Annotated in this window: 102 protein-coding genes and 2 tRNA genes (2 of these 104 running past the window's edge); 71 read left to right on the top strand and 33 right to left on the bottom strand. The window is 36.2% G+C overall.

The annotated features are described in order from the left end of the window. From NTX65_15675 to NTX65_15665, 3 genes are all read left to right on the top strand, one after another. Positions 1-644: the 3' portion of a HAMP domain-containing sensor histidine kinase gene (locus NTX65_15675; protein ID MCX6170779.1), read on the top strand. It extends 310 nt beyond the left edge of the window; 644 of the gene's 954 nt are visible here — the last part of the coding sequence; its start codon lies beyond the left edge, outside the window; it ends in the stop codon at positions 642-644. A 267-nt stretch (positions 645-911) separates the two neighbouring features. After that, a complete protein-coding gene (locus NTX65_15670; GenBank protein ID MCX6170778.1) occupies positions 912-3,866 on the top strand; it encodes a hypothetical protein in 2,955 nt (984 codons plus the stop codon). 276 nt (positions 3,867-4,142) lie between these two features. Then, entirely contained in the window at positions 4,143-5,033 is an 891-nt protein-coding gene (locus NTX65_15665) for a DUF72 domain-containing protein (protein MCX6170777.1), read from the top strand. 2 nt (positions 5,034-5,035) lie between these two features. On the opposite strand, the gene NTX65_15660 is transcribed toward NTX65_15665, so the two are convergent. Further along, on the bottom strand, positions 5,036-6,730 hold the full coding sequence (locus tag NTX65_15660; GenBank protein ID MCX6170776.1) for a hypothetical protein: 1,695 nt from the start codon (positions 6,728-6,730) through the stop codon (positions 5,036-5,038). Positions 6,731-6,799: 69 nt separating this feature from the next. On the opposite strand from NTX65_15660, the gene dinB reads away from it, so the two are divergent. The 5 genes from dinB to NTX65_15635 all read left to right on the top strand — a co-directional run bounded on the left by dinB (position 6,800) and on the right by NTX65_15635 (position 14,674). Beyond that, positions 6,800-7,954, top strand: a complete 1,155-nt coding sequence (dinB, locus tag NTX65_15655) for a DNA polymerase IV (GenBank protein MCX6170775.1) — start codon at positions 6,800-6,802, stop codon at positions 7,952-7,954. 1 nt (position 7,955) lies between these two features. Beyond that, on the top strand, positions 7,956-9,626 hold the full coding sequence (locus tag NTX65_15650; protein MCX6170774.1) for a PHP domain-containing protein: 1,671 nt from the start codon (positions 7,956-7,958) through the stop codon (positions 9,624-9,626). Between the two features lie 341 nt (positions 9,627-9,967). Continuing rightward, entirely contained in the window at positions 9,968-11,944 is a 1,977-nt protein-coding gene (locus tag NTX65_15645) for a glycosyltransferase family 1 protein (protein MCX6170773.1), read from the top strand. Between the two features lie 4 nt (positions 11,945-11,948). Further along, a complete protein-coding gene (locus tag NTX65_15640; protein ID MCX6170772.1) occupies positions 11,949-13,412 on the top strand; it encodes a radical SAM protein in 1,464 nt (487 codons plus the stop codon). After that, positions 13,409-14,674, top strand: coding sequence for a glycosyltransferase family 87 protein (locus NTX65_15635; protein ID MCX6170771.1), 1,266 nt, complete (start codon positions 13,409-13,411; stop codon positions 14,672-14,674). The genes NTX65_15640 and NTX65_15635 overlap by 4 nt, the downstream gene beginning before the upstream one ends. On the opposite strand, the gene NTX65_15630 is transcribed toward NTX65_15635, so the two are convergent. Next, positions 14,671-15,966 (bottom strand): glycosyltransferase family 9 protein, encoded by a 1,296-nt coding sequence (locus NTX65_15630; GenBank protein MCX6170770.1) that lies wholly within the window; start codon positions 15,964-15,966, stop codon positions 14,671-14,673. The two genes, NTX65_15635 and NTX65_15630, sit on opposite strands and share 4 nt — an antisense overlap. Positions 15,967-16,037: 71 nt before the next feature. On the opposite strand from NTX65_15630, the gene NTX65_15625 reads away from it, so the two are divergent. Genes NTX65_15625 through NTX65_15610 form a run of 4 tightly spaced genes read left to right on the top strand, consistent with a single transcriptional unit; the run spans position 16,038 to position 20,636 of the window. After that, entirely contained in the window at positions 16,038-17,237 is a 1,200-nt protein-coding gene (locus NTX65_15625; GenBank protein ID MCX6170769.1) for a hypothetical protein, read from the top strand. 6 nt (positions 17,238-17,243) lie between these two features. Next, entirely contained in the window at positions 17,244-18,758 is a 1,515-nt protein-coding gene (locus NTX65_15620; protein ID MCX6170768.1) for a radical SAM protein, read from the top strand. Continuing rightward, the gene (locus tag NTX65_15615) at positions 18,755-19,471 is read left to right on the top strand and encodes a class I SAM-dependent methyltransferase (GenBank protein MCX6170767.1); all 717 of its coding nucleotides are present in this window, start codon (positions 18,755-18,757) and stop codon (positions 19,469-19,471) included. The genes NTX65_15620 and NTX65_15615 overlap by 4 nt, the downstream gene beginning before the upstream one ends. 1 nt (position 19,472) lies before the next feature. Then, on the top strand, positions 19,473-20,636 hold the full coding sequence (locus NTX65_15610) for an amidohydrolase family protein (protein MCX6170766.1): 1,164 nt from the start codon (positions 19,473-19,475) through the stop codon (positions 20,634-20,636). Here NTX65_15610 and NTX65_15605 read toward each other — a convergent pair. Then, a complete protein-coding gene (locus tag NTX65_15605) occupies positions 20,633-21,442 on the bottom strand; it encodes a class I SAM-dependent methyltransferase (protein ID MCX6170765.1) in 810 nt (269 codons plus the stop codon). The genes NTX65_15610 and NTX65_15605 overlap by 4 nt on opposite strands. Before the next feature lie 256 nt (positions 21,443-21,698). Here NTX65_15605 and NTX65_15600 point away from each other — a divergent pair, with 256 nt between their 5' ends. The 10 genes from NTX65_15600 to NTX65_15555 all read left to right on the top strand — a co-directional run bounded on the left by NTX65_15600 (position 21,699) and on the right by NTX65_15555 (position 39,844). Continuing rightward, positions 21,699-23,792: an ATP-dependent RecD-like DNA helicase gene (locus tag NTX65_15600; protein ID MCX6170764.1), complete on the top strand. Its 2,094-nt coding sequence runs from the start codon at positions 21,699-21,701 to the stop codon at positions 23,790-23,792. 395 nt (positions 23,793-24,187) lie between these two features. Then, positions 24,188-25,396 (top strand): aminotransferase class I/II-fold pyridoxal phosphate-dependent enzyme, encoded by a 1,209-nt coding sequence (locus tag NTX65_15595; protein MCX6170763.1) that lies wholly within the window; start codon positions 24,188-24,190, stop codon positions 25,394-25,396. Between the two features lie 479 nt (positions 25,397-25,875). After that, on the top strand, positions 25,876-26,061 hold the full coding sequence (locus NTX65_15590; GenBank protein MCX6170762.1) for a CsbD family protein: 186 nt from the start codon (positions 25,876-25,878) through the stop codon (positions 26,059-26,061). Between the two features lie 96 nt (positions 26,062-26,157). Then, positions 26,158-26,598: a hypothetical protein gene (locus NTX65_15585; GenBank protein MCX6170761.1), complete on the top strand. Its 441-nt coding sequence runs from the start codon at positions 26,158-26,160 to the stop codon at positions 26,596-26,598. A gap of 247 nt (positions 26,599-26,845) precedes the next feature. Continuing rightward, entirely contained in the window at positions 26,846-28,009 is a 1,164-nt protein-coding gene (locus tag NTX65_15580; GenBank protein ID MCX6170760.1) for a hypothetical protein, read from the top strand. Positions 28,010-29,264: 1,255 nt separating this feature from the next. Beyond that, positions 29,265-30,551 carry a SpoIIE family protein phosphatase gene (locus NTX65_15575; protein MCX6170759.1) on the top strand — a complete coding sequence of 429 codons (1,287 nt, stop codon included), beginning with the start codon at positions 29,265-29,267 and terminating at the stop codon, positions 30,549-30,551. Positions 30,552-30,705: 154 nt separating this feature from the next. Further along, positions 30,706-34,986, top strand: coding sequence for a protein kinase (locus tag NTX65_15570; GenBank protein MCX6170758.1), 4,281 nt, complete (start codon positions 30,706-30,708; stop codon positions 34,984-34,986). A gap of 65 nt (positions 34,987-35,051) precedes the next feature. Next, positions 35,052-36,554: an FAD-binding protein gene (locus tag NTX65_15565; protein ID MCX6170757.1), complete on the top strand. Its 1,503-nt coding sequence runs from the start codon at positions 35,052-35,054 to the stop codon at positions 36,552-36,554. A 136-nt stretch (positions 36,555-36,690) separates the two neighbouring features. Continuing rightward, positions 36,691-39,336, top strand: coding sequence for a protein kinase (locus tag NTX65_15560; GenBank protein MCX6170756.1), 2,646 nt, complete (start codon positions 36,691-36,693; stop codon positions 39,334-39,336). Positions 39,337-39,412: 76 nt separating this feature from the next. Then, complete coding sequence (locus NTX65_15555) at positions 39,413-39,844, top strand: hypothetical protein (GenBank protein ID MCX6170755.1); 432 nt, start codon at positions 39,413-39,415, stop codon at positions 39,842-39,844. Positions 39,845-40,440: 596 nt separating this feature from the next. Here NTX65_15555 and NTX65_15550 read toward each other — a convergent pair. The 5 genes from NTX65_15550 to NTX65_15530 all read right to left on the bottom strand — a co-directional run bounded on the left by NTX65_15550 (position 40,441) and on the right by NTX65_15530 (position 44,329). After that, positions 40,441-40,529 (bottom strand) — tRNA-Ser (locus NTX65_15550). A 97-nt stretch (positions 40,530-40,626) separates the two neighbouring features. After that, positions 40,627-41,505 carry a metal ABC transporter permease gene (locus NTX65_15545; GenBank protein ID MCX6170754.1) on the bottom strand — a complete coding sequence of 293 codons (879 nt, stop codon included), beginning with the start codon at positions 41,503-41,505 and terminating at the stop codon, positions 40,627-40,629. Then, on the bottom strand, positions 41,505-42,260 hold the full coding sequence (locus NTX65_15540; GenBank protein ID MCX6170753.1) for a metal ABC transporter ATP-binding protein: 756 nt from the start codon (positions 42,258-42,260) through the stop codon (positions 41,505-41,507). Before NTX65_15540 ends, NTX65_15545 begins: the two co-directional genes overlap by 1 nt. 6 nt (positions 42,261-42,266) lie before the next feature. Beyond that, positions 42,267-43,142 (bottom strand): metal ABC transporter substrate-binding protein, encoded by an 876-nt coding sequence (locus NTX65_15535; protein MCX6170752.1) that lies wholly within the window; start codon positions 43,140-43,142, stop codon positions 42,267-42,269. 17 nt (positions 43,143-43,159) lie between these two features. Further along, positions 43,160-44,329, bottom strand: a complete 1,170-nt coding sequence (locus NTX65_15530) for a hypothetical protein (protein ID MCX6170751.1) — start codon at positions 44,327-44,329, stop codon at positions 43,160-43,162. 583 nt (positions 44,330-44,912) lie between these two features. Between NTX65_15530 and acs the strand changes: the two genes are divergently transcribed. The 4 genes from acs (at position 44,913) to NTX65_15510 (ending at position 51,581) form a co-directional block, all read left to right on the top strand. Next, on the top strand, positions 44,913-46,802 hold the full coding sequence (gene acs / locus NTX65_15525; protein MCX6170750.1) for an acetate--CoA ligase: 1,890 nt from the start codon (positions 44,913-44,915) through the stop codon (positions 46,800-46,802). Between the two features lie 113 nt (positions 46,803-46,915). Further along, positions 46,916-49,165, top strand: coding sequence for a TonB-dependent receptor (locus tag NTX65_15520; GenBank protein MCX6170749.1), 2,250 nt, complete (start codon positions 46,916-46,918; stop codon positions 49,163-49,165). Next, positions 49,162-50,127: a hypothetical protein gene (locus tag NTX65_15515; protein ID MCX6170748.1), complete on the top strand. Its 966-nt coding sequence runs from the start codon at positions 49,162-49,164 to the stop codon at positions 50,125-50,127. Before NTX65_15520 ends, NTX65_15515 begins: the two co-directional genes overlap by 4 nt. 5 nt (positions 50,128-50,132) lie before the next feature. Further along, complete coding sequence (locus tag NTX65_15510) at positions 50,133-51,581, top strand: PEGA domain-containing protein (GenBank protein MCX6170747.1); 1,449 nt, start codon at positions 50,133-50,135, stop codon at positions 51,579-51,581. Here the strand turns inward: NTX65_15510 and citF are convergent. The 11 genes from citF to NTX65_15455 form a co-directional block, all read right to left on the bottom strand. Continuing rightward, on the bottom strand, positions 51,578-53,134 hold the full coding sequence (citF, locus tag NTX65_15505; GenBank protein MCX6170746.1) for a citrate lyase subunit alpha: 1,557 nt from the start codon (positions 53,132-53,134) through the stop codon (positions 51,578-51,580). The genes NTX65_15510 and citF overlap by 4 nt on opposite strands. A 90-nt stretch (positions 53,135-53,224) precedes the next feature. Then, positions 53,225-54,445 carry an aldolase/citrate lyase family protein gene (locus NTX65_15500; GenBank protein MCX6170745.1) on the bottom strand — a complete coding sequence of 407 codons (1,221 nt, stop codon included), beginning with the start codon at positions 54,443-54,445 and terminating at the stop codon, positions 53,225-53,227. A gap of 8 nt (positions 54,446-54,453) precedes the next feature. After that, positions 54,454-54,744: a Txe/YoeB family addiction module toxin gene (locus NTX65_15495; protein ID MCX6170744.1), complete on the bottom strand. Its 291-nt coding sequence runs from the start codon at positions 54,742-54,744 to the stop codon at positions 54,454-54,456. After that, the gene (locus NTX65_15490) at positions 54,741-55,013 is read right to left on the bottom strand and encodes a type II toxin-antitoxin system Phd/YefM family antitoxin (GenBank protein ID MCX6170743.1); all 273 of its coding nucleotides are present in this window, start codon (positions 55,011-55,013) and stop codon (positions 54,741-54,743) included. Before NTX65_15490 ends, NTX65_15495 begins: the two co-directional genes overlap by 4 nt. An 80-nt stretch (positions 55,014-55,093) precedes the next feature. Then, positions 55,094-56,599, bottom strand: a complete 1,506-nt coding sequence (locus NTX65_15485) for an MmgE/PrpD family protein (protein MCX6170742.1) — start codon at positions 56,597-56,599, stop codon at positions 55,094-55,096. Positions 56,600-56,903: 304 nt separating this feature from the next. Then, positions 56,904-58,880 carry a homoaconitase gene (gene lysF / locus NTX65_15480; protein MCX6170741.1) on the bottom strand — a complete coding sequence of 659 codons (1,977 nt, stop codon included), beginning with the start codon at positions 58,878-58,880 and terminating at the stop codon, positions 56,904-56,906. 43 nt (positions 58,881-58,923) lie between these two features. Further along, positions 58,924-59,283 carry a four helix bundle protein gene (locus tag NTX65_15475; GenBank protein ID MCX6170740.1) on the bottom strand — a complete coding sequence of 120 codons (360 nt, stop codon included), beginning with the start codon at positions 59,281-59,283 and terminating at the stop codon, positions 58,924-58,926. Positions 59,284-59,309: 26 nt separating this feature from the next. Next, entirely contained in the window at positions 59,310-59,843 is a 534-nt protein-coding gene (locus tag NTX65_15470; protein ID MCX6170739.1) for an HD domain-containing protein, read from the bottom strand. 79 nt (positions 59,844-59,922) lie between these two features. Further along, positions 59,923-61,101, bottom strand: coding sequence for an isocitrate/isopropylmalate family dehydrogenase (locus tag NTX65_15465; protein ID MCX6170738.1), 1,179 nt, complete (start codon positions 61,099-61,101; stop codon positions 59,923-59,925). A gap of 131 nt (positions 61,102-61,232) precedes the next feature. Beyond that, on the bottom strand, positions 61,233-63,209 hold the full coding sequence (locus tag NTX65_15460) for a helix-hairpin-helix domain-containing protein (GenBank protein ID MCX6170737.1): 1,977 nt from the start codon (positions 63,207-63,209) through the stop codon (positions 61,233-61,235). Continuing rightward, positions 63,206-64,027 carry a hypothetical protein gene (locus NTX65_15455; GenBank protein ID MCX6170736.1) on the bottom strand — a complete coding sequence of 274 codons (822 nt, stop codon included), beginning with the start codon at positions 64,025-64,027 and terminating at the stop codon, positions 63,206-63,208. The genes NTX65_15460 and NTX65_15455 overlap by 4 nt, the downstream gene beginning before the upstream one ends. 78 nt (positions 64,028-64,105) lie before the next feature. Here NTX65_15455 and NTX65_15450 point away from each other — a divergent pair, with 78 nt between their 5' ends. Next, positions 64,106-64,999: a DUF4835 family protein gene (locus NTX65_15450; protein ID MCX6170735.1), complete on the top strand. Its 894-nt coding sequence runs from the start codon at positions 64,106-64,108 to the stop codon at positions 64,997-64,999. A 37-nt stretch (positions 65,000-65,036) separates the two neighbouring features. Here the strand turns inward: NTX65_15450 and NTX65_15445 are convergent, their stop codons facing one another. Both NTX65_15445 and NTX65_15440 read right to left on the bottom strand, forming a co-directional pair. Continuing rightward, positions 65,037-66,158, bottom strand: a complete 1,122-nt coding sequence (locus NTX65_15445; protein ID MCX6170734.1) for a hypothetical protein — start codon at positions 66,156-66,158, stop codon at positions 65,037-65,039. 69 nt (positions 66,159-66,227) lie between these two features. Then, positions 66,228-67,421, bottom strand: coding sequence for a pyridoxal phosphate-dependent aminotransferase family protein (locus tag NTX65_15440; GenBank protein MCX6170733.1), 1,194 nt, complete (start codon positions 67,419-67,421; stop codon positions 66,228-66,230). 119 nt (positions 67,422-67,540) lie between these two features. Between NTX65_15440 and NTX65_15435 the strand changes: the two genes are divergently transcribed. Then, positions 67,541-68,527 carry an NAD(P)-dependent oxidoreductase gene (locus NTX65_15435; protein ID MCX6170732.1) on the top strand — a complete coding sequence of 329 codons (987 nt, stop codon included), beginning with the start codon at positions 67,541-67,543 and terminating at the stop codon, positions 68,525-68,527. On the opposite strand, the gene NTX65_15430 is transcribed toward NTX65_15435, so the two are convergent. Both NTX65_15430 and NTX65_15425 read right to left on the bottom strand, forming a co-directional pair. Further along, on the bottom strand, positions 68,458-68,922 hold the full coding sequence (locus NTX65_15430) for a GIY-YIG nuclease family protein (protein MCX6170731.1): 465 nt from the start codon (positions 68,920-68,922) through the stop codon (positions 68,458-68,460). The genes NTX65_15435 and NTX65_15430 overlap by 70 nt on opposite strands. Then, on the bottom strand, positions 68,906-69,316 hold the full coding sequence (locus NTX65_15425; GenBank protein ID MCX6170730.1) for a hypothetical protein: 411 nt from the start codon (positions 69,314-69,316) through the stop codon (positions 68,906-68,908). The genes NTX65_15430 and NTX65_15425 overlap by 17 nt, the downstream gene beginning before the upstream one ends. Before the next feature lie 260 nt (positions 69,317-69,576). Between NTX65_15425 and NTX65_15420 the strand changes: the two genes are divergently transcribed. After that, positions 69,577-69,649, top strand: a tRNA-Ala gene (locus NTX65_15420). 307 nt (positions 69,650-69,956) lie between these two features. Here the strand turns inward: NTX65_15420 and NTX65_15415 are convergent. After that, positions 69,957-70,502, bottom strand: a complete 546-nt coding sequence (locus NTX65_15415; protein ID MCX6170729.1) for a helix-turn-helix transcriptional regulator — start codon at positions 70,500-70,502, stop codon at positions 69,957-69,959. Positions 70,503-70,554: 52 nt separating this feature from the next. Here NTX65_15415 and NTX65_15410 point away from each other — a divergent pair, with 52 nt between their 5' ends. The 34 genes from NTX65_15410 to NTX65_15245 all read left to right on the top strand — a co-directional run bounded on the left by NTX65_15410 (position 70,555) and on the right by NTX65_15245 (position 104,162). Then, on the top strand, positions 70,555-72,030 hold the full coding sequence (locus NTX65_15410; GenBank protein MCX6170728.1) for an MATE family efflux transporter: 1,476 nt from the start codon (positions 70,555-70,557) through the stop codon (positions 72,028-72,030). A gap of 51 nt (positions 72,031-72,081) precedes the next feature. Beyond that, a complete protein-coding gene (locus NTX65_15405) occupies positions 72,082-72,483 on the top strand; it encodes a hypothetical protein (GenBank protein ID MCX6170727.1) in 402 nt (133 codons plus the stop codon). 53 nt (positions 72,484-72,536) lie between these two features. Beyond that, a complete protein-coding gene (locus NTX65_15400; protein MCX6170726.1) occupies positions 72,537-73,115 on the top strand; it encodes a Maf family protein in 579 nt (192 codons plus the stop codon). A gap of 120 nt (positions 73,116-73,235) precedes the next feature. Next, entirely contained in the window at positions 73,236-75,461 is a 2,226-nt protein-coding gene (locus NTX65_15395; GenBank protein ID MCX6170725.1) for an NADP-dependent isocitrate dehydrogenase, read from the top strand. A gap of 571 nt (positions 75,462-76,032) precedes the next feature. Continuing rightward, positions 76,033-76,287 carry a septation protein SpoVG family protein gene (locus NTX65_15390; protein MCX6170724.1) on the top strand — a complete coding sequence of 85 codons (255 nt, stop codon included), beginning with the start codon at positions 76,033-76,035 and terminating at the stop codon, positions 76,285-76,287. Positions 76,288-76,602: 315 nt separating this feature from the next. After that, the gene (locus NTX65_15385) at positions 76,603-77,022 is read left to right on the top strand and encodes a YtxH domain-containing protein (protein MCX6170723.1); all 420 of its coding nucleotides are present in this window, start codon (positions 76,603-76,605) and stop codon (positions 77,020-77,022) included. Positions 77,023-77,028: 6 nt separating this feature from the next. Then, positions 77,029-77,409, top strand: coding sequence for a hypothetical protein (locus NTX65_15380; protein MCX6170722.1), 381 nt, complete (start codon positions 77,029-77,031; stop codon positions 77,407-77,409). Between the two features lie 31 nt (positions 77,410-77,440). After that, a complete protein-coding gene (gene fusA / locus NTX65_15375) occupies positions 77,441-79,537 on the top strand; it encodes an elongation factor G (protein ID MCX6170721.1) in 2,097 nt (698 codons plus the stop codon). 56 nt (positions 79,538-79,593) lie between these two features. After that, positions 79,594-80,100: an HIT domain-containing protein gene (locus tag NTX65_15370; protein ID MCX6170720.1), complete on the top strand. Its 507-nt coding sequence runs from the start codon at positions 79,594-79,596 to the stop codon at positions 80,098-80,100. A 7-nt stretch (positions 80,101-80,107) separates the two neighbouring features. Continuing rightward, positions 80,108-81,289 (top strand): glycerate kinase, encoded by a 1,182-nt coding sequence (locus NTX65_15365; protein ID MCX6170719.1) that lies wholly within the window; start codon positions 80,108-80,110, stop codon positions 81,287-81,289. 349 nt (positions 81,290-81,638) lie between these two features. Beyond that, positions 81,639-82,562 (top strand): FAD-dependent thymidylate synthase, encoded by a 924-nt coding sequence (gene thyX / locus NTX65_15360; GenBank protein ID MCX6170718.1) that lies wholly within the window; start codon positions 81,639-81,641, stop codon positions 82,560-82,562. A gap of 55 nt (positions 82,563-82,617) precedes the next feature. Continuing rightward, complete coding sequence (locus NTX65_15355) at positions 82,618-83,169, top strand: hypothetical protein (protein MCX6170717.1); 552 nt, start codon at positions 82,618-82,620, stop codon at positions 83,167-83,169. A gap of 163 nt (positions 83,170-83,332) precedes the next feature. After that, the gene (locus NTX65_15350; GenBank protein ID MCX6170716.1) at positions 83,333-83,683 is read left to right on the top strand and encodes a hypothetical protein; all 351 of its coding nucleotides are present in this window, start codon (positions 83,333-83,335) and stop codon (positions 83,681-83,683) included. 557 nt (positions 83,684-84,240) lie between these two features. Beyond that, positions 84,241-84,924: a hypothetical protein gene (locus tag NTX65_15345; GenBank protein MCX6170715.1), complete on the top strand. Its 684-nt coding sequence runs from the start codon at positions 84,241-84,243 to the stop codon at positions 84,922-84,924. Positions 84,925-85,381: 457 nt separating this feature from the next. Further along, positions 85,382-85,822: a hypothetical protein gene (locus NTX65_15340; GenBank protein ID MCX6170714.1), complete on the top strand. Its 441-nt coding sequence runs from the start codon at positions 85,382-85,384 to the stop codon at positions 85,820-85,822. 371 nt (positions 85,823-86,193) lie between these two features. Next, positions 86,194-87,762 carry a redoxin family protein gene (locus tag NTX65_15335; protein MCX6170713.1) on the top strand — a complete coding sequence of 523 codons (1,569 nt, stop codon included), beginning with the start codon at positions 86,194-86,196 and terminating at the stop codon, positions 87,760-87,762. 249 nt (positions 87,763-88,011) lie between these two features. Beyond that, the gene (locus tag NTX65_15330; GenBank protein MCX6170712.1) at positions 88,012-88,482 is read left to right on the top strand and encodes a DinB family protein; all 471 of its coding nucleotides are present in this window, start codon (positions 88,012-88,014) and stop codon (positions 88,480-88,482) included. 171 nt (positions 88,483-88,653) lie between these two features. Continuing rightward, positions 88,654-89,211 (top strand): dihydrofolate reductase family protein, encoded by a 558-nt coding sequence (locus tag NTX65_15325; protein ID MCX6170711.1) that lies wholly within the window; start codon positions 88,654-88,656, stop codon positions 89,209-89,211. A 226-nt stretch (positions 89,212-89,437) separates the two neighbouring features. Further along, positions 89,438-89,812 (top strand): VOC family protein, encoded by a 375-nt coding sequence (locus NTX65_15320; GenBank protein MCX6170710.1) that lies wholly within the window; start codon positions 89,438-89,440, stop codon positions 89,810-89,812. A 423-nt stretch (positions 89,813-90,235) separates the two neighbouring features. Next, on the top strand, positions 90,236-90,883 hold the full coding sequence (locus tag NTX65_15315; GenBank protein MCX6170709.1) for a dihydrofolate reductase family protein: 648 nt from the start codon (positions 90,236-90,238) through the stop codon (positions 90,881-90,883). Positions 90,884-91,094: 211 nt separating this feature from the next. Then, entirely contained in the window at positions 91,095-91,421 is a 327-nt protein-coding gene (locus tag NTX65_15310; GenBank protein MCX6170708.1) for a hypothetical protein, read from the top strand. Between the two features lie 347 nt (positions 91,422-91,768). Beyond that, on the top strand, positions 91,769-92,320 hold the full coding sequence (locus NTX65_15305; GenBank protein ID MCX6170707.1) for a hypothetical protein: 552 nt from the start codon (positions 91,769-91,771) through the stop codon (positions 92,318-92,320). A gap of 328 nt (positions 92,321-92,648) precedes the next feature. Further along, positions 92,649-92,954, top strand: a complete 306-nt coding sequence (locus tag NTX65_15300) for a PEGA domain-containing protein (protein ID MCX6170706.1) — start codon at positions 92,649-92,651, stop codon at positions 92,952-92,954. After that, positions 92,951-93,427 (top strand): dihydrofolate reductase, encoded by a 477-nt coding sequence (locus tag NTX65_15295; GenBank protein ID MCX6170705.1) that lies wholly within the window; start codon positions 92,951-92,953, stop codon positions 93,425-93,427. The genes NTX65_15300 and NTX65_15295 overlap by 4 nt, the downstream gene beginning before the upstream one ends. 147 nt (positions 93,428-93,574) lie before the next feature. Continuing rightward, positions 93,575-95,422: a DNA mismatch repair endonuclease MutL gene (gene mutL / locus NTX65_15290; GenBank protein ID MCX6170704.1), complete on the top strand. Its 1,848-nt coding sequence runs from the start codon at positions 93,575-93,577 to the stop codon at positions 95,420-95,422. A 69-nt stretch (positions 95,423-95,491) separates the two neighbouring features. Beyond that, a complete protein-coding gene (locus tag NTX65_15285) occupies positions 95,492-97,147 on the top strand; it encodes a methylmalonyl-CoA mutase family protein (GenBank protein ID MCX6170703.1) in 1,656 nt (551 codons plus the stop codon). Further along, positions 97,125-98,033: a decaprenyl-phosphate phosphoribosyltransferase gene (locus NTX65_15280; GenBank protein MCX6170702.1), complete on the top strand. Its 909-nt coding sequence runs from the start codon at positions 97,125-97,127 to the stop codon at positions 98,031-98,033. Before NTX65_15285 ends, NTX65_15280 begins: the two co-directional genes overlap by 23 nt. 5 nt (positions 98,034-98,038) lie before the next feature. Beyond that, positions 98,039-99,277 carry a hemolysin family protein gene (locus NTX65_15275; GenBank protein ID MCX6170701.1) on the top strand — a complete coding sequence of 413 codons (1,239 nt, stop codon included), beginning with the start codon at positions 98,039-98,041 and terminating at the stop codon, positions 99,275-99,277. A 47-nt stretch (positions 99,278-99,324) separates the two neighbouring features. Continuing rightward, positions 99,325-99,672: a rhodanese-like domain-containing protein gene (locus NTX65_15270; protein MCX6170700.1), complete on the top strand. Its 348-nt coding sequence runs from the start codon at positions 99,325-99,327 to the stop codon at positions 99,670-99,672. After that, positions 99,669-100,109: a DCC1-like thiol-disulfide oxidoreductase family protein gene (locus NTX65_15265; GenBank protein ID MCX6170699.1), complete on the top strand. Its 441-nt coding sequence runs from the start codon at positions 99,669-99,671 to the stop codon at positions 100,107-100,109. The genes NTX65_15270 and NTX65_15265 overlap by 4 nt, the downstream gene beginning before the upstream one ends. A 91-nt stretch (positions 100,110-100,200) precedes the next feature. Beyond that, positions 100,201-101,349 carry a tRNA guanosine(34) transglycosylase Tgt gene (gene tgt, locus NTX65_15260; GenBank protein ID MCX6170698.1) on the top strand — a complete coding sequence of 383 codons (1,149 nt, stop codon included), beginning with the start codon at positions 100,201-100,203 and terminating at the stop codon, positions 101,347-101,349. 3 nt (positions 101,350-101,352) lie between these two features. Next, a complete protein-coding gene (gene yajC / locus NTX65_15255) occupies positions 101,353-101,679 on the top strand; it encodes a preprotein translocase subunit YajC (protein ID MCX6170697.1) in 327 nt (108 codons plus the stop codon). Positions 101,680-101,849: 170 nt separating this feature from the next. Then, a complete protein-coding gene (gene speB, locus NTX65_15250; protein ID MCX6170696.1) occupies positions 101,850-102,740 on the top strand; it encodes an agmatinase in 891 nt (296 codons plus the stop codon). Positions 102,741-102,827: 87 nt separating this feature from the next. Beyond that, a complete protein-coding gene (locus NTX65_15245) occupies positions 102,828-104,162 on the top strand; it encodes an ATP-dependent Clp protease proteolytic subunit (GenBank protein ID MCX6170695.1) in 1,335 nt (444 codons plus the stop codon). Positions 104,163-104,186: 24 nt separating this feature from the next. Here NTX65_15245 and NTX65_15240 read toward each other — a convergent pair whose 3' ends face one another. From NTX65_15240 to sucD, 3 genes are read right to left on the bottom strand one after another with little or no spacing between them, the layout of a single operon-like run. Then, positions 104,187-105,221 carry a DUF6263 family protein gene (locus tag NTX65_15240; GenBank protein ID MCX6170694.1) on the bottom strand — a complete coding sequence of 345 codons (1,035 nt, stop codon included), beginning with the start codon at positions 105,219-105,221 and terminating at the stop codon, positions 104,187-104,189. A gap of 57 nt (positions 105,222-105,278) precedes the next feature. Then, positions 105,279-105,710, bottom strand: a complete 432-nt coding sequence (gene ndk / locus NTX65_15235; GenBank protein ID MCX6170693.1) for a nucleoside-diphosphate kinase — start codon at positions 105,708-105,710, stop codon at positions 105,279-105,281. A 16-nt stretch (positions 105,711-105,726) separates the two neighbouring features. Further along, positions 105,727-106,707 (bottom strand): succinate--CoA ligase subunit alpha, encoded by a 981-nt coding sequence (gene sucD, locus NTX65_15230; GenBank protein MCX6170692.1) that lies wholly within the window; start codon positions 106,705-106,707, stop codon positions 105,727-105,729. Positions 106,708-106,842: 135 nt separating this feature from the next. Between sucD and NTX65_15225 the strand changes: the two genes are divergently transcribed. After that, the gene (locus NTX65_15225) at positions 106,843-107,232 is read left to right on the top strand and encodes a HEPN domain-containing protein (GenBank protein ID MCX6170691.1); all 390 of its coding nucleotides are present in this window, start codon (positions 106,843-106,845) and stop codon (positions 107,230-107,232) included. Beyond that, a complete protein-coding gene (locus NTX65_15220; GenBank protein ID MCX6170690.1) occupies positions 107,202-107,537 on the top strand; it encodes a nucleotidyltransferase domain-containing protein in 336 nt (111 codons plus the stop codon). Before NTX65_15225 ends, NTX65_15220 begins: the two co-directional genes overlap by 31 nt. An 8-nt stretch (positions 107,538-107,545) precedes the next feature. Here NTX65_15220 and gatA read toward each other — a convergent pair whose 3' ends face one another. From gatA to NTX65_15190, 6 genes are all read right to left on the bottom strand, one after another. Next, on the bottom strand, positions 107,546-108,964 hold the full coding sequence (gatA, locus tag NTX65_15215; GenBank protein MCX6170689.1) for an Asp-tRNA(Asn)/Glu-tRNA(Gln) amidotransferase subunit GatA: 1,419 nt from the start codon (positions 108,962-108,964) through the stop codon (positions 107,546-107,548). Positions 108,965-109,001: 37 nt separating this feature from the next. After that, positions 109,002-109,193, bottom strand: a complete 192-nt coding sequence (locus NTX65_15210) for a twin-arginine translocase TatA/TatE family subunit (GenBank protein MCX6170688.1) — start codon at positions 109,191-109,193, stop codon at positions 109,002-109,004. 108 nt (positions 109,194-109,301) lie between these two features. Further along, complete coding sequence (gene purQ, locus NTX65_15205; protein ID MCX6170687.1) at positions 109,302-109,997, bottom strand: phosphoribosylformylglycinamidine synthase subunit PurQ; 696 nt, start codon at positions 109,995-109,997, stop codon at positions 109,302-109,304. Next, complete coding sequence (gene purS, locus NTX65_15200; GenBank protein MCX6170686.1) at positions 109,994-110,245, bottom strand: phosphoribosylformylglycinamidine synthase subunit PurS; 252 nt, start codon at positions 110,243-110,245, stop codon at positions 109,994-109,996. The genes purQ and purS overlap by 4 nt, the downstream gene beginning before the upstream one ends. Then, on the bottom strand, positions 110,238-110,996 hold the full coding sequence (gene pssA, locus NTX65_15195) for a CDP-diacylglycerol--serine O-phosphatidyltransferase (GenBank protein ID MCX6170685.1): 759 nt from the start codon (positions 110,994-110,996) through the stop codon (positions 110,238-110,240). The genes purS and pssA overlap by 8 nt, the downstream gene beginning before the upstream one ends. Next, positions 110,996-111,643 (bottom strand): phosphatidylserine decarboxylase family protein, encoded by a 648-nt coding sequence (locus NTX65_15190; GenBank protein MCX6170684.1) that lies wholly within the window; start codon positions 111,641-111,643, stop codon positions 110,996-110,998. The genes pssA and NTX65_15190 overlap by 1 nt, the downstream gene beginning before the upstream one ends. Positions 111,644-111,799: 156 nt before the next feature. Between NTX65_15190 and NTX65_15185 the strand changes: the two genes are divergently transcribed. The 6 genes from NTX65_15185 to NTX65_15160 all read left to right on the top strand — a co-directional run. Beyond that, positions 111,800-112,150 carry a YbaB/EbfC family nucleoid-associated protein gene (locus NTX65_15185; protein MCX6170683.1) on the top strand — a complete coding sequence of 117 codons (351 nt, stop codon included), beginning with the start codon at positions 111,800-111,802 and terminating at the stop codon, positions 112,148-112,150. Continuing rightward, complete coding sequence (gene recR / locus NTX65_15180; GenBank protein MCX6170682.1) at positions 112,151-112,750, top strand: recombination mediator RecR; 600 nt, start codon at positions 112,151-112,153, stop codon at positions 112,748-112,750. It begins immediately after the preceding gene. Next, the gene (locus NTX65_15175) at positions 112,747-113,481 is read left to right on the top strand and encodes a class I SAM-dependent methyltransferase (GenBank protein ID MCX6170681.1); all 735 of its coding nucleotides are present in this window, start codon (positions 112,747-112,749) and stop codon (positions 113,479-113,481) included. The genes recR and NTX65_15175 overlap by 4 nt, the downstream gene beginning before the upstream one ends. A gap of 50 nt (positions 113,482-113,531) precedes the next feature. After that, on the top strand, positions 113,532-114,050 hold the full coding sequence (locus NTX65_15170) for a hypothetical protein (GenBank protein ID MCX6170680.1): 519 nt from the start codon (positions 113,532-113,534) through the stop codon (positions 114,048-114,050). 118 nt (positions 114,051-114,168) lie between these two features. Continuing rightward, complete coding sequence (locus NTX65_15165) at positions 114,169-114,540, top strand: hypothetical protein (protein MCX6170679.1); 372 nt, start codon at positions 114,169-114,171, stop codon at positions 114,538-114,540. Positions 114,541-114,546: 6 nt separating this feature from the next. Further along, positions 114,547-115,343 carry the 5' portion of a permease-like cell division protein FtsX gene (locus NTX65_15160; protein ID MCX6170678.1) on the top strand. The gene runs 73 nt beyond the window's last position, so only the first 797 of its 870 coding nucleotides appear in the window; its start codon is at positions 114,547-114,549; its stop codon lies beyond the right edge, outside the window.

The following is a 115,343-nucleotide window of genomic DNA, read 5'->3' as shown; positions in this document are numbered from 1 at the left end:
TAAGAACTCCGATTGCAATATCGATGGGACATACAACAATAATCAAAGACCAGCTCGGAGATATGTTAACACCGGAAACAATAAAAAGTATCAATGCAATTGAAACTGCCGATAAGAGATTAATTAGAACCGTAGAGATGATCTTGGACATGTCGGAAATACAGCTCGGAACTTATAAAGCTAATTTTGTAGAAATTGATTTGATAAATGATGTTTTTCTGGAGATAAAAAGTGGATTGCTTGATCAATGTCATGATAAAGGAATTGATTTCAACATTGTTAATAAATCTGATGGCTCCAAAATATTCGGTGATAAAAGAAGTATCCGGCTAATTCTTACCCACTTGATTGATAATGCAATTAAATTTACAGAAAAAGGAAGTGTGGAAGTGGTAATAGAAAAAGATGTGAAAGAAAGAATGAGAATTATTGTTTCAGATACGGGAATTGGAATTGCTCCAGGCTACATAACAAAAATCTTCGAACCTTTTATTCAAGAAGATCACGGATACTCTAGAAAATTTGAAGGTAATGGTTTAGGACTATCTCTTGTGAAAAAGTATTGTGAGCTTAATAAAGCAGAGATCTCTGTTATATCAGAGAAGGGAAAGGGGAGCAAATTTACTGTCACCTTCTCAAAATAGTTGATGCGGTTTATTTAGTAATATTTTTAAAAGAATTAACTTGAATACGCTTATGGGGATAAATTAAAACAAAAAGCATATACTAAATTGGTTCGAAGATAATTATTTTCGAACCTTTTTTTTTGTTGATAAGAATAATTTCATAAAACATTTATTAATGTGTCGCTCATATAGTTTTTGTAACCCAAAATTATTACTTTGATAAAGTAGTAAGAATAATTTCCGTTACTTAAAAATATTTTAATCAATAATTATGAATGAAAAAAAATGAGAAAAAATATAACTAGTAAATTTCTTGTAACTGTATTTTTCGGAATAACTTTTCTAAACATCATAAACGCTCAGACTTTTGAACAAAAATATTTCAACTCGATGCGGTGGAGAATGATCGGTCCGCACCGGGGCGGAAGAACTGTTGGCGCAGTCGGTGTAAGACAGCAGCCGAATGTTTTCTATATCGGTGTAAATAATGGCGGTGTTTGGAAAACTTCTGATTTCGGAAGAGTCTGGGTACCGATTTTTGATGAACAGTCAACCGGTTCAATCGGTGATATTGTCGTCGCACCTTCGAATCCCAATGTAATTTATGTCGGATCCGGTGAAGGTATTCAGCGCCCGGATCTTTCGGTTGGTAACGGAATTTATAAATCGGCTGATGCCGGCAAAACTTGGAAGAATACCGGTCTGAATGACTGGCAGCAGATTGGTGGACTTGCAATCGATCCCAAAAATGAAAATCGTGTTTTTGCCGCAGTGCTCGGTCATCCTTACGGACCTAATACTGAGAGAGGAGTTTACAGAACAATCGACGGCGGAAATACTTGGGAAAAAGTTTTGTATAAAGATGAAAATACAGGAGCTATTCAAGTTACGATTGATCCGAACAATTCCAATATCGTCTTTGCAGATCTTTGGGCGGCTAGACAAGGTCCATGGGAAAATGGTGAATGGAGCGGACCCGAAAGCGGTTTATTCAAATCTATAGATGGCGGAACGACATGGAATAAAATTACAAAAGGTTTACCAACAACCGCGCAAGGTTTGGGAAGAATAGGGGTTTGCATCGCTCCTTCCAATTCTAACAGAATGTATGCATCCGTTGATGCTGGAAAACTAGGCGGAATATATAGAAGTGATGATGCGGGAGAATCATGGGCTAATATAAATTCTGATGGAAGACTTTGGGGAAGAGGTGACGACTTTGCTGAAGTGAGTGTTGATCCTTCTAACTCCGATGTAGTTTATTCTGCAAATATTGTGGTATGGAAAAGTATTGACGGAGGCAAAACTTGGAGTGGCTTCCGCGGAGCGCCCGGCGGAGATGATTATCATCGTATTTGGATTAATCCCGATAACAATAAGATAATGCTGATCGCTGCAGATCAAGGAGCAATCATAACTGTTAATGGCGGTGAAACTTTTTCGAGCTGGTACAATCAGCCAACGGCTCAGTTCTATCATGTTAGTGCGGACAATGATTTTCCTTATAACGTATATAGTGGACAACAGGAAAGCGGTTCAGTGGGAATTGCATCGCGTGGAAATGATGGAGAAATAACTTTTAGAGAATGGCATCCGGTCGGCGCGGAAGAATATGGGTATGTTGTCGCAGATCCGAAAGATCCGAATATTATTTACGGTGGAAAAATTTCTAAGTATGATAAACAAACAGGGCAGACACAAAATATTTCACCGGAAATCAGCCGCGGTGGTAAATACCGTTTTATAAGAACTGCACCAATATTGTTCAATCCGATTGATAACAAAACATTGTACTATGCCGGAAATGTTTTATTCAAAACAATTGATAAGGGAAACAGTTGGAAAGTGATTAGTCCGGATTTATCAAGAGAAAATTGGGAGATACCCGCCAGCGTCGGAATTTATACAAAAGATGAAATGAAAAAAATGCCGAGACGCGGAGTCATTTATACCGTGGCTCCATCATATGTAGATATAAATACAATCTGGTGCGGTACTGATGATGGTTTAATTCATGTTACTAAAGATGGAGGTAAAACTTGGAAAAATGTTACGCCTCCGGAAATTACAAGCTGGTCAAAGGTTTCTTTGATGGATGCAAGTCATACAGATGTAAATACTGCTTATGCTGCGGTGAACAGAATCCGGCTAGATGATATGCACCCTCATATTTATAGAACAAAAGACGGCGGTAAAACCTGGAAAGAAATTGTAAACGGTTTGCCAAGTGATCCGATCAATGTTGTTAAAGAAGATCCAATCAGAAAAGGATTATTATTCGCCGGAAGTGAGACTGCTGTTTATGTTTCATTTGATGATGGTGAAAATTGGCAATCTTTACGTTTGAACATGCCGGCTACTTCTATAAGAGATTTGATAATTAAGGATGACGATCTAGTTATAGCAACACACGGAAGAAGTTTTTGGATACTGGATGATATAACTCCATTGCGACAGCTTAATGCTGAATCAAAAAAAGTGGATGTTATTCTATTTAAACCGCAAGATTCATATCGAGTTCGTTGGAATATGAATACTGATACGCCGTTACCGCAGGAAGAACCGGCAGGGCAAAATCCTCCGGAAGGCGCAATTATAAATTATTATTTAGATGATAAAGCTGCCGATGTTAGTCTGGAAATATTAGATTCACAAGGAACTGTTGTAAGAAAGTATACTAATAAAGATCCGCTCTACAAGATACCGGATTTAAATATTCCTCTTTATTGGATCCGTCCCCAGCAGATTCCTTCTGCAGAATCCGGCTCGCATAGATTTATGTGGGATATGAGATACACACCTCAAAACGTTCCGCCGTCGTATCCGATGTCTGCGATTTATATGAACACTGCGCCAGTTCCAACATCTCCGTGGGTGATGCCCGGAACGTATACAGTTAGATTGGTTGTTGATGGCAAAGAATCTTCACAGACATTTAGGATCAAGATGGATCCCAGAGTTAAAACAAGTAAAAAAGATTTACAGCTTCAGTATGATTTGAGTTTAGCATGTTATTCATATGTAATTAAATGCAGAAGTGCGCTAAAAGAAATTGCTGATAAAAAAGATGCAAGATTTTCTGAGATGGGAAAAGACTTTTCCAAATATTTAAGAACTTTTTCTTCATTACAAAATTTATTGCAGGAGAGTGATATGCCACCGACTTCACAAATGATTAGAACTTTCAAAGAATCTGAAAAAGGGTTTGTGGTAACGTTAAATAATTGGGTCAAAAAATAAAAAAGAAGAATTAATAAAAAATATTTTTTTCATGCAGAGAACATTCTGGATGAACTTATTGAATCTAAACTCATTGGCAGGGAAGTTAAGGCAAATGTGGACGGCGACAGAATGCTGCTTCGGGTTCTAAGAACTGACTTAGGATTAGCCGGTTCTAAATTTGGCTGCAGAGTATATTGAGTTTCTCTTAATAAATAAAATAATTGCGGTAATTGAATGTTGACGAATCCAATTGTTATCGCATTAAGGAATGGACTATCTTCCCAATAATTCAAAATGTCTAAAACAAAAATTTACATCGGTACAGCCGGTTGGTCTTATAAGGATTGGATCGATAGTTTTTATACCAAATCACAAAGTAAATCTTTCGACTGGCTCGAATTCTATTCGCAATATTTCAATACTGTTGAAGTAAACGCAAGTTATTATACTTATATCTCTCCAAAAACCGTTGAGGGATGGATAAATAAAGTAGAAGACAAAAATGATTTTCTCTTCACAATAAAACTTCATCAAGACTTTACACATAAACACAATTTTAAGAACGCTCAAATTGAAGCCATAAAATCAAATCTAAACCAGCTGAAAAATGCCGAGCGGCTCGGGGGTTTGCTCATTCAGTTTCCTTACTCATTCACATTAACAAAGGAAAATGCCAATTATGTAAAAGATCTGGTTGATATCTTTTCCGAATATGAAAAGTTTATCGAAGTCCGGCATAAATCATGGTTGATTGAACGCTTCTATAACTTTGCGGCAAAAAATAAAAGTTCGCTCTGCACAATTGATCAGCCGAATATCGGCGAGGCAGTTGAGTTCAAAACAGTTAAAGCGGGGGAGAATCTTTATATAAGACTGCACGGGCGGAATGAAAAAGCATGGAAGCAATCATTAAATAATTTCGAGAAAGATCAGACTTACGAGCAGCAAAGCGAGCGTTACGATTATCTTTATTCACCCGGAGAATTGCTGGAGTTTGAAAGAGCAATCAAAGAAGTTCTTGATACCGTAAAGAAAGTTTATCTGATTCTTAACAATCATCCGCACGGCAATGCCGTTGCAAATGCTTTGGAACTGATTCACTTGTTAAATGAAAGAATTAAAATCCCGGTTCCACCGGCTACATTGAAAGCGTATCCAAGATTAGGAAAAATTTCTCTCAATTAATTCTACAAGTAAGCATGCATTAATTTCTCTTTACCGAGAGAATCAACCAGCATTATCTCTTCATAACTTGCCGGCTTTTCCGCATCGCCGAAGAAGTCGGCAGCATTCCGGTCTTTTTGCGTGATCGATTTCGCCGTCGCTTCGGTTAGAACGCTGAGTTTATCGACTATTATATTATTGCCGCTCTCCGCATCAACTTTGCCTTCAATTACAAACGGTCCCATGGAAAGAGTGAGCTCAGCAAACTTTGCGTACGCTTGCGGAAAGATCACCGCTTCAAATGTTCCGCTCAGATCTTCGAGGGAAAGAAATTTCATTATTTCGCCCTTGCTTGTTTTAATTCTCTTCGATGCCATATACCAACCGATCATCTTTATCTTTTTGCCGTTATACTTCAGCATGCCGGCAGACGGAACGATCTCTTCAGCTTTTATCTCTTCAAAAAATTCAAGCGGATGCTGGGAAACCATATAGCCGAAAGTATCAAACTCGCAAAGACATTTTTCTTCCATGCTGAAATCGATTCCAGTTACAACTTCTTTTTCCAATTTGATCGATTCATTCACAAACAAATCGTTTGAACTTTCGTCAAGCAATTTTCTGCTGTTGAAATAGACATCGAGCAATCTTAAAAGTGTCGGTCTTGTTTGATTAAAGCAATCCATCGCTCCGCACTTGATCAGAGATTCGCAGCGTTCATAGCCGAGTTTTGTTCTTACTAATAAATCGGCAAGAGAAACATATCTGCCGTTGGCTTCGCGCTCTTTGATTATCAAATCGGCTTCGGAAGATTCAAGATTCTTTATTGCCATTAAACCGATTCTTATTTCTTTAACGGCTGCGCTGTATTCATAATAACTGTTGTTAACGCACGGAAGTAAAATTTTTATTCCAAGTCTCTTTGCTTCAGAGACATAAACAGCGGCAGAATAATAACCGCCTTGATTTGTTAACACCGATGCCATGAACTGCGCGGGATAATGCGTTTTGAGATACGCTACTTGAAAGGAGAGTAATGCAAACGAAGCGCTATGCGCTTTACAAAATGCGTATCCGGCAAAACTTTCTATCTGTTTCCATAATTCGCCGGCTGTTTTATCGGAATATCCTTTTTCTTTGCAGCAGATAAAAAATTTATCCATTACCATCTGCATTGCTTTATGAGAACGCATCTTTCCGCTCATCGCTCTTCTGAGCAAATCGGCTTCTTCCAAAGTCAATCCGACAATATGATGAGCGACTTTTATTACATCTTCCTGATAAATCATAACGCCGTATGTTTCACCAAGATATTTTTCCATCTCTGGGACTAAATATTTTCTTCTCTTAGGATCTTTATGCCGCTCAATAAATTCTTTCATCATTCCGCTTTCGGCAACACCCGGACGGATGATTGATGATACGGCCGTAAGCATTTCAAATGTGCGGCAGTCGGTGCGCTTAAGCAGTGAACGCATGCCGGGACTTTCAATATAAAAGCAGCCGATAGTATTTCCGGTGCGGATTAATTCTTGAGTCGCAAAATCGGCAAATACATTTTCATAATTGAATATATCGAAGCCGGTCTCGTTAATAATTCTTGGGACGGCGTCAAAAATTTTATTCAGTTTTCTGGCTTCCGGCAATTTATATTTTGCCAGATCCAGCACTTCTGACTTGTTTATATTCTCTTCTTTTATCATATTAATGGTGAACATTTGTGCACTATATTATAATTTATTATCGACTATTTCAAGGGCAAAATTGACTAAAAACAACATTTTTCTATGAAAACCATCTTCCACTTAGATATGGATGCTTTTTTTGTCTCGGTCGAAAGGATTTTAGATCCTTCGCTCGAAGGTAAACCGGTAATTGTTGGCGGAGATCCGCATGGGCGCGGAGTTGTTGCCGCTTGTTCATATGAAGCCAGGAAATACGGCATTCATTCGGCAATGCCGATTCGAAACGCTTACCGCTTATGCCCAACAGCTCTCTTTCTTCACGGTCATTACAAAGAATATGTGCGCTACTCAAACGCGGTGAAATTACTCTTAGAAGAAAAATTTCCGCTCGTGCAGCAGGCTTCTGTTGATGAATTTTATTTTGATTTTACCGGATGCGAAAAAATTTACGGCAAGCCGGAAAAGTTTGCCAAGGAATTGCAGGATGAAATCCAGCATAAATTTTCTCTCCCTTGTTCTATGGGGATCAGCTCGAATAAAGGCGTAAGTAAAATTGCTACCGACTTTAAGAAACCGTGCGGAATTACTTTTGTTCCTCACGGAAAGGAAAAAGAGTTTCTTGCGCCTCTTGCAATTGAAAGAATTCCCGGTGTTGGCAAAAAAACTTTCCCAATTTTACGGGCGCGCGGATTTAAAACAATCGGAGATATTGCCAATGCTTCGCCGGATTATCTTGCAACTGTTCTCGGAAAGTTCGGCACGGATCTCTGGAACCGTGCTAACGGTTTTGGCAACGATATTCTTTATGCTGAACATGATAGAAAAAGCATCTCGAAAGAAACAACTTTTAACCAGGATATAGTCGGCAAAACAGAAATTGAAAATCATCTCTTCGAACTAATTGCAAAAGTTGCCCAGCTTCTCCGGAATGAAAATTTTCATGCTGCAACTGTTTCTATAAAACTCCGTTATTCGGATTTTTCAACAATTACGCGTGCAAAAACTCTGCACGAACCAACCGATGATGATAAAATTATATTTGAAACCGCTTCTAAACTTTTCCGCAACGCTTATTCGCGGAGAGTCGGCGTCCGCTTGATCGGTGTTCACCTTAGCAATCTCGATCATTCTTCCGAACAGGGAGTTTTATTTGAAGATGAAGACATCATCCGCAAACGGATGCTCAATGCCGTAACTAAAATCAGAGACAAGTTCGGCTCTAAGTCAATTCATATCGGCGCGGAAGGGAAGGATTAAGATGTTTACTCTTCACGCACATTCCAATTATTCTTTGCTTCAATCAACAATTAAGATTGATGAACTCGTCGGCTTCGCAAAAAAATCGAACAGTACTTACGTAGCGCTTACAGATACAAATGCCATGTACGGTTTAATCCAGTTTCTCAAAACCGCTAAAGAAAATAATATCAAACCTATTCTCGGCGCTCTTATTGACGATCCCAAAGAGAAAGATTTATCCGCGGTTTTTATTGCCAGGAATAATGACGGTTATTCCCATCTATGCAGAATTATTACAACCCGTAAATTAAAAGACGATTTTTCCTTGCCTAATCTTTTCAAAGAACCTTTAAACGATCTTTTCATTCTTACTTCCTCTATCAGTTTATTGAAACAGATGCAGATTGATCTGTCGCTCAGGCAAAATTTATTTGTAGAACTTATTGTGACGGAGAAACAAAAAAATAATACTCGTGTGCTTTATGATTTTGCAAAAGCGAATCATCTTAAAATTGTCGCTACTCATCCGGCATATTTTCTTTCGCCCGAAGATTTTCTTCTTCACAAAGTTGTTTCTGCAGTTAGAAGTAATTCCACTCTTGCCAATTTGGAGAGCGCAGATATTATTGACGAGGAATTCTATCTTAAATCTCCGGCAGAGCTTTCACTTACTTGGAAAGGACTTCCCGAAGCTCTCTGGAATGCCGATAAGATTGCGCAAGAATGTAATGTTGATCTTAAAATAGGCGAATATAAATTCCCAACATTTTCAGTACAGCTGAACGACAGCGCTTTCTCATCTCTCTGGAAAATCTCTTTTGAAGGTCTTACAAGGCGGTACGATAAAATTACAGAGCAGGCAATTAAACGGCTCAATTATGAGTTAGAAGTAATTGAAGAACTTGGTTTCAGCGATTATTTTTTAATTGTTTGGGATATTATACGTGAAGCAAAGAGCCGCGGAATAATTCATATCGGTCGCGGCTCGGCAGCAAATAGTCTTGTCTCTTACTGTCTTGGTTTTACGGAAGTTGATCCGGTAAAACATAATCTTTACTTCGAAAGATTTCTTAACCGCGGCCGCCTTTCTCCGCCGGATGTTGATCTGGATTTTTCATGGAAGGAGAGAGACTCAATTATAAAATATGTTTTTGAAAAGTATGGTTATGATCGGGTCGGAATGATCTCCACAACAGTTACTTTCCGCGCGCGTTCTGCTTTCAGAGAAGTTGCCAAAGCATTCGGTATCCCCGATTCCGAAATTTCCAAGTACAGTAAATTTATTCCGTGGACTTCGGCACACAATCTTCCGAATATTGCCGAGAAATTTCCGGAGACACGTTCTTTAGATTTTAAAAATGAACCTTGGAAAACAATTGTAAACCTTGCATCCAGACTTGCCGGATTCCCGCGTCACTTAAGCATTCACCCGAGCGGAATAATTATTACAAAAGAAAAAATTACAAATTACGTTGCAATGGAATACGCCAAGAACAAAGGGCTCGGTCTAGTGATCACACAGCCGGATATGTATTCCACGGAAGAACTTGGTTTGATTAAAATTGATCTGTTAAGCCAGCGTTCTCTCGGTGTGCTAAAACTTACCATGAATGAATTGAATAAAATTTCGGCTTCTAAAAATAATACAGGGGATATCAGCATCCCGATCTATAATATCTCACTCCATTAATTGCTCCATTAACCAAATATAAAAATATTTTAATGTATGGCGATAAACATCTCACGATCTCAAACTCCGAGATACATCTTTTCAACGCAGAATAATTCCAGTTTTTAATGTTAGGGCAATAGTGCAATTTATTCCGCATGAATTTAAATGAACTTCATAAGCCGGTTTGTTGTTTTCCAAATTAGATCATGGTATTAAAGAGATCAACATTCCATCAAGCACATAAGTAAATGAATACATCTATAGATTGATTTGTAAAGATAATGTAATCAGATCCAGGCGGTGATGTCCTTAGTAAGATTGTCAATTTGAATAATAATAAATAATTCTTGGATGGTACCATGATTATCGGTTTGGACATTTCCGCGATGGGCGGAAAAAACACCGGCACTTCAAGATATATACAATGTCTGCTATCTCAATTAAATAAAACTGAACATGAGATAAAAACATTTCCAATACAATCAATCGATCGATTACCAAAAAGTAACATTCTAAATTCAATTCCATTCATAAAAAGAGGCGGGATTAACCGCCATCTTTACAGAACATTTTTGCTCTCCTCGGATATGTATAATGCCAAAGTGGATTTCGGAATTTTCCCGAATTATTTAATGCCTCTCAATTTCAATAAACCATCTTTAATAATCATTCATGATCTTTCTTTTTATTCTCATCCAGATTTCTATTCAAAAGCATTTGTCTTCTATTACAAAAACCAGTTGACAAAGATTATGAAAAAGAATCCGTTGATTGTCACTATAAGTGAGCACTCAAAGGAAATGATTAATAAATATCTTGGAGTAGATAAAAATAAAATTCATCTGCTGCAGCCGTATGTTGACGCAAGTATTTTCTCAAAAAATCATTTGACGAATCATATCAATGCTGAAAGCCCATATTTTTTATATGTCGGGCATATTGAACCACGGAAAAATTTATTATTCATGATTGAAAATTTTGTTAGCTGGAAATCGAAAAACAGTGTCAAAATGAAATTGAAAATTGCCGGTGAGATCTGGCAAAATTCGGAAGAAATTCAAAACATGATGAAACGCTATTCTCATCATCCCGATGTTGAATTTACCGGGTATGTTGAAGAGCTTGAACTTCACCAACTTTACCAAAACGCTGCGGGATTTGTACATTCAAGTTTTGTAGAAGGTTTTGGATTTCCGGTGTTGGAAGCGATGCATTACGGATTGCCCGTTCTTTGCAGTTCAGGCACGAGTACAGAAGAAATTTCGCAACCACATTCTTTTACTTTCCATCCTTCCATGTGTAATGAGATGTTAATGGGATTTGACCGTTTATATATTGCCGCTCAATCGGAAAAACAAAAATATAAGATTGAATATTCGCCGGAACAGATGGCTGACCAGTTAAATTCAATATTATCAACCGTAATCCAAAAAGAAAATATAATATTCTACTTGAATCGAGCGCACCACGATGAAGTTGAAAATGCAATTGAAAAAACTCTTCTTTATTATAAACTTTTTAACAGCGGATTGGAATTTGAAAGTTTGCATCCTTTTCTGCATGATATAAAAGTAACAAGAGAGCAAATAGATGACGCAACCGAATCATTACTTATGAAGAACGCGATAACAATCAATAACAACAAAATGATTCTTAATACGGAAATTGATTCGTTCTATACTAAAAAAAATAAATCGATCGATCCGCGGTTGGTAAAAAGATTATTAAAAGTGCTAAATAAAATTCCGTTTATAACTCTGATTGCTTTTAGCGGAGGAACCGCCAATTATGGTATCAACAATCATGATGATATTGATCTCTTTATAATTACAAAGCCTTATTCGGTTTATATTGTTTATCTGTTGATCCATGCTATATCGCTTCTCTTCAAATCAAGAAATATAGTGTGTGTTAATTATTTGATTGATGAAAAGGAAATAGTGATAAATACCCCTAATGATTTATATGTAGCTCATCAAATCATGAGTCTGAAACCATTTAAAAATGATGAATACCTTAACTTTTTTATTAGTAAGAATAATTGGGTAACAAATTTCTATCCAAATTATAAGATTCCGGAAAGTTCACATATTCAAAGTTCCTCATTGTATAGAATAAATTCGCTATTTAATTGGGCATTAAACAAAATGTACCGTAAATGGTATCAAAAATTTATCAATAGTTCTGGCGACGGCAACGTAATATTATCCGAACATGTAATTAAACTCCATACTCAGGATTATAGAAAAAAAATATTAGAGGAATTTGATATACAATGGTCTAGATACATAGAGTCTAAAAACACTAATGATATTATCCAGGCATTGGCTAAGTAATGTTATGAATAATATTTTATTAACTCATTCATATTTCTACCGGTTCGATCCTAAACAATGGGAGACTAAAAAACCGTATCCGCCGTTGGGCACTTTATACGCTGCTTCCTATCTGCGGAGTAACGGGTTCGATGTAAGTGTGTTCGATACAAACCTAGCGGAATCAGCTACAGATATTATTCCAGTTCTTGAAAAAAATCATCCTAAGTACTTGATAATTTATGATGATGGTTTTAATTATTTGACAAAAATGTGTTTAACCAAAATGAGGGAATCCGCATTCCAGTTATCCCAAATTGGAAAACAATTCGGTTGTACAGTAATAGTCTCCGGTTCCGACTCGACAGATCATTATGAAAAATATCTTGATCATGGTGCTGATTATATTTTGATGGGGGAGGGTGAAGTAACTTTATATGAACTACTCACATCAATTGAAAGCGGAAATAAAAATATAGAGAAGATAAACGGAATTGCTTTACGGTCCGGAACAAAAACTATTACCACCGGCAAGAGACAAATTCTAACAGCTCTGGATGAGTTTCCATTCCCTGCCTGGGATTTAATTGATATAGATAAGTATAGAAAAATCTGGTTGGATAATCATGGTTATTTCTCTTTAAATATTGCTACAACAAGAGGATGTCCTTTCAAATGCAACTGGTGTGCAAAACCGATTTACGGTACACGGTATAATTCACGCTCACCTAAAAATGTTTCGGATGAAATTGAATTTCTTATTAAAGAATATCAGCCGGATCATTTCTGGTTCTGTGATGATATCTTTGGTCTAAAACCCGGATGGATAAACGAATTCCGGAATATAGTCCTAGAACGTAATATGAAATTCAAGTATAAGATTCAATCAAGAGTGGATCTTCTTCTTAATGAAAACAATATCGACGCACTATTTCAATCGGGTGCAGAAACAGTTTGGGTTGGGGCAGAATCCGGATCGCAGAGAATTCTTGACGCGATGGATAAAGGAACAACAATTGGACAGATCTATAGTGCAACTAAATTATTGAAAGAGAAAAAAATTAATGTGGCTTTTTTTATCCAGCTTGGTTACTTAAGTGAAACTAAAAAGGATATTGAAAAAACAATTGAAATGATTACGGAATTGCTTCCCGACGATATTGGTATTTCAGTTTCTTATCCATTGCCCGGAACAAAATTTTACGAAATGGTCAAAGCAGATTTAGGAACTAAAACCAATTGGAATGATTCCGATGATCTTGCAATGATGTTCCGAAATACTTTTCAACCGGTCTATTATAAAAGAATGCATCATTTTATTCATCGGGTTTATCGAAACCGGAAAGCAATCTCGGCTCTTAAGGCAATAATTAATAATCCGTTTAGACAAAAAATATCAACTCTTAAGACGGCGCTTTCTATCTTTTACTATTTACCTCAAGTTATTATTGATTCATTTTATTTAAAGAGGCTTGAAGGATCGAATTGAATATCCGTCAACCATTAAATTATCTATCCCATCCGCATCAATATTTTCCCATTTTGCTTTTTATTCTTTTAAGTCTGTTTCATATAAAATATGGGATAATTCCCGCATGGAATAATATAAATTCGGATTTCCCGAACTACTACTCTGCATCGAAACTGTTCATAGAAGGAAAAGATTTATCAAATATCTATGATGATTCATGGTTCCAGCAAAAAATAAATGATTACGGCATTAGAGAGAAAGGAAAATTTTCACCCTTTCCGCCCCCAACGGTTTTTGTTATGCTGCCCGGTGCGTTTTTCAATCCATTAACAGCAAAAAGAATTTTTCTTGTTCTCAATTTGATCGTGCTTCTCTTTACTGCATATCTCTTCGCAAGAATTTCTAAACTAAAAATTATTGTCTGTTTGAATTTCATTCTTTTTTCGGGAGCGGCATTAGTGAACAATTTATTGCTGGGACAGCTTTACTTGTTTCTCTTGATGTTTATAGTGCTCGGCTATTGGCTCCTCGAAAAGCGGAAAGAACAATTCGCGGGATTATTCTGGGGAATAGGTGCAGCAGTAAAATATTTCCCTCTTGTTTTCATTCCTCTTTTATTCTATAACAAAAAATGGAAAATTCTTGTCTCCTTGCTTTTGACGTTAATTTTAATAAACACGGTTTCATATTTTATTCTAGGACCGGAGATCTACCGCCAATTTATTGACAAAGTTCTATTCTCCCATTTAAACGGAGAACTCAGCAGCCAATCTAATTATGCAGTTCAGTTTCAATCGTGGAATTCACTTTTTAGAAATTTATTTGTCTATGATATGGCAGAAAATAAAACTCCTTTTATTAATAGTCCCGCCCTTTTTAATATTGCTAGAGTAATTGTTTATTTATCATTTACTATCATCACAGTTCTAGTTTCAATAAAAATTAAAAATGATAAAAATTCCTTCGCTAAATCAATAGCTCTTTCATCTCTTCTTTTATTGGTACTCTCTCCGGCTTCTGCAAGTTATCATTTACTCATCCTTGCATTTCCGGCAATGTTACTAATAACAAGTTCTCTGAATGAAGATTACCCGGCATCCAGTCTGACATTCATTATACTTTTCATTTTAGTGGGGTCTGCACCGTTTCTGTTGCCTAAACTTGGAATCGGTTCTTTGATCCTTCTCTTTTATCGCTTGTGGTTGACGGTTGCATATTTTACTGCAGCAGTATGGTATTTACTAATAAGTAACAGAATGGAGAGATTAAAGAGAGTCTAATTCTTCCGGCTTACAAGTCCGAATGTCAAATTCTCTTCCTGAACGTTATAGAGAATATTGCTCGCGGTATAACCGGAATTCCAAACCATTGTTCCGGAATAGATTTGATCTACGGCTTGTAAAACTTCATTTGTCTTAATCATTTTCATGCATTGGTTGTCACCATTACAAGGTGATATTGAAAAATGATGAACGCACGGACTGCAGTAAATGTTTTTATAAATAAAAAATACATTTTGTTGTTCGCTGTACTCTAAGGGAGAGCAAGGACCGAAGAGAGCAATAGTTTTTTTCTTCAAAGCAAACGCAATGTGCATTGGTCCTGAATCATTAGTGATCATCAAAGAACTTCCGGCTATCAATACAACTAATTCCTTTAAAGAAAATTTGCCGGAGGTATCGGTTACATTTACGCGATACTTTGGATTAATCTCATTATAGATAGATCCAACATATCCGGCTTCTTCAGATGAACCGGTTAGGACAATTTGTTTATCGTGATATTTTTCTGAAATCGAGTTAATCAGATCAACATAGTTGGATTTATCCCATCTTCTTTCGATTCTTAGATCGGAAGCGTTTGGATTGATGACAATATAATCTTTAGACTTATCGAATAAATTTTTGAACTGAGAAGCTGATTTAAAAAATCCGTTATTAAATAAGTCAGAATAATCATAAATCTCATTTACTGCCGAATCGCAACCGAACATTTGCGCTGCCTGAAGATAAACATTTTTTACCGGCGCTTTTGTGTTGAAGTAAATCATTTTGGAATAAACGCCGAGCTGAATCCGGGACTCTTTTCTGTAGAAACCGATTTTGTATTTTGGAAAACAGAATACAGTAAAGAGAGTACTAAAATATGAATAGATTTCTAGATCGATAAAAAGATCAATCCTATTACGCAAAAAATTTGTTATGCTTTTTAGGGAAGTATACGCCAGAGAGACGGCATTCTTATCATCTATAGTCAGAATTGTATCAACGAAAGAGAAACATTCCAAGAGCGGCATGTTTTTGGGAATAGTGACAAATATTATTTCAGCATCCGGATATTTTGTTCTAAGTGAAATTAATAACGGAGTGCTTTGTATTATGCTTCCCATTCCCATGAATTTACAAACCGCAATCCGCTTGATTGTTGAATTATCCGGTTCCTTTTCTTGTTTGAATAATAAGAATAGTTGGAAGATCAAATTCAAAGAGAATACAAAAGGAATTCCAATCAGCTTGTCTATAAATATTTTTGATTTGAGCTTCAACGAGTTAGAATTATCAATCTTTAGCATTTTAAACAGAGGACCTATATAGAAAGTTCATGCTGAACAACTATAAAAAATATAAGAAGTGGAGCAGAAGGTTGAGCACCGTATTCGGCAACTCGGCTAGAAATATAATTCCTGTTGGGCTTAATAGTCTTGTTTCTCTTTTTGTAATTAAATATTCGTCATTTATGACATGGGGCGAACTTGTCTCTTACCTGATCATTTTTAATTTAGGAGCTCAATTGATCGGATGGGGAAGCAAGCAGTATTTATTAAGAGAATTTGCAGTTGATCCCGCGAATGTAGGAATCAATTGGTTTGAAAATCTAAAAGCGCGTTTTCCGCTTTTGATATTTTTCTCATTAGTAGTTCTGCTGATTGATATACCGGGCAATATTAAAGTTATATTGATTACTTGGCAATCAATACTCTTTATCAGCCGATCATTCGAAGTATTGATTTTATTTTTTATAAGAATGCGGATCTTTCTAATTCTTGAGATAATTCTCTCATTCCTTCTTTTGGGAACTCTCTTTTATCTCCAGAAAAGTATAACTATTCAATTTGTTTTAATACTTCTTGCTCTTAACGAATCAATTCGATTAATTGTATACGCATTTCATTTCCGTAAATCGCTGAAGTTTAAGTTTTCTTTTTCTTTGAATTATAAAATCTTATCAGCCGGATTTATTTTTTTCATTTTAGGAACGATTGGAATGCTTCAAACACGGCTTGATCTCTATTTTGTGGCTTTGCTTCTCCCCAAAACCGAATTGGCAATTTACCAGATCCTAATTAATTATATAATTCTAATTCAGGCAGCAACAGGATTTGTAATTCAGCCATTCTTAAAAGAAATTTACCGGATGAATCAAGCGAGTCTTTCAAAATTCTCATTAAAATTTACATTGACAGGATTGCTTGCATCAATTCCAATAACTCTTTCTCTCGCATTCGTTCTTCAAAAGTTATACGTAATCAATTTGAGTTTGCAGATGATCATTCTGGTTTTCATCTACATCGTACCAATTTTTTATTATACAATAAGAGTTTATCTTCTTTATAAAATTAAGAAGGAATCATTAATTCTCGTCAGCGGAATTACGGTTCTTCTGTTGAGTATCCCTCTTAATTATTATTTGATTTCTATCCTCGGATTAACGGGTGCATTGATTTCCGGTGTTGCCGGCGAACTGCTTACGCTTATGTTTTATTTTTATTTCGAAAATAAAGTTGGATTAGTCGGGATTAAAAAAATAAACGTGGGACAAATAGAATTAGGCCAAACATCATAATTAATTATGAACAATAAAATTATTTTATTCAATCCGCGCAGCGCTAATTCAAAACCAAGAATTCCAAATTCTATATTGTCTATTGCCGCTTCCGTAGAAGGAAAGTATGATTACCTAATTATTGATGGAAATATCGAGAAGAACCCTTTGCAAAAAATTGTTAAAGCTATTCAATCCGGTAGCTATAAGTATTTTGGAATTACCGTTATGCCGGGACCACAGTTAAAGCAGGCAATCATTATTTCGAAAGAAATTAAAAAATCATTTAATGATATTAAAATTATTTGGGGCGGTTACTTTCCGTCAAATCAGCCTAAAGTTGTTCTTGAATCGGGTTATGTCGATTTTATTATTAATGGTCCGGGGGACCATGCATTCCCGAATCTTATTGATTCTCTTGAATCCGGAATTGAATACGGTTCAATCAACAATTTGATCTTTAAAAATGATAATCGGATAATTATCAATCCGAAAGATGAATTGTACGACCAGGATTCACTCTTTACACTTCCGTATGATAAGTTGAACGAATTCTATCCACTCAATTATTATCTTGGAAAAACATTTCTCGGCTCAAAGACTATCGCTTATCACTCAAGCGTCGGCTGTCCTTTTTCTTGTTCTTTCTGCGCCATAGTCCCGATCTATAATGCCCGCTGGAAAGGAAGATCGGCACAAAAAATTTACGATGATATTATTTATCTTAAGAATAAATACGGCGGCAATGCAATAGAATTTCATGATAATAATTTCTTTGTATCGGAGAAGCGAACAATTGAATTTTCAGAGCTTATAAAAAATGAGAATATTATCTGGTGGGGTGAGGGAAGAATTGACACGGTTAATAATTACAAAGATTCAACTCTTAAATTGATGCGTGATGCCGGGTGCAGGATGATCTTCTTTGGCGCCGAGAGTGGAAACGATGAAGTACTGAAACAAATGAACAAAGGTGGAACTCAATCAAAAGAACAGATTAAAAAATTTGCAGCACGAATGAAAATTTTTGATATCATCCCGGAATATTCTTTTGTTCTGGGACTTCCCGGAAGTTCCGATGAAGCAGTTATGAAACAAATTGAGGAAGACATAAATTTTATTCGCGCGATTAAGGAAATTAATCCAGAGACAGAAATAATTATCTATATATACAGTCCGGTACCGATGGGTGATTCGGAATTATTCAAGCAGGCAGCAAATAAGGGATTTAAATTTCCGGAAAAACTGGAAGATTGGATCAATCCGCATTGGGAAAAATTTGATTTAAGGAAGAACCCTTTAACGCCTTGGCTTAAAGATGGAATGGTCAATAAAATTAAAAACTTTGAAACCGTATTGAACGGATCTTATCCGACAGTTTCCGATATTAAATTGTCGCCCCTTCAACGAGCAACGATTAAATTGGTATCAAGGATCAGATACAATTTGAAGTTATACACATTGCCGTACGAAATAAAAATTTTGCAGAAATATTGGCTGCGGTACCGTCAGCCGGAGATAGAAGGATTTTATGTAGAATGAAAAAATTATCTGCTTTCTTAAAGGGGAAAAATATTTACAACGCTGAAGATGCATATAATCTTTGGGCTGATACTTATGATCAAGAACAAAATAATTTAATGCTCTATTATGATAATATAATTTTGCGCGATTTATTATCGGAAATGGAATTAAAAGGGAAGTTAATACTCGATTACGGATGTGGTACCGGAAGAAACTGGCCTCTCTTTCTTAAATCTAATCCAAAAAATATTATTGGCTGCGACGTCTCTTCAAACATGTTAAAAAAATTAGAATCTAAATACGATTCAGCTAAAACCTATCTTATTCTTGATAACAAATTGCCTCTCATGGATGATAATGAAACTGATATTATTATTTCTACTCTTGTCATTGCCCATATAAAAAAAATTGATGACATGATTGCTGAATGGAATAGAGTCTTAAAAAAGAATTCGGAGATCATCATAACTGATTTTCATCCTGCAATGCTGGCAAAAGGTGGTTCAAGAACTTTTATTCATAAAAATAGGTCGCTAACAATTAAAAATTATATTCACACTATAACAGAAATAGAAAAACGACTCTCCTCCTACGGATTTAGAACTCTCCGTTTGATCGAAAAAAAGATTGAAGAAGATGTAAAACATTTTTACGTGGAGCATAACGCACTTCCGGTTTATGAAAAATTTGAGGGGACTCCCTTTATCTACGGACTACATTTGAGCAGGTAACATGATTCTGAATAATGTTTACATAATCGGCAAGGAAACTAATCCTTCGTCCATAGAAATTACTGGCTCCAAAATAATTTCTATTGATTCAATCAAAACTAAAAATGGTGATCAAAAAAATAGGATCGTCATCAATTTTGATGATGCAATTGCATTCCCGGGATTGATAAACTCACACGATCACCTGGAGTTTAGTCTCTTCCCAAAACTCGGTAATCGAATTTATAATGATTATGTAGAATGGGGGAAAGATATTCATTCCGTTGACAATGAAAAAATTAAAGAAGTTTTGAAGGTCCCTTACGAGTTAAAATATAAATGGGGACTTTATAAGAATTTGATTTGTGGTGTAACAAATGTGGCGCATCATGGAAACGGTCCCGCTAATTCTTACGGTAATTTGCCGGGCCTCATTAAAAAATATAATTATCTTCACTCGATCAGATTGGAAAAGTATTGGTTCTATAAACTGAATTTATTATTCAACGGAAAACCTTTTGTAATCCATTTAGGTGAAGGGACAAATGTTGAATCATTTAATGAGATTAATAAATTGATAAATAAGAATGTTTTTAAGAAAAAGATCATAGCCGTTCATGGAATTTCAATGAACGAGACACAAAGCAGAGAATTCAAGGCATTGGTTTGGTGCCCGGACTCCAATATTATCCTTTATGATAAAACGGCGACAATTGATAAGTTAAAAATCAATACAAAGATTCTCTTTGGTACAGATTCACCTTTAAGTGCCGATTGGAATCTTTGGAATCATCTTCGCCTTGCACGAAAAATGAATTGTCTTGGTGACGAAGAATTATATAATAGCTTAACAAGAACAACGGCTGAAATATGGAATATCAAATCCTACGGTTCCATTTCAATCAATAACTCTGCTGATATTGTTGTCTCTAAAAGAAAACATAAAAATGGATGGGATAGTTTTTACGACACGAATCCGGAAGATATTCTGCTGATATTAAAACACGGCCTAATAGTTTTCATTGATAAAAATTTGGCTGATCAACACAGGCTACTTATTGAAAATAAGTTTGATTTGATTATTATAAACTCGGTCCAAAAATATATTACAAAAGGAATCAGAGAACTCAAAGAATCTATCAATAAATTTCTTCCGGAATATCAGTTTCCGTTTGAGATCAATTAAACTGTGGGATGATATTCGGCAGTTATAATAAAATGATCTGCCCAGTGGTTGAATGGAAATGTATGTGATAATTTATTCTCAATCCTTGTTAAGAGATTATAGAATCTCGGATATTTCTTTGGGAAATTTATCATATATGGCGGCGGACTTATAGACGCAAGCCCTTGAACTTCAATTATGCTGAATTCATTTCCGAGAGACTTTACTGTTTTTCTAACCGAGTGATAGTAAGTTGTAAATTTAACTCCCTCAACGTTAGCAGCAACACCGGCATTATGAAGTCTTCTAAACGAGGTTTTGAAATTTCCTTTCAATGCGAGAAGTAATTCCCACGGACAGACCGGTGGAATAATTACAAGTGTAACTTTACCTCCCGGTTTTAAAATCTTTCCAAAATTCGCGAAGACGGCGCTCAAATCATTAACACAGTTCAATCCGCCGAAATTAGAAAAAATGTAGTCATAATTATTTTTCTCTAGTTTATCCAGATCGGTAAAAGAAAGAAGCTGATATGAAATCAAGTTTCCTAATTTTTGATTTTCAATTTTTTGTTTCAACTTCTCCAGCATTCCGATCGATATATCCGTGCAATGAATTTTATATCCTTTCTTTGCAAGATAAACCGCATCGAGCCCCGTACCGGAATTTAATTCAAGAATCTTATCATTTTTTTTTAAATGCCGGGCAAGATGTTCATGTGTTACCGAGCGCATCCATCTTAAAATTTCATTTCCTTTTTCGTAAGAGTCAAAAATTTCAGACTGACGGCTGAACGCTTCACTTACTTCTTGGAATCTACCGATCATCTATTATTATCCAGATTTAAATCTGTTTAGCTTATATGAATATATAACAATTATCCGTAATGAGAAATATTGAACCGGCTAAACTGGTGTGACTGATTGAATAATAATTATTATCTGTCATTGAAAGTTCCGCAAAGCGAGACGTGGCAATTGCATTGACCTCGATTGTATCAGCGAAGAACATAAAAAATCTGTGTCGTCTGCGTTCTATTGAGCCCGCTGAATATTATATTTCAATTATGAAATTGAAAAACAAATGCAAACAATAGAAGCAATATTAGACGGGTTTCTTTACAAGAATGAAGTCACCGGATACTGCATTGCATCATTCTCGAATGGCTTGAAAGCCGTCGGTATATTACCGAATGTAAAAGTTGGAGAAAAACTAAAACTATCCGGTGAGTTTGAAACTCACTCCAAATATGGTGAACAGTTTAAGATCGAATCCTTTTCCATCGTCTATCCATCAACAATCACGGGAATTACAAAATATCTCGGCTCGGGATTAATTAAAGGTGTTGGACCGGCAACAGCGGAGAAGATCGTTAATTATTTCAAGGAAGAAACGCTTGAGATTCTTGATGTTGATATAAACCGGCTTCTAGATATTGAGGGGATCGGTATTAAAAAACTTGATCTCATTAAGAAAAGCTGGGTAGAACAAAAAGCGATCAAAGAAATAATGATCTTCCTCCAATCATTTGATATTTCTTCCTCATATGCTTTAAAAATTTACAGAACATATGGCGCCAACTCGGTTAAAATTGTTCAGGATAATCCTTATCAACTTACTTACGATGTCTGGGGAATCGGTTTCAAAATTGCCGACGCTATAGGAAAGAGTGTCGGCTTTAGCGAAGATCATCCAAAAAGGATTAAAGCGGGAATTACTTATGTTCTGAATGAAGCTTCCGGGGACGGACATGTGTTTCTTCAATTGGAAGAACTTATCTCAAAGTGTTACGAAGTATTGGGTACCGATCTGACCGATTCATTAATGCTTTTCCGAGAGATGGAATCGCAAAATCTGATTAAAATTATAAATGAAAAAATTTATCTCTCGTTTTATTATGAAGCCGAAAGGAATATTGAGGAAAAAATAAAAGCTTTATCCGAACGTTCAAGCGAGTTTTCTGAAAAAGAAATAAAATCGATCCGGTTAAATTCAGTCTATTCCGAAGAACAGCTTGAGGCGATCCGCAATTCTCTTGCTAATAAAATTCTGATTTTGACCGGGGGACCTGGCACCGGTAAAACAACGGCACTCAAAGGAATAATCGAATCTTATAAAATATTAAAGAAAAATATTATGCTTGCCGCGCCGACCGGAAGAGCAGCAAAAAGAATGAGTGAAGTGATCGGTATGGAAGCAAAGACAATTCACCGTCTGCTGGAGTATAATCCTCAAGACCATCTCTTTCAGCGTGATGAAGAAAACCCGCTTGAAACCGATCTTCTTGTTATTGACGAAATCTCAATGATAGACACATTATTAATGAACAGTTTGATAAGTGCGGTTAGTCTAAATACTACATTAATTCTTGTCGGGGATGTAGATCAGCTCCCGTCCGTCGGTTGCGGGAATATTCTGCATGATCTGATTCAATCGGAAATTATTCCCACGGCAATGCTTACGAAAATATTCCGCCAGGCTGAAGAGAGCCGGATTGTTGTAAACGCTCATAAGATCAACAAAGGAGAATTTCCAACTCTTCTCAATAATGAATCATCTGATTTCTTTTTTATTCCGGAGAATGATAATTCTAGGATTGCCGATGTTATAACGGAATTGTGTCAGCAGAGATTACCTGAGAAATACGGTTTCGATCCGATGAAGGAGATACAGGTTCTTACACCGATGTATAAGGGCGATACCGGAGCGAATAACCTGAACGATAAACTGCAGAATGCATTGAATCCAAAAAAAATATTACTTGCACGCGGAGAAAAAAAATTTAAGATCGGTGACAAAGTTATGCAGCTGAGAAATAATTATGATAAAGATGTATATAACGGAGATATCGGATTGATCGAAAAAATCGAAATTGAAGATCAGAAACTTGAAATCAACTTCGGCGGAAGAAATGTAGGTTATGATTTTCTCGAACTCGATGATATAACACTTGCATATGCAATTACAGTTCATAAGTCTCAGGGCTCGGAATATCCGTGCGTTATTATGCCGGTAACAACTGCTCATTACATTATGCTTCAAAGAAATCTTTTATACACGGCAGTAACGCGCGCATCAAAGATGATGATTCTTGTAGGATCCAAACAAGCCCTTGCAATGGCAGTCGGAAATAAAAAATCGAAGAAAAGAAATACTTCACTCTTCAGAGCAAACTGAACATTTCAGCACATCTTTTTATAAACTCTAGTTTAGTGGATGAAGAATATTAAATGTAGAGACAATCGGTTCAATTGTCTCAGAAATATTATTTGTAAAGACGCACCGTGGTGCGTCTCAAATGAAAGATTTCGCTTCACTTCTCTAATAAGAATGACATTATTAAATGTAGAGAAGCCTAGAGGGGCGTCTGAAAAACTAATGTGATTTTCATATTTAGAATACAGTAGATGTAATCCACTAAAGTTGTCCCGATTATACTATTTACAAAAATATTTATGAAATGATCTTGTCTACTTCTTGAGAGACTGATAAAAATATTTTATCTTCTTTTCGGATTAATTGATTTTTACATCCCTGCCCAAAAAAAATACATTCAATAAAAAAGGTATTATATGAGCACAAATACATTCAGTGAAAATTTACAAAACATAAGAATGTCGCCTATCGTTAGTATTAGCGAAGAGGTCAGGAAGAAAGCGCCGGAGTATAAATCTGCAACCGGAAAAGATTTTATTCTATTTCAGCGCGGTGAAATTGATTTTAATACTCCACAATTTATTGTTGATGCGGCAAAAAAAGCTCTCGATAAAGGATTTACAAAATATCCTAAATCCGGCGGTGAAGATATTTTTAAAGACGCGATCATTTACAAACTTGATTATTTCAATCAGGCAAAAGGATTTGATAGAGAAAATATTGTTTGTACCGACGGCGGTCAGGAAGCGCTGGAATTATCATTCAAATTATTTGAAGGGAAGAAGGGAGTTGGGTTTGCGCCGTGCTGGAGCTGCGTTCTCGAAAATTTTGTTCCTTATTGCGCTACAAATTTTAAACAGGTTCCTCTCGAACCTGATTTCAGCATCGACTTCGACCGTCTTGATAAAGAACTCGAAGGTGCTGCTTTCTTTTATCTCAACACACCGCAAAATCCAACCGGAAAACTTTTCACGAAAGAGGAAGTGACTGCTATAGCAGAACTTTGTTTGAAACACGGGGCGTTCCTCATTTCAGATGAAGCTTATGAAGCAATTGTTTTTGACAACGCTAAGCACTTCAGTCCAACCTCTCTGGAATATGATAATATAATCAGCACATTTACATTATCTAAAAGCTACGCAATGACTGGCTGGCGTTTAGGTTATCTTGTTACCCGAAATAAACAGATTCCAAAACTCCTTAAGCTCGGTAATTATACACAGACTGCCGGTGTTACAACATTTCTTCAGCATGCCGCCGCAGAAGCATTAAGCAATAAAACCGAAAGTGAAAAAGCGATTGCAAATATGGTAACCGAGTTTCAAAATAGAAGAAATCATTTTTTTGACGGTTTAACTAAAATTGAAGGAATGAGCGTTACAAAACCCGCCGGCGGATTTTATTTATTCCCTAATTTCTCTTCTTTTATTCCAAATAATCTTAATACAGAGGACCGGAAAGTTTATATCTACAATCTTCTCTTTAAGGAAGGCGTCGCATCTGTCTATGGTTCATGTTTCGGGGATTATTTTATCGATAATGTGAGATTTTCATTCTCCACTACACCAATCAACATTATTGAAGAAGGATTGGAGAGAATAAGAAATATCTTCACACATTTATAAAATAAATGTAGAGATGCACTGCGGTGTGTCTCAAATTCTTAATCGAATAATTTATGTAAGAAATTAATGTAGAGACGACTCGAGAGTCGTCTCAAAAAAGAAAATGATTGATGTCATTCTGACTCTGAGCTTGTCGAAGAGGAAGAATCTCAAAGAATTTTAATAACATAATTGTAGAGACGCACTATGGTGCGTCTCAAATAAAAAGATTCTTCTTCGCTTTGCTCATCAGAATGACATGTAAAGTAGATGTTTTGCGGAATGTCTCAAAAACCCAACTTGCTCGAATAATTTAGAAATATCAGCTCTTAATTTTATCTCAATGATCATCAAGAAGATCGAAATCCGGAAGTTGACCTAAAGGGTGTAGTCCTTTTTTCATCCTTTTGCCCGATTGAACACTGCTTAATTCCTTCATAATATACTACACAAAACAACAAACAATGTTGAATAATTTATCCATAAAAATAGGACAATCAATGAATTCGCTGTTACTTAAAGGAAACTGGAAGGAATTTGCAGGGAAACTAAAACAACAATACGCAAATCTGACCGACGATGATCAGCTTTTCAAAAAAGGTAAGGAAGAAGAATTATTGGGAAGATTGCAAAGTAAACTTGAAAAAACTAAAGAAGAGCTACACAACATAATTTCAAAATTATAGAATGCGCGAAGAAATTTAATGAGTTCCAGCTGGAAGAATATCCGGCCAAAAAGAATAAACTAAATGAATATTTCTAAATTACAATCAAGGAGAATTATGAAAATCAAAAGCATCATAGTAACGGCAATAGCTTTGATAAGCAGCCTAGCATTATCAAATGTCAACTTTGCACAGGCAACTAAAGTAGAAACTGCAAAAGAAAAAGTTAAAGCTGCAAAAATTGAGTTGAATGATGCACAGGCAGAAAGCGATAAGGAATACCGTGAATTTAAAGCCGGTGTAGATCTTAAAATTGCTGCTAACGAAAAAAGTATTGAAGAATTCAAAGTGAAGATCAAAACCGCTGACGAGAAATTCAAGATTAAGTATGAGAAAAAAATTGTTGTACTAGAAGAAAGAAATATAGAACTGAAGAAAAAGATAAGTGAGTATAAGTATGAAGGAAAAGATCAATGGGTAATTTTTAAAAGAGGGTTTAACCGTGATTTAAAAGCAGTCGGTAAAGGAATAAAAGATTTATTTTCAAAGAAAGATTAACCTGTGAGCGGTTTTAGTTAGGTACGAGGACAAATTAAGGAGTTCTGCTTCTTCTATAACTTTGTTGGTGTTGTTCTCAACATTCTATCGGATGAAGTTTTAAACTGTATCTGATAAATAGTTTTCATCAAGTCGAAAACTAAAGTTAAAGAGGCAGAATTCAATCTTTAGATGAATCATTTTTCATGAAAGTTATATCAGATAATTGATGAAAATTTTTACGATCTACGTTAGAAAGGACCTGATAATGAGAAAAGTAATTCTACTTTTCATTCTGATTTCAATAAATATCTGCCCGGCACAGAATAATAGAAATGCCCTTACTGACCAGGATTTAGATAAGGTGGTAAAATTAACCTACGAGCTAAATTTTGATGAAGCATATAATTTGATCGAAAACCATTTATCGATGGATCAGTCAAGTATAATCTGGAAATATATGCACGCAATGGTGACCTTTCGTAAAAGCCTCTATCTGCAAATTGAAGGGGAAATAAAAAATTTCGGTGAACAGAAGTCCCATAGAAGACCTGACCTGGATTTTTTCGAATTCAAAGAGATTACACATTTAGGAGATGTAATACTTAACAAAGACCCTAATGATACCGTAGCATTATTTTATACCGGTGCATCTTATGGCTATATTGGATTATCCTATGCTTTAAATGGTGATAAATTTAAAGCCGCCTCCGAAGGGAAAAAAGGGTTGGACTACCATGACAGACTTATTTCATTGTGCCCGGATTGGGCAGATGCCTATTTCGGCCAAGCCATTTTCAATTATTACGCAAGTGATGTTCCGTGGTACCTAAAGCCGGTCTTATGGATCCTAAAAAGAAGCGGGAGTGAGGAGAATGCTGTTAAATATCTTTCTTTAGTTATTCAAAAGGGAAGACTAGCACGTTATGAAGCTCTTGAAATGTTAAGTAAACTCTATATTCGGCAAGGCGAAACCTCATTAGCCAGAAAGGATATTGATGAATTAGTCAATTTAATTCCAAGCGCCAAATATTTTTATTTATATCAATTTGCTAATGAATTCAGGCGTTATGAAATGGATGACGAAGCAAACAAACTACTGATCCACGGTATCGATCTTTCGAAAAATGATAATTTAAACGAAGTCAATAAAAAAACCTTGGGGAATATTTATTTACAGTTGGCAATGAATTATAGAAAGAGTAGTGATTTTAAGAATACAGTTAATATTCTGAAAGAATTTATAAACCGTAATTTGATTCCGGAAGAAGAAACCATGTGTTACTATGTAATCGGTGATTGCTATATTTCATTGGGTGATCATTTCAAAGCTGAAGAAAATTTTAACTGGGTTTTGAAAAACGGAACAGATGAAGATTTTAAAAGAAAAGCAACCAATAAAATGCAAATAATTTCCAAACAGAAAGGATGAGCCGTTCCGTCTTTTTGAAAAAATCCCGCCGCGATAGAAGTATTTCCAATATAGTCCTGAATTATTCTTGAAAAGTTAATGTATAACAATATCGAAGAGAAAGAATCTCAAAGAATCTCCGACAGACTTAATAGTATAATTGTATAGACGACTCGAGAGCCGTCTCAAAAATATTATTTGTAGAGACGCCACCTGCCTGTCGGCAGGCCGGTATACGACGTCTTTACCAATCAGAAAGAAAAGCGCGGGGCAGGCTTGAAAGAAAGGAACCCCCGCATAAAAACATTTCGGGGCAGCCTCCATATCAAGACTGCAAATATTATTAACATGTTCTTTTCTTTGAAGAAAAGAACGAAAAGAACTTGCACTTTAAAAAGAATTGCTAAATCCTCACTTCGTTCTGGGAAGAAAAATAACTCACTCGCTTTTGATAAAATTATATTGAATGCGGGATCAAACAGATTTTTCTTCTTATCCATCACTACGTTCGGATTTTTCACGCAATTCTTTTAATGCGCGGAATTCTTAATAGATTAAATGTAGAGACATCCCGCGGGATGTCTCAAATTCTTATTCGAATAATTTCCGCTTAATAAATAAATGTAGAGACGCACTGTGGTGCGTCTCAAAAACCGAATCTTTCTTCTTTTCTCCCCGCCAAAAGAACGGCGGGTGGGTGCAATTCTTTTAATGTGCGGAATTCTTATTAGAATAAATGTAAAGACGCACCGTGGTGCATCTCAAAAACCAAATCTTTTTTCTTCTCTCCTCGTAAAAGGCACGGGCCAGGCTTAAAAAGAATTGATAAATCCTCACTTCGTTCCGGGAAGAAAAATAACTCACCCGCTATTGATTATATAATATTGAATGCGGGATCAAACAGATTTTTCTTCCTAGCCTTCACTCCGCTCGGATTTTTAGCGCAATTCTTTTAATGTGCAGTTCTCCTAAAAGAATAAATGTAGAGACGACTTGAGAGTCATCTCAAAAAATCAGCGTGCCATGCTTCGCCTTTAATTAGCAAATAAAGATCTTAAGAATAATAAGGTCTTTATAGTCCCATTTCATTCCTCTATTTCATTAATCTTCTTTGACAAATTAAATGTTTTCTATATCTTCATTAAAGGACTACGTGTCTTATGCAAATATTTTTTCATCCATTCTATTTTTAAAAAGAGATGGAGATGCAAAAGATCTTTCTATCATGCAAATAATTTTAATCTTTTATTCTAATTAAAGTATCGCAATAAAAATAATGAATGATCAATCTTTTCTAGAATTAGAAAATCAGCGATTAAAAAATGCTGTTGAAGAACTGGCAATCCTTAATGAAATTGCAATCGCGGTAAGCTCAGCTCAAACTCTTAATTCAATAGTTGACCTGGTTGTTAATAAATGCGTTAAACATCTGAAAGTTGAACAAGCCGTTGTAATGCTTCTAAATGAAAAGGATTTAAATAATCCATTTCAAACAATGATTAGAAAGCAGGATTCCGTTGTCGGTACACTTCCATTCAGATTCAATACATTACTTACCGGATGGATGCTGAAAAACAAATCGCCTCTTCTGATAAATAATCTAAAAGAAGATGTACGATTTAAATTAATCGGTCAGGATACAATAAATATCAATTCACTTTTAAGTGTTCCTCTTGTTCTAAAAGGGGAGATGCTCGGATTGCTGACAGTCTTTAATAAGAAGAACGAAAAAGAATTTACAATCGAAGATCAAAAATTATTATCAATAATTGCCGCTCAGTCGGCACAGGTTATTGAAAATGCGAGATTGCATGAGGAAGAACATGCGTTAGTTAAACTGAGAGAAGAGATGAGACTGGCAAATGAAATACAAGTTAATCTTCTTCCGCACCGCTCGCCGGAAATTTCCGGTTACCAAATTGCTGGAAAGAGCATCCCGGCTAAAGAAGTCGGCGGCGATTACTATGATTTTATTTCTCTTGAAGATGAAAAATTAGCTTTCTGTTTGGGAGATATATCTGGAAAAGGAATTCCGGCAGCGTTACTTATGGCAAATTTACAAGCTACATTACGGGGACAAACCCTTCTTAATTATTCTTGCAAGGATTGTATCTCTTTCGCCAACAAACTACTCTATCTTAACACCGATGCTAAAAAATACGCAACATTATTTTACGGAATTTTAGATTACAAGAAGAATCAAATTAGTTATTGCAACGCCGGTCATAATAATCCAATCCTTATTTCTAGAGATAAAAAAATTGAGAGACTTAATATCGGCGGAATTGTGGTCGGAATTATGCCGGAGTTTCCTTTCCAGGAAACCTCCGTTCAATTAAATGACGGCGATCTTTTATTTTTGTTTTCGGATGGTATAACGGAAGCGATGAACGAATCCGAAGAAGAATATGAAGAAGAAAGATTAATTAAATCTCTTTTGGAACTGCATGATAAATCGGCAGAGGAAATTATTGAGAACATACTAAAAAGAGTGAATGAATATTCGAATCACACCGAACCGATGGATGATAAAACAATCGTGGTCATTAAATATGAAAAGTAAAGGTTTGCGTTTGTAAAATTAATCGGTAACTCAATTTCCGTCTTTATGAACCGGTAAACAGAAATTTCATATATCGATCTATCATTGTACAAATAATTAATGGAATTCAAATTCTATTAAACGGAGAAATAAAAATCTGCATGGAATTGATTAATTGAATAATCTGATCGGTCAGACAATTTTGCATTATAAAATTGTAGGACAAATAGGGCAGGGAGGAATGGGTGAAGTCTATCTAGCCGATGACATCAAACTTGAAAGAAAAGTAGCTATAAAATTCTTGCCTCACCAACTTGCTTTAGAAGAAGTCAGCAAAGAAAGATTAACAAGGGAAGCTAAATCCGCATCAGCGCTTAACCATTCTAATGTGTGCACTATTCATTCAATCGAAGAATTCAGAAATGGAAAGAATGACAGTCCGGAACTCTTTATTGTAATGGAATATGTTTCCGGCACTACACTCCGAAAGAAAAATGAAGAAGGACCTCAAAAAATTAATGACGCATTGAATTATGCTATTCAAATTACCGAAGCTTTAACGGAAGCCCATTTGAAAGGGATTGCTCACTTGGATATTAAGTCGGACAATATTATGATCAATTCCCAGAACCAGGTGAAGGTTATGGATTTTGGTTTGGCTCGATTTAGAAATATGGATTCTGATCAGCACACAAAAGAATTCAGCGGTACTGTCGCATACATGTCTCCCGAGCAAGCGTTGAGTTTACCGGCCGGATTTCCTTCAGATATTTGGTCGTTCGGTGTAGTCCTTTATGAAATGGTGACAGGCAGACTTCCTTTCATCCATGAATATGATGAAGCAATTATTTATTCGATTGTTGGTGAAGAACCCGATCCGCCTTCTGCATTACGAAGCGATATTACACCCGACCTTGAAAAAATTATAATGACATGTTTAGAGAAAGAAATTGAGAAAAGGTACAGAGATTCTCAGCTGCTTCTTGCTGACCTTAAAAAAGTTAAGAAAGAAATTGATTCCGAGAGCATTAGGAGGAGTTATCTTGATGAACAAAAGAAAGAAATAAAAAAAGAGACGGAGCAAAAGCAGGCAACAATAGTATTTATTAAGATCAAAGAATATTCGGAGATGCTTGATAAATTGGGTCACGAAGATTTTGTTCTGCTTCTTGAAAAATGTTATGAGATCGTCAACGTGGTTGCAATAAAATACGGCGGCACAATCAATAAAACTCATATGAGTGATTTAATATTGTACTTCGGTTTGCCTGTTACGATAGAAAATTCTGCACAGAAAGCTTTGAATGCTGCAATAGAGATTTCAAAATCATTTTCCGATTTGGGAAAGAAAAATAATCTATCACTAAGTCTCGCTATCGGAATAAATACTGGAATTGTTATTGCCGGAAGTATTTCATCAGGCTCCAAAATGGAATACACTGTAATCGGCGATACGGTTGAAATAACTTCTAAACTTCTTGAATTAAGCAGCGGCGGGCAAATACTTGTTGGACCGATAACTTACCGTTACACAAAAGATAATTTCGAATTTAAATTTGCAAAAACTCTAACATTAAAAGGGAAAAGAGACCCGGTAAAAATTTACGAATTTGAATCTCTTAAGACGGAAACTGATCAAGCTTTCGGCATCAAGAGACTAATTCATTCGGAGATGGTTGGCAGAACCGTTGAACTTAATAAACTCAAAGCTATTCTAAAGAGTGCTGTTAACGGAGAAGGACAGATTGTAACAATAGTTGCGGAAGCCGGAATAGGTAAATCAAGATTGCTCTCCGAATTTATGAAAGACGATCTTCTACAGCAGACGATTCTGCTTGAAGGGAAAGCTGTTTCAACTGCTAAGAATGTCAGCTTCTACCCCATAATTGAGATTCTTAAAAAGTGGGCACATATCAATGAAATTGACGATGAAAAATTAGCTTTTTCCAAACTGGAAAATTCAATTCAAAGATTGTTCAATGAAGAAGCTGATGAAATCTTTCCATTTATTGCCACAATAATCGGATTCCGTTTAAGCGGAGATTATGAAAAAAGAGTAAAAGAAGTTTCCGGCGACTCACTGAATAAATTGATCCAGAGAAGTATGAGGCTTCTCATATTAAAAGGTTCGCAGATAGAACCGGTGATTTTTGTAATTGAGGATTTACATTGGGCAGATCAGTCATCAATTGAACTGATACAATCACTTTTAAGAGTGACTGAAAATAACCGGATATTATTTATCAGTACAATGAGATCAAATTCTCAGGAGATAAGCGACGGAATCATTTCTGGTATCAAGGCTAAGTATTCTTCAATGTATTCCGAAATTAAATTAGAACCGTTAAGCGGAGGAGAGCGTGAATTACTTCTTCAGAATCTACTCAGAACTGAACTCCCGGTTCAATTAAAAAATTCTGTTTCAAAAATTACAGAAGGGAATCCTTTTTTTATTGAGGAGGTAATCAGATCATTAATTGATGACAATATAATTGAGATAAAAAATGATCAGTTCGTTATCTCAAAGCATTTGGAAAATATTTTTATACCGGGAACAATAAAAGATCTTCTTCTTTCCAGAATTGATAAGCTGGACGAACCGGCCAAAAACCTTCTTAAAATAGCTTCTGTGATTGGAAGATATTTTCTTTTTGATATTCTGTCTAAAGTAGCGGGCAAACCCGGTGAGATTAATCTGCAAATTAAGTCACTCGAAAAATTAGAATTGATAAATGAGAATAGAAGTTCAAAAGAACGTGAATATTTATTTAAACATGCTTTGGTGCAGGAAGCTGTTTATGAAACTTTACTTCCCAGGAATAAACAGGAATTACATCTTAAAGTTGCCAATGCTGTGGAAGAACTCTTCTCGGAAAGACTTAATGACTTTTATGAAACTCTCGCTTATCATTATAACCTTGCCGATGATAAAGAGAAAGCTGAAGAATATTTAATAAAAGCGGGCGAGAGAACAATGCGAACGGCTGCGTCTTATGAAGCGTTAAACTATTTCCAGGAAGCATTGAAATTATATCTGCAAAAATACGGCGCGGCTGCAGATAAAGAAAAAATCTTTATGCTCGAAAAAAATATTGGTTTTGCATTCTATTATAGAGGGTACTTTCACGACGCAGTTGAACATTTCAATAAGGCTTTACAGGCAAGGGGTGTAAAAGTTCAAAAAAATAATATTACAGATACATTAAAAGCCGTATTTGATTTATCGATGTTGGTTAAGCATTTATATCTTCCTACCGGCATGAAGAAAATGCCGAACGAAAAAGAAAATGAATTGTTCGATATTCTATATAAAAATGTTACGGCATATGCCAACTATGACGGTAGAAAAATGTTTTTTGAATTGGTATATCTCACGCGGCTAAAAATAAAGTATCAATTGAATGGCGAAGTAGGTTGGGAAACTTATGCATCAGCAAGCTCGCTTTTCGGATACAGCGGAATTTCATTCCACCTAAGTAAAAAGTTTATTGAGAAAGCCAAAGAATCTGCACGTAATAGTAAAGCAGAAGAAATATACGACACGGGTTATGATGAAATAGTTTATTACTGTCTGAGCGGAAACTGGAAGAGCTTTTCAAGAATAAATGAAAAATTGCTAGAGTATAATCTTAGAGCCGGTGAAATAATCAAAGTCCAATATCAAATTTGCTGGGCTTTATATATAACTATATGCAGAGGCGATTATTCATATTCAGAGTATCTCATTCAAAAGGGAAATGATATTAATGAAACATTCGATTTTGATTTTGGAAAATTATTTATTCTTTCTATGAGCGGTGATTTGGCGCTCCACCGAAGAGAATTAAGAGAGGCGATTACAATATACAGCGACGCATGTGAGCTAGCCGTAAAATTGGGCGTCAATACATGGCTTATCGGTTTATCGGGTAAGATGGCAAAGGCATACATTTTATTAAATGAATATACTGCCGCGAATGAAGCCCTGGAATTAGGTGAGAAGACACTGCATGAAGCCGATGCACTCACACCAATGCTGTTATCATATTATGTCGCTTATAAATTATTCTGTAATGTGATGATTTATGAAAAAAAAAGTGCTGAGAATACGGTTGGAAAAAATGATCTTCATGATCTTGAACGGGAAATTAAAAAATGTATTAAAGCAGCGGTAAAAGTTTCGAATAAAGTTGCTGAAATTAAACCCGAAGTGGAAAGGTTTATCGGGACATATTATTTATTCAAAAAAAATCCTCAGAAAGGATTGGCATATTTTCAGAGAAGTATTGAATATGCTTTACATCTGGGAGCTCTTCCGGAATTGGGAAGATCATATTTCGAAATGGGGAAATACCTTTCACAATCAAATTCTAAATTTAAAAACAGAGGTGCAGATTATTACCTTTATGAGGCTCAAAAAATATTTGAGCAGTTAAATCTAAAATGGGATCTTGAAAAATTTAATCAAATATCTTAACATAAATGAAATCTAACAGTCATTGTCTATTTATTTTTTAATTATAAATTCTTTAGGAGAGAAAAATGGGAAATCTTTTTCAAACCGGCATCGATGGTTATTACCATCCTGCCGATGAAACTGAAATAAAAGATCTAATCCTATACGCAAAAAATGAAGGGAAGAAGATACGGGTTAGAGGAGCAGCTCATTCCGTCAAGGACTCAATTTATACAAAAAGCGAAAACGGAATTAATATAATGCTTGATAAATTGCTAGCTGTAAATATTGATAAGAAAAATATGCGTGTAACTGCGCAGGCGGGATGCCATCTTGGAAGAGATCCTTACGATCCGTCCGGTACATCGAATTTAATTAATAGTCTTTTCTACCAGCTTGACCAGGAAGGTTTGGCTGTGCCCGACATGGGAGGAATAATTCATCAGACTGTTGGAGGATTTATTTCAACCGGTTCAGCAGGCGGTTCGGTGATTCATGCTTTTAGCGATCAGATAATGGCTTTAAAACTTATTGACGGAAACGGTGAAACTCATATTCTTACAAGAGAAAGCGGCGATGATCTTTTCTTTGCAGCCGGTGTTTCATTCGGTCTCTTCGGAATTATAACCGAGGCAACATTTGCTTTAGTAAATAAATTCAATATTAAGGGAAGTGAATCCACAACATCTGTAGTTGATTGCGAAGTTGATCTATTCGGTAACGGAACAAATGGAAAACCTGGTTTGCAAGAATTTCTTGTTAAAACCGAATACACGAGATTGATGTGGTGGCCGCAAAACGGTTTTGAGAGAATAGTAGTCTGGAAAGCAAATCAAATTCCTTCGTCAAATGATTTTAAACCTCAACCGTATTTAGAATTCTCGTTGATGTGGGGAACAGAAATTCCTGAAGAATCTGCTGGAGGTTTATATTATTCGGTAGTAGGCAACTGGAAAAATTTGGAAGATTCATCCATTCCTTTTTATGTTAAATGGATTATGAAATTGGCAGGATGGCTTTATCCTAAACATATTCTTCCTAAACTTCTTCAATTATTCGTTCCATTGGATCCGGAAAAAACTCCTCCCGGTGCTCAACAGTTTTGGGATATTTGGTATCGGGGACTGCCGATGGATAACCGTGTGAATGACAAACTTATTCCTGTTGAGTTTACTGAGATATGGATACCAATAGATAAAACTGCATTAGTAATGCAGAAGTTGAGAGATTACTATGCAAAAACTGGCTACGCTGCATCTGGTTCTTTTTCTACTGAAATTTATGCTGCTAAGAAAAGTGATTTCTGGCTCAGCCCCTCATATAACCGTGATGTTATTCGTGTTGATCTTTTCTGGTTTAAATATAACCAGGGCGATCCGGCAAAAGTTTTTTATCCACAATTTTGGGATTTATTGATGAATGAAAAAGATTTTAGTTGCAGGTTTCACTGGGGAAAATATATGCCCATAAATCCGGATTATCTTAAAAAACAATATCCCAAAATGAATGAATTTCTCTCATTCAGAAGTAAACTAGACCCGTCTAATATTTTCCTTACTCAATATTGGAAGGATCGATTGGGAATTTAAATGGATGTAAAATTTTTATTAATTTATTTAAAAGAGTTATATGAAAGACTCAACATTTTATTTCCGGAAAATATCTGAAAATCCTTCCAGCAGGAATGGAAAGTTAAAGCCAACCATGGGAATGAGGGAATGAATCATGCTGGAGAATAGTCTGGTAGGCAAAAATATTTTGCATTACAAAATAATTGAACAACTCGGACAGGGTGGGATGGGAGTTGTTTATAAAGCCGAAGATACCAAACTTAAAAGAGAAGTCGCTATTAAGTTTCTACCCGGTTTAGTTGCTGTAAATAAAGAACAGCGAAAACGGTTTACGGTTGAAGCGCAGGCAGCAGCATCATTAAATCATCAGAATATTTCTACAATATATTCTATTGAAGAAACTCATGACCAGATTTTCATTGTGATGGAATATATAGAGGGAGAGGAATTAAAGTCATTTATCAGTTCCGGAATTAGTTCCGGTGAGCGGATAACCCGGCTTTCATCGCAAGGATTAAACGATATTATCAATTATGCCGTGCAGATAGCAGATGGTTTGGAAGCCGCTCATAATAAAGGAATTGTGCACAGAGATATAAAATCACAGAATATAATGATCACAAAAGATGGCAAGGCTAAAATAATGGATTTCGGCCTTGCTAAAATTAGAGAGGGGAATCAGCTTACACAGATGGGGACCACAATAGGAACAATTGCATACATGTCTCCAGAACAGGCTTCGGGAATTGATGTAGATTACCGCTCAGATATATTTTCATTCGGTGTTGTTCTGTATGAATTAATTACAGGAAAGCTTCCATTCAGAGGAGATTACGATCAGGTGATTATCTACTCTATTCTAAATGATGAACCAGATCTGACAATTCTTAAACAACAGAATTGTCCTTTGCAGTTAATTGATATTATTAGCAAGTGTCTGGAAAAAAATCAGAAGACCCGTTATCAATCAACCGCGCAATTGTCAAGTGATCTGAAGATGATTCAGAAAATTCTGTTAGGCGGAATAAAACTTTCGTTTTTCGAAAATGTGAAAGCACTTATTAAAAGTATTAAGATAAGAAAACGGACAGTTTACATAACCGCGCTTTCGATTTTAATATTTGCGGCAATTATTCCTCTTGCCGGGGGTAAAAATATTTTTTTCTCAATCTTCAGCACATCCGGAACATCGGCAGAAAATCATTTACTCATACTTCCGCTGAATATAGTTGGTGGAGACGCGACCAGGCAGGCTTTCTCCGACGGTCTTGTAGAAACTCTTTCAAGTAATCTTACACAAATAGAAAGATTTCAGAGTTCATTATGGGTTGTTCCTTCGAGCGAAGTTGTACAGAATAAAATAAAAAGCATCAGTGAAGCTCATAAAATGTTCGGAGTAAATCTGGTTGTAACGGGCAGTCTTCAGTTTATGAATAATTTATTGAGACTTACTTTAAATCTGGTTGATGCTAAAAATCTGAGACAACTTAATTCCTCAATCATCGATATAAAATCTGAAGAAATTTCTTCAACTCAGGATAAAGCCGTGATTCAATTGCTCCAGATGCTTCACATTGAAATGGAGCCGCAGCTAAAGGATATTATGGATGCAGGCAAAACTACTGTACCCAAAGCATATGAATACTATGTTCAGGGAAGAGGAAATCTGCAGCGCTACGAGAATCTTGAAAATATTGATCAAGCTATAAATTTTTTCGAATTGGCTGCAGGCAGTGATAAGAATTATACAATGGCATATGCAGGTTTAGGTGAAGCCTACTGGCGTAAATATGAAATAACAAAAAAACCTGAATTCGCAGAATTCGCAATGACAAAAGCTAAAAAAGCTTTTAAACTTGATAGCCTTCTTGCGCCCATTAATGTTACTCTGGGAATGATTTACTCAGGCACAGGCAATCATACTCTTGCAATCGAAACTTTCAAACGCGCTTTAGCGATTGAACCGTCGGATGCTGCGGCATTACGCGGTTTAGCAAAAGCATATGAATCCTCTGGTGATATTTCTGAGGCGGAATCAACTTTTAAACGGGCAATCAAATTAAAACCTGATTATTGGGCAGGCTATAATGACCTTGGTGTTTTTTATTATAAGCACAGCCGCTACGAGGATGCAATCAGTCAGTTCAAAGAGGTTATAAGACTAACCCCAGATAATTACAAGGGATATAATAATGTCGGAGGAATTTATTATCTGCTTGAAAGATGGGGGGAAGCACGCGTTATGTTCGAGCATTCACTTAAAATCCGGGAGTCGTATAGTATCTATTCAAATCTGGGGACACTCTATTATATAGAGGGAAGATTTGAGGATGCGGCAAGTACTTATAATCGCGCACTGGAGCTAAACAGCAGTAATTATTTAACGTGGGGAAATCTCGCAGCTGCTTATAATGCTATTCCAGACAAAAAAGAGAAAGCAGTTGAAACTTACAAACATGCAATAGAAATGGCTGAAGGACAGTTAAAAATAAATCCAAATGACAGTGAAATTATATCTAATCTCGCGGCTTACAATGCTGATATAGGAAATGGAAAAAAAGCGCTCAACTTATTAACCAGATCACTGAAGATCGCTCCCGATGATATACAGGTATTTTATCGTGCGGCTACGATTTATGAACATCTTGGCAATAGAGAGAAAGCGTTATTGTGGATTGGCAAGGCTATAGAGAACGGGTATTCAAAGTCCGAAATTGAGCATCAACCGGAATTGAAAGATTTAGTTGCCGATGCACGTTATAAAAAAATATCAGAGAATTATTCTGTTAGTAAATATTAATAAAATTTATTTTTTCTTAAAGTCATATTTATTCAATAAATAAAACATGTTCAAATCACAAAATATGGAGGAAGTAATGAAGAACAAATTAACAATCCTAGCGTCAGGATTGATACTAATTATGTTAGTAATGGGATTAAATCTTTTACCAGGATCCCCTTCTCCAAAAGTAGTAGAGATAAAGGTAATGAAAGTCGGGGGTATCTGGAAAGTTATAAATGTTACAGACTCTACTTCTAAAGAAGCACGTGTAAAAAAGAAAGATACAATTGTTTGGACTCTAGTAGGCACCGACGCCAATTTCCAGCTACCAGCAAATTTGTTAGATGCAGTAACAAGTGATGATAGTATTCAACCGGGAAAAATTAAATTTGTAAAAGATGGTAAAAAATTGAAACAAAAAGTGAAAGATAGTGCTGCAGCCGGTACTTATATATATTCTGTTTTTTGTATTAAAGACAGTGTCAATGCAATCGGCGGCTCGCCGCCAAAAATTATCATTGAATAAAATAATAAACTTGAGCTTTGATATTAAATGAAAAATAATTATGGCGGGTGAACTGATTCATCCGCTATGGGTTTCAAAGAATTCATAAAATAAATTATAATCGGTGAAACGATTCATCACTATAAAATTCTAGAGAAACCGGGTGATGTATTCAAAGCCCAGGACACAAAGCTCGACCATTTTAAGGTGCTGAAGTTTCTTCCTTATCCTAAGATGAATGAATTTCTATTATTCAAAAGTAAGCTGGAATCGGCGAACGTTTTTCTTACTCAATATTGGAAGGACCGTTTGGGAATTTAAATTAACATAAGATTATTCTTACTTACTAAGAAGTTGATCTCAATAAAAATAATTCTCTTAAGGCGTAGAAACACAAAAACATTAAATGCAGATAAATCTCATGAAGTATCTCAAAAAAAATATTATCTAAATATCTAACTTTCATTAGATTGTGAGACTTCATCATAGGTGATGACAAAAGTGATGACAAAAATTTAATTAATTCGATCCTGATATCATCGCTGAATTTAGTAAGTGGGAAAAACTAAAGTTGTGAGAAACAGAAAAGCCTCTTATGGAGGCTTTTCTGAAGAAGGCGGAGAGAGAGAGATTCGAACTCTCGGTAGCAGTTTCCCACTACGACGGTTTAGCAAACCGTTGGTTTCAGCCACTCACCCATCTCTCCGTGCTGAAATATCATTACCAATAATTTTCGATGCAAATATAATACTTAACAATGAATTATATAGAGAAAAATTCTTTTCATCTAAATTTTTAATCGATTATCCTTTCAGCTTCTTGTAACCAAAGACTATTAAAAAGAGTAGAAACGCCGTCACTACTGCTGTTGGTCCGCTTGAAAAATCGAATTTGAATGCAATAAAGATTGAAATAGGCGGTACTATCGCACCAACTAAAACAGAGATTATAAAAACATTTTTAACTTTTTTGGAAATCAATATTCCGATTGAAGCCGGTATTATTAAATACGCAAATGCAAAAACATCACCAACAAAACGTGTTGTAAGAGAAATTCCGGTTCCGACTACTAAATAAAAAATAAGGAGCCACATTTTTGAATTAATTCCATGAGCACTCGCAGATTCAGCATCAAAGGTTACGAATTTTAATTGCTTTTGAAATAATGCAAAGATAGAAACTGTGAAAACCAGAATGGCTGCAAGTGTGAAAAATTCTGTTTGACTAATAAAAAGAATATCACCTTTTAAAATTGATTCAACCTCGGATACATCAGCAATAGGACTTTTTTGAATGAACATGATCCGGACTGCAATAGCTACAACAAATATAATCCCGAGTATTCCATCCTGCGTAAGAATTTTCTGCCGGTGAGTTTGAGAAAAAACAATTACGGTTGAAAGGGCAAACAATAAAGAGTAAAAAGCCGGCTCGAAGTTATGGAGTAGAGAATCTTCTTTTATTGTCGTACCTAATAAAGAAGCGATGAATGTTTCGATGTGTATAACGTGCAGAAAAGAAAATGCAACTCCCGCAATTGCAACCTGGGTTAGCACAGCGCCGAGAAAAACAACTCTTTGAGATACAATAAAGATTCCAAGAAAGCCGCAGATAATTCCCGCTAAGATACTGCCGGCAATTGCATAGGGGAATAGTTCGATTAATTGATGTACTGTTTCCATTATAATTTCTTCATATGTTTTGGTGTAATGATATATTCTCCGTCAGCTTGCGATACATGAAAATCGGAAGAATATATTTTTTTTAAATTTTCCTCGGAAAGGATCTCTTCGATAGGACCGAACTGAAAATAATTTTGGTCGAGAAGAATAATTTTTTTAACAATATTGGCTACGTCTGTTAGAAGATGGCTGACAAGAAATATTGTTAAGTTCTTTTCATCGTGTAAGCGTGATATCAAATCGAGAAGAGAATAATGAGAAGGAGTGTCCATTCCGTTTGTCGGTTCATCTAGTATTAAAACTGAAGGTTCAACGGCAAGTGCCCGCGCTATCAAAGTGCGCTGCCTTTGTCCTCCGGAAAGAGAATTATAATTTTTATCTTTCAAATCATACATTCCGATGTAACTAAGAGACTCTTCGACAATTCTTCTATCTTCAGCACTGATTCCTGAAAATGGACCGGAAAGCGAATATCTCCCCATCATCACAACATCAAATACCGAGTAAGGAAGAAGAGGCTGAACCGTATCGCGCTGGGGAACATATCCGAAGCGCAGGTTCTCTCTTGAAATTTTTCCGCCAAGCAGCTTGATATTTCCAAGAAGCGATTTTAGAAAAGTTGTTTTACCGGCACCGTTCGGTCCTACAATACCGATAAAATCATTTTCCATTATTGAAAGATTTATCCCGGTAAGAATAATTGTTTTACCGTAGCCGACGGATGCATCTGTAAATTTTATGATTTCTTTATTCATGTTCGGTCAACTGTTTTGAACAATTTGGTTAACGATATAATCCATCATTTCTATATATGAATTAACATTTTTCAATCCGAATACAGCCGTAGGAACTTTAACAACCTTTACTCCGGTCAATTGCGCAAGTTGATTAGGAGCCGAATCGCTGTAATAATTTTCCATCACGATTGTTTTGATTCCTTTATTCCTAATTATCTGAACCAGCTCGGCATTATGAGAAGGGGATGGTGAAATACCGGGTTTCGGTTCAACAAATCCAGCGCTCTTGATTCCGAATCTGTCGGAGAAATAGATCCAACTTGCATGAAAAAAGAGAAAAGATTTTCCTTTTACCTGCGCCATTTTTTTAGTCCATTCATCGATTTTTTTATCAAGCCGTGAATCAAAGTCGTCTAAATTTTTCTTAAAATAGCTTTCATCCGAACTCGATTCCGCTGAGAGTGCTTCGTAGATTTCTTTTGCCATAACTTTTGCGTTTAGCGGATCGAGCCAATAATGCGGATTTCCGTAAGGATGAACGTCGCCGTAACTTGCATCGGTTTTATAACTTGGAACTTCTTTTTTATCTATATCTTCCGAAAGATCAATAACTTTTAATTTGCTGTTTCTTGAGCCGTCTATTAATTGGTTGGACCACATTTCCAATGCCATTCCAATCCTAAAAAATATGTCGGCATTGCGCAATTTTATCATATAACTTGGGAGAACCTCTACAAAATGCGGATCTTGATCTCCACGCGCAATGAAATCAACCGTAACTTTATCTTTACCGATCTCTTTTACCAAATCGTAAATTACTGTTGTTGACACAACAACTTTTATATTTGCATAACTGAAGCTTGTAACTGCAATCAGCAGTACGATTAATATTTTTTTCATCTGAGTTCCTCTTGAAATTAGAATGGATGCGCTTTATGCGGTCCAAGTGAAAACATGAATTGTAATTTTATCGTTGTTTCTCCGTCTCTATTCGTACCGTCGCCATAATGAAATGTTAAATGCTGAACGCCGAGACGGACTACGGAAGTTTCTTCTACCGGGTAATAAGAAAACCATGCTTCAATTCCTCTCGTTGAATTCTTATCGTCATTGCTTAATGAATAAAATGTTGGATCGGAACCTAAAATACCGGCAGTGTAATCATACTTAGCGCCAAAACTAAATTGCTTCTGAAATTTATAGTCGGCATATATAAAAGCTCCGGAGTTTGTAATATTTTTTGAAAATGCCACTGTACGGTCAATACCTATTTGTGAAATACGCGGAACATTGCGGTTATTTAAAATTGCTTCACCTTGAATAGTTAAGACCGTATAAGCATCGGGAGTATATTTAAATTTGAAATCGAGTCCTCCGTAGAAATAATTGAAAGTTCTTTCATCAGCTTCATTTTTCAAAATGCTGAATAAAATCAAATTTCCTTTTGAATAAGCTCCATAAGAACCGCTTACTCCGACTTCCAGATTTGTGTAATCATCCAGCGACCAGAATGTTCCAAGTCTGCCTACAAATATTGGATTAATTCCCCGGTCAATTGCGTTTGAATCAAGTAACGCCGTCATCGATTCACCTTTGAATATACCGAGATCTAAATTTGTGAAGACATCTCCCGTTGGAATTAGAAAACTAAAATTCACGCCGACATCATTAAAGCCGCCTTCTCCGAAAAAAACTTGATGAAAAAGAGGGCGCTCCAAAAAAGGCCAGGCATGCTGATGAACTGTATTCAATTTGCCGAAACCGACTAAAAATTTTCCGGCTTTAATCTGCATGTCGAGCGGAAGTCCGCGGACAATATTCCCATAAAGTTCTTCAACTCCGAATTGATTGTTCTCATAGGAAATGTTTCCGGTTGCCAAGGCAAAAGGATTCAAATAACCGTCAATAAATAATTCCATTTCGGGATTCTCGAAGTTTAACTTCCCGTATCCCGGTGAACCTTTTATGAAATTTGTATTTGTATTAAATGTGCCTATTAAACTTACATCCGGGTTTATGCTCGATTGCGGAAATATTATTCCGGCACTGAATAATATTATAAAAAAGGCAAAAAATTTATTTTTCATCTTCTCTTCCTCTAGTAACTATATAATTATATAAATCAAAATGATACGCTGATCAGTTTGCGCTCAATATACTTCTAACTAAATCTATATAGTTGTAGGAGGCGCTCTGAGGTTTGAGAGAGAATATAAAATTTGAGAATGAAAAGGTTGGATAGCAGGAATTGTAGCAATTACTTTTACTGTATAAGAATTAAAAGAAGAGAAATCGGAATTAAAATAAAAATATGTCGGTTTGTTGATTTGATTAAAGAGACAAAGAACCGGCTCAACAAGATTACTATTGGGGTTGATGCTTGTAACTTGAGACTTAGAAGAATACTCGATTTTATGAGAATGGAATGAAGCTACCAGTAAAAAACTGATATTGAGAATCAGTATAAACCATGACAGCAACTTAAAATATTTTGTCCGGGTTAAAATCATTCTTTCTTTATGTTATTTCTGTATGGAATTTAACTAATGTCCGCTTAACTCAAAATGGATTAAAATGAATTATTGATTTTATCAATTCCTAAACTTAATTTCATTGCAAGTTAAACAACATAAACTGCCAAAAGATTCCAAATAAAAATGAGGAGGACAAATGTCAGCGAAGAAACTTTCCGGCGAAGTATTTTATCCTTCAGAAGAAACTATAAATAAAGCACATATAAAAGACTGGGATGCTCTCGATAAACAAGCTAAAAATGATTATCCAGGCTTCTGGGAAAAAATGGCTGAAGAGCTGCATTGGTTTCATAAGTGGGACAAAGTTATTGACGATTCTGATAAACCATTTTATAAATGGTTTACCGGCGCAAAAACAAATATTGTTTACAACTGTCTTGATGCGCACGTAAAAACTTTCCGGCGTAATAAACTTGCATTAATATGGGAAGGAGAGAATGGAGAAAGTAAAACTTATTCATACTTCGCTTTACACCGTGAGACATGCAAATTTTCAAATATTTTAAAAAGTTTGGGTGTTCAAAAAGGTGACCGCGTAACAATTTATATGGGACGTACTCCCGAAATTGTAATTGCAATGCTTGCTTGCGCAAGGATCGGTGCGGTGCATTCTGTCGTTTACGGTGGATTCTCAGTTGAGTCCCTTGCGGAAAGAATTGAAGACAGCAATTCCAAAGTTCTTATTGTTGCGGACGGAGCTTACCAACGCGGGAAAATTGTAGAGCTAAAAAAGATTGCTGATGAGGCACTTCAAAGGTGCGGAACAGTTGAACATGTTTTAGTTATTAAACGAACCGGGCAAGAAATTAATATGGAACAGGGGCGTGATATGTGGTATCACGAATTGATGAACCTTCCAATTGCGACTCAAAATTGTGCACTTGAAATTGTTGATGCAGAAGATCCACTCTTCATTCTCTATACATCAGGTACAACGGGAAAACCGAAAGCAATTCTTCATACTCACGGCGGATATATGGTCGGTACTTATACAACTCTTAAATATGTATTTGATATTCATGAAGAAGACCGCTATTGGTGCGCCGCGGACCCTGGCTGGATTACCGGGCACAGTTACATTGTTTACGGACCGCTTCTAAATGGAACAACATCTTTTCTTTATGAAGGCGCACCAAATTATCCGTATCCAAACCGCTGGTGGGCTATGATTGAAAAATACGGAATCAATATTCTATACACGGCACCCACGGCAATTCGCGGTTTGATGCGGTTCGGTGAGTCGTGGGTTAACCGGCATAATTTATCATCATTACGGATTCTTGGTTCGGTTGGAGAACCAATTAATCCCGAAGCTTGGAAATGGTATAACCGTGTTGTCGGAAAAAGTAAATGCCCAATCATGGATACATGGTGGCAAACGGAAACCGGTATGTTTATGATAACTCCCATGCCGTCAGTTCCGCTCAAACCCGGTTCAGGCACTAGACCATTCCCTGGAATCGAAATGGATATTGTGGATGAAGAAGGAAAATCGGTAAAACCAAATGAAGAAGGTTTTCTAATTATTAAAACACCATGGCCGGCAATGGTTAGAAATGTATGGAACGATTCTGATAGATATAAACAATACTGGAGTAAATATCCCGGTGTATATATGACAGGAGACTCCGCTCGCAGAGATGAAGACGGATATTTTTGGATAATTGGAAGAGTTGATGATGTAATAAAGGTATCCGGCTATAGATTAGGAACAGCCGAGATTGAGAGTGCTCTTGTAAGTCATCATTCGGTAGCGGAAGCCGCCGCAATCGGATTGCCCCATGAAGTAAAGGGAAATGCAATTTATACTTATGTTATTTTGAAAACTGGTGTAGCGAGAAGTCCTCAATTGATTGAAGAATTACGCCAGCATGTTAGTCATGAAGTTGGACCGATTGCAAAACCTGAACACATTGAGTTTGTTGATTCGCTTCCTAAAACGCGAAGCGGAAAAATTATGCGTCGGCTGCTGAAGGCAAAAGCATTAGGGCAAGATCCGGGCAATATTTCAACTTTAGAAGAATAATATTCTTTAAAGAAAAATTTTGGTCTGGATTTTCACTAATATAGTCTTATCTTGACGTCCGAATTTTTTAATTAAATCAAAATATTTTCTCTTATTACGGCTAGCAAACATTGATGAGAAAGGGTTTTAATTCATACTTAATTACAGTTGTACTCTTTTTCATTTTTATTGGGTTGAATAAAGATTTATTTGCACAAGATACCGGAACGCTCCGTGGTCTTGTTGTTGATTCAACTACTTCAGAAGCGCTTGCATTTTCAAGTGCATACATTAAGGAACTGCAGATTGGCGCAAATACAGATATGCGCGGATATTTTTTAATCACATCTGTTCCTGCTAACAAAAATTTTACTCTTATTGTGTCCTATGTTGGATATAAATCAAAGACTCTTACCGTGAGTGTTTCAAAAGGGAAGATGAGCCATTACAATATCAAACTTAGTTCGTCCGATATTCAGATGAAAACGATTGAAAGTACTGGTACGCGTATTACGGGAACGAGTGATTCGAAAATTAGCGTTGATAGAATCAGTGCAAAGCAATTAGAGACAGCCCCAAAGGGAATTGAAAGCGATGTTTTTAGAACTATAAAATATTTGCCCGGGGTTACTGCTACAAGTGATGTTTCTGCGCGGTATTATGTCCGTGGAGGTACCAGCAATCAAAATTTGGTTCTGATTGATGGAATTACAATATATAGTCCGTTCCATGCACTGGGATTATTCAGCGTCGTTGATCCGGATATAGTTAACAGTATCGAATTTTTCAAAGGCGGATTCGGAGCCCAGTTTGGAGGAAGATTATCATCCGTAATGAACATTATAACAAAAGACGGCAATAAAAATAATTTTTCATCAACGGCGTCTGCAAGTCTTTTAAGCGGAAAATTCCTTTTAGAAGGACCTATTGGTAAAGGATCGTTCATCCTTGCAGGAAGAAAAAGTTTTTCAAATCAGATTACAAAAAAATTTCTGAATGATAAAACAGTACCCATTGATTTTTACGACTTTTCATTTAAAGCAAATTATAATGAACCGGATTTTCTTCCGGGTTCAAAATTTTCCGTATTAGGATTTGCAAGTTCGGACAATATTAACAACGTAGATCCGCAGATCGAGGATTATAAATGGGTTACAAAAGCTTTCGGTTTTAAATGGTTCCAAGCTTCAGATGCACCGCTCTTCTTCGAACTTTCTCTTTCTGTAAGTAATTTCAACGGGCAGACAATTCCAAAATTCAGCGACAAAACTCAGCTCGAAAACAAGGTCTCGGATATCGGTTTGCAAATGGATTTTACTTATATGTTCGATAACCGTGATGAGATAAACGTAGGTTTTCACATAAAACAGCTAGCAACTAACCTTCTTTTTAGTAATGCATTGGGTACGCCAGTTAATTTAAACACAACCGGTGCAAATATTGTCTTTTATGGGAAGTATAAATTAGTGCAGTTTGATTTTCTAAAAATTGATGTGGGAACAAGAGTAAATCTTACTACACTATCCAGAAGCAATTTAAAGAAAGTTTTGGAACCGCGGTTCAGTTTTAATTTATTTCCGTTCGAAAATTTTACTATCAAAGGTTCATACGGTTTATTCCAACAGGAATTGACGACAATGGGTGATGAGAACGAAGTAATAAATATTTTTGAGCCATGGATTGTTATACCTGATTATCTTCCACCAACTACTGCAACCCATTACATTTTTGGTTTTGATTATGTCCCAATCACTTATGTTAATCTTGGCCTAGAATTTTACTATAAAAAAACAGATAACCTCCCGCTCGTTAATCAACAAAAGATAAGCATAACAGATAAAGATTTTATTGTTGCTCAAGCAGAAGCATATGGAATGGAATCTTCGATTAAAGTAGAGTTTGAACCTATTACACTTTCTACTTCATTCACACTTGCATATGCCTATAAGATTTTGAGCGGGTTAAGATATTATCCGAAATATGATATTAGAAATAATTTCAATATCTCAATAGATTATAATATAGGAAGCGGTTGGAATACTGGGTTAGTCTGGACTTTTAATTCAGGCTTGCCGTTTACCCAAATTGTCGGCTTCTATGATAAATATTATTTCGATAATTTTTTTGGTGGATGGATAAACGAAGATCCAAGAAAACCGTATGGAATACTCGGTGTGCAGAATTTAGAAAGACTTCCAACCTATCATCGATTGGATTTTACACTTTCCAAAAAATTCATACTGAATCCATTCAAATTCGATATCAGTTTCAGCGTACTAAATGTTTATAACCGGCAGAATATTTTTTATTTCAAAAGAGATACGGGTGAGCGTGTAAACATGTTGCCATTCTTGCCTTCCGCAACAATTAGGGTTGAGTTATGAAGAGAATAATTTTATCAGTTCTAATTATTATAAGTATTGTTTCTTGCAATGAAAATTTTGAACCGTTTGGTGAACTGAAAGATAAATATGTTCTTAATTGCATTATACAGGGGGATACAACTTTTCAGGTTGCATCTGTTACCCGGACTTACACAAATAATAATTATGATCCTTATTCAAACGAAGTTGACCCGAATGTTAGCGGTGCTTTAATACGATTATGGAACGGAGATTCACTTGTAACATTTAGAGATACAACTATTACACGAAGTAACGATTCCAAGTACATAACTCCTTATCATTTATATTATACTAATAAATTTAAGTTGGTAAGTAATTTACTAGAGATTGAAGCCATTCTTCCAAATGGTGTAAGACTCACCGCAAATACTACCATACCAAATTCAATTAGGTTTATTTCTGTTGATAAGGTTGTTCCTCCGAAAACAAAAACACACATAGATTTTGCTTGGGCGCTCGGAACAGTAGATAACGCTTATTTAACCCAGATGTCAATCTATTATTATAAAGCTGACGATCCGAAAAAAACAATCCATATCGCTTATGTACCGGTGCAGTATGTTAATAAAAATGGAAGAGATTATCCCATTGCACCGAGACCGAATAATTCCAACGAATTGAAGTTAGATGTTGAAACAATTAGCAAAACAATGGAATTAATTTCAGACGGCGATCCAAACAAAGTTAATTATGTCATCCTTGGTCCTATACTGGAAGTAGCTTCATTCGGTAAAAGTTTAAGTACTTATTTTAATTCTATAGCGCACGCAAATGATGCATATACAGTGAACCTAAGTGAAGTTGACAATACTAACATCAATAACGGAGTAGGAATTTTTGGTATTTATTTACGGAATTATTTGCCATTCGATTTCACACATGCATATATAAAATCATTCGGTTATACACCCGGTACAGCCGATGTTGAACCGCCTTTGTAAAAAAAATGAAGAAAATAATTTTAATATCGTTAGTTACTATTCTGCTCATTTCTTGTGATAAGGAAGTCTTCACAGGAATTGTTGAGACTTCAATCACTGAGTTTGGGAAATTTTATATAAATACAAATCCGCAAGGATATCAAGTTTATGTTGATGATAAAAATTGGGGTATAGTTTCACCCGATACTGTTTTATGGTTAACCATTGGTAATCATAAACTCTCATTGAAACATGAATATTTCTCAGATTCTAGTATGGTTATTGTTGTGAAAAAAAATGAAGCCCAATCTGTCTCAATTGATATGATGAAAAATCCTCGCTTCTATGCAAACCTTAATTGTACTTCAAATCCGGCCGGTGCAAGTATTTATTTAAATGATCAGCCGACAGGCAAAATTACCCCCGCTATTATTAATAAAGTTTACCCTGGTTATTTAGAAGTTAAATTCACAAGAAGCGGTTGCAGAGATGACAGTGTAAATATGAAAATTGGTGGTGGGCAGTTCATTAAAGTAAGTCGAGATTTAAATGATACCACACGAGGGGTTGATTATAGAACCCTAAACACAAAAATTTTCAGCAATGTTTTAAGTAAAGTAGTTATTGATAAATTTAATAACAAATGGATCGGTTCCATCGATCACGGTCTGATGAAGTTTGACGGTAAGAACTGGACATCTTTTGAAAACACAGGTATTATAAAAAGTAAAGTAATTCTTGATTTGTTAATAGATAGTAAAGACCGTTTGTGGGTTGCCACAGCTAATGGTCTATCGGTTTTTGATGGTATATTTTGGCAATCTTTAGATGATAAATTACCATCTAATACAGTTAATGCTTTGGAAGAAGACATATATGGAAATATTTGGATCGGTACTATATATGGACTTGTTAAGTATAATAATTCAACTTTCCAAATTTATAATAAAACTTCCGGAATGCCTGAAAATTGGGTTAATTGTATAGCATCAGATAAAAATGGTGGTATTTGGTTCGGAACAAATAATTTTGGTGTTGTTAATTTTCACAATAATAGTTGGACTACATACACCACTCATGATATGGGAATAGATCCTACAGTAGCGAATTATGTTATTGATCTCGCATTTGACAAGAATGGAGAATTATGGTCATTTCATAAAGGTGATCCAAAACAGGGCACAAAAGATGGATTAATAAAATCTGATGGTCCATACTGGAGATTTGTTATTTTGCCATTACTATTCCCATTAGATATAGTCTCATTTAATGTTGATAGTGATAATAATATTTGGATTGCTGCAAAAGAAGGATTGATAAAATACAATGAATCAAAACAAATCAAATGGTTCAATTCATTTGATTTTGGTTTTTATGTAAAACATTGTACATCGACGGCTTTAGATAAAAATGGAGATATTTGGGTAGCAACAATGGGTGGAGGATTAGTAAAGCTCAAAAAAAATAATTTCTAACTTTCTATTTTATAGATTGAATCGAGAACAGTTCCATCAACCCACTTTACAACTGCAACAATTTTATTTTTATTTAATTTTGGTTCTTCAGGTATACCGCCGCAAATTTCATAAACTTCTTTTTGAATCTCTTTGAGCGAGCGAATTGGAAGTGATGAGTTTTTCACCGAGTTCAATAAATCTTTCCTGCGTGGATTAATTGCAATTCCGCGTTCTGTTATTATCACATCAATCAATTCTCCAGGTCCGCATAAAGTTGTAACCTTATCAAGAATCACAGGAATGCGGTCGCGGAATGATGGGATTGCAAGTATTGTACATTTAGAGAAAAGACAATTCTGCCAGCCGCCGATCCCATGTAACAAATATCCATCCGAATGAGAGACAACATTTGCGTTGAAATTTACATCTACTTCCGTGGCGCCAAGTACAGCCGCATCAACGATAGAAGCAAAATTTCCTTTACCGTGATAATTATAACTTGTAAATGGCGAAGTGTTTACATGTTTTGGATTATCTCTCATTGAACGGACTCCTTCCAGATCAAAAGTTTGTCCGTCAAGAATATAATCAGTTAATCCTTCTTCCAGCATTTCAACCAGATACTTTGTACTTCCGCCTCGTATAAATCTTGCTTTGATTCCTTTGGCTTTCATTTTTTCTTTTAAGAAAAGTGCGAATGCAAGATTCGTTCCGCCCGCACCGGCTTGAAATGAAAAACCATCTTTCATTATTCCCGCATCTTCCAAAAACTGAGCGACATATTCAGCAATCAATAATCGATCGGGACTTTTTGTAATCTCTGTTGTACCGCTAACAATTTTTGAAGGATCGCCGAGAGACTCAACCTCAACGACAAAATCAACATTATTACCTTGAATCTGCCACGGCACACAAGGGAACGGAACAAGATTATCAGTAACAACAATTACATTATCGGCATATTCAGAATCAGCAAGTGCAAAACCGAGTCCGCCACAAGCAGATTTTCCGTTTACGCCATTTGCATTGCCAAAAAAATCTGCAGTTGGAGAAGCAACCACAGCAATATCAATATGAACTTCACCGTCTTGAATTGATTGATACCTTCCTCCATGCGAACGCAGAACCCCAATCCCTTTCATTTTTCCTTCGCTTGTAAATTTACCAAGCGGTCCGTTCATACTTCCTTCAATGTGATGAATTGTACCGTCTTCTAAATATTTTATGAGATGAGTATGGCATGGAAACGAGGCGGTTGGAAACCAGCGGATATTTTTGATTCCCATTTCTTTTATTGTGTCGAATAAAATATTGGTAAGTATATCGCCGTTACGAAGATGATGATGTGTGGAAATTGTCATTCCATCTTTTAATCCGGACTTTTTCAAAGCTTCTTTTAAATTCTTTACTATTTTATTCCCATCAGCCGGATAGTCGGCACATGAATTTATCTTAGGATTAAAAATTCTTCCGGTCGGCTTGTATTTTCCAATGCCCATAAATGGAATTTGTTCTTCACCGTTAATGACATTTGGTACTAATCTGTTTGCAGCATTTTTGATTAACTTCATATCATCCTCTTAATGGAACGCGGATCTGTTATGATGATTATGATTTTTTATGATCTATTCAAATCATAAAAGATCTTAAGAATCAGCGTTCTATTCTTTCTTCCAATTTTTATTTATTAACCCATTCAATTTTGCAAGTTCAATTGTGTGCTGAGCGCGTTTTACAACAGGTGCATCAATCATTTTACTTCCGAGAGCGACTACTCCAATCCCATTCTTTTTAGCTTCATCGAATGCTAAAACAATTTTCTTCGCTTTTTCAATTTCATTTTCTGTCGGAGCAAAAGCTTCGTGCACAATTTTAATTTGCCGCGGGTGGATGCATCCTTTACCTTCAAATCCAATTGACTTTGCCTCGATTACGCTGTTTCGTAAACCATCCATATCATCTACATCGGAAAATACCGTATCAATGGCTTGAACACCGGCTGCTTTTGCCGCATTCACTACTGCGCTTCTAGCATAAAAACTTTCTCTCCCTTCATTTGTTCTAGCAATACCAAGATCCGCGGTGTAGTCTTCAAGCCCTATTGCAAGGGCACAGATCTTTTCCGATGCCATAGCAATTTCATAAGCTTTCACAACACCGAGTGCGCTTTCAATTATAGGCATTAAGTAGATTTCATTTTTAACATTTCTTTCGGCGCAAATCATTTTTATTTCGTCTTCAACATCTTTAATAGTTAATGCGGATTCACATTTCGGAATTAAAATAACATGAACATTATGAGGAATAACAAATTTCAAATCATCCAAACCCATAGGAAGCTGGTTGATTCGAACCATTCTTTCGGCTCCGTAGAAATCAACAGCACACAATGCATTACGAACCAAATATCTTGCCGAAGTTTTTTCGGTTGGTGAAACGCTGTCTTCGAGATCAAGAATAATTCCATCCGGCTTATGCAATCCTGCATTTGGATAAAACTTCGGCTCATTGCCCGGCAGGTAAAGACGGCTGCGGCGTAATTTGTCCTTTGCTGTAGAGTATAAATTATTTTTGTTTATCTCGGGAAGAAACTCTTTAATATCGTCAGGTCTAAGTTTTTTATAAGCGGATTCGAATCTTGCAGCGAGAGTAAAAGGGAGAGCACCAAAATCTTCGATTAATATGTTTGCATGTTTAATTTCAAAAAATTCACTCATGGTGATAATTAAATCGTTTATTCTCTCACCATACATCGAATCAACTTTACTTAGAAGTGTGGATTTAACTCCGCCGGTTTTTGTTAATTCGATTTCGACAAAACAATCGGAGCGGATTTTATCCCCGCGCTTTCCGGCTGATGCTTTTTTGCTATCAGTTTTCATGATCTATTCTATTTTAATTCGTAATGACCAATTATGGAAACTATTTCAATTGTTTTTTCTTTAACTCGGTAAATCAATCTGTCTTTTTTATTAATTCTTCTTGACCAGCAAGGGGGGACTTCATGTTTTAGATGTTCGGGTTTTCCAATACCATGAAAAGGAGACTCAGCAATTACTTTTATTAGGTTCTCGATTTTATTGAAGTAATTTTTTTGATCTGATTCGGATTTATTCTTTTGAATCCATTTTATTTGTTTTAAAGTTTCGGGTGACCAAATTAATCCAAATCTGTTTTTCACTTTTGAACTCTGAGCACTTGTTCAACTGTTAATTTTTTCCCTTTCCCTTTTTCTAATTGTGAAATACCTTTTTTTATACTTTTAATCCACTGTGGATTGCTCATTACATAAAGGTTTTCAAGCATATTATCGAATTCTTCCTTGGAGACGAGCACGGCATCTTTTCTTCCTTTTGATCCAACGATTATAACTTGATCAGAATTATCATTCACATAATTAATCAACTTATTCAATTTATTCCTAGCGTCTGTATATATTATGGCTTGCATACTATCTCCTAAATTCTGTCATTATACTGACACAAATCTAATGAATGCAATATTCTCAGCAAAGAGAAAAATATCATAATTCAATGATTATTATTCTTTCTGGTACTGCGTTTTATTTTAGTAATTCTTGTCTTATTCTTTTGTAATTTTTGTTTGAGCGCTAATTTCTCCATAAAATTTCTTGCATTCAATTTATCACAATCAAAAATCATATTCTTGATTTCTTTCTGACGTTTTTTCGAAAGGATATTGTCTGAAAGGGAATTGAATTTATTTTCAAGGTCTTCCATAGTCATCGGTTCACGCGGGTCGCCTTTTGGATATTCCAGATATTCAGAAAATTCTCTTCCATCTTTTATTTTTATAACCACTTTTGATGGTTGTTTTTCCGGGAACATATTCTCAAATTCTTGAGAGGCAACACCTTTAATTTTATCAATCACTTCCCAAATTCTCGGGTCTTTCATTTTTTCATCGGAGAATGATTGAGTTGTAATTTTCCGGTCAACAATTGCAGCCGCTATACAATAGGGAAGTGAATGATCTGCGGTTTCACGCGATTCGGGGCGGTATTTATGCGTATCAAATAATATGTCGCAGGCTCTTGCTATAGTTGTAATTGTAACGCTTTCAATCTCATCGTAATTGATATTATTATTAACTATTGTTTTGAGTGTTGCTGAAATATGAGTGTGTGTTAACGCTTCGGTTGGGAATGCTTTCATGCTGCATTCCAAAATTTTCCAGCTCTTGCCTAATCCGCCTATCAACGCATCTATATCCCAAGACCACTCCGATTCGCCATCGCGTCCTTTCATTAAAACAGGTTTCATCACTTCATTTATAGGATCCCATCCGCCGAAGCAATCCATAAATCCTTCTTTGCCTTCAAATACTTTTTCTGTTCCGCTGTAACCTCTCTGTGCCATCAATGCGGCAAATACTCCGGATTGAACTGCCATCGGGTCAACTGTATTTTTCATCATCGTTAGTTTGCCTGCTGTTGGGCAGCCGATTGTATGATTGTGTGAACCGCTAATTCCGATTGCATTCACCATCTGATCAACTGTAAGTCCCATAATTTTTCCGGCAACGATAGGAGAAACAAACTGGGTTAGTGTAGCGTGATGCCATTTGCGTTCACGCACTCCCGGTTTTGCAAATAAACAGATTCTTTGTTCAAATTCATATGCCAGAACAATCGCAACAATCACTTCTTTCATAGATGCATTAACCTGTTCTGCCATCGATAATGCGGCAGGAATAATATCCGATGGATGCGATGGATCTTCTTTCCAGTAAATATCATTGAAGTCGAGAGACCTTATCATCAATGAGTTTATAAACGTTGCATTTACAGCCGGGATTTTTTCACCGAATGCAAAGACTGTAGCTTCAGGTTTTCCGCCCATTTGTTTATAAATGTCTCGGATGATGTTTACATCTCTGGTTTTATATGCACCGAATGCGCAACCAATTGAATCATATAAATATCTTTTTACTTCATGAATTACATTTTCCGGTAAGTCTTCATATTTGACCTTAACTGCAAATTCCGATATAACTCGTGCAATGGATTTTTCCATATTTATTTCCCTAGTATTGATATGAATGAAATGGTAAAGGAGAAAAACAATTAGGAAGATTATTTATTTTGCCAGTTGGTCTCGAAAATTTTAGGAAAGTTTAAGAAAGGAAAAAATTGCTTAGTTATATTTGGATTTATTTTCTGCATATCTAATATGAAATTTGAAAAAATTCTATTGTTAAATTATCCTTTTACCACTTCATAAAAAAGTGAATAAATAGAAAGCGGATGACACAGATAACGCCGATCTTCACGGATTAAATAAGTGTTGATCCTGATTAATCCTTCTTTTTCTTGGTTTATTAACCTAAATTCTTTTTAACCCAAGCTTCTAGGCCACCTGTAACAATTAATTCTTGTGCCGCTTCTCCAACCGGATCTATTGAATAAGATTTTTCGTTTGTAATCAATACAGAATTCTGGAAATCAATCTTTGCAATTATTTCGGTTTTAACTGAATTTTTTTCTTTCCCAAATTTTAATTTCAGATCGGTGACAAGCTCTGGACATTCAATAAGAAGGAAACCGTTATTGAGCGCATTACGTTTATAAGTTTCATTGAATGAACCGGCAACAACAAGTCGTATTCCTCTATACTTCAAGGCAGTAGCGGCTTGTTCACGAGAACTTCCGGTTCCAAAATTAAAACCACCCGCAAGTATATCTCCATTGTTAACCATTTTACCAAACTCCGGATCGTAATTTTCCATAACAACTTTTGCCTGGTCTTGAGGAGTCATATCATCATTGTAAGTGTATTTCCCCGGATAGATTCCGTCTGTGTTTAAATTATCTTGATAACAGAAGATTAGTTCACCTTCGACTTGAGATGGAAAGCCATCAATTATTTTAATAGCAGCTTTCGCCTTTTCTGATTTCACATTTGTTTTTATTTCACCTAAAATATTTTTTGATGAATCATCAAAGTGGAAATTGATAAAACCGGAAACAGCAGAAGCAGCCACAACTCCGGGTGAAGCGAGATATGCCTGTGCATTAGGAGAACCCATTCTCCCTTTAAAGTTTCTATTTGTTGCTGAGATTCCTACTTCACCGTCTTCCAGCAACCCGATCCCTAGACCAATACATGGTCCACAGCTTGGTGGAAGAGGAATTGCACCGGAATCCAAAAGAGTTTGCCAATCACCACGTTTTTCGCTTTCAGTTTGAACTTCGCTTGAAGCTGCGGCAATATAAAATTTTACATGATCTGCAATTTTTTTACCGCGAATGATTGACGCTGCTTCTGCCAGGTCATCAACCCGTGAGTTTACACATGAAAGAAGATATGCTTTATCTATTTTCACTTTCTTCTCTTTAATTTCCGAGATCGAAGTCATAATCTTAATTGTGTTTGGTCCAGAAACATGAGGTTCGATTGAAGAAAGATCGATGATTAATTCTTTTGCATAAAATGCATTTAAATCGGCTTTCAAGTTTGGTAAATCTTTTTCCAATTCTGAAATTCTTGATTTATTGATACGAGGATGTTTTCCATGACCATCAACATCAGATGTAACTCCTTGAAGACCTCGAACTTGTATAAATTTTGCACGGGACTTCAACCAATTAATAGTAACATCGTCAATTGGAAAAACTCCAGCCATCGCACCCCATTCTGTTGTCATGTTTGCTATTGTGAGCCGTTGATCAATAGCTAAATCTTTTACTCCGTCACCGGTAAATTCGATTGCATGGTTCAAAACTTCATCATGATTAAAAAATCCGCATAACGCTATAATTACATCTTTACCCGTTACACCAGATCTAAGTTTTCCTTTTAATTCAACTTTAGCAATAGGCGGCACCTGCCACCATGTTCTAGTTGTTGCCCAGATTGCTGCCGCATCCGTTCGAACAATCGGAGTACCTAAACACCCAATTCCGCCGTACATATTTGAATGGCTATCCGATGCAACCGCCATAGAACCGGGCCATGCGTAACCTTCTTCAATCATAATTTGATGACCTATACCTCGTCCCGCCGGATAAAAATCAGCTCCCATAGATTTTGAAAACTCTTCAATTTTTTTATACTTCGCTAAATTTTTTTCGTCCTTATTTTGAATATCATGATCTAGTGTATGCACAACCTGGCGAGGATTAGCAAGTTTAGTAGCGCCAATACTTTTAAATTTTGGAATAACAGCGCCTGTATTATCATGAGTCATAACATAAGCGGGCCGAATCGAAATATAATCGCCGGCATGAACAAATTGGCCTGGCATAAGTCCCACTGCATGTTTTTGAGAGATCTTTTCAATTAATGTCTGGTTCATTTTATTTCTCCGAGAAACGTGAAACGAAAAATGTAAGACGAAATTAAGCTGAGTATTTCTTAATCATATTAGTTAACATTGCAAAAACCCTATTTGATAATTCTTCTAATATTTTTATTTGATCTTGGTTACAAAAATTTAATTGAAGCGATATTTCAATTTGTGAATCAATTTCCACAAGTGATGATCTTGCTATTTGTAAAAATCTTCTAGTATCTAATTTAGTATTTTTTGATAAACCCTCAGAAATATTAGAGACAATTGAAACAGAAGCTCTTCTCATTTGAGAAGTTATACCAAATCGTTCGTCGGCAGGGAACAATTCAGTTATATGATAGATCTCTTTGACCAATTCAACACTTGCTTTCCAAACATCAAGTTGTTTGTGATTCAGTTTTAACATACGTCTCTCGTTTCACCTTTATCGTTTCACGCTTTAAACGGTTCAAACGATACGAAATCTGCATGATGAACAATGATCGATTCGACTGTACGTTTGCCAAGATCTCCTTCTTTCGAATGAGTTGCAATTATGTGCTGGACTTCGAACGGCAAATCGAATCGTGCTGCAATTGCTTGTCCGCTGAACGGATGACGGACTAGATCACCTGCTTTACTAGTTTTTATCTTCCCATCAACTTTTTCATATTCAATCAATTTGCCGACATCAATCAATATAGCTCCGGCGATTAATATGTCCATGTTTATTTTTAAAGCTTCACCAAAGTTTTTCTTCATTGTATTGGCAATCTCAACCGCAAGTTGAACACATGTACGCTTGTGGTTCATGAAGGTAATATTGCAATCTTTAATTAGAAGAGAGAACGGAATAATTTCCAAATCTTCTGGAGTAAGGACTGAATTTTCTATTGCGTAAGTCCAAGCATTCAAAGTTTTTTCACGTAAAGAATTATCTTTAATCCAATCAAGTTCTGGCCAGAGTTTTTTTACTTTATCTTTCATTTGTATCTCCGTGAAACGGGAAACGATAAACGGGAGACGTTATAAATTCGTCTTCCGATTCACATTTCACGTTTATCGCTTAAAGTTTAGAAATAACTGCATCTGTCATTTGCTGAGTTGTCGCAGCACCTTTTTGGAAAACATCCGCACCACCGCGAAGTTTCAGCATGTCGTAAGTACGAACTTTTCCTTCTTCAACAACTTTTGCAATTGCTTTCCGGATTTTTGTAGCGGTTTCTTTTTCTCCAATATGATCAAGCATCATACACGCGCTCATAAACATTGCAATCGGATTTACGATTGATGGATCCAACTTTTCATATTTCGGTGCTGATCCATGTGTTGGTTCAAACACTGCGACTTCTTCTCCAATGTTTGCGCTGCATGCAAAACCAAGTCCGCCTATTAATCCTGCAAATCCATCACTAATTATATCTCCGAACATATTTTCTGCAACAATTACTCTGTAATCTTCCGGATTTTTTGTAAGCCACATCATCTGAGCATCTATATTTGTATCCCACAATGCAATATTTGGATATTCTTTAGCAATCTCTTTAGCAATCTTAAACATCATACCTGAAGTTTCCCTTAATACATTTGGCTTTTCACAAAGTGTAAGATTTGTGTAGCTGAATTTCTTTGCATATTCAAATGCAGAGCGGATGATTCTTTCGCTTGCTTTTTTTGTAACTATTCGGGTTGAGACAGCCATTTCTTCGCTTGGAGTATCTTTGAAGAATTTCATTTTGGAATGCGTTTCAAGAGCATCGCGAACTTGTTTTGGCGGATTAGTCCATTCGACACCCGCGTAAAGTCCTTCTGTGTTTTGTCTGAATATAACTGTATTGACCATCGGTTCTTCAAATCCGCCCTGTGCACTTCTACGGATGAAGTTTAATGGATTTCCTTTTAATGAAACACACGGACGGATACAGATATCAAGATTGAATTTTTGACGTAAACTGACAATTGGTGAAAAGTAAACAAATCCTTTTCCTTTCAAAGCAGGGTCAAGTTCTTTTTCTGCGGCATCTTTAGCTTTGCTTGTAATTGCGCCGAAGAGGGAAATCTTATGTTCGGAAATCAAATCAATTGTACGCTGAGGAAGCGCGTTTCCTTCTTTACACCAAAATTCCCATCCAATATCTCCGTGAACATAATTTGCTTTGAATCCGGCAGCTTCAAGTAATCTTATTGATTCAGGTAAAACAACTTTTCCAATTCCATCACCGGGAAGAGAGACAATAGTTCTCATATTATTTCCTAATAGTTTAAAATTTCTCTAATGCAAATTAGAGAGTATAGTCCAATTTGGCAAGCAGTCAATTTCTATGCAGGTAGATATAAAGATATATTTTTTTGAATGGAAAATCTAATTCTCAATATTTACAGCTGAAAATCCAATTGCAGGCTTATTTTATTATCAACATTTCCTTGAATTTCGGTGTCTCCGCTTCCCAAAATCCTTTCATTCGGCTTAAAGAGTTCGGAATATTTCATTGATAATGTTAGCCCAAATGTTGTTCTGTATTGAACGATAATATACCAGCGTGTACCCTCGCCGTATAATGCCGGATTTGTCATTATGCCTGTAAGGTCATTTTCAAATTCATAAACCCGGGAATTGTAAGAATCTGTTTTGAAGAAAACGATTCTTGCGGAAAGATTGATTTGAGAAATCGGCGTATACTTTACATCCTGAAAAATCAAAAATCCTTTTTCGAATACCGAATTAGAAGATTGAGTTACACCTACTAAATTTATTCTTGAACGGAGTTGAACGTTCTTTGAGAATTTATAAATCAATTCACCCCTTATGTTTTCGGTTTTTCTTTTGCTGAATCCGTATTCATCGTTTACAATATCAGCTACATCACTTTTTTTTGTGATGTACCTTAGACGGAATTCTGTATTTGCAAAGAGCGAAACCGTATAATAAATCATAAATTCATTACCCTTGGATGGAAACGGAATCTTATCGCTTGTGTATGGGAATTTGAATTGGTCATAATAAAAAAAGAATGATCCAAAATTCGTCCGCAGTTTTATACCTAAGTAAAAACCAACCTCATTTTGAGTCCCATCTTTTTCACCAAATCCGTTTGTATGTAAACCCCAGTAATCGCTTGAATAATTCCGGTAAGAAAAAAGGAGTGCTAAATTTTTATTAACCGAAATCTCCATGCTGTTAATCGTTGCGAATGATTTCATATTGTTGGAGGTTTCACCGCTGAAAGTAAGTCTGTCAATAATAAAATTATAACTCGCAGAAAGGTATTTGAAATTCTTTCCAGAGGGATCGTACAAAGATTCATTCTGAAAATCGTTTCCAAAACTTGAATTGTAATAGAGAAATCCAATTGAACCAATTTCTCCTAAATTATAGTTAGCCGATATTCCAAATAATTTTTCTCTAATGATTCTCTTATGAGCAATTTCATTCGTATTACGGTTTAATCCGTCTAATCGAATAGAAGTGATTTTATTTGTGGACGAATCGATAGATCCATCCAATTGTCTTGAAGAAAAAAATGAACTTACATTGAGATTGTTGAAATTAATTTGAGCAGCAACTCCGCGAAGGAACATGTTCTCATCCGAGCTCAAATAAGGAATAATTGACTTTCCATTCCTTGGAAGTATTCCAACCGTTTCGGTTCCTTTCTTTATCGAGTATCTGCTCCAGAGTGCAAGACCTTGACCAAATTCATATAAAAAATCACCAATGACAAAATTTTTAATTATTCCAATATTTTCTGCAAAGAAATGAAATGTTGTAAAGTCATTTATAGATTTTTCACCGGCATCTTTTTCGGTTAGAATGCCAAATCGAACATTTCGATTTTTGGTCACGATTAACCGGTTGTAAATTTTCCAATCTGAGCCATCATATTTACCATCTTTAAATGCTTGTTCTTTTTGAATTTTATTTATTCCTCTAGTTCGAAAAGAAATATCAACATTCTCAAAATTATTTGAGACAGCATCAAGGAAAGTTGAATTATCAGCATCGCCGAAACGAAGGAATGGAAGAATCTTTTCAATTAGCTCTGGATCAACTCCATCGATCTCTTTTAATTGATCGGCAGAATTCATCCCACCAAGTATATTTCTATAACGTATGATTGTTGTAGCGGTTCTTCTATCTAAGTATGGAATTCTCATTAATTCATTTATTGAAGCTCGGTTAAGTGGAATTTTATTTTGCAGCAAGTATTCAACAAGATCGTAATACCCGGATTCTTCATTATCAATAGTTGCATCTTCTAAAACATCATCTAAATTTGTCCGAAAAGTAGTAGAATCAACTTGTGAATAAAGCGTTAGTGAAAATGAAAAAAATATTATTAATGCTACTTTCATTTTTCATCTTTGATAAATCTAATGATCAATCCGAGCTGATGAGTTAAACCAAGATCGGGGTGGGATGAAACTGCATAATCAGCTTGTATAAAATTATATACAATCCCGAAACCGCCACAGTAAGTATCAGGCTCGCCGGATACTCCAATGCGGAGTATTAAAAAATCAAGAATCGAATATTCCGTTCCTAAACGGAGCGAAGGATTGAACCCAATCTCTTTTTGTATTGCTGCATTAAATGAAATCTTTTTTGTGAAATGAAGATCTGTTCCAAGCCATATAACGGTCGGAATCTGGTTAGACTCATTCCCAATAGTCGAACGCGTAATGTTCTCAATCAAAAAACCGAATCCTAAAAGATCATTCAACCTTGCAATTGCACCTAGATTGAAAATCAAGATTCCTTTGCTTCCGTAATTTTTGATGGAGACATTATGGAATGTTGTAGTCAGTCCGACTGAAAGATTTTTTGATAATGATCTTCCGAAACCTATAGTAATTTCAGTTTCTTTATAGAGATCGAATCCATATAAACTAAAACCGCCGCTAAATGAACCGAGTGAAGTCGGCTCGCAATAGACAGCAGCAGCATTAGAAAGTTCGCTTAAACCAAATGGAGCAGGCGAATAAAATATTCCTATTTCTCTAAATTTGATTATGGAAAGTCCTGCCGGGTTGTTAAAGAGAGAGAAGACATCATTAGAAGAGGAAAGATTTGAACGGGCTAAAGAAATTTCTCTCGCGCCCACTCCCATTTGCCCGAAACAATTACAGAATAAGAAGAGTAAAACAAACAAAGTTGCTAAAACTCTTTTCATACGGTTATAATTTAAACCATTGTTTAATTTTTTCCAAATCTATATCTTGAATTAGGAAAATAACTTGGAGTGCGGGTAATGAAAAAAACAGTGCTTTTAATCATCTGTTTATTTGTATTCCCAATGATTGTGGCAGCACAGGAACTGGACGCAACAGTTATAGTTAATGTTGAACAACTTGAAACTTCTGCGCGTGACCGGTTAGACAATTTTAAAAATCAGATTCAAGATTATTTGAATAATTCGAAGTTCACAAACAAAGCGTGGGAAGGGGACCGTATTAAATGTACTTTCAATATTTTCTTTACTAATTCGCCCGATGAAACAACATATACCACACAATTGGTTGTAGCAAGCCAGCGTCCAATTCATGGGTCTCAATTAAGTTCTCTTATGATGAGCATAATGGATAACAGCTGGCAATTCAAATATCAGAAGAACCAGGCAATGTATTTTAACCAAACCGATTTTGACCCTCTAACAAGTTTGCTGGATTATTACGCTTATCTTATTATTGGTTTTGATGCTGATTCGTTTGGACCTTTAGACGGTACGGAGTATTTTCAAAAAGATTTGGAAATTGCTTTAAAAGGTGGTAGTAGTTCATTTTCTAAAGGGTGGCAGTTAGAAAGCACCGCATATAACAGACGTGCCCTGATCGATAATTTATTGAACACAAAGTATCAGTTATTTAGACAGGACTATTTTAATTACCACTATAACGGTTTGGATTTACTATTGGACAAAGACCAAAGGCAACTTGCTTACAACAACATACTGAAATTGATATATGATTTGGAAAAAATGAAAGACCAAATTGACACTCGAAGTGTCTTAATGAAAGTCTTTTTTGATGCTAAAGCAGGTGAGTTCGTAGAAATTCTAAAAGGTTATCCGGATAAATCAGTTTTTTCAATTCTTAAAAAGGTAGACCCATCTCATATATCGAAGTATGATGAAGCGCTAAAATAAAATCTAAAAGTTGATAACGTCCATCAGTTGTTAATTATCAGATGGGAATCTGATAAACTCTATATTTTTTATAAATCTCACCGTTCATCACTTCTGCGCCGCGGTTCATCATTTCATTATCTTCTAAAATCCAGCTCGCTTCACCAAGTAAGATACCAATATTAGCCGCACGGTTAACTATCTCCCAATAGAATACCGCATCAAGTCCACGCTTCTGATATTCGGGAATTATCCCGAGAGTTAAAATGCGTGACCACGTAATTTTTTTCTTCTGCGTAAAAAGCTTTAAGAATCCGAAAGGGAAAAGTCTTCCGTTCATCGATTTAAATATTTGATTGTAATCCAACATAACAAGTGCAAAGCCTACGAGCTTATTTTCAATCTCTCCAAACAACACTAAGGATGGTTCAACAAGTGGTTTTAGATCTTTTGCCATCGTATCTATTTCTTCTTCAGTAAAAGGGACAAAACCCCAATTAGGAGCCCATGCTTTATTATAAACAAATTTTACTTTGTCGAGTTCTTTGTTGAACTCTTTCATATTCATCGAATAAATTTTTATGCCGGAACGTTTCTGAGCTATCTCCGCGACTCTTTTTAATTTTTCAGAACCAACTACTTTTGAATTTTCAAGTTTGTAAGCGTAAAGATCTTTTACTTTCTGAAGACCGTAATTATCGCAAAGTGTTAGATAATACTTGGGATTGTATGTCATCAATAATCTGGGCTCATCATCAAATCCTTCTAGCAGCATCGCGTATTCATCATTAGAGGAAGGATTGGCAGGTCCGCGCATTGCATTGCAGCCTTGTTTAAGAAGCCAGGCTTTAGCAGTATCAAATAGTTTATTTGCTACTTCTTGATCATTTATACATTCAAAAAATCCAAAGAAACCTACGTTATCGTTATGATATTTGTTGTGGAGATCGTTCTTAATTGCGGCAATTCTTCCAACAAGTTCACCGTCTTTTTCTGCAAGATACATTTCCATTTCTGCATGTTTGAAAAACGGATTTTTCTTACGGTCTAATATTTTTTTCTTATCATAAATAAGTGGTGCCACCCAATACTTGTCGTCTGCATAAATTTTCCATGCAAATTTGATGAAAGTATCAATATCTTTTTTCGATTGAACTATTTTGATATTTATTTCCGACATACTCTCTCCGCACAGCTATAAAAAAAGCATACCCGCATAAAGTATGCTTTCAAAATTAAGCTTGACTTGTTAAATCAGGCCGATTTCTTTCCCGACTTTTTTAAAAGCATCAATTATGAAATCAAGATGCTCATCTTCATGGCTTGACATATAACTAGTTCTCATCATTTGCCTTCCTTGCGGAACACCAGGTGAAATAAAAACGTTCACAAAGACGCCGGAATCATAAAGCTTACGCCACATGGCAAATGCCAGCTCATCATTACCGACAATAACCGGAACAATAGCAGTTCTTCCGTCAATTATTTTGAAACCGGCTCCGGATAATTCTTTGCGCATTTTATTTGAATTCCTAATAAGTTTTTCAACACGCCAAGGTTCCTCTTCGAGAATATTTAATGCTGCAAGCGCAGAGGCAACTGAAGCCGGGGTAGGGGACGCGCTGAAAATCAAAGCAGAAGAATGATGTTTAAGATAATTGATAACGCGTTCTTCGCCAGCAACAAAACCACCTAAAGATGCGAATGTTTTACTGAATGTTCCCATAGTAAGATCAACTTCTTTTTCCAAATTGAATTCGCTTGCAGTTCCTCTTCCGCCTTTACCAATCACTCCGACAGAATGTGCGTCGTCAATTAATGTACGCGCGTTATATTTTTTCGCAAGGGCAACAAGCTCAGGTAAGTGAACGATCTCTCCGCCAGTGCTGAAAACTCCGTCACTAACTATTAATTTAGGAGCATCGATAGGGAGTTTGCTTAAAACTCTTTCCAAGTCAGCCATATCGTTATGCTTATAACGTTCAAGATTTGCTGTTAAACCTTTTGCCATAACCTGGCCAGCAACTATGCATGCATGATTATCCTTATCAGAAATAACATATTCGCTTTTGCCTTGTACGAGAGTAGGAATAATACCTTGAGCTGTTTGATAACCGGTACTGAAAAGCAAAACGGCTTCGGTGCCAAAAAACTTTGCGAGTCTGTTTTCAAGTTCTACATGTAAATCCAATGTACCGGTCAAATAGCGAGATCCGGAACATCCTGTTCCATATTTTTTTACTGCCTCTAACGCTGCTTCTTTAACTTTTGGATGAGCGGTTAAACCTAAATAATTGTTGGAACCGGCCATTACAACTTTTTTCCCCTCAATCTGAACAACTGGTCCTTCATTTGCTTCAATTGCGCGAAAGTAAGGATATAATCCTAAAGCCTTAATATCGTCTGCGCGTGTGAAGTCATAACATTTCTTAAATAAGTCCAAAATACCTCCGGATTATTTTTCTATAGTGAAATTATCTATTTTTGGCTTGAATGAAATTGGATTAATTGAATTTCGTTTGGCAATATAAAGAAAATAAATTACTAATTAATAGAATGGTTATGAAAAAAATCTCGGTTGTAACAGGAGCGTCCGGCTTTGTAGGTAGTCATGTTGTTGATAAACTTCTTGCTGAAGGCCATGAAGTGAGATGTATTTTACGCGGTACCAGTTCAAAACGCTGGCTAGAAAATAAATCTTTGGAAATTTTTGATTGCGGTTTGTTTGATAAAGATGCTCTCAAAAAAATATTGAAAAATGCTGATTATCTATTTCATATTGCCGGTGTAGTAAAGGCAAAAGATGAAAAAGATTACTTCAAGGGAAATGTTGAAACTACCCGTGTACTACTTGATGTTTTGTGTGAAGTAAATCCTAATATTCAAAAAGTGGTGATTGTTAGCAGCCAGACAGCGTGCGGTCCATCCCTAGATGGAAAACCGGTTAATGAAGAAACTCCTGAGCATCCAATTACCCGTTACGGGAAAAGTAAATTAGCACAGGAACGGTTGGCTAAAACATACATGGACAAACTTCGTATCACAATTATCCGCCCGCCAGCTGTATTTGGAGAGCGGGACACGGAGATTTATCTTTTCTTTAAGACATACAAGCAAGGTCTCATGGGATTGATAGGCCTTACAAAAAAAGAATTAAGTCTGGTTCATGTTGAGGATTTGGTACAAGGAATGTACCTGGCGGCTATTTCGGAAAAAGCAATTGGACAAACTTATTTTATCGGCACTGAACAGTATTACGACTGGCAGCAGATTGGTGATGTTAGCCATCGTGCAATTGGTAAAAGAGCGCTCACTATTAAGATCCCTCATTTTACAGTTTACACTATTGCATCTGTAGCACAATTTCTGGCTATGTTCAGTTCGAAAGCAGCCACATTTAATTTGGAAAAAGCCAGGGACTTTGTTCAGAAAGCATGGACTTGTGATGTTTCCAAAGCTGTTCGTGATTTAGGATATCATCAAACTGTTTCATTGGAGGACGGCATTAAACGAACTGTAGACTGGTATCGTGCTATGAAATGGCTGTGAGTCATTCTCTGTTTGCAATAGAGTAAGTGAGACAGACATCTGCGGCAATCGCTATTACCAAATCCTTTTGCGGCGGATTTTAATTTAAAATTTTCCGTCAGTTCTCGAACTACTGCGCATTCAAAATTTTTATTTGCACCTTCAAAAAGAAATATAGCTTTTATTTTATTTGAGGGGATTGAAGTTACGTGGTCGATATGCCAGTGGATATTTTTAGATTCTTGCTGATGTCGTTCGACTCGATGATCTAAGTTTTTCTGAGCGCTTCCGGAATAATAATAATATCCCGGCGGAAAAATTTTATCCTTGAAATTTTCTATCTCCACTTTGAACGGTTCGGAAGCAAAAATTTCAAGAAGATAAACACCTGAATTGATATCAGTTATTTTTAGCACCTTCTTGTACCCATATCTTTATCCCATCAATTTGATTTTTTATTAATGGAGGATAGCCGATAGGCGGCATCGGATTAGTTGTTAATCCTTGAGTAGTTAATACCAGCAAACTGTTTTGCGGAAAGCCTGCAGCCACAACTAAATAACTGGCAGTAGTGTTTGAATATGAAGTCAAACTTAAATTGCTGGTGTGTGTCTGATCGTCGTGACAGCCGGACTGTGTACATTTGGCCGTGAATATCGGCTGAATATGTTGTGAGTAACTAACATTCTTCGATGGTATCACCACATTATCAATATTGGTAATGTTCGATGTATCATCGCATGCAGAAATAAAACACGTAGCGGTAAATGCTGCAATAAGAAGAAGTGTTGCTGGGAGTTGGAATTTCATCATTATCTTATTTTGTTGGCTTAAAGATATTTCAGTTTGGAGTTTAATCCAATTATTTATCAATCTGAAATTATCAATTATATTACTAAAGAGAAAGGTAGATGTTCCAATTATAAATTTTATTATAATATTCTTACTCGGTGATTAAGCTGGATTTGAAGAATAAATGAATTAGCAATGGGATTAATGATTGACAAAAAGATTTTGTATAGTTAGTTTTAGCTCAGAAAATTAATTATCAGAAATTATTGGATAATTATGGGGCTATAGCTCAGTTGGGAGAGCGCTTGAATGGCATTCAAGAGGTCATCGGTTCGAACCCGTTTAGCTCCACTAGAGATTGACTTGATTAATGAGTTTTTCTGTATACATATTAGAAAGTAAAACCACCAGAAAATATTATATTGGTCACAGCAACAATCCATTAAAAAGATTATCATAGCACAATTCTGGATATTCAATTTCAACCAAGAATGGAATTCCCTGGGAATTAGTGTTCATTAAAGAATTTGAGAATAGAAGTAAAAAAAGTTGAAAGCGGGCATTAATTAATTTTTGAGTTCACTGAATAAATTAGAACAAAAAAAGCGACTTAAGTCGCTTTTTTTGTTCTAATTTATTCAGTGAACTCAAAAATTAATTAATGCCCGCTTTCAACTTTTTTTGTCAATTCGGCAATTTGTGAAAAACTGCTCTGTAATTTCCGTAATTCACTTTCCAGTTTGTAAATTTTATATGACTCAACAGATTCTTTTCCGCCAAGCAGCCAGTTTACATCGCATCCAAGTCGGAGTAGTTTTGCTAATATTCTTGTGCCCGGCTCCCGTTTTCCGCTGATATACTGCTGCAATTGCTGAGGTGAAATCAACATTGCGTCGGCAAGTTTTTTAAGAGTGCCGTATTTTTTTTTTGCAAAAAACCGCATTCGCTCGCCTACACCCATCTGTAATTTTTCATCAGTAAACAAATCTAAATTATCCGGATGTGAATCTTCAAATAAGTTTAATTCGAATTGATACTCGTCAATGATTTTTTTGATTTGATGGTAAAGGTCGTCGTCAAATTGAGGGCTTTCATTTAAAAGGTAATGAAGCGTTTGAATTTTCATATCCAGTTTCTCGGCAATCAGACTAAGTTTAATGCCAAGCGTATGGATAAGATATTTTACTTCTTCCTGCTTTGTCACTATGAATTATTTCCTCTATTGTAAAGCAGTTACCAATTGCAAAATAACAAACATGACTACTCTTGGCAAGTTTATTCTAGATGGGAAATATTCGGACAAAATTACTTTAATTATTCTTAATGAATCTTATTCTGGGAGTTTTGAAGTATCTAATATTTCAATATCTTTGCCAAGTATGAAATTAAAACCGTTCTCCAAAGATCACAAATACATACTAAGACTTGCACTCCCCGCAATTGCAGGTCTATCTTCGCAAATGGTTGTATCTCTAGTTGATGCCGCAATGGTTGGTCGTTTGGACAATGCAGAATACTATTTGGCTGCAATGGGCATTGGTGTAATTGCAACATGGGCTGTTGTAAGTTTATTCTCAAGTCTTGCTACGGGTACACATGTTCTAATTGCCCGTAGGTTTGGTGCACAAGATTACAACGAATGCGGAAGAGTTCTGAATACTTCTTTAATCATCTCTTGCTTAATTGGAATTGTTGTATCCGCAATTGTGGTATTCTTTGCTTTTGACATTGCGGGATTTTTCGCAGTTGATCCAAAAGTTGGGTTTTATGCCGGGCAGTTTCTTCATTACCGGTTTATGGGGCTTCCATTTTTCCTTATTACAGTTTCGTACCGCGGTTTTTTCTTTGGTATAGGGAAAACAAAAATATTCATGTATTCGGCAGTTTTAATAAATTTCTTGAATATTGTTTTCAACTACATTTTAATTTATGGTGGATTCGGAATTAAAGGAATGGGTTTAGCCGGATCTGGTTTAGGTTCAACTATTGCAACATTCTGTGATGCATTATTTTATTTAACTGTTTCGATGTTCCCTGCATTCAGGCATAAATTTCACTATTTCAAAAATTTTAGTTTTGTTAAAAGTATTGCATCGTCAATAATCAGAATATCTTTACCTGTATCTCTTCAAAATATTTTTATACTGGTAGGTTTTTTAAGTTTCATAGCTATTACAGGTTTAATTGGAACCGATAGCCAGGCGGCAAGCACAATTGTATTCTCATCTATGCAGTTCTCATTAATGCCTTGTTTCGGATTTGGTATTGCAGTACAAACTCTAGTGGGAAACAGTCTCGGAAGCAAAAATATCGAGCAGGCTAAACATTACGGTTTTGAAACTAGCAAACTTGCTACCCTTTATACGATTTTCATCGGTATGATTTTTATTTTCGCGCCACGGTTGATTTTAATCTTATTAACCAATGATCATAAAATAATTGAAATTGCAGTTCCGGCACTGCGGATAGCCGGATTTGGACAAATCTTTTATGCAATCGGAGTTGTGCTTGCAAACGGATTACAAGCAGTGGGGCAGACTCTTTTTGTTATGATTTCCGAAGTTATTTTAAACTGGTTTGTATTTGTTCCAATTGCTTACTTCTTCGGAGTTTATCTAAAATTTGGATTAATAGGTGCCTGGTCGGCACTTCCATTTTATGTTGTTTTATATGCTTTGGTAATATTCATAAAATTCCGGTTTGGGAGCTGGGAAAAGTACCGGCATGTTTAGTATAAATAACTTGACAATCTTGTCTTCGAAGAATATATTTGGTTTGTAAAAATGATGAAATCAAAATATCTCATATCGTTTCTAATTCTTCTAACGGCTGGATTAATTATTGCCGGTGTTGACTTGAGAAGTTTTACTGCAAAGTCTTCCGGTGGCAATGTTGTTTTGAACTGGGAAACCAACTCGGAAACCAACTTCACTTATTTCGTCGTTCAACGTAAAACTGTAAACGGCGGTTACGCAGAGATCGGGAATATTTATCCCAAGAGTGACCGAACCTACGAATTTGTTGATCAGACTGCTTTCAAAACATCCGGTCAAGTTTATGTCTACAGATTGAAAATTGTTGATAATGATGGAAATGTTTCATACTCGGGTGAAGTTACAGTTGCTCACAATAGTATTTCGAGTGTTAAAAGAACTTGGGGAAGTATAAAAGCATTATTCCGTTAAAAATTTTCTTCATTCAAATTTATCCCCGACCTAATTTCTAATCCTTAAATTTCATGTTAATAACTAAATCTAAAATATATCTTGCTTCCCAATCTCCTCGTAGAAGAAAATTATTAAAACAGCTCGGTCTCAAATTCACTTCTTTTTCAGTTGATCTGCATGAAGAGATACTGAACGGTGAACATCCAATCCAAACTGTAAAGCGGTTGGCTCTGCATAAATCTGATGCTGCTGTAACTAAAGTTAAAAATGGAATTGTGATTACTGCCGATACTATCGTTGTCCTTAACAAAGAAGTAATTGGTAAACCAAAGAATGGGAAAGATGCTTTTGAAATTTTATCGAAGCTTAGCGGCAAGACACATTCAGTTTATACCGGATTTGTGGTTAGGAATTTAGACAATAAAAAATGTATTACCGATTATGAAAAAACGGAAGTAACATTTAGAAAATTATCTTCTAAAGAAATTAAAGAATATATAAAAACCGGAAGTCCTATGGATAAAGCCGGTGCTTACGGAATACAAGATGACTTCGGCGCTGTTTTTGTTAAACGCATAGATGGTTGCTATTACAATGTTGTCGGTCTCCCGATAACCAATTTATATCAATCACTTTTAAAAATTTTATAAATTGTGCAAAAGTAAATAGAGAAACTTTTTTTTATTTTCTTTATGATTGAAATATTCCAGAATTGTTTCGTCATATAAAATCACTAAATAAAATTTTTTTATAACCAATGGAAAAATTAGATGACTACAAAAATTATTTGGACAAAAATTGATGAAGCTCCTGCTTTAGCTTCGTATTGTTTTCTCCCCGTTCTAAAATCATTTGTAAAAGGGACCGGAATTGAAATTGAACAGAAAGATATTTCCTTGGCTGGAAGAATTATTGCCGCTTTTCCGGAATTTTTAACTGAAGCACAAAAAATTCCAGATTATCTAACCGAATTAGGAGAACTTGCTAAAACTCCTGAAACTAATATTATTAAGCTACCTAACATTAGCGCGTCTATTCCTCAACTTCATGAAGCGATAAAGGAATTGAAAGTGAAAGGTTATAAAATTCCAAACTATCCCGAAGAGCCTAAAACGGAAGAAGAAAAATCGATAAAGAATCGGTATGCAAAAATTTTAGGATCTGCAGTAAACCCGGTTATACGTGAAGGTAACGCAGATAGAAGAGCATCTGCCTCGGTGAAAAAATTTGCTCAAAAATATCCTCATAAGATGATGAAACCTTGGCCTCAATCTGGTTCTAAAACAAGGGTTGCTCATATGCTGCAAAATGATTTTTATGGAACCGAAAAATCAACTACGCTGCAAAATGATGATAATGTAAGAATTGAATTTGTTGATTCTGCGGGAAACGTCACAATACTGAAAGAAAAATTGAAATTACTTGCCGGTGAGGTGATTGATACTTCGATAATGAATGTGAAAGAGTTAAGAAAATTTTATTCTGAACAAATAGAGAATGCAAAAAAAGATAATGTGCTTCTATCACTTCATCTAAAAGCAACAATGATGAAAATTTCCGACCCAATTATGTTTGGGCATGCTGTATCTGTTTATTTCAAAGAGGCACTTGATAAATATTCAAATCTGTTGAATGAAATTGGTGCAAATGTAAATAATGGATTGATGGATGTGTTGGAAAAACTAAAAAAACTACCGAAAGAAAAAAGAATTGAAATTGAAACGGCAATTAATAAAGTATATGAGACGAATCCCGAACTTGCTATGGTTGATTCAAGAACAGGGAAAACAAATCTGCACGTTCCTAACGATGTGATAGTTGATGCATCTATGCCTAATGTTGTGCGTGATGGAGGCAAAATGTGGAACCGTAAAGATGAACTGCAAGATTGTATTGCAATGATTCCGGATCGTTGTTATGCGACTATTTATCAAGAAATTATTGAAAATGCACAAACTCACGGACAGTTCGATCCAGCGACAATGGGCGCAGTTTCAAATGTTGGTTTGATGGCACAGAAAGCTGAAGAGTATGGTTCTCATGATAAAACTTTTGAAGCAAAGGGAAATGGAATTATTCATGTTGTAAATTCGAACAATAAAGTGCTACTTGAACAGAAAGTTGAAGTTGGTGATATTTTTAGAATGTGTCAGGCTAAAGATGAAGCGATTAAAGACTGGGTAAAACTTGCTGTGAGAAGAGCTAAAGCAAGCGGTTCACCGGCAATTTTCTGGCTCGATGAAAAAAGAGCTCATGATAGAGAAATTATTGCTAAGGTAAATAAATATTTACCAGAAAATGATATCACTGGTTTAGAAATAAAAATATTAAATCCCGTTGATGCTATGAAATATACTTTAGAGAGAACACGAAAAGGATTAGATACAATTTCTGTAACTGGTAATGTATTACGTGATTATTTAACAGACTTATTCCCAATTCTTGAATTAGGTACAAGCGCGCGAATGCTTTCGATTGTTCCGTTATTAAATGGTGGCGGCTTATTTGAAACTGGTGCCGGAGGTTCAGCGCCAAAACATGTTCAACAGTTACTAAAAGAAAATCATCTGCGGTGGGATTCGTTGGGTGAGTACTGTGCTTTAGTCCCATCTTTGGAAATGATAGCTGATAAGTCTGGAAACGTGAAAGCAAGAATTCTGGCCGAAACGCTCGATAAAGCAACCGGCAAATATTTGGAAAATTCACGGTATCCTTCCCGCAAAGTAAATGAAATTGATAACCGCGGTAGTTCATTCTACCTTGCTTATTATTGGGCCCAGGCATTGGCAGATCAAAATTCAGATTCAGAAATGAAAATTCGTTTTTCTAAAATGGCTGATGAAATTTGCGTAAATGAAAACAAGATTGTTGATGAATTAATTTCTGTTCAAGGAAAATCTGTTGATATTGGCGGTTATTACATGCCTGATGATAAAATGGCAAATGAAGTAATGAGACCAAGTAAAACTTTTAACAAAATTATTGATGAAATGTAAAAACCATATTAAATGAGCAAATGGAATCATCCATATGTTCATTTATTTTTCCCGTTAATAAAAGTATCAGTCAAACGCAACCGTTGAGATTTTTTGCAGAGCAATAATTAAAAATATGTAACTATTTGTCAAGGAGACGATTCTTCCCGGGTCGTCTCTTTAATTTTTTCTCTCAAACTCCATAAATTCAAACAAATCAAAAAAAATATTTGATATTTTTAACTGAAATATTATTTTTGTGCAGTGATTCTTTACAAACATAATTCAAATTTTGGGTGTGTAATTAATGCGGTTGGTTCTCTCAATAGAGATCACCGGTTACCGTTCGGCGGGATTAATTACAGTTCTTCTTTTCATCTATATTCTTTTCAATCCCTCACTTCGGTTCTCCGGAATTCTTTCTGATCAGATGCAGTTTTCTAATTGAAGATGATTTAAAAACAGAGATAAATATATCTGTGGGTTTTCATTTAATCTGAAGATTTTTTTATTACTCTTTATCTAATTATTGTTTCCGGTTAAAAATCTAACTAAATCATTTTCAAAACAACATCATTAAAAGGAGCTTCTTATGAAAATTGTCAGAATGAATCCATTGGAAAACAAAGAGAGTGGAAAGATGGCTGCTTTCTTTGACATTCAAACACCGGATGAAATTGTTATTAAAGGTTTCCGCCTGGTTAATGGTGCGAAAGGAATGTTTATCTCACCGCCTGATCAGAAGGGGAAAGACGGCAAGTATTATGAATCCGTTTTACTGCCGAAAGAAATGAAAACTTCGCTTGAGAAACTTGCGATTGCCGAGTATAACAAAATCCACAACTAATTTAAAAACTCATGTACTACTCAACCGTATATTTTTACTTTAACCATAGCTCAATGTTCTACATTGAGCTATGGTGTTGATTATTGAATTTTCTGTCATGAACATGATCATTGATATATGACGACTAACAATGAGGGGTAACAAACAAGAAATAAAAAATATTTAGCTAGCACATTTCACTTCCAACCTCTCACGTTTTACGCGCACATTAACACTCGTTCATAAGAATCTACTTCTCGATCTTTCTATCCTTGATTTTAGAAGACACTGTTTATATTTTAGCACTAGTTCAAATAAAAATGATGGAGGATTATCATGCAGAATGAAGAAAATGGAATGGGAAAAGGATTGTTGATTGGCTTCCTAACTGGAGCTGCAGTAGGTTCAATAATTGCACTTCTCTATGCACCAAAATCCGGTAAAGAATTACGCGAAGATATTAAAAACAAGTCGCAAGATTTAATTGAAGATGCCGATGAGTATCTTTCAAAAGCTAAAGACAAAGCTTCTCAACTAATTAATGAGGGTAAAAAAAAATCCGAAAAATTGGTTGCTGAGACTAAAGAAAAAGTTGATACGCTCTTAGGCGAAGCAGAAAAAATATTAAGCGAAGCTAAAGATAAAGCTGGCAATGTTGCACATTTAGGAAAAGAAAAAATTGAAAAGGAAAGTGAGCGTTTGAAAACAGCAATTAAGGCGGGTATGGATGCGTACAAAACCGAGAAGGATGCGTAAAATTATATGACTCTAATTGATATTCTTCTTATCATATTAATTTTATCTGCATCCGTTCTATGTATTTTTGCCATCATCTACCTTAAAAGAATAACAGAAAATGTAGAAGCCGTTACTAAAGACGTCCACGAGTTTGTTGAAACAGCCAGCCCGGTTATTGAAAAACTTGGTGACGCGACAAATAAAGTGAACCGAATTGTTTCTGAAGTAGAATATTACTGGGACGAAATTGACATATCAATAAAAAAAATACGGGAACGTATTTCAGGTCTCACTTCTCTGAAGAATTATCGCGATGTTGAGTATCCTGCCAAAGATCTTATCAAAAATATCAAAGCATTTACAAAAGGCGCCTCAGCTTTTTGGAATGCATTTAAACGTAGGTAATTTTTTCTTGTTCAAATAAGGAGAATCTATCTTGAAAGAGTATAATGCAGAAGCTATTAGAAACATAGCGCTTGTGGGTCATGGAGGAAGTGGTAAAACTACGATTTCGGAAATTCTTTTGTTCACCGGAGGAGAAATAAATCGTATTGGAAAAGTTGAAGAGGGAAACACTACTTCTGATTTTAATTCCAACGAAATTGAAAAAAGAATTTCAATTGCAGCATCGCCTCTTCATGTTGAATGGAACAACATCAAAATAAATATACTTGACACTCCGGGCTTCCCGGATTTTATCGGTCAGGTTATTTCATCTTTGCATGTTGCGGATGTAGCTATATCGGTGATTAAGAGTTTTGAAGGTGTTGAGGTTGGGACAGAACAAACATGGGAAGTAGTCAAAAAAAATAAACTTCCCGCCGCAGTCATAATAAACAAATGCGATAACGAACATTCCAAATTTTTTGAAACGATTGCTCAAGCAAAAACACGTTTGAGCCACGATATTACGGTCGTCTCTTTCCCGGTAAAAGAAGGTTTGAATTTTAATTCTGTTATTGATCTTGTAAAGATGAAAATGATTACTTACGGTGACGCCGGTTCTAAAAAAATTACCGAAGAAGAAATTCCAGCCGAATTGAAAGCGCACGCGGATAAGTTGAGAGAAGTTCTTGTTGAGAAAATTGCGGAATCCAACGAAGAGTTGATGAACAAATTCTTTGAAGAAGGGAATTTGAGCGATGATGAAATTCAAAAAGGTTTAAAGATATCAATCATTAGCGGCGGATTAATTCCGGCATTCGCGTTCGCAGGATCGAAAGGGATCGGGCAGAACACATTTTTAGAATATGTTGTTAAATATTTCCCGGCACCTAACGAAAGAGAACCTCTGGAAGTCACAATGAAAGAGGGCGGTAAAAAAGTTAAATTAGCATGTGATGTAAAAGGTGAGCCTGCTCTTCTAATTTTCAAATCATTATCGGAACAGCATGTGGGCGAACTTTCTATCTTCAAAGTTTATTCAGGTTCGCTCGTTCCGGGAATGGATCTTCAAAACACACACAGAGATAAAATTGAACGCTTAGGCCAAATTTATGTTCTTAACGGACACAATAGAAAAGATATCGCAAAATTAAATGCAGGAGATATCGGCGCGGTTGTAAAATTGAAAGACAGTCATACCGGCGATACGCTCTGTTCAAAAAATTTCACAATTATTCTTCCGGAAATTGAATACCCTGAACCGGTAATCCGTTTTGCTGTAAAACCGAAAGCAAAAGGAGATGAAGATAAAATTTCCGCAGCATTGCACACGGCACATGAAGAAGAACCAACGCTCAGAACAAAATTCGACGGTGAAATTTCTCAGACGATTGTTTCGGGACAAGGTGAACTTCAACTGAATCTTGGCATTAAATTATTGAAAGACCGTTATGCGGTTGATGTGGAATTAGTTGAACCGAGAATTCCTTACAGAGAAACAGTAAAAGGAAAATGTGAAGACTCCGAATACAAGCATAAAAAACAATCCGGCGGACGCGGTCAATACGGTCATGTTCATTTAAAAATTGAGCCTCTTCCAAGAGGAACCGGTTATGAATTTGTTGACGCGATTGTAGGAGGTGTTGTGCCCGGCCGTTTCATCCCCGCAGTTGAAAAAGGATTGAAAGAAATTATGGCCAAGGGAATTTTAACCGGCAGCAAAGTTGTTGACGTTAGAGTCACATTGTTTGACGGTACTTATCATGCAGTTGATTCCGATGAAGTTTCATTCAAGATTGCCGCATCACAAGCATTCAAGAAAGGTTTTCTTGAAGCAAGACCGATGCTTCTCGAGCCGATCTATGATATCAATGTAAAGATTCCGGAAAAATATATGGGCGATGTTATGGGTGATATTTCGGGACGGCGCGGAAAAATCCAAAACATGGATTCCGATAATTCATTCCAGATTATTAAAGCAAAAGTACCTTTGGCGGAACTTCACAAGTATTCAACTCAGCTCCGGAGCCTAACATCTGGGCGCGGAATGTTCGCAATGAGTTTTTCTCATTATGAGGAAGTGCCGAAAGAGACCGAAGGCAAGGTTATTGAAGATTATCAAAAGCATAAAGAAGAAGAAGCAGAATAATTATATTCTGATTAAATTGCGGGCGGAAGTAATTTCAACTTCCGCCTTTTTTATTTATGGAAAAACTCTGGTCGCCCTGGCGCTCAAATTATATAGATTCTTTTAAGACTAAGAAGGATTCCGACGCATGCGTATTTTGCGAAGCGCCGAAACTTCCGATTGAAGATGATAATTCTCTTCTTGTCTATAAAAATGAATCGTGTTATGTGATGCTTAACTTATACCCGTATAACAGCGGACATCTTTTAATTATTCCTTACCGTCATCAAAGCGATATAAACGCGCTTAACGAAAATGAAATGAATGAAATGATGAAGATGGTTCAGCTTTCGATTAAAGCTCTTGATATTACAATGAAACCGCAAGGTTATAACTTCGGTGCAAACCTTGGTAAAGCTGCCGGAGCCGGTATTGACTCACACATTCATTTTCACGTTGTACCGCGTTGGAGTGGAGATATTAATTTTATGCCGGCAGTCGGTGAGGTAAAAATAATTTCCCAGGATCTATTACAAACGAAGAAAAATTTAATTAATGCATTCGAACAATTATTAAAAAGGTAGCCACATTTTGGATAATCTAAAACAATTTAAAATCTTAATTGCACCAAACAGTTTTAAGGAATGTGCCGATTCAGTCGAAATCACGGAATTCATAAAAGCTTCACTCTTCAGATTATTACCGGATGAGATCAAATCCAAAATTGATTTTTGGCTTAAGCCGATTTCAGACGGCGGCGACGGATTTCTGCAAGTCTGCCAAAGAAATTTCGGCGTTGAATTTCTCCATTTCGAAATCTCAAATTCTTTTAATGGAGATAAATTTTTCTGCCCGGTCGGTTATTATCAAGAAACTAAAACTTTGTATATCGAATCAGCTGAAGTGTTGGGCTTGAAATTAATTCCAGAAGAATTTAGAAAACCGCTCTCTCTTTCTTCAAGAGGAATGGGAGATCTTCTTCTTCAAATCTTTGATTCCGTTAATGCCGGAATAATGGATGTTGAAAAAATAGTTGTCGGCATCGGCGGAACCGGTACGAACGATCTGGGTATGGGAATGATGGAAGTTTTTGGTCTTGAGTTTTACGACGCAAAGGATAATAAACTGGAAGTATTGCCTAAAAACTTTTCGCTCGTTGAAAAAATTGTTGCTCCTGAAGTAGAGCTTCCATTCAAATTGGAATTGATAATTGATGTGGAAAATCCGCTTCTCGGAATTAACGGCGCAAGTTTATTATTCGCAGAACAAAAAGGCGCGACGGATGAAGAATCCGTTATAATGGAAAAAGGTTTTATTCACTTATTGGATCAACTTGAAATTGATGAAGAAATACAGACCAGCTTGAGCGGTGCCGGCGGCGGAATTGCAGCGGCAATGAAAATATTTTTTAACGGCGAGATAAAATATGCCGATGATTTCATCAAGAACGATTTGAAAGTTCATGCGGAAGTTACCGATCTTGATTATGTTATCACCGGAGAAGGGAAACTGGATTCGCAAACATTCTTAAATAAAGGCGCGTTCATTGTTGTAAACGAATTTGCCGAGAGGAATATTCCGATAACGTTTATATGCGGCAGTACCGACGGCGATTTGCCGAAAATTGATACTTTGAAAGTGATCGAGATTGGAGAATATTTTGATTCGGTCGAGGAATCAATTCAGAAGATTGATCAAGGTATTGAGATTGCTTGCAGAAAAATCAGCAAAGAGATCATACAGCTTTTTACAAAGAAAATATCCAAGAAATAATTATTGAATTTATTCTAATATTCTCTTTTCTGTCTTTGCGAGGATCCGGCATTTGCCGGAGACGAAGCAAACTAAATGAGTATTGAGATTGCCACGTCCCGCTTTACGGGACTCGCCATGACGAGTGTACTGTAAGAGATTGCTTCATTCAATAATTAGTAGAAGCTAAGAACTAGCAATAACAGAATTTTGTTGTGAGTAAAAATAATTTGTTGTCATTGCGATCCTGCGGTAGCAGGAGAAGCAATCTAACTTACGTATTTGAGATTGCTTCACTCACTTCGTTCGTTCGCAATGACGTGAAGAAATTATAAAGAACAGTTAAAAATTATCTATTCATGGAAGTATAATGGAAAACCAAACAGAAGTTTTTGAAAAAATAAAAATTGATTCGCTCGAAGAGATTCTCGGTAAAAAGTTTCCGGTACTCGATGACGGTTTTGTACGTGTGATCGATTACATGGGGAGCGATGAATCAATTGTACAGGCGGCAAGAGTTTCTTACGGTAAAGGGACTAAAAAAGTTAATGAGGACAGGGGACTGATCCGTTATCTTCTGCGCAACTTTCATACAACACCGTTCGAGATGTGCGAAATCAAATTGCACGTCCGCGTTCCAATGGACACATGGCGGCAATGGATTCGTCACCGTACGGCGAATGTAAACGAATATTCAACACGTTACTCACTCGCAATCGATTCGTCTCAAAAAACAAATACCGGGGAATGGCGTTTTCAGGCAATAGATAATAAGCAGGGAAGCGAGGGATTCTTTGATCCTGCACTCGGCAGTAAATTATCCGAGCGTGAAGAAGAACTTCAGCAATTTGCCCGTGAGATTTATCAAGAGCGTCTGCAGCTTGGCGTTGCGCGCGAGCAGGCACGCAAAGATCTTCCGCTCTCAACCTACACAGAAGCATATTGGAAAATTGATCTCCATAACCTTCTTAACTTTCTTGCACTTCGAATGGATGCCCATGCGCAATTTGAAATCCGCAGTTACGCTAATGTTATAGGAAACGAAATTGTAAGTAAATGGTGTCCTATAGCATGGGAAGCATTCAAAGATTACCGAATGAACTCGATGAGCTTTACCGCTCTCGAATTACAGATAATGAAACAAATGTTTGCGGGCAAAGATCAAGAAGCTAAAATGCTTGCCGAAGAATTCGGATGGCTTAAAATGGTTGAGGGAAAACTTTCAAAGAACCGCGAACGAATAGAATTTGAAAGCAAACTGGAAACTCTTGGATTGAAGAAGCCGTGGGGATGAACTGGTAAGAAGTTAGGGGCGAGAGTAGGTTACGTCAGCATTTAATATAATTTGTATGGCATACTTCCAAAATAAATTCCGCATTGAATCAAATCGTTTACGAGATTGGGATTACTCAATACCTTGGTGGTATTATGTTACAATCAATACCAAAAATCACGTTGATTTTTTTGGAAAAGTAGTTGCTGGTAAAATGGAATTAAATGGTTTAAGAAATGTTACTGAGAAATTTTGGTTAAAAATGCCGGACCATTTTCCGAGCATCGAACTGGATTATCATATAATCATGCCAAATCACATTCATGGTATAATAATTCTTAATCCGGGTGAATTAAATTGTGGGAAATCAAATGTAGAGACGGGATATATCCCGTCTCTACAGCGGCAAAAACAAGCCTCACTAGGTGTAATTGTTGGAACATTTAAAGCAGCAATCACACGTTGGTGTAACCAGAATAGTATATCCAATTTTAACTGGCAGCCTAGATTTTATGACCGGATCATAAGAAACGAAAAAGAGTTGCATCAAATAAGAAAATATATTGAACAAAATCCCTTGAAATGGGATATTGAAAAAAACGATTATGAAAATTTAATAATTGATTAAATCTGTTGAGACGCGTCACAGATTTGTAGAGACTAAACTTTACATTGTAGAGACGCCATATATGGCGTCTCTACGGATAGCAGAATTTAGGTAAGAATTTGTTCCTTCAATAAATCATCTGTTTTGAATAAATTGCACCGTGCAGATTACATTGAGGTTCAAAATGAAAAAATTATTATTTGTTCTCTCCGTTTTCTTCATCTTAACTCTCGGTTGTACCCAATCAAATGAACCGGATAATCCGGATTGGGTTAATAATTTAATTGAGCAATTTAAAAGTCAGCCGGTAGGAAATCCTCCTCAATCGATATGGCGGTACAGCTACAAAGATCAAACTGTGTATTATGTTCCGGCACAATGCTGCGATCAATTCAGCAATCTTTTTGATGAAAGCGGGAAAGTTATATGCAAGCCGGACGGAGGTTTCGCAGGTGGCGGAGATGGAAAATGCCCGGATTTCTTTAAGGAAAGAAAAGATGAAAAACTGATCTGGAGTGATTCCCGCACACGGTAAACCGGCACTATATGTAGAGACGGGATATCCCGCCTTGGCGGGATCGACATGACAAATCAAAGTATGCATTAAATTTATATTGACATTAATTTAAAATTTTCCGTTTATTAAGTAGAAAATAAATCTGTTGTTCCGGGGGGAGGGTCCTCCAAATTCTAACCTTCCAAAATTGTACTGCAAAAAGAAAAAATCATCTTCTAATAAGAGAGATTCCATTTAAGAAACGGCGGTCTGGATTTCCGATTAGCGAAGCCGGTTTTAAATAAAGAATAACCAAATCCGGTAATTGAAAAAATCATTTTAAAAAATGCCCGGCGAAGTTTAAAAAATGAAGACCGCGGCTGCCAAGTTGTCAAAATTAATTTAGAAAATGCCCGGTGAGATTTAAAAAATGAGAGAATTATTTTAAAAAATGCCCGATGCGGTGTGACAAAAATCAAAATGAGTTTAAAAAATGCGGCGTGCAGTTTAAAAAATGGGAAAAAAAATCGAGAAATGAAGAAAAATCTGCCAAAACGGCAGAGCTAACTAAATAATCATAATAAAAGGGGTAGGTTATGACTAAAACGGAAGAAAACAAGTTCTCTTCATACCGTGCGGTAATTTCTGTCCTCGATGAGAATCAAAGTATTGTAACAACTTTGCCTGCGTTAAGCAGCGCAGTGACCAATTTTAAAACGCTTGTGTCGGATATTTCCGTGAGGGACACAGAATATACTGCAAGTGTTTCCGGGAAGACAAATGCGAAGAATCTGGTTGAAGATGAATTGCTCGATCTCTTAACACCTCTGGCGGACACATTGAATGCTTACGCAAGCCGTAACAAGATTGAAGATCTGAAGGCAAAGAGCAAAGTAAACAGATCCCAATTAAAAGGAATGCGCGACAATGATCTGATTAGCAAAGCAAGATTAATTCATGATTTGTTAAATTCGAATATTATAGCGCTCGCGGATTTTGGAGTTACAAGTGCCAGGTTAACGGATCTGCTGAACAAAATTGTTGAATATGAAGAAGCGCGCGGGGTGAAAGAAACAAGCTTTGCAACAAAGAGCGCAACACGGCAGACGTTATCTCAATTGTTCGATAAAGCGGACCTGGTATTAAAAACCGAGATCGACGCATTGATCGAGAATTTTAAGTTTGATAACAGAATGTTCTATAATAAGTATTGGTCGGCGCGGGTGATAAAGGATTTGGGATTGGGGCATAAGGAAGCGGCGGCTCCGGCAGCGACGTGAAAGGTGGGATGTAGAGACGTGAAAGGTGAAACGTAGAGACGTGAAAAGTGAAACGTAGAGACGTGAGAGGTGAGACGGAAGAGGTGAAAGGTGAAACGTAGAGACGTGAAAGGTGAGATGTAGAGACGTGAAAGGTGAAACGTAGAGACGTGAGAGGTGAGACGTAAGACGTGAAAAGTGAAACGTAGAGACTCGCCGCAATTTGGTAGAGACTCGCCGCGGCGAGTCTCTACGGAGAAAAGAATTTATTTATATTAATTTTTGTGTTAAATTGAAACAGAAAATTACCGGATACCTCCTTGATAGATACAAAGCAATTCACCTCGATTGAAACCAGCCTAAAAAATTATTTTTGCCAATTTTATACTCATTCAGTATAAGTAATAATGAGGGTGCACCAACAATTATAAAAGGAATAAAAGAATAGCGGATAGAAACGAAAAGGAGGGTATACTAAATGAATGCATATTGTGTAAACTACTATGATGAAGATGATATGATGACTTGGGTAACTACGGTCTTTGCTGAAACCGATGATGATGCATATCTAGCCGCGGAAGAAGAGCGTCTTAAAAATTCCATTCATCCCGGTAGTACTGAAATTTACTCGATCGAGAATACGGTTACGGGAAAGACTCTTTTCTTATCCTTCCGTGCTGGCGCCGCCGGTACCGTACTTCCGGAGACTCCGTCGAAAGAAGAACTAACAAAACTTGAAACAATGAGCTTTCAGAACAATCATGCACAAAAAATGTTATTTGCTTTGGAGAATGATCCGTCTTATCCCAGTGATCAGCACGAGAAGGCTGTCAGCGAATGCGAAAAGTCGGAAAATGAGATAGAGAACTATCTGAAATTTCTTACTGCACGTTATCCCGGCTACAAATTTGAATTATAGAGACGTAGAATTGTGGAGACACACAAATGATTGCAGAGACGGGACAAGTATCCCGTCTCTACTGAAAAAGAATTTATTTATATTAAATTTTGTGTTAAATTAAAACAGAAAATTACCGGATACCTCCTTGATAGATACAAAGAAGTTCACCTCGATTGAAACCAGCCTAAAAAATTCTTTTTGCCGTATAAATAGAAGCAGAACAAAAATAGATTTAAACAATATTGCCAAAGAAATTGGAACGTAGACTTGCAACTGGACGCATATCTATGTTCCATAAAGAAATAAACAGTTCAGTATAAGTAATAGTTAGGGCGCTTTAATGGTAATACATAGTTTATATATTTCTTACCGCATGGGGAGAAAAAATAATGGTTACAAAAACAACAAGAATGCTAAAAATATTTTTGTCATTGATTGCTATTATCATCGGTGCACAAAATATGTACTCTCAACAAAAAGTGTTAGATATTTATGAAAAACCATCATTACAAATAATTGGTGACTCTTCAGACACAAAATTAACCATTGAGTATAAAATCCCTTATCCTGCTTTTGTTGAATTGAAAATATATGATAGACTTGGATTTCTCTCTTCGGTTCCCGTCTATTCTTTTCAAGATGCCGGTGTGCATTCCATAATCATTGATAAAAATAATCTTAATGTCGGGTATCACTCTATTTATCTGCAATTAAATCATGATAGAGAATCCTCAGTTGAAAAAAGTTTTGACCATAATTTTAACGGCAAGTACTTTACTTCTTCTAGGAAAGAAGAGAATTATCTCAATAGAGCAATGATGTCCACAGCCCAAGCGCCAGAAAAATCAAAACTTCTTTATGACACATTATTAACAAAATATCCCAACTGGATGGATAGACGTGCATTATTCTCATATGCGTTAATTACTTATATGATTGTATCTGACAGCCTTTCCGTTTCCAGCATTATTGATAGCATCGAGAATTATTCTCCAAATTCAGAAGTTTACAATATGATAGCAATGACGCCGGCCTATCTTAAAAAATATCTTCCTATCGGTATTAAATATGCGCAAAAGGCAATAGATAATATTGATGATTTGCCACTCCATTACAGAAATAGTAAGCTATTTGATTATAAAAGGAATCTTGGTGAAAACTATTTAGCAAATAGTGATTATGAATTGGCAATCAAAACATATTTAGAAGCTCTCACTACTTACCAAACTCTACCTGCATATGATCTATCCGTTAAATATGAATTCGATTTATCTATTTTGAGTAAACTTGGAATGATATACGAAATAGAAAAAAAATATGAGTTCGCAAAATCATACTACAAAATTGCTTTAACAAAGGATCCTACAGACGAGGATAATTGGCTGGCATTGCAGAGGATATATACAATTCTAAATCATTCAGATGAGGGCTATAACAGTTACAAAGAAAACTTTATAAAGACAATTCCAAAAGAAAAACTTATCGAGACAAAAACTTATAAATATGTTGGGAAAACATTCCCCCGTTTCTCACTAAAAACTATTGATGATAAGAAACACGATGAAACTGAAATAAAAGGGAAAGTCACAGTAATTAATTATTGGGCTTATTGGTGTGGTACATGTTTAGAGGAAAGACCTGATTTGGAAAAAATATACAATGATTTCAAAAATGAGAAGTTCTCATTATTAAGCATGCATTCTCAAATTGGTCTTTTTAATAATTTGGAGGAAGAAACAGAACTTGTAAAGAACGTATTGAAAAAATACCCGACTTCTTTTCCAACACTGATACAGACGAATGATAATAAAACTCCAAGGATTGGTGTTAATGCTGTCCCTACGACTGTAATATTAGATAAAAAAGGAGTAGTCAGATTTGAGGAAATAGGATATGATAAGTTTCAATTTTATGATCGCGTGAAGAAGAATATTCTTCAGTTATTAGAAGAAAAATAAACACGCCCTAACACGCAACTCAAAGCGACCGCGTCTTCGAAGCGGTCGTTTGTTGAGATTATTGGGTTTAGCTTTTCAGAGTAGGTTTATTATTCAAAGTTGATTTATAAAAAGAAGTTGATTTTAAAACAAAAAAGGTAGTTGCCAAAAGCGTCATCGTAGTTATGGGCGGCGCTTTAGTTGCAACGCCGTTATGCTGTTGAGAATAAAATTTCTGTTTTGATAAATTTTATAAAAATTATAAGTTAAATGGAAATCGAATTATTAATAGAATTCTGCAGAGCAGTTAGAGAGTCAACAATAAAAAGACTGGCAATAGTTCCGGAAGGTTATGAAAACTGGAAAGTAAGTCCCGGTGCATTAAGTTTTTCAGAAATAGCAAAACACATAATTGATCTGGATAACTGGTTAATTGAAAAAATAAAAAACCCGGGCATTAAATCAATTGAGACTGAAACCGCAATTACAAAAGATTGTGACAGCAATGGATATAAAGAATTAATAAATAACCTAAAAGAAGTTCTCGAAACTAAAATAGAATTCATTAAAACATTTGATGAGGATAGTCTGAATAAAAAGATATTCGATGATAGATTCAATTCAGAAGTAAGTATTGCATGGATAATATTGCGTGGAAATATCGACCATGAAATTCATCATCGAGGTCAAATAGCAGTTTATCTTAGAGTGTTAAAAGATAAAAATATAATAATAATTTAATAACAAAATAACGCGCCCCTCACCGCAATATCCCGATAGAATGCATCGGGACGCAAAGAACGCGAAACTGCGGGGCAGGCAAAACGAAGAGCCCGGCATTTGCCGGATAAGCAGGTTAGTGCAACGGTGTTTGAACGCTCAAAATAGATTTTTCGTTTTGAAAGGTAGTCTATGAGAAAGGTTGTTTTCGCAATCAATATCACTGCAGACGGATACTGCAGTCACACGGACGGGATTGTAGATGAAGAGCTGCACAAGTACTTCACGGAGGTGCTTCGCAATGCGAACCTCCTGCTATTCGGCCGGATCACGTACCAACTAATGGTTCCTTATTGGCCGGATGTCGCCAAGAAGCAATCGGAGACAGAAGCAATTAATGAGTTCGCCCGCGTGTTCGACTCACTCGACATTGTCGTATTCACAACGACATTGAAACACGTTGAAGGAAATAAAACGAGAATCGTACGAGCAAACGTTGCGGAAGAAGTGCTCGCGCTGAAGCAACAGCATGGAAAAGACATCTGTGTGGGGAGTTTGAGCATTGCGTCCCAGCTTTCGGAACGCGGTTTGATCGACGAGTATCATTTTGTGGTACACCCGGTGATCGCAGGAAAGGGACCGCGGTTATTCGAAACCGTGAAGCTCCAGGAGAGACTTCGGCTGGATTTTGCCGGTGCGAAAACCTTTCGATCCGGCGTCGTTGCTCTTCAATACAAAAAGCAGACGTGATTAAACGTAATCTTTAACCATAGAAAGCAGTTCACTTCGATAAAAACAAACCTTGCAAATAATTTTAACCTTGTATATAATTGTTATAGAACCGAAGATTGAAAACTTTACGGATGATAAATAAGGAGCTGAGCGTTGTTCTACGTTTCGTTTATAAATAACCCGTTCAGTATAAGTAATAGTTAGGCAGTGGCGGAAATACAGTTATCATGAAAGGAAAGAACTTATGACAAAGATACTTCAGAATCATTACGTACTCGCTGTTCATGATCTTCGAGTGTCATCAACATTTTTTGAGAAACTTGGCTTTCAGATAGTATCAGAGCCCGGAGGATGGATATTCCTTGAACGAGATAATTGTATGGTAATGCTTGGAAAGTGTCTTGATGCCTTGCCTCCGAGCAAGCTTGGTGATCATAGCTATTTTGGCTATCTGTGCGTTGACAATGTGGATAGTTATTATGAAGATCTAAAAGGAAAAGGGATTAAGATTCTCTCCCCAATCGATACAAAGCCTTGGGAAATGCGTGAATTTTCCGTTGCATCACCAGAGGGCCATAGGATAACGATCGGTCAATGGATTGAAAAAACAAAAACTTAATGAGGTCAATTGTTTTGAACCTTGCACCACTGCCTAACCAGCAACTCAAAGCGACCGCCCCGCAGAGCGGGGTAAACTCTCTTTGACGCAGTCGTTTGATGAGGTTATTGAGTTTAGTATTTGGACGTGAGATAGAAAAACAAACATTATCTATATTAAAAATTATTTGTATAATAAATTAATGGTGTGAAAATAATCGTTATTATCTCACGTCCTGAACAGAATAAGTTTGTTGTTCAAAATTGATTTGCAGTAAAGAAGTTGATCCCGCAAAGAACGCGGGACAGGTTTATAAAACAAAAAAGGTAGTTGCCAAAAGCGTCATTGTGGTTATGGGCGGAGCCCTGCAAAGAACACGGGATCTAAGACTTTAGTTGCAACGCCATTAGTCGCACACAAGAATATTTTAGAAAGGAGGAAACCATGGCTAAACTTGTTGTCCGGGCTTTCACGATGTCTTTGGACGGATTTACTTCGGCCCCTAATCAAAGTCGTGAGAATCCCTTTGGTGAAGGAGGCCGGGTTATTATGGATTGGGCACTTGCAACCCGGACATTTAGAACAATGTTCGGTAACGAAGGCGGAACCACCGGCATCGATGATACTTTTGCTGCCAAAGCAGATGAAGGGGTGGGTGCGACCATAATGGGGCGCAATATGTTTGGTCCAATTCGAGGGCCATGGCTTAATGACGATTGGAAAGGATGGTGGGGACCCAATCCACCGTATCACCATCCTGTATTCGTGCTCACGAAATATCCGAGACAATCAATTCCAATGGAAGGCGGAACAATCTTCCATTTTGTAACAGAGGGAATTGAGATTGCATTAGAGAAAGCATTTGATGCTGCAAATGGAAAAGATGTGCGGATTGGCGGTGGTGCAACCGCCGTGAGGCAATATTTGCGAGCCGGACTCATTGACGAATTACACCTCGTCATAACGCCCAAGTTGCTTGGAGCCGGCGAACGGCTTTTTGACGGAACTGACGAAGTGGCCAAAAAATATGAATATACAGAGTTTATAGCTTCCGAGGCAGCAGCACATGTCCGGTTGGTTAAACGCAAATAGAGTTCAGCTTCACGGGCGTGGAATCTAACCCGCGTGTCAGTCCGGACGCTTCTCCGTCTGCGCCGGATAAATTTTGGGCGGCGCCCCGCAATGAGTGCGGGATCTCCGTTCCCGATGAAATACATCGGGATCTTCGACCTCGATAAAATACATCGGGATCTCCGACTTTAGTTGCATGCCGTTATGCTTAGTTAAAATAAAATATAGAATTATGAATGGAAGTAAAATGAATCAAAACAAAAAATATATGATTAAGCAGAACAAAAGACTTATCGTAATTGTGCTAGCTGTAGTGCTTCTACTATTTATACCACTAATAGCAATGCAGTTCACAGATGAGGTAAGCTGGACAGTACTCGATTTTGTTGTTGCTGCTATCCTACTACTCGGTACTGGTCTGATGTGTGAATTTGTTATAAGGAAGATAAATAAAATTAAGTACCGAATCGCCATCTGTGTAGTTCTTCTGGCAGCACTTCTCCTCATTTGGGCAGAACTTGCTGTTGGCATTTTCGGTACACCGTTTAGCGGGCACTAAGAGAATATTAAAAGTAATTAAATGAGAATAGATAATATTATTTTAATTTTCATAGTAATTCTGGCAAGTTTGCACATCATTTTTGAGATAGTTCAATTTGTTTACTTAAGAAAACAAAAAAATAGAATTATAATAAATAATGATTATAGAATCTGGGGTATATTCTATTACAATCCGGATGATCAGAGAATAATAGTACCTAAAAGAATTCCATGGCTAGGTTGGACCTTGAATTTTGCTCGCCCGAGTTCAATAATATTTATTGCTATAATAATAATGATTTTAATTCTGGGAATGATAAAATGAAAGATAGAAAAATCAAACATTTTCAAAACGGAGATTGAAAAATGGAAAGGAAAGACTTTATTCATTCAGCTTGCCTATTAGGTATTTGTTCTTGTATCGGAATGCCGGTATTAACTTCTGCAAAAGCGTTTTCTAATTCCGGCGGTGACGAACAAAAGGAAGACGGAAGAATCGGATTCATGCAGAGACGCTTTGCCAAATTAATGGATATAGTAAATTCAAAAGTTTCCGGGGAAGAGCGTGACAAAATTATTGAGGAATTAGGACGCGAGTGCGCCAAAGAGAACAAAGAATTTTATTTGAAGTACAAGGATAACATTGAAGGATTCTTTGCGGATATAAAAGCGCGCTGGATTGAAAGCGCTGATTATAATAAGGAAGAGAACACAATTCATCTTGTCGGAAAAAAGACCGGTACTTGCGGATGTCCTTTTGTGGATAAATCATTAATGAATAAAGAGTTTTGCAAATGCTCGCTCGGATATCAGAAAGAAGTTTACGGTATAATCCTCGGTAAACAGGTTGAATCGAAGATTGAAGAATCGGTTCTATACGGAGGAGAAAGATGCAGCTTTGTTATCCATGTTAGTTAAAAATATTATGAAGCTCCATTGTTGATTATACTTCATCCGTGAACGAATTCTTGACGATGATCTTTTAGAAACAGGCGTAATACTATTACAGAGCAAAAATTAATCTCATCATCATGGATTGACATGAAAACGTTTTTAAGCCGTCGAAAAAGTATTGGACTTACGGCCGGAGCGAAGTATTCCACAGCTCCACGCAATAAGTCTTAAAAACAAGTCCCGCCAATCTTTTCTAATTTTTCTTTATCTTAGCACCGGCGATAAAAATTTGGATTGTAGTTCTCGGTTAACGGATTAATATTTCCGCCAAAAGATTGGTGGAGAAAGTTGTATGAAAAAGTTCTTTCTACTTTTGATAATGTCGGTTGCAGTTTTAAGCTGTAGGGAAAATATTGTTGAGTACACGGACGATGTAAGGAGCGGTACAATATATTTAAGTTCGTTTCCCGGCGGAGCAGATATTTATTTCGAGAATAATAAAACCGGAAAAACTACGCCCGACAGTTTAACAAGCATCCTTCCCGGCAGTTATACATTAAAGTTCAGATTAAGCGGATACTTGGATGAGTCGGTTGTTGTGAATGTCCGTCCCGGAGAGAAGAGATTTGTTATTGTTAATTTTATGGATACTTATTGAAAAAAATAATAATCGCGGCGGTCTCCAAAAACAATGTCATTGGTAAAGCGGGTAAAGTTCCATGGCACTCTAAAGAAGAACTTCAGCATTTCAGAAAAAACACAATCGGCTTTCCGGTTATTATGGGAAGAAAAACATGGGAAGCAATCGGCAAACCACTCGAAGGAAGACTCAATCTAATCGTAACCGGGAATACGGAATTTCAAACTTCATTCCGTGAAGCGGTAATTTTTTATTCACTTCAGCACGCATTGGATTTCTGCAAAACAAGCGTTTATGAAAAGGTTTTCATCATCGGCGGTGGGGAAATTTTCAAACAAGCCATTAATGATGCCGACGAGATGATGATTTCCGAAATGAATTTTGAGACTGAAGGAGATGTTTACTTTCCCGAGGTGGACGGAACCAAATGGATACTGGAATCAAATGAATTATACGCCGATTTCATTGTTCATCATTATATTAGGAAGTGAGATTTCGTTTTCCTTGTGTCTGCAAGACTTGGTGGCAAAAGTAGCCTGAATACTTAGAGTAGAGTAACAGTTCAGCCACAAAGACACTAAGTCACAAAGATTTTTAAAGGAATCATTCATAAATTGAATTATAGAGTTAGGGATTAATTGAATAAAAAAATCAAAATACTACCGGAGAATCTGGCAAATAAAATTGCTGCCGGAGAAGTTGTAAACCGTCCGGAATCGGTTGTAAAAGAATTGGTGGAGAACGCGATTGACGCCGGTGCTCATAATATTGATGTGATGATAAAAGGCGCGGGTAAAGTCTTGATTCAAGTTGCAGATGACGGCGAAGGGATGAATGAAGATGATGCTGAATTATCAATTCAGCGGCATGCAACCAGCAAGATAGAAACACTTGATGATCTTGAAGCGATCGGTACATTCGGCTTCCGAGGTGAAGCTCTTGCTTCAATTGCGGCAGTCAGTATTTTTGAATTAAAAACCGAACGGAGAGACCAGGAACTCGGAACATTTATAAAAGTTGACGATAATTCTGTCATCACAAAAGAAAAAGGTTCGTTCTCAAAAGGAACCTCAATTTCTGTAAAGAATCTTTTTTATAATGTACCTGCGCGCCGCAATTTTCTGAAAAGCAATCAAACAGAACTAAAGCACATAATCGAAACATTTAAGAAAATTTCTTTGAGCCACCCGGAAATTGGATTCAAATTTTATAACGACGACGATGTTGTGTTCGATTTTCCAAAATCTACAATTCATGAACGTTTGAAATTGGTCTTTGCGGAGAATATACTTGACGCGACTATTGAAGTGAAAGAGATAACAGATTATATATCACTGAGCGGCTTTGTAACCAAGCCGGCTTATTTGAGGCGCAGCAAAGGGGAGCAATACTTTTTCTTGAATAAGAGATATGTGCAGAGTAAAATTGTTAATCACGCCGTCTTTACTGCTTTTGAAAATGTTTTGGAAAAAGGGGATTATCCTTTTTTTGTTCTCTTTATGACGATTGACCAGAAGAAAGTTGATGTGAATGTTCATCCTTCAAAGTTGGAAGTGAAATTCGATGACGAGAAGGAGATCTATTCTTTCGTTCAAGCCGTGATTAAAAAAACAATCGGAAGTTTTGACCTTGTACCGAGCATAACTTTCAACGGTACTCCGGCAGAAAGGGAATCGTTACGTTTTCAGAATTCAACTCAAACGAACCGCAATGATTTTTCAGACAGACCGTTTTCACCGCAGACAAATAATCAAGAACGTAAACCTTACATATTAAGTGAAGATGAAGTTGACCGTTTGTTTGATGATCTGAACCGCGAGATAAAATCCACGGCACCGGATTCGTCAGTAACCACACCGTTTGATGAGAGACAAACTACGGAAGTTTATCATGAAAGCAGTACAATGCAGCATATGGAAACACCTTTCCTTGTTCTGCTTCATAACAAATATATTTTAACCCAGATCAAAAGCGGATTGATGATAATTGATTCTCACGTAGCGCATGAACGTATATTGTACGAACTGGCAATGCAGTCGTTCGAAGCGAACATTCCTTTTGCACAGCATCTTCTCTTTCCGCAGAAAGTAAATTTGGATCCCGCAGATTACCAGCTTGCAAAAGAACTGGAGCCGTATCTAACCAATCTCGGTTTCGAATTAAAATTCCAGGCTAAAAATGTTATGGTTATTGTCGGTATTCCATCCGATGTAAAAGTTGAACATGAAGTTGAAACGCTTTTGGAAATTCTTCATGAGTACAGAAAAAATGAACAGCTCAGTCAGCTTGAGAAAAGAGATAATCTTGCAAAATCATATTCATGCAAAGCGGCGATTAAAGCGGGTGATAAACTTACCGAAAATGAGATGCGGATTCTTGTTGATAAACTTTTCGCTACTTCAATGCCGTATGTTTGTCCTCACGGCAGACCAATTGTAATTAAAATTCCGTTAGAGGAGTTCGATAAGAGATTTGGAAGAACTTGACACGTTTCGTATTTTTTCAACAAAACAGAATTAGAATTTGAAATAATTCATGGAAGTTAAGAGGAAAAAATGTTTTCAGAAGAATATAATAAAGCAAAAAAATCATACGAGAATAAACTTACGAAAGCGGAAGAGACCGGAATGAAATATACAACCGTTTCCGGGGAGCCGATCAACCCGCTTTATTCACCGGATGATCTTGCCGGACAAAATTTTTTAGATGATATAAATTTTCCGGGCGAGTATCCATTCACACGCGGAATTCATCCGACCGGTTATAGAGGAAGAGTCTGGACTATGCGGCAGTTTGCGGGATTTGGTACGCCGGAAGATACTAATGAACGGTTCAAATATTTATTAGGGCATGGTCAAACGGGATTATCTGTTGCTTTCGATCTGCCGACATTAATGGGTTGGGATGCCGATGCGCCGCTGAGTCAAGGCGAAGTTGGAATCTGCGGTGTTGCGATCTCTTCGCTTAAGGATATGGAAATATTACTTGATGGAATTCCACTGGATAAAGTATCCACCTCTATGACAATAAATTCTCCGGCGGCGATGATCTTTGCATTTTATCTTGCCGTTGCGCAAAAACAAGGAGTTAGTTTTGATAAACTCCGCGGCACACTTCAGAATGATATTCTAAAAGAATATATCGCCCAGAAGGAATTTATTTTTCCGCCTCGCCCTTCGATGCGTATCATTACAGATATGATTGAATACTGCACAACTGAAGTAACTCAATGGAACCCGGTTTCAATCAGCGGTTATCATATTCGCGAAGCGGGTTCAACAGCAGCTCAGGAATTGGCTTATACATTGGCAGACGGATTCGCATATATAGAAGCATGTCTGGAAAGAGGAATGGATATCGATTCATTTGCACCCCGACTCTCATTCTTCTTCAATTCCCATTTAGATTTTTTTGAAGAGATAGCGAAGTACCGTGCGGCAAGAAGAATTTACGCAAAAAGACTGCGTGAAAAATACGGTGCAAAAAATCCGCGTTCATGGTGGTTACGTTTTCATACACAAACTGCTGGTTGCACATTGACCGCTCAGCAGCCGGAAAATAATATTGTACGTACGGCCTTTCAAGCAATGGCTGCAGTTCTCGGAGGTACACAATCGCTTCACACAAACTCAATGGATGAAACTCTTGCTCTTCCAAGTGAGAAAGCAGTTAAGATCGCCTTACGAACCCAGCAGCTATTGGCTTACGAGACTGGAATAACCAATACTGTAGATCCTCTCGGCGGCAGTTACTTTGTAGAATCGCTTACAAACAAAATGGAAGCAGAAGCAGAAAGAATTTTTTCCGAAATTGATTCGCTCGGCGGTGTGGTACAGGCAATTGAACATGGATATTTTCAAAAAGAAATTGCTGATTCGGCGTACAGGTATCAAAAAGAATTTGAACGAAAAGAAAAAATAATTGTCGGCATAAACGAATTTGTTGAAGAGAATGAAGTGGTTGATATACCGATTCTTCAAATTTCTCCAGGTGTTGAAGCACAGCAAAGAAAACAATTAGCAGAATTGAAACAGAGCCGAAATCAAGAAGCGGTTGAAAAAAGTTTAGAAGAAATTGGCGCTGCGGCGCGCGACGGACAAAATTTGATGCCGGTTTTTGTGAAAGCTGCGAATAATTATGTTACGCTTGGCGAAATGGTTGACGAATTAAAACAACATTTTGGTATATATGAAGAATCGGCTGTTTTCTAAAATTGGCAGTTATTTAAAACTTCTGCGAATAACCAGTTGGCCGAAGAATTTTTTTGTGTTTGTACCTGCAGTCTTTGCAAAACTTCTTTTCGATGCAGACACATTCTATCTTACTGTTTTGGGATTCGTAACATTTTCGATAGCATCGAGTGCGGTTTATGTACTAAATGATTTTTTCGATGCACCGAAAGATGCTCTTCATCCGCGCAAAAAGGACCGCCCAATTGCGAGTGGAAAAATCCCCAAGAAAAACGCACTGATCTTAGGAGCTCTTCTTTTTCTTCTTCTTGTACTCATCTCGTTTAAGCTAAATCTTGCTTTCGTAATAATTGTGTGGGTTTATGTAGTTATAAATATTTTATATACAGTGTTCCTCAAAGAAATTGTAATTGTAGATATTTTTTGCATCGCTTCCGGATTTATGCTGCGTGTAATTGGTGGCGGTTTGTTGATTTCGGTTTATATTTCCAAATGGCTGATACTTACTACAATGTTCCTAAGTCTTTTTCTTGCCGTAATGAAAAGACGCGTCGAAATTGCCAATAGTCCAGATGCAGAAGAACAAAGATCTGTCTTAAAAGATTACTCGCTCAGTTTCATTGATCAAATAGTAGCCATGACTGGAAGCGGAGTAATTTTGAGCTACGCACTCTACTCTGTTGCAGATAAAACGGTAGAAAAATTTGGTACGGAAAGATTAATTTTTACAACGATGTTTGTAATATTCGGCATCTTTAGATATATGTATCTTGCGTATAAAAAAGATAAAGGCGAGAATGTGATTGAGGTAATACTCACCGATCCGCCGATGATTATCAATTTAATTTTTTATGTCGCATCGGCGTTATTTATAATTTATTTTTACAAAATATGGATGATTTTCTGAGATAGATGATGGTTAATGACCTTTTGATATTGTTTTCGCTTTTGATTGCAAGTGCGTTTTTCTCAGCATCGGAAATTGCATTTGTTGTTGCCAACAAAATTAAAGTTGAGATCCGCGCCCGGAAAAATAATTTATCGGCAAAGAATGCCCACTATTTCATGAACAATCCGAATCTATTCTTTTCTTCAATTTTGATTTCTAATAATATCGTAAATATTACTTTTGCTTCACTTAGCTCGATCTTTCTTTTTAAAATATTCGGTTTGGAAGAATTCACAATACTACTGATCACAACTGCATTGATACTCGTATTCGGCGAGTTAATTCCAAAATATTTTGGAAGAGAAATGGCAGACCGGCTTGTTATGATTTCTGCTATTCCTTTACGTGTTCTAACAATAATAATCTACCCGTTCGTAAAAATTATTTCAACAATCTCTTCCGTGTTGAGCAGAACAAATCAAAAAGAAGAAGAAAAAATTCTGCACATATTTGATAAAGAAGATCTGCAAAATCTGTTTGAAGAAAGTTCGGAAGCGGGGACAATGGATGAAGATCAATCCGATATTATCAGCAAGGTAATGGATATTAGGGAACAACGTGTTTATGAAGCAATGACACCGCGGACCGATATTATCGGAGTTGATATCAGCAGTTCAATGGATGAAGTGCTCAATACTTTTATCGAATCCGGGTATTCAAAAATTGTTGTCTATGATGAAAACCTTGACAATATAAAAGGAACTGTATTTACAAAAGATATTTTTAAGCAGCCGGAAGATTTGAAATCTGTTCTCCGGGAAGTATCGTTTGTACCTGAAACCAAAAAAAGCATGGAAATGCTGAACGAATTTCTGGATAAACAATTTTCTTTTGCTGTAGTTGTTGATGAATTCGGTGGAACAGCAGGAATACTTACAGTTGAAGACTTAATAGAAGAGCTCTTTGGAGAAATCCGGGATGAGTATGATGATGTAAATGAAAAAGTCGCACGGAAAATTGATACGAACTCTTACATTCTCAGCGGTAAAGTTGAAATTGACTATCTGAATCAAGAAATGGATTTTAAAATTACAGAAGGGGATTATGAAACTATTGCCGGTTTTGTAACTTTCAAAATTGGAAGAATCCCCAAAAAGGGCGAAACTTTTAAGATCGATAATTTTACAATTCTGATCCTCAAATCGAGTAATACTAAGATTGACTTGCTGAAATTTACAATCGAACAAGAACCTCAAGAGTGAATTAATTTTCTCAGCCAACTGTTACCAAAGTAAACCTTGGAGAAATAATGAGTCTCTTTTCATCATTTTTATCTAATAAAGAAGATTCTCTCGATATTGATAACATTTATTTTGAAAAAATCTGTAGGCAAGAAAATGTTATTGTCCTGGATGTTAGAACGAAATCTGAAAACATGAAGTCTAGAATTCCAAATTCAATTTTGATTGATATACACGAACCGGATTTTTCTGATAGAATTGACGAGTTGGAAAGAGACAAAACTTATCTTGTTTATTGCCGTTCAGGAGTTAGAAGCACGAATGCATGCCAACAAATGAAAAAGATGGGATTTGAAAATGTATTCAATCTAAAAAACGGCATTATAAAGTGGCATGGTCAAATTGAAAAAGGATGAACTTATTGATCGGGATAGCTGAACAAGATAAGAATCCAATTATTATTTACGATGGTGTTTGTAATCTCTGCAACTTCTGGATTAAATTTATCTCAAAGCGTGATTCGAAAGAACTTTTCCGGTATTCGCAATTCCAATCGGAATACTCAAGACGGTTAATTCAACAATATAAAATTGATACCGATTTGCCTTCTTCCGTAATTCTCATTGTGAGTGATAAAATCTTCTTACGTTCATCAGCCGTTATTGAAATATTCCAGTTGCTTAAATTCCCTTATTCAATTCTTGGAATCTTCAAGTACATACCCCGGAAAATACGTGATCTGTTTTATGATTTAATTTCCAATCACAGATATAAATGGTTCGGAAGAAGTACTCACTGCGTAATTCCAAATGAAGGAATAAAATCACACTTGATAGAAAATCCGACCGAATAAAGAAACCGGACGACCTATTCTGCATCATAATCAATGATGGAAGATGTTCCAATTTTCCTTTATCTTTCGCACCAAATTTAGAAGAAGTATATTGTTAAAGTTCTCCGTTGATTATAAAGACAAAAATTCCAAAGCACGAACCGGCGAAATTCTAACCGGGCATGGAGTTGTTAAAACTCCTATTTTTATGCCGGTTGGAACGCAAGGCACTGTTAAAGCTATTACACAGAGAGTTCTTGAAACAGAGATTAATGCTGAAATTGTTCTTTCAAATACTTATCATCTTTATTTAAGACCCGGGACAAAAATCCTTGAGCAAGCCGGCGGACTTCATCGTTTTATGAATTGGAATCGCCCCATTCTCACCGACAGCGGCGGATTTCAAGTTTATAGTCTTTCGGATTTGCGGAAATTGAATAAGGATGGAGTTGAATTCCGTTCTCATCTTGACGGTTCAACGCATTTTTTTTCACCTAGGAAAGTAATAGAAATTCAGAGAAGTATTGGTTCCGATATTATGATGCCTCTTGATGAGTGCACGCCTTATCCATGTGAATATGATTACGCTAAAAAATCGAAAGAACTAACATCCGAGTGGGCTCTTCTAAATAAAAATGCTTTTGAAGAGACAGAACCATTATATGGATCTCCTCAATATTTATTCGGAATAATTCAAGGAAGTGTCTATAAAGATTTGCGCGAATCATCGGCCAAGGATCTTGTCAATCTAGATTTTGACGGATATTCAATCGGCGGTCTTGCAGTCGGCGAACCAACCGAAACTATGTATGACTTAGTTGATTTCACGACTGATTTTATTCCGGAGAATAAGCCGCGATATTTAATGGGAGTAGGCAGACCGGAAAATATTTTAGAAGCAATCTCGCGCGGTGTGGATATGTTTGATTGCGTTATGCCGACACGAAATGCGCGCAATGCATATTTGTTTACTTCACGAGGAATCGTTTCGATGAGGAATGCGGCATACAAAGACGATTTTACGCCGCTCGATTCCAATTGCGGCTGCTACACTTGTAAAAATTTTTCGAGAGCTTATTTGCGTCATCTTTTTAATGCTAAAGAAGTTCTGGCGCTTGAACTGGCGACAATTCACAACCTAACTTTTTATTTAGATCTGATTCGTGAAGCACGTGCCAGAATTTTAGACGGAAGTTTTATGGAATGGAAGAACAGTTATTCAAAAATAATTTCAATAAACGTACAAACAAAAGAGGAGTAGTAAATGGAAATCTTATTAGCTATGGCACCATCACCAGACGGACAGGGCGGCGGCGGTTCAATGATAAGCACACTAATTATGTTCGGTGCGATCTTCGCTATTTTTTATTTTATGATCATTCGCCCGCAACAAAAAAGAGCAAAAGACCAAAAAGCTATGCTCGAAGCGGTTCAAAAAGGAGATAAAGTTGTTCTTACCGGCGGAATGCACGGTTCAATTGCCGGACTTGAAGATAAAACAGTTCTTGTTGATGTTGGCAATAATGTTAAAATCAAATTTGAACGCACGGCTATTGCCGCTGTAATTAAAGATAACGGCGACAAAAAATAATATAGTTCTTCTCTTTATTTGTATTGGATAAATTATTGTCATGCCGGGCTGACCCGGCATCTATATAGTAATCTGATCCAAAATACAATTAGATTCTGATTCAAATTTAGATTGACAACAACAATTATTTTGACTCGCTTTATAAATATGAGTTTTATTTGAGGAAAATAATGAAAACACTCGGTATCAAGAAAAATTTTCTTGCCATAGAAAAAGAATTCTCCAATTACGATGAATCTGAAATTGTAATTGTTTCGGCACCACTAGAAAAAACAGTCAGCTATGGAAAAGGAACCGGCAAAGGTCCCGAAGAAATTTTGAAAGCTTCTCATTACGTTGAATTCTATGATGAAGAACAAAATAGGGAACTCTGTTTTGAGAAAGGAATTTGTACTCTTGAACCGATTAATCTTCAAAAACTTTCAATCGAAAAAAGTTTAGATAAGATTTATAAAGAAGTCGCCAAACATATTGATGCAGGCAAGTTCGTTGTAACATTAGGAGGAGAGCATTCATTATCAACCGCCCCGATTATGGCTTATCACGAACGGTTCCCAAATCTCTCAATACTTCAATTTGATGCCCATTCGGATTTACGCGAGAGTTACGAAGGTTCGAAATATTCTCACGCAAGTGTAATGGCGCGTGTAGTCGAATTTAATTCGAATATTGTTCAAGTCGGAATTCGAGCCCAGTGCAAAGATGAATCTGAATTCCGGAAAGAAAAAAAGATTAAAACATTTTACTCGCGTGAAATTAAACTGGGAATGTATGGCGACAACTGGCAAGAACTCGTTGTTCAGAATTTGAAAGAGAATGTCTACATCACTTTTGATGTTGACGGTTTTGACCCGTCATTCATGCCGGCAACCGGAACGCCTGAACCTGGCGGCTTATTCTGGGATGAAACTATGAATCTATTGAAAATTGTCGGACAGGAAAAAAACATTGTCGGATTTGATGTTGTTGAGTTGGCACCGAACAAATTTCATCCGGCATCAAATTTTGTTGCCGCTAAATTGGTTTATAAGATTTTGAATTATGCGTTTAGCAATCGTTAATTCAATTTGTTGATAAAGTTATTGTTTTTGAGTAAGTAGTTGATGAAATATTTCATGTCTCAAAGGATTATTGTCCGGAGGACTCTTATGGGAAAACGATTACTCTTCTTTTTAATATTCTTTTCAATTTTTGCAAACATTCTGGCTCAGCAATCAAAAGTTTATCAAGCAAACATCGATGGTGAAATTGATCTCGGGCTCGCTCCTTATGTAAAACGGGTTGTTGACGAAGCTGCAAAAAACAATGCCGCGGCAATAATTTTTCGAATCAACACATTTGGCGGAAGAGTTGATGCCGCAACTCAAATTAAGGACGCAATCCTCAACAGTAAAGTTAAAACGATTGCATTCATAGATAAGAGGGCAATTTCCGCCGGAGCTTTAATTGCTCTTTCTTGCGAAAAAATTGTTATGGTTCCTGGTGCTTCAATTGGTGCTACTACAGTTGTAGATCAATCGGGCGAAAAACAATCCGAGAAATACCAATCATACATGCGTTCCGAGATGCGTGCAACGGCAGAGAAAAACGGACGGCGTACCGATATTGCTCAAGGAATGGTAGATGAAACTGTTGTTGTTGCGGATTTGAATGATGACGATAAAAAGCTCATAACTCTTACAACAGAAGAAGCTGTAAAATATAAAATGGCTGATACCGTTTTAACAAGCATTGATGAAGTGAAAAAGCTTTATGGACTTGAAAAAGCTGAAGAAATTGTAGTTACACCAAACTGGGCGGAAAAATTTGTAAAGTTCTTGAACAATCCAATAATTTCTTCTTTACTTATTCTTATTGGAATGCTGGGGATCTTTACCGAAATAAAAATGGGTGTATGGGGTTTACCCGGAACAATTGCGGTTATTGCTTTAGCGCTCTTCTTTGGATCGGGATACATTCTTCAACTTGCTTCGGGATTTGAAATTGTAATTTTTATTATTGGTGTTGTCCTTTTAATGCTTGAGATATTTGTCATTCCGGGATTCGGAATAGTTGGAGTGATTGGAATTTTTATGATGATTGCCGGTTTATTTTTCGGATTGGTATCGGATTTTGGTATGACAGATTATTCAACACTCTCAGTTGCGATAATTCAGTTCGCATCGGTTTTCGTCTTGGCCGCAATATTTATTTTTCTTCTTTCCAAGATATTGCCTAAATCAACTATTTGGAATAGACTTATACTCCAAGACAACATCGCTGCCAAATCGGGATATGCTACCAGACCATCATTTGATCATCTAATTGGCGCAGAGGGGATTGCAATTACAACTTTACGTCCTGCCGGTACAGCAATGATTGACGGTGTAAGAATTGATGTTGTTACCGAAGGTGATTACATCAATCATGATTCTGAAATTATTGTAAAGGCAGTCGAAGGATCTAAAGTGGTGGTAGGAATTAAAAAAAGTAGCACAGATTAATTATCTGTGCTACAAATATTTATACTACAACAGCTCAACAGTATTTTTATTCATAGATAAATCTTTTCTTACTGAGTGTCTCATCTTTTGAGTTGCGTCTTTTCCATCAATCGTAACACCCATCTCAACATTTGTAGTTGTTTCGCTTTTAATAACCAGACCTTTATCAATATTGAATAGAATTGACCCGTCGCCGTTTATTTTCGGATCATCAAAAAGATAATTCATTCCTTCTTGTGTTCCTTTTTTATTACCGGTCCATTTTGATGTCAGTGTGGCGCTCAATTTAGCCATCTTATCATCGCCCGCTTTTACGAAGTCATCAACTTTAAATTTTGAAATACTCTCCACACGAAATACAGCTAAAGTGGCGGGTGAAGTAAGCTGCCATGAAGAGTCTCTTGCAACTTCTTTTGAAGGCAATTCTCTGAAGAGCAGTTGTGTTCTTGGTCTAATCTCACCTTCGCTGATATTTTTAATGAGAGTAACTTTTTGTTCCGCTGTAATTTTCTGCATATCTGGTCTAAGACTGATCATTTTATCTGCCATTTTATCAATTCGAGTTACTTCTAATATTTCACCTTTCTGGTTTACACGAACGCGATATGGCGAGTTTACAACTGTTTCAAATTCCGCAAATTTGTCTTTGTCCTCTTTGGATAGCTTTGCTTTGGAATCGTAATTTAATTTCTGTCCATTGCTTATACCGTTAAAATTGATGGAAGAGATATTAATTACGAGTTCGGCTATATTATCCTTGTCAACATCAACAACCTCTAAATCAAAAATGTACGTAAGTGATTGATCGGAATTCGATTTCATAAGAGAATCTACTTTGATAGTCTGAACCGAATTAGAAATTGTGGTTAATTTATAACGAAGCTTTTGGTCTTTCTTGAATTGATACTTCAAATAAACTTTTTGTCCGCTCATATCAATGCTTTTTAGATTATTAACATTGATCGAAGCTGCGTTCGGGATCGTTTCCTTTTTACCGCAGCCAATCATAATTGTAATTGCGAGCACAACCGATACTATTTTAAAAATTTTACTAGTCATTTAATTCTCTCTGATTATTGAAAAACTCCCCTTAAAAAGGGGAGAGTAATAAAAAAATTAGAAACCGTTAATTTCAAGAAGTTCTTTACGTGAGAAGAAGTGCAATATCTCATTAGCTGCATTCTCATCCGAATCTGAACCGTGCACAATATTTTCTTGAATACTATCTGCATATAATTTTCTGATTGTTCCTTCCAATGCTTTGACCGGATCAGTGGCGCCAATAAGCTTACGGAAGTCTTCCACAGCATTATCTTTTTCAAGAGCTATCGGAACGCATGGACCCGATGTCATATATGCAATCAGATCATTAAAGAAAGGGCGTTCTTTATGAATCTCGTAAAATCCTTTTACAGAATCTTCAGTCAGCTTTACCATCTTTAACGCGCTCACTTTAAAGCCGGCATTTTGAATTTGTGTAATAACCTTACCTATTAAATTTTTCTTAACACAATCTGGTTTAAGAATAGCAAGTGTTCTATTATTCAATCTCTAGCTCCTCTATTTATTTTTTCTTGGATATCTTTTTCTTTGATGATACTTTTTTTACAGAAACTTTCTTAACTGTTTTTTTCTTATTTGGTACTTTCTTCACGACTTTTTTCTTCCCCTTATCCAATGCTCTTTTCATAGTAATACCAATTTCTGCGGGACTTTCAACTACATGGATTCCGGCTTTCTTCATTGCTGCCATTTTTTCAATCGCTGTTCCTTTCCCACCCGAAATTATTGCACCAGCATGACCCATACGACGTCCTGGAGGAGCTGTTCTTCCGGCAATAAATCCAACTACAGGTTTCTTAACATATTTCTTAATAAAATCTGCAGCTTCTTCTTCCGCACTGCCGCCGATTTCTCCGATCATAATAATTCCTTCTGTACCGGAATCTTCGTTGAATAATTTTATCACATCGATAAATCTTGATCCAATAATCGGATCACCGCCAATACCAACGCAAGTCGATTGTCCAATTCCAAGATCGGTTAATTGTTTAACCGCTTCATATGTTAAAGTACCGCTGCGAGATACCACTCCAATTTTACCTTGCTTATGAATGAACCCGGGCATGATTCCGATTTTTGCTTTGCCGGGTGAAATTACACCGGGACAATTTGGACCAACCAAACGGATATTTTTTTCTTTAATAAGATTATATACTGCTATCATATCTTTGGTAGGAATTCCTTCGGTGATGCAGACTACTAATTTAATTCCCGCATTGGCCGCTTCAAGAATTGCATCTGCAGCAAAGGAAGGGGGAACAAAAATTGCCGAAGCTTCTGCTTTTGTAGCTTTAACTGCATCTGCAAGAGTATTAAAGATCGGAACGTTTGTATCTTCAAAATTAAGACCACCTTTGCCTGGTGTTACACCTGCAACAACGTTTGTCCCGTATTCGATCATCTGTTTTGTGTGGAATGAACCTTCACCGCCGGTAATTCCTTGAACAACCACGCGGGTTTTTTTGTCCAGTAGTATACTCATCTTTTTTCCTTGATAGTTGATTCTAAAAATTGACTTGCCAAAATTAAGAAAGGATGAGGAAATATACTTGTGAAAAATCCAATTTATTGAGAATGTCAGTAAAGTTTGTTATTTATATCAAAAGAAAAAAGCGATATGGCAGAAAATCCAGAAGAGTGGCTGCTTCAGGCTGATTACGATCTTGAAACTGCAAAAGTGATGTTTGAAAGCGGAAGATACTTTTATGCAGTGTTCATGGTTCACCTTGCTATTGAAAAAGGTTTGAAAGGATTATTCTGGAAAGTGCGAAAGGAGATTCCGCCTAAAACTCATCATTTGAAATATTTAGTGCAAAAAATTAATCTTGATCCTAGTGACCGAATCAAAGAAATTATATTTGATATTGATGATTTAAGTGTTCCAACAAGGTACCCAGAATCGTTAAAAAACATGCTTTCTTCATTTAGTAAAGAAATTACGGATTCAATGATTATTAATTCTATCGAGGTTTTAAAGTGGTTAAAAGAAATGTTTCAGAAATATTAGATTTTATTTCTGAAAAGCTATCCAAAAAAAGAATCAGTGTGTATAAAGTAATATTGTTTGGTTCATATTATAATGGTGATCCAAATAGTGATAGCGATATTGATATTGCAATAGTCTCCAATGATTTCGTGAATAAAAATCCTTTAGAAAGAGGAAAATTATTAAGAGACATTGAATTAGAAACCATAAATAGATTCGATATACCTGTTGATTTTATAAATCTCACCATTGACGAATACGAAAACGAAACACGAATGATTGTAAGTTATGTGAAAGAAGGAAAAGTTGTTTACTCTGCAAATTAGGATTTAATTCAACTCGATTTTTGTAAATATTTGCTTAGCATCAGTAAACTTAACTCATCAAATTGATTTGCCATTACCTGCATACCAATTGGTAAACCATGTTTGTCTTTACCGATCGGAATATTTATTCCCGGAATACCGGCGAGGTTTGCAGATGTAGTATAAATGTCGCCAAGATACATTTCAAGAGGATCGCTGGTTTTTTCACCAATCTTAAATGCAGTTGTTGGAGTTGTTGGTGTCAGAATTAGATCGACTTTTTCAAACGCTTTATCAAAATCTTGTTTTAACAACCGTCGTACTTTCTGAGCTTTTCTATAATATGCATCATAATAGCCGGATGATAGGACGTAGGTACCAAGCATTATTCTTCTCTTTACTTCACTGCCGAAACCTTCCGATCGTGAATTAACATACATGTTAAGCAGATTATTATCTTCTGTTGATCTGAACCCGTAACGGGTACCGTCAAAACGTGCAAGGTTTGATGATGCTTCGGCAGTAGTTAAAATATAATACGTCGCTATTGAATATTCGGTATGAGGAAGTTCAATCTCTTTAATTTCGAAACCATGTTCCTTAAGAGATTCTACTTTTTCGAAAATCGCACTTCGTATTTCTTCATTCAATCCTTTTGCAAAATATTCTTGTGGTAAACCAATTCTGAATTTTTTAGTTGAGTTCAGGTTAGTGAGCATATCCGGGACATCAATTCTAAAACTTGTAGAATCATTTTCATCATAACCTGATATACCGGAGAGAACAAGAGCAATGTCTTCTATGTTTCTTGCAAATGTTCCGATTGTATCAAACGATGAAGCAAACGCAGTTAAACCGTAACGGGAAACTCTTCCATAGGATGGTTTCAATCCATATATGCCGCAAAATGCTGCCGGCTGACGGATTGACCCGCCGGTATCTGTTCCTAGTGATGCGTCACAAAGAATTGCAGCAACAGCAACTGCAGAACCACCACTGGATCCGCCAGAGACACGTGATGTGTCGGCCGGATTTAGTACAGCTCCGAATGCTGAGTTTTCATTCGAAGAACCCATTGCAAATTCGTCACAGTTAGTTTTACCAATTATGATTGCGTCTTCATCAATTAATTTTTGAACTGCAGTTGAATTGTAGATGGAAACGAAATCTCTCAGAATTTTCGAAGAGCATGTCATCGGGCGATCTTTAATTGCAAGAACATCTTTAACTGCAACGACCATTCCAGCAAGTTTGCCCGCTGAACCGTTTTTAATCTTCTGTTCAATAGATGAAGTCTGACTAAGGCAGTCATCAAAGACAAAATTAAAAGCGTTCAGATTTGAATTTTCCTTGATCTTGTTTAGAAAGAAAGAAACATTCTCATGCAAAGAAAGTTTACCTTCTTTGATCAAAGAAATTTTTTCTGAGTGATTTTTGTACTTAAGCAAATGAAATCACCGGAAAAATAGTGAGAAGATTATGAATTTATTTTTTCTCTTCTTTTGATTCTGGTTTGTCTGTAATTTTAATGTCTTCTTGAACATCGTTCAAAGCTTTTTTGAACTCTCTCATTCCTTTGCCGATACCTTGAGCAAGTTCAGGAATTTTTTTCGATCCGAAAAGAATTAAAACTACTAGTACAATTAAAAGTATTTCTCCAGCTCCAAGATTGCCCATGTTAACCTCAATATATATTTTTACTCTTGAATACGAACTCTGATTTAGTCATTTGAAGAAATGAACAGCTTTATCGTTATGAAGCTTTTATAGATCAGAATGACATAATCAGTTTAAATAATTTTCTGCTACTGATTTGAACAACAAAGCTCCGTCGGTGTTCCCGAGTATAGGGTCACAGCATCGTTCGGGATGCGGCATAAGACCCATAACATTTTTCTTTCTATTTATAATACCGGCAATGTTCCCTAGAGAACCATTAGGGTTGAATTCGCTACCGGAATTACCCTCCGGTGAAACGTAACGGAATAGCACTTGCTTATTTGTTTCGAGTTCTTTCAGCGTATTCTCATCTGCAAAATAATTGCCGTCTCCGTGTGCAACGGGAATTTTCAAAACTTTTTGATGGACAGATTTTGTGAAAATATTATCATTGTGCTCAACTTTCAAATAGACATCTTTGCAAACAAATTTTAATGATTCGTTCCTAATCATTACACCTGGCAAAAGACCTAATTCAAGTAAAATTTGAAAGCCATTACAAATCCCAATTACAATACCGCCTTTTTCTGCGAATTTATAAACTGCTTCCATTATTGGTGAGAACCTTGCAATAGCACCTGTACGCAGATAATCTCCGTAAGAAAATCCTCCGGGAAGAATTATAACATCACTCCCTTTTAAATCTTTCTCTTTATGCCAAAGGAATTCCGATTGGTAACCTAATATTTTTTTGACAGCATAGTAGGCATCGTGATCGCAATTAGAACCGGGGAAAACAACAACTCCGAATTTCGGTTTCATTTCACTTCTTCCAAGGTGAATTCAAAATCTTCCATTATTGGATTTGAAAGGAGTTTCTCGCTGTATTCACGCACTTCTTTTTCAGCAACAGTTTTATCGCTTGCATCAACAAAAAACTCAATGTATTTGCCTATACGGGTTTTTTTCACATTATTAAATCCGAGTAGTTTAGCGCCTTGCTCAACAGCTTTTCCTTCAGGATCTAAAATTTTTGGTCGTCGTTTTACTATGACAGTTGCTTTATACACCGTTATTCTCCACTGTTTTTTTCCCGTTCTCGTCTTTTTTGTTCACAATTAACAAATATATCTTTCGAAGAATTCCAAATATTACAATTCCAAAAATAACGTAGAATAAAATTTCACCATTTGTAAGAAGAGCTAATATCAGCACACCTATCAATATGGCAAACAGAAAGAATTTATCTCTGAAATTTTTATCACGAAGTTTTGGCAAAGCATTATAACGGATTTTACTTACCATTAAGAGAGAGAGTAATAGAACTATTGGAATAACAAAATCATCATAAGGTTCTATGATTTTCCCGTCGTGATGAAAGGATAAGACGAACAGTGCAATTGTTAAAGCTTGCATAGGTATCGGTAATCCTTTGAAGTCACCTTTTGTATTCAAATCTTCGACTTGAATATTAAAGCGTGCTAGTCTTAACGCACCAAAAATCAGTAACAATGAACTCAACAAAATTCCCCAGCCGCCAAATTGAAAGGCGTATGCTTTATAGATTAAGAAAGCCGGCGCCGCTCCAAAACTTACTACATCGGAGAGAGAATCAAGTTCAACACCAAAACGGCTTGAAGTTCCAAGTAACCTGGCAACGATCCCGTCAAGCATATCAAAAATAGCCGCGGCAATAATCATTATGGCAGCGAGCCGGAAATTTGGTTGAGATGCAAACACAATTGAAAGGAATCCGCACAAAACATTAAATGTTGTAACCGTATTTGCAATAAATGATTTCTGAAATAAGTATTTTTTCATTATTCAATCTCGAAAAGAATTGTCTCGCCGGCTGTAACTTCATCGCCAAGTTTAACTTTTAACTTCCAGTTAGCTGGAACAACAACATCTGAACGGCTTCCGAATTTTATCATACCGAAACGATTTCCCATCTTAACGGAGTCGCCAATTTTCAAATCACAAACGATTCGTCTGGCAATAAAACCGGCTACTTGTGTAAAAAATACTTTTCCATGACTGCTTAAAATTCCAATCTCAGTACGCTCATTTCGTTTATCTGCTTTCTCATGAAATGCAACTAAATATTCTCCGGCAACGTATTTGAGATAATCAATTTTGCCGTCAATCGGAATTCGGTTAACATGCACATTAAGAGGAGACATAAAAATAGAAATTTGTGTTGCTTTACCTTTTATATATTCTCCTTCGAAAACATCTTTTACAATAACAATTTTTCCATCGGCGGGAGAAAGAACTACATTTTTTTTATTTGGAGGTGTTCGTTCCGGGTCACGGAAAAAATTTAATGAAAAAAGAAGGAAAGCAATAGAAAAAACCAAAAGTGGGTATTTGATCCATCCGTTTTGAATTAATAATGAACCTATAATTAGTACAAGAGAAAATCCCGCACAAAATAAAAATGTAGTTAGCCCATACTTTGTAATCATATAGAAAATGTTTGTGAGCAATCACTATAAAACTTGTCTTTTAAAGACGGTGCAAATGTAATATTTTATCTCTTCAATTTCTTGTGAAACTTTTTTTTGCTAACTTTCGAACCAACAAATCAAGAAAGAAAATCACTCAATACCGACAACTCGAAAATCAAATTTAATCTCGGAGGATTAATGAAATTGAATATGAACGACATGATGAAGCAAGTGCAGAAAATGCAGGCTGACATGGCAAAAATACAATCTGAATTGGAAAATAAAACTGTTACTGAAGAGAGCGGCGGCGGTATGGTTAAAGCTACTGCTAACGGGAAAAAAGAACTAGTATCCCTTTCAATTGATGAAGAAATTGCGAAAAGCGGCGATAGAGAAATGCTTGAAGACTTAGTTGTTGCAGCAGTAAATAAAGCTTTGCAAGCTGCCGGTAAGATGGCAGAAGATGAATTGGGTAGCGTTACTAAAGGAATGCTCCCTCCGGGCATGAACATTCCGGGGTTTTAAATGCTGATAGCCGAACCGTTACAAAAGGCAATAGATGAATTAAGCAAGCTTCCTTCCATAGGGAATAAAACTGCACAACGGCTTGCTCTCCATATTTTGAAAAGTGAATCTCAAACCGTTGATGCTTTAGTCAAATCACTTATCGAATTGAAAGAAAAAATTAGATTTTGTGAAGTTTGTTTCAACATTGCGACCGAAGAAAAATGTGAAATTTGTACAAGCCAAAAACGGAATCGTTCATTGATGTGTGTAGTAGAAGATGCAAGCGATGTGATTGCGATTGAAAGGACGAATGAGTACAACGGAGTGTATCACGTTCTTGGCGGAGTATTAAATCCATTAGCCGGAGTTATGATTGATTCTCTTAAAATAAGAGAATTACTTTTGCGATTACAAACGAACGAGGTGAAAGAAATTATTCTAGCACTTAACCCAAATTCAGAAGGCGATGCAACTTCTGTTTATTTGATGAATACGTTGAAAAACTTGAATATAAAAGTCTCAAGGATCGCACGGGGACTTCCTATTGGCGGAGATTTGGAATTTGCAGATTCGGCAACAATAGGACGTGCATTTATTGGTAGAATATCAGTACAATGAAAGAATGGTTTAAGGATTGGTTCAGTTCCGAAGAATATCTGGATGTTTATCAACATCGAGATACCGATGACGCACAAAAGTTATTAGAATTAATTATCAAAGTAACACGTTTAAACAAAAATGCTTCAATTCTTGATGCGGCATGCGGAGCCGGAAGACATTCAATAAACCTTGCATTAAGAGGATTTGCTGTTACGGGATTCGATTTAAGTAAATCTCTTCTTAAAAAAGCTAAATCAGATTCTGCACTGCAAAAAATTGAAGTTGATTTATTTTGCGCGGACATTAGAAAAATATGTTTGCAGAAAAAATTTGATCTGATCCTAAATTTATTCACAAGTTTTGGTTACTTTACTAGCGATGATGAAAACTTTCGTTTTGCAAAAACAGCATATAATTTGCTAAATGAAAAAAGCTATTATGTTCTAGATTATTTGAATTCGGATTATGTTATAAAGAACCTGGTACCGGAAACAATTAACGAAACTGGGAATAAAAGAGTTGTAGAACTGCGAAGAATTGAGAATGGACGGGTAGTAAAAGAAATTCTAATTCAAAATGGAACAACAAAAGATACTTATCTGGAATCCGTCCAACTATATTCCAAGGAAAAGATAATCTCTGAGTTTGAGAAAATTGGATTTACAATTGAGAAATTCTTTGGTGATTATAATGGTTCGGAATTCAATGAAAATACATCTCATAGATTAATTCTTTTTTTTAAGCGATGAAAAAAAATATCTATTTTTTGTTTCTTTTGATTTTAACTTCTTGCGATTTGTTGACTACCAGAAATGCCGAACTTCCGGATACGATTGCGAATAGTAATATTCCGGCAACTACACCGGACATATTGTTTCAGAACTTAAAATCTTCTATTGAAGAGAAAGTTTTAGAAAATTACATGCAATGTTTTGTTGATTCTTCTTACTCCAAAAAAAAATTCAGGTATATACCTTCATCGGGTTCAACATCTCAATTTCCGGTATTAACTAACTGGAATTTAGAATCTGAGCGGCAGTACTTCAAAAATCAAAAGACAATCGCCAAACAAGGGAATTCCATCACACTCGATTTATCAAATCAATTCAACACACAGTTTGGCGACAGCGCAGTCTATCAATTCGATTACAATTTGAATCTTTCCGCAAACGACCAGACAATCAGCGGTGAATTTCAAGGAACAATGCAGTTTAAGATATCGCTAGATTCGAGAAACCAATGGATGATTGTTGAAATGGATGATTTTAAAAAAAGTAATTTTCAAAGTTGGAGCGAATTAAAAGGGAGGCTATATTAAGCTAATTCTTTTTAGCGGAATAGTCTTATTTACTCTTAATAGTTGTGTAAATCCTTTTGCACCAAAGATTGACGACACACTTGGAGAAGCAAAAGGATTAATTAGTGATCAACTAAATGTGGATGGAGTCTTCCAAAATTTCCAATATGCGTATGCTTTTAAGGATACACTAATTTATAGTCAGCTTCTGAATAAAAATTTTACTTTTAATTACAGAGATTATGATATTGGAGCTGATATTTCATGGGGGAGAGATGAAGAAATGAAAGTTAGCAGCGGATTGTTCCAAAACACGCAGCGCTTGGATCTGGTATGGAATAATATAAATTCCATGACGGATGATTCATCACGCATTGTCAGAAGTTTTAATTTAACAATAACATTTAACCCGACTGATATTATTTATATTGACGGTAGAGTGAATCTAACGCTCATCAAAATAAATAATAAATGGAAAATCCTTCGCTGGGTTGATGAATCTAATTTTTAGGAATTCATGATACTATTTTATCTAAAAGAAACTTTAAGAATATTCCGGAAATCATCCTTCGCCACAATTGTTACAATTACTATTACAACGATTGCGGTTTCATTAACGACGGTATCTTTTTTCCTTGTATTCAGTACGAATACGCTTAGCAACCAAGTCAAGCGGTCAATTGAAGTCAATGTTTATTTGGAAGATTCGCTTAACTCATCGGATATTGAAAACATTCGATCAAGTATAACACAAATCCATGAAGTTCAATCGGTGCTGTTTATCAGTAAGAATGATGCAGTAAAAAAATTTTTGGCGGAAACAGGAGAAGATTTTAGAAAAGTAATTGATCAGAACCCTTTGCCGAACTCTTTAGTTGTAAAGTTTCAACCAGAGTCTCTAGATGAAATGAACATTGAAAAGTTCACAGACCAATTTAAGAAATTAAAGGGTGTGTCCGATGTGGTTTATGATTATAAAACTGTTCTGCGGATTCTTAATTTTCTTAAATCTTTCAAGTACATTATTTATATATTATCTGTGATTTTAATACTTTTATCAATTTATCTTGTTTATAGTAACAATAAAATTCAGATGTACGGGAACCGGAATCTCTATGTAACTATGAAGTTGGTTGGTGCCTTAGAAAAAACCATGAAAATACCGTTGATAATTAACGGTCTGTTCATCGGACTAATCTCATCATTATTCACTTTATTTCTTTTTCATGGTATATTGATTTTATTGACTAAAATCTATTATAACATTAAATTTATAATGTATTTGGACTTCCTTGATATTCTGATTCCTGTGAT

The sequence above is a fragment of the Ignavibacteriales bacterium genome, from assembly GCA_026390795.1.
In the GTDB taxonomy this organism is placed as follows: Bacteria; Bacteroidota; Ignavibacteria; order Ignavibacteriales; family Melioribacteraceae; genus Fen-1258.
Note: the sequence above shows the minus strand (reverse complement) of the source record. Positions and strands in the feature narration are given on the sequence as shown.

Coding starts and splice junctions, on each gene's coding strand:
- NTX65_15670 (MCX6170778.1), top strand. CDS start 912: ATGAGAAAAAATATAACTAGTAAATTTCTTGTAACTGTATTTTTCGGA.
- NTX65_15665 (MCX6170777.1), top strand. CDS start 4,143: ATGTCTAAAACAAAAATTTACATCGGTACAGCCGGTTGGTCTTATAAG.
- NTX65_15660 (MCX6170776.1), bottom strand. CDS start 6,730: ATGTTCACCATTAATATGATAAAAGAAGAGAATATAAACAAGTCAGAA.
- dinB (MCX6170775.1), top strand. CDS start 6,800: ATGAAAACCATCTTCCACTTAGATATGGATGCTTTTTTTGTCTCGGTC.
- NTX65_15650 (MCX6170774.1), top strand. CDS start 7,956: ATGTTTACTCTTCACGCACATTCCAATTATTCTTTGCTTCAATCAACA.
- NTX65_15645 (MCX6170773.1), top strand. CDS start 9,968: ATGATTATCGGTTTGGACATTTCCGCGATGGGCGGAAAAAACACCGGC.
- NTX65_15640 (MCX6170772.1), top strand. CDS start 11,949: ATGAATAATATTTTATTAACTCATTCATATTTCTACCGGTTCGATCCT.
- NTX65_15630 (MCX6170770.1), bottom strand. CDS start 15,966: ATGCTAAAGATTGATAATTCTAACTCGTTGAAGCTCAAATCAAAAATA.
- NTX65_15620 (MCX6170768.1), top strand. CDS start 17,244: ATGAACAATAAAATTATTTTATTCAATCCGCGCAGCGCTAATTCAAAA.
- NTX65_15615 (MCX6170767.1), top strand. CDS start 18,755: ATGAAAAAATTATCTGCTTTCTTAAAGGGGAAAAATATTTACAACGCT.
- NTX65_15610 (MCX6170766.1), top strand. CDS start 19,473: ATGATTCTGAATAATGTTTACATAATCGGCAAGGAAACTAATCCTTCG.
- NTX65_15605 (MCX6170765.1), bottom strand. CDS start 21,442: ATGATCGGTAGATTCCAAGAAGTAAGTGAAGCGTTCAGCCGTCAGTCT.
- NTX65_15600 (MCX6170764.1), top strand. CDS start 21,699: ATGCAAACAATAGAAGCAATATTAGACGGGTTTCTTTACAAGAATGAA.
- NTX65_15595 (MCX6170763.1), top strand. CDS start 24,188: ATGAGCACAAATACATTCAGTGAAAATTTACAAAACATAAGAATGTCG.
- NTX65_15590 (MCX6170762.1), top strand. CDS start 25,876: ATGAATTCGCTGTTACTTAAAGGAAACTGGAAGGAATTTGCAGGGAAA.
- NTX65_15585 (MCX6170761.1), top strand. CDS start 26,158: ATGAAAATCAAAAGCATCATAGTAACGGCAATAGCTTTGATAAGCAGC.
- NTX65_15580 (MCX6170760.1), top strand. CDS start 26,846: ATGAGAAAAGTAATTCTACTTTTCATTCTGATTTCAATAAATATCTGC.
- NTX65_15575 (MCX6170759.1), top strand. CDS start 29,265: ATGAATGATCAATCTTTTCTAGAATTAGAAAATCAGCGATTAAAAAAT.
- NTX65_15565 (MCX6170757.1), top strand. CDS start 35,052: ATGGGAAATCTTTTTCAAACCGGCATCGATGGTTATTACCATCCTGCC.
- NTX65_15560 (MCX6170756.1), top strand. CDS start 36,691: ATGCTGGAGAATAGTCTGGTAGGCAAAAATATTTTGCATTACAAAATA.
- NTX65_15555 (MCX6170755.1), top strand. CDS start 39,413: ATGAAGAACAAATTAACAATCCTAGCGTCAGGATTGATACTAATTATG.
- NTX65_15545 (MCX6170754.1), bottom strand. CDS start 41,505: ATGGAAACAGTACATCAATTAATCGAACTATTCCCCTATGCAATTGCC.
- NTX65_15540 (MCX6170753.1), bottom strand. CDS start 42,260: ATGAATAAAGAAATCATAAAATTTACAGATGCATCCGTCGGCTACGGT.
- NTX65_15535 (MCX6170752.1), bottom strand. CDS start 43,142: ATGAAAAAAATATTAATCGTACTGCTGATTGCAGTTACAAGCTTCAGT.
- NTX65_15530 (MCX6170751.1), bottom strand. CDS start 44,329: ATGAAAAATAAATTTTTTGCCTTTTTTATAATATTATTCAGTGCCGGA.
- acs (MCX6170750.1), top strand. CDS start 44,913: ATGTCAGCGAAGAAACTTTCCGGCGAAGTATTTTATCCTTCAGAAGAA.
- NTX65_15520 (MCX6170749.1), top strand. CDS start 46,916: ATGAGAAAGGGTTTTAATTCATACTTAATTACAGTTGTACTCTTTTTC.
- NTX65_15515 (MCX6170748.1), top strand. CDS start 49,162: ATGAAGAGAATAATTTTATCAGTTCTAATTATTATAAGTATTGTTTCT.
- NTX65_15510 (MCX6170747.1), top strand. CDS start 50,133: ATGAAGAAAATAATTTTAATATCGTTAGTTACTATTCTGCTCATTTCT.
- citF (MCX6170746.1), bottom strand. CDS start 53,134: ATGAAGTTAATCAAAAATGCTGCAAACAGATTAGTACCAAATGTCATT.
- NTX65_15500 (MCX6170745.1), bottom strand. CDS start 54,445: ATGAAAACTGATAGCAAAAAAGCATCAGCCGGAAAGCGCGGGGATAAA.
- NTX65_15490 (MCX6170743.1), bottom strand. CDS start 55,013: ATGCAAGCCATAATATATACAGACGCTAGGAATAAATTGAATAAGTTG.
- NTX65_15485 (MCX6170742.1), bottom strand. CDS start 56,599: ATGGAAAAATCCATTGCACGAGTTATATCGGAATTTGCAGTTAAGGTC.
- lysF (MCX6170741.1), bottom strand. CDS start 58,880: ATGAACCAGACATTAATTGAAAAGATCTCTCAAAAACATGCAGTGGGA.
- NTX65_15475 (MCX6170740.1), bottom strand. CDS start 59,283: ATGTTAAAACTGAATCACAAACAACTTGATGTTTGGAAAGCAAGTGTT.
- NTX65_15470 (MCX6170739.1), bottom strand. CDS start 59,843: ATGAAAGATAAAGTAAAAAAACTCTGGCCAGAACTTGATTGGATTAAA.
- NTX65_15465 (MCX6170738.1), bottom strand. CDS start 61,101: ATGAGAACTATTGTCTCTCTTCCCGGTGATGGAATTGGAAAAGTTGTT.
- NTX65_15460 (MCX6170737.1), bottom strand. CDS start 63,209: ATGAAAGTAGCATTAATAATATTTTTTTCATTTTCACTAACGCTTTAT.
- NTX65_15455 (MCX6170736.1), bottom strand. CDS start 64,027: ATGAAAAGAGTTTTAGCAACTTTGTTTGTTTTACTCTTCTTATTCTGT.
- NTX65_15450 (MCX6170735.1), top strand. CDS start 64,106: ATGAAAAAAACAGTGCTTTTAATCATCTGTTTATTTGTATTCCCAATG.
- NTX65_15445 (MCX6170734.1), bottom strand. CDS start 66,158: ATGTCGGAAATAAATATCAAAATAGTTCAATCGAAAAAAGATATTGAT.
- NTX65_15435 (MCX6170732.1), top strand. CDS start 67,541: ATGAAAAAAATCTCGGTTGTAACAGGAGCGTCCGGCTTTGTAGGTAGT.
- NTX65_15425 (MCX6170730.1), bottom strand. CDS start 69,316: ATGAAATTCCAACTCCCAGCAACACTTCTTCTTATTGCAGCATTTACC.
- NTX65_15410 (MCX6170728.1), top strand. CDS start 70,555: ATGACTACTCTTGGCAAGTTTATTCTAGATGGGAAATATTCGGACAAA.
- NTX65_15405 (MCX6170727.1), top strand. CDS start 72,082: ATGATGAAATCAAAATATCTCATATCGTTTCTAATTCTTCTAACGGCT.
- NTX65_15400 (MCX6170726.1), top strand. CDS start 72,537: ATGTTAATAACTAAATCTAAAATATATCTTGCTTCCCAATCTCCTCGT.
- NTX65_15395 (MCX6170725.1), top strand. CDS start 73,236: ATGACTACAAAAATTATTTGGACAAAAATTGATGAAGCTCCTGCTTTA.
- NTX65_15390 (MCX6170724.1), top strand. CDS start 76,033: ATGAAAATTGTCAGAATGAATCCATTGGAAAACAAAGAGAGTGGAAAG.
- NTX65_15385 (MCX6170723.1), top strand. CDS start 76,603: ATGCAGAATGAAGAAAATGGAATGGGAAAAGGATTGTTGATTGGCTTC.
- NTX65_15380 (MCX6170722.1), top strand. CDS start 77,029: ATGACTCTAATTGATATTCTTCTTATCATATTAATTTTATCTGCATCC.
- NTX65_15370 (MCX6170720.1), top strand. CDS start 79,594: ATGGAAAAACTCTGGTCGCCCTGGCGCTCAAATTATATAGATTCTTTT.
- thyX (MCX6170718.1), top strand. CDS start 81,639: ATGGAAAACCAAACAGAAGTTTTTGAAAAAATAAAAATTGATTCGCTC.
- NTX65_15355 (MCX6170717.1), top strand. CDS start 82,618: ATGGCATACTTCCAAAATAAATTCCGCATTGAATCAAATCGTTTACGA.
- NTX65_15350 (MCX6170716.1), top strand. CDS start 83,333: ATGAAAAAATTATTATTTGTTCTCTCCGTTTTCTTCATCTTAACTCTC.
- NTX65_15345 (MCX6170715.1), top strand. CDS start 84,241: ATGACTAAAACGGAAGAAAACAAGTTCTCTTCATACCGTGCGGTAATT.
- NTX65_15340 (MCX6170714.1), top strand. CDS start 85,382: ATGAATGCATATTGTGTAAACTACTATGATGAAGATGATATGATGACT.
- NTX65_15335 (MCX6170713.1), top strand. CDS start 86,194: ATGGTTACAAAAACAACAAGAATGCTAAAAATATTTTTGTCATTGATT.
- NTX65_15330 (MCX6170712.1), top strand. CDS start 88,012: ATGGAAATCGAATTATTAATAGAATTCTGCAGAGCAGTTAGAGAGTCA.
- NTX65_15325 (MCX6170711.1), top strand. CDS start 88,654: ATGAGAAAGGTTGTTTTCGCAATCAATATCACTGCAGACGGATACTGC.
- NTX65_15320 (MCX6170710.1), top strand. CDS start 89,438: ATGACAAAGATACTTCAGAATCATTACGTACTCGCTGTTCATGATCTT.
- NTX65_15315 (MCX6170709.1), top strand. CDS start 90,236: ATGGCTAAACTTGTTGTCCGGGCTTTCACGATGTCTTTGGACGGATTT.
- NTX65_15310 (MCX6170708.1), top strand. CDS start 91,095: ATGAATGGAAGTAAAATGAATCAAAACAAAAAATATATGATTAAGCAG.
- NTX65_15305 (MCX6170707.1), top strand. CDS start 91,769: ATGGAAAGGAAAGACTTTATTCATTCAGCTTGCCTATTAGGTATTTGT.
- NTX65_15300 (MCX6170706.1), top strand. CDS start 92,649: ATGAAAAAGTTCTTTCTACTTTTGATAATGTCGGTTGCAGTTTTAAGC.
- NTX65_15285 (MCX6170703.1), top strand. CDS start 95,492: ATGTTTTCAGAAGAATATAATAAAGCAAAAAAATCATACGAGAATAAA.
- NTX65_15280 (MCX6170702.1), top strand. CDS start 97,125: ATGAAGAATCGGCTGTTTTCTAAAATTGGCAGTTATTTAAAACTTCTG.
- NTX65_15275 (MCX6170701.1), top strand. CDS start 98,039: ATGATGGTTAATGACCTTTTGATATTGTTTTCGCTTTTGATTGCAAGT.
- NTX65_15270 (MCX6170700.1), top strand. CDS start 99,325: ATGAGTCTCTTTTCATCATTTTTATCTAATAAAGAAGATTCTCTCGAT.
- NTX65_15265 (MCX6170699.1), top strand. CDS start 99,669: ATGAACTTATTGATCGGGATAGCTGAACAAGATAAGAATCCAATTATT.
- yajC (MCX6170697.1), top strand. CDS start 101,353: ATGGAAATCTTATTAGCTATGGCACCATCACCAGACGGACAGGGCGGC.
- speB (MCX6170696.1), top strand. CDS start 101,850: ATGAAAACACTCGGTATCAAGAAAAATTTTCTTGCCATAGAAAAAGAA.
- NTX65_15245 (MCX6170695.1), top strand. CDS start 102,828: ATGGGAAAACGATTACTCTTCTTTTTAATATTCTTTTCAATTTTTGCA.
- NTX65_15240 (MCX6170694.1), bottom strand. CDS start 105,221: ATGACTAGTAAAATTTTTAAAATAGTATCGGTTGTGCTCGCAATTACA.
- sucD (MCX6170692.1), bottom strand. CDS start 106,707: ATGAGTATACTACTGGACAAAAAAACCCGCGTGGTTGTTCAAGGAATT.
- NTX65_15225 (MCX6170691.1), top strand. CDS start 106,843: ATGGCAGAAAATCCAGAAGAGTGGCTGCTTCAGGCTGATTACGATCTT.
- NTX65_15210 (MCX6170688.1), bottom strand. CDS start 109,193: ATGGGCAATCTTGGAGCTGGAGAAATACTTTTAATTGTACTAGTAGTT.
- purQ (MCX6170687.1), bottom strand. CDS start 109,997: ATGAAACCGAAATTCGGAGTTGTTGTTTTCCCCGGTTCTAATTGCGAT.
- pssA (MCX6170685.1), bottom strand. CDS start 110,996: ATGAAAAAATACTTATTTCAGAAATCATTTATTGCAAATACGGTTACA.
- NTX65_15190 (MCX6170684.1), bottom strand. CDS start 111,643: ATGATTACAAAGTATGGGCTAACTACATTTTTATTTTGTGCGGGATTT.
- recR (MCX6170682.1), top strand. CDS start 112,151: ATGCTGATAGCCGAACCGTTACAAAAGGCAATAGATGAATTAAGCAAG.
- NTX65_15175 (MCX6170681.1), top strand. CDS start 112,747: ATGAAAGAATGGTTTAAGGATTGGTTCAGTTCCGAAGAATATCTGGAT.